This is a genomic window from Streptomyces cynarae, from assembly GCF_025642135.1.
In the GTDB taxonomy this organism is placed as follows: Bacteria; Actinomycetota; Actinomycetes; order Streptomycetales; family Streptomycetaceae; genus Streptomyces; species Streptomyces cynarae.
The window spans coordinates 4286053-4399457 of record NZ_CP106793.1 but is presented as its reverse complement, the minus strand read 5'-3'; the positions used below and the strand labels follow the sequence as shown (position 1 = coordinate 4399457).

Here is a 113405-nt window from a genome sequence, read left to right as displayed (position 1 = left end):
ACCGGGGTGCCGCCGCTGTTGCGGAAGAGGACGGTCACGTTCTCGCACCAGCGGTGGTCGGTGGGCTGCCGCTCGGGTCGGCCCGCGGTGAGCACTGCGGGGCCACTCGGTGTGGGGCGAGGGATGGTCGGCGTAGGAGAGGGTGAAACCGGGCCGGGCGCGGGCGACTTGGTACCGGTGCCGGTCTCGATGGCCGCACCGGCCGTTTCCCGCACGGCTGTCGGGCCGGAGGCCGGGCCGTCACCGGCTGTCGTTGGAGCGCTCGTGCGGGAGTCCGGGATGCCTGGACTCCTGGTCCCGGGGGTCTTGTTCCCGGCGGTCTTGTTCCCGGCGCTTCCGGTCCCGGACGGTCCGTCGAGGGGGACCAGTGTCACGTCCCCGGTCGGCGCCACCGCCGTACCGGACGCCGGGGGGCCGCCGCCCGCGGGGCCGACCGCCACATATGCCTCACCGTCCGCGCCGCCAGTACCCGCGGCCAGGATCCCGCCCAGGCAGACGACGACCGCCGACGCCCCGACCACGAGCCCCCGACGGCCCCGCAACCATGTCGCTGGAAGCATCGCGCCAGTGTGGCTGACGGACCGTCAATTTGAAAGTCCCCGTGGGGCACACGGGCCGCCCCGTGCACCTGATGCGGTCCGTCCTGTCGGTCGCGGCCGCGTCGCGGACGCCGGTCACTACGGCCGATGCCCCGGTGAACCAGCGCTGCCGACGCATGTTCCGCACCGTACCGACGACCCGCTCCCGAAGCGGGCCGCCGTCTCGAGCGGGTACCGGTCGGCCTGTGCCGTCGACGAGTCGCTGCGGCGCAGGCCGCCAGACCGGAGAGCGGTGCGCAACAGCGCCCCACCGCCGAGGGCTGCGCGGTGGCTCAGTCCGAGATCAGGCCATCCCGCAGCTGGGCCAGCGTGCGGGTCAGGAGACGGGAGACGTGCATCTGGGAGATGCCGACCTCCTCGCCGATCTGCGACTGCGTCATGTTGGCGAAGAAGCGGAGCATGATGATCCGCCGCTCACGGGGCGGCAGCTTGGCCAGCAGCGGCTTGAGGGACTCGCGGTACTCCACACCCTCCAGGGCCGAGTCCTCGTAGCCGAGCCGGTCCGCGAGCGAGCCCTCGCCGCCGTCGTCCTCGGGGGTCGGGGAGTCCAGCGAGGACGCCGTGTAGGCGTTGCCGACCGCGAGGCCGTCGACCACGTCCTCCTCCGACACGCCCAGCGCGGAGGCCAGTTCGGTGACCGTCGGGGAGCGGTCCAGCTTCTGCGACAGCTCGTCGCTGGCCTTGGTGAGGGCCAGGCGCAGCTCCTGGAGGCGGCGCGGCACCCGCACCGACCAGGAGGTGTCCCGGAAGAACCGCTTGATCTCGCCCACGACCGTCGGCATCGCGAAGGTCGGGAACTCCACGCCCCGCTCGCAGTCGAAGCGGTCGATCGCCTTGATCAGGCCGATCGTGCCGACCTGGACGATGTCCTCCATCGGTTCGTTCCGGCTGCGGAAGCGGGCCGCCGCGTACCGGACGAGCGGGAGGTTGAGCTCGATGAGCGTGTCCCGGACGTAGGCACGCTCCGGGCTGTTCTCGTCGAGTGCGGCGAGCCGCAGGAACAGGGAGCGGGACAGGGTGCGGGTGTCGATGCCCTCCGTGGACGGAAGGTCCGGGGCCTCGGGGGCCGGAAGAGCCTCTGCGCCCGGGAGGTCCTGGGCGGGAAGGGTCTCGGCACCCGGGAGGTCCTGAGGGGCCTGAAGGTCCTGGAGCACGTCGGGCGCGGAGTCGCTCTGCATGAGCGTGAGCACCTTCGAGCTGCCCTGGTCTGCGGACATGCCACCCCCTTTGGGTCGCGGGACGGTCGCGGCGGACGCTCCCGTCGTAGGAACGCAGCCTCCCCTGAAATACCGGTCGCGAGGCCGCGGCAAACGCGCTGCCGGAAGAATGTCACATGTCGGCAACACGCTGTAGTGACATGTCGACATGTGAAACGTGAATGCGCCCTGGTTGGAAGGGTTCTGAGGGTTTTTCAGCGCAGAGTCGTCGGGAAGGGCGCTTGCGGGTGATTCGCTCGCGTGAGTTATGCGTCGATCCTGTTTGCGGATCTCAGACGCGCGAAGCTCCGCGCCAGGAGCCTTGACACATGCATCTGGGAGACACCCAGTTCGGCGCTGATCTGGGACTGGGTGAGGTTGCTGTAGTAGCGCAGCAGCAGGATCCGCTGCTCGCGCTCGGGCAACTGGACGAGCAGGTGCCGTACGAGGTCGCGGTGCTCGACGCCGTCGAGGGCGGGGTCCTCGTAGCCGAGCCGGTCGAGCAGGCCGGGGAGTCCGTCGCCCTCCTGGGCGGCCTCGAGGGAGGTCGCGTGGTAGGAGCGGCCCGCCTCGATGCAGGACAACACCTCGTCCTCGGAGATGCGCAGCCGCTCGGCGATCTCGGCGGTGGTGGGGGAGCGTCCGTACGCCGTCGTCAGGTCCTCGGTGGCGCTGTTGACCTGCACCCACAGCTCGTGCAGCCGGCGCGGGACGTGGACGGTGCGGACGTTGTCGCGGAAGTAGCGCTTGATCTCGCCGACGACGGTGGGCATCGCGAAGGTCGGGAACTGCACGCCGCGGTCGGGGTCGAAGCGGTCGATGGCGTTGATCAGGCCGATGGTGCCGACCTGGACGACGTCCTCCATGGGCTCGTTGCGGGAGCGGAAGCGGGCGGCGGCGTAGCGGACGAGGGGGAGGTTCGCCTCGATGAGCGCGCCCCGCACGCGGTGGTGCTCTGGAGTGCCGGGTTCCAGCTCCTTGAGCTGGCCGAAGAGCATCTGGGTGAGGGCCCGGGTGTCGGCGCCGCGGCGTCTGGCGGCTTCCTGCGGGTGGGCGCGATCGGGGTCGGCGGTCGGTTCGGTCGCGTGGGGGCGGGCGGGGTCCGTGGCGGATGCCTGATGCCGGTCGGAGGACGGGGCCGGAGCCTCGTCCTCCTGGGGCGGCGCAGTACTGGCCGACACGGTCAACGCCACCTCTTCATCCGTCAACACATCTGTCAACTCACCGTCAAAAGCGGTCATAGCATCACAAGAAATGGACACTGTGTGCAAGCACCGCATAACTCCGTGTTGAGGGAGGGGCGGGGGCAGAGATTGGGGCACAAGACGCAGGAAAGCCCTCCACTGTTCCGGTGGAGGGCTCCGTCGCTTGTGTCGCCCGGAATCGGTGGGCGGTGTCGCTCAGATTTCGTAGTCGGCGATCACCCAAGTGGCGAACTCGCGCCACAGGGCGACGCCCGCCTGGTGCGCCGGGTGTTCCAGGTAGCGCTTGAGGGCGTCCGCGTCGTCCACCGCCGAGTTGATCGCGAAGTCGTGGGCGACGGGGCGGTCGCTGATGTTCCAGCCCAGCTCCCAGAAGCGGAGCTCGTCGATCAGGCCGCCGAGGGCCTCGAAGGCGCGGACGCCCTCCACGACGCGCGGGTCGTCGCGCTGGACGCCCTCGTTGAGCTTGAAGAGGACCAGGTGGCGGATCACGGGTGCTCCCAGGGGTACGGCAACGGCGGCGGCCGCCGGCCGGCGGTTCGTGCGGGGCCTCGAGGGGCCTTACTTGGCGCCGTCGGCGATCCAGGTCATGAAGTGGCCGATGGCCTTGGCGGCGCTCGAGATGCCTTCGAACCCTATCTGCACGTAGTCGGCGGCCTTGGCCGGATCGGTGATGATCACATAAAGCACGAAGACCACGAGCACGTAGAACGCGATCTTCTTTCCCGGTACCGCCACCGTGGCCTCCCCCGTCTCTTCCGCCCCGAGGGGCCGGTTCGCCGCGGGTGAGTGTAACCCGGCCAGGTGTTCGGGGCTTCGCAAAAGATCACGTATGCACCATGTCCTCACCCCGTTCCTTCCGTACGGGGACTTCGGGACCAATGGCCCGGGGGGAGGGGCCGTTCGGCCGGGTTGCCGGGACCTCGTGAAAACGGAGGATGGAGAGGAGCCCACCGGACCGGCAGGGGCCCGGAGGGCAGGGAGGACCGGACCGGGTGACCGGACCCGGCTGGGACCCGCACCGCGAGGTCCCCGAGCCGCGAGGCGGCCCCGACGCCCGTGTCCTCAGCGGAGGGGACGGCGCCCTGTTCCCCCGAGGCCGCCGCCCCGCTCCAGGGGGCGGGCCGAAGCCCCGGCGCACTGAGCGGCACGCCGGGGCTTCGTGCCGAGTGGATACGTCCGGTCCCCTGTGCAGATCCGGCGCGTGCGGGACCTGTCGTGCACCGGGACCTGTTGTGCACGTCCGGCGCACACGGTGAAGGGCCCCACCGACGGCGGGGCCCTTCTCCAGCGGTAGCGGAGGGATTTGAACCCTCGGTGACTTGCGCCACACTCGCTTTCGAGGTCTGTTCGCGCTGGTCAGAGCAGGATCCGGAGCGGTTCAACGTCGTTCATTCCCGTCCTCCCGCCCGGAGCGTGAACCGTTCTGGACGGCTCCGCACGGGGGTGAATGAGACGGAAACTGAGACGGAGCGAGATAGCCGCCCGGTCCGCTGACCAGCCACTATCACCACTGACAGAAGGCAACGGCGGCATCGTCGCCGGACTTGTAGCGCGGCCATCGTCGCCCGGTTGGATCGGTTGCTTCAACCTTCCGGACGGAGGAGATCAGCTCTTGCGGCCCCCCGGCGCGAAGCGTCGCGAAGACTTCCGCCCAGGTGGCCATGCCGTATTCGGTGACCAGGCGCGATACGCCGTCGGAGAGAACGGCCGCGGCTAGTACGCCGTCGACGGGGGTACTGCCCACCAGGGCGTGAGCTGCCGCTTCCGAGTCGGAGGATGCGACCCAATAACCGGTAGGCGTGTTGCGGGTCTGGCGCTGCGCGGTGATCAACCGCCGCAGCGCTTCCTGATGCTCCGCCGTATCTGTCTCGTACTGCTCGACTTCAGCCCGCAACTCGGGGAGTACTTCGTCCACCCGCAGGTCAGTGAGAACCGTGAACCCGTCGGCTTCTTCCAGCACGATGGGCGAGTCGGCCAGGACCAGGTGGTCAAGGAAGCCCGCTCGCTGCCGGAGGATCGCGACCGTCGCTGAGGGAGTGCCGGGATTGCTGAGATCGCACTCGGGGTGCAGCGCCGCCACCTGTTCGAGGGCACTCGCCAGGCCGGCCGTGAGCGAGGTTTCAGGGTCTGCCAGTGCTGCCACAAGCTGACTGCCGAGGTGCGCCACGTACCAGGGCACGCCGTGGCGGCATCCTGTGTCCAGGCCGGCGGTGCTCAGTCCGTCCAGCACCACGGCAAGAGACGGCGTACCGGCCACCCAATCTTCGTTGGGGCTGGCTCCACCAGGTTGGGTGTCGATGGCGACGCGCATGCTCAGCCCTCGTGTCGGTACAGCGGCGTGACGCGTCGACTCTCCAGCACTTCCATCGTCTCCGGGTCGTAACGACACGAGATCAGGGCGGAGAAGCGGCGCGTACGGACGTCTCGGTACAGCTCTGCCACGTTGTTTTCCAGGTAGTGAACCACTCCGTTCGCTCCGATGGAGTGGATGCCGGCGATGTAGAGGAACGTTCCCTTCCCGTCCAGACGCGGGAGTCGTCCCAGGTATCCGAAGTCACCGGCCGACCCGTCCTCGTCCTGCGGCGACCGGTACTCCTTTCCGGCCGTCTGGTCCACCAGGTGCCACGCCCGGTCCTTCCGAAACTGAAGGTTGTCGTCTCCTTCGAGGACCTGAGCCACGATCGGAGACAGGCGGGGGCCGCAGATCACGACGTGGTTGTCCCGATTGAGGTTGACGATGCCGGACGGCGGGATCACCTCGTACTGAGCCTCTAGCTTCATGCCGCCGAGCAGCTTTCGAAGGTGCTCGAAGTTGTCGAGGTCTTCCCGGGTCACTACATGGCTGGGGTTCTCGTCGGGTCCCTTGCCTGCCTCGTACTTGCCGCCGAGAGACACCGTGACCAGGTCCGTGCCGAAGAAGGCTCGCTCTGGCGGGGGCCCGGATGACGCGAGCTGCCCGACCCGCCCCCGACTGACCCCGAGTCGCTTCGCGATCTCGGCTTGGGTCATCCCGGACGCCTGAGCCTCTTCGATCGCTTCCCGACGGACGCGGGACAGCTCGTTCACGTGGCTCTGATATCGCGCCATCAGGTCAATCGCCGCTTTGGCACGGTCAACGGGGTCCGTGATCCCGGAGACGCGCTCCATGTCGTCTTGCACGACTCTCCAATCATCGCCTAGGGGGGCTATCAGACTCTATCGCGAGAGGGGGTTGCGCGCAGCCCCCGGCGTTGCCTACCGTACCTATCAACCGAGATGGCAAGCCCCCCTAGGCAGGATGGGGTGGGCTCGTCTTGACTGCTTGACCTGCACGAATGCACAGGGCGGGGACGCTGCAATCCCGCTAAAGGCCAGGGGACAGGGCTTCGGCCCGACTGGCGAGGTGGCCCGGTGACCGCGAGCAACGGCCGGCGAGTGGGGACGAAAGAGCCCCCTTGCAGTGCGTTTCCCCTTCCCTTCGATCTTCGGGAGTTCCGATGCGTCAACGACAGCTTTGGGCGCCGCCGTGATGGACCGGTCGGCGGCGCCAGTGCGGTAGCCCGGTCCGCCTCTGGATCCGCAGCGATGCCGCTGCGGTCGGCTGCCTCTCCCGTCCGTCCGGTCCCGCGCTCTGCGCGGCGGCCGTACGGACGGGGGTGCGGGGAGCCGAGAGAGAGGAGAACGCCATGCGCAGGATCACCAGCCCGAAGCACCCGAATGCCGACCAGGTCGGCACGCAGGTGCAGTACCAGGGCGAGCCGCACCGCATCACGGACGTGGGCGGGGGCTGCTTCACGCTCGTACGACTTCGCGACGGCTACGCCCGGAACGTGCAGATCGCTGAGGTCAACGGCCGCCGCTAGGGCGGCACTTCCCCCGCATCGAGCGGGATTCACCGTCAACGGCAAGCGGCTCCCGGGTGGCACCCCGGGAGCCGCGTTCGGGCCGTTCCGTTGCTGAGAGGAACCACGACCCAATGAGCCACATCGTCACTGTTCAGGACGTTGTTACCGCGTTCGCCGACTGGATGGAGCCGACGGACGCGGAGCTGAACGCCATCGAGCAGGAGATGCCCGCGATCCTCGCGGACGTCGACCTGATCGACGCGCAGATCATCACGCTGGACCGCACGCCGACCGAGTTGGACGCCCAGCGCATCCGCCGCGCACGGCGCCGCCTGCTCGCCGCCCGCAGGGACCTGGCCAACCGCTCCGCCGGCGCGAGCCTGCCGGGGGGCGCGGCATGAACCGCAAGGGCCGCATCCTGCTGGTGCTCGCGCTGGTCGCGGTGGTCGGTATGGCGTTTCGCGTCTCGTGGAACGCCCTGCGGGACATCGCCGGCGCGGTCGGTGCCGACGGCACAGCGGCGATGCTGTACCCGTTCGTGGTCGACGGGCTCATGGCGCTCGCCCTGGTCGCCACCCTGGTCCTGGTCGGCCGTGACCGGTCGTTCGCGCTGAAGGTGCTGGGCACCTACACCGGCGCCTCGCTGGTCCTCAACTACGTGCACGGCCTGGTCCCCGAGCTGCACGGCCGTGGGGTCGATTGGGGTCGACTCGCCGACTGGGACCCGGCGAACTGGGCGCTGGTGCTGCTCGCCACGTCGCTTCCGGTCGGGTCGATCTACTTCGGTTCCGATCTGGTCGCCAAGGTGCTGCACCACCGCCCGGCCCCGATCCCCACCGAGGGCGCGAATGCGGAGGAATCCACCAATACCGAGATGATTCGGTCTACGGCTGACCAGCCGCAATCGGCCCCCGCTCCGGTCGTCGTGACCCGGCTCACGGTGCCCGATCCGGCACCGGTCACCCTGGGAAAGTCGACCCTGCCGGGCAAGCCCCTGCCCGCCCTCACGCCCCCGACCAAGCCGGTACCGGTCGAGTCGGGCACGCCCCGACCGATACCGGCGGAGTCGACCCGACCGCGCCGCGCCACGGGCCGTGTCCCCGAGGCCGCGAAGTCGACCCGACCGAAGCGGACGCCGGAACAGTTGCTCGCCGAGGCACGTGCGGCGACGGCCGATTGGCCGGACGCGCAGATCACCGCCGAGGGCATCCGCCGCACGGTCCACACCTCACCGGCGAACGCCCGCACGCTGCGCGACACGATCCTCGCCGAACGCGCTGCGGCTGCTGAGGCGGTGGCGTGATGCCCACCGCCTACGCCAAGTGCTACGACCCGGCAGGCGCCCGCTACGGGGTGCCCACCTACCTCTGGAAGCTCGCCCCGGACGGGTTGGCCACGCGCCGGCAGTTACGGGCCAAGGGGCTGCGACCTGGGGGTCAGCCGATAGCGGCGCAGGTCATGCGGATCAACCGCCGCGCCGGCGGGCCGAGGGTGGCCTACCTGTACCGGGTCGACCTGGCCAAACCGGTGCGGCCGATGACGTCGCGGAAGTGGGGCGCGCTCGCCCTGGCGATGCTCGCCCGCCGCACCTGCCCGTCCTGCCGGATCACCTACAGCTACTGCCTGCCGCGCTCCCTTGGCATGTGCGTGCTGTGCGCCTACCCCGACCACTCCGACGCCCCGAGGAGTAGCTGACCATGGGCAAGCCCGACACCCGCCGCCTGGACCGGGAGATCCGGCAGGCGAACCGCAAGCTTGAAGCGGTCCGCGAGCGCGAGATGTGGCCGCTGAACGGCTACGAACGCGGCGCCATCCTCGCCGCGCTGGCCGGCGGCACCTACCGGATCGCCCGAGGCCGCAGCACCGACCGCGCCGACCGCCGCCTGGAGAGCGCGTGGATGGCGGCCGAGACCCGGCTCATCGCCGAGATCACCGCCCTGCACACCGAGCGGCAGCGCGTCGTGAACGAGGCCGCCACCGCCAAGGCCGCCAAGAAGTCCTCGGGGTGGTGGTGATCGGGCGCGCGCTGCGCGTCGCCGCCGCCTGACCCGCGATGCCGCTACTCGGGGTGGCCGCACCTGCCACGGACCCGGCCACCCCGACACTCCCTCAACTTCCCGCCCCTGCCGGGGCAGTCAGGAGCCTTCCCATCATGAGCGACAACGTCGTTCACCTGCACAAGGACCCCGAACCGCCCGCCGAGGCGGCCACCGTGACCACGCTGACCGTGGTCCCCGACCCCGCCCCGCCCAAGCCCGTTCCGCTGTGGGTGCGCTCCGGGCGTGCCATACGGACGGCCGTGACGCACGAGAACACCAAGACCGCCGCGCGCGCGGTGGCCCGGCACAGCATCTACGTGGCTGGCGGGGCGCGGATCGTGGCCCGCCGTACCTGGGACGGCCGTACCGCCGCACGGTACGAGCGCATGCTCCGCGCCGCCGAGGCCGCCGGGAACTACGAGGCCGCCGCCGAGTGGGAGGAGCGCGGGCAGCGCTACCGCGAAGCCCGGCACCGCCGCCGCATGGATCTGCTGCACTCGCCGTTGGATGCGGCCAAGGGTGCGGCCGTGAGTGCCGGTATGGGCATCGGTGGCCTGGTCCTGCTCGGGGTGGCGATGGCGATCGCCACCAAGGACGTCACCGAGGTCGTCACCCCGCTGATGGCGGTCATCAAGTTCATCAACCTCATGATCACGATCGTGCAGGTGGTGTGGGGACCGCTCATCACGATCGGCCCGTTCCTCGCCCTGCTCGCCCTGTGGTCGGTCGGCGCCCACCAGAAGGCCGCCCCGAACTGGGCACTCCCGGTGAACATCCGCAACGGCGAAGGTGAGCCCATCACCCCGTCCATCGTGGTCAAGGCCCTCCGGGACCTGGGCGTGCCCGCGCTGCGCAACGCCATCAAGGAGATGGGGGATGCCGGCGCGTCCATGCTCGGTCCGATCCGGATCGCCGGATGCGGCGTGGAAGTCGACGTCACGCTTCCCTCGGGTGTGTCGACGGTGGAAGTGCAGAACCGGCGCCGCAAGCTCGCCGAGAACCTGACCCGGCACGAACACGAGGTGTTCATAACGATCCCGCAGGCGGCTCGCACGGTGCGGCTGTGGATCGCCGATTCCGGTGCGTTGGATGAGCCGATCGGCCCGTCTCCGCTGGTCACCGACGAGACCCTGACGGCCGACTACGCCAAGGGACGCGCCCCGTGGGGTCAGGACCTGCGCGGGGACGCCGCCGCGCTGAGCGTGTATCAGCGCCACCTGCTCATCACGGGTCTGTCCAACCAGGGCAAGACCGCCGCCCTGCGCTCCCTCGCCCTCTGGCTCGCGCTGGACCGGTCGGTGGAGTTCTGGCTGGGTGACCTGAAGGGTGTGGGCGACTGGGCGATGTTCGACGGGTTGGCCACCCGACTGATTCAGGGGCCCACCGACGAGCACGTCATTCAGGTCACGGAGATGGCGGAAGACGCCGTCGAGGAGATGAACCGCCGCCTTCAGGCACCGCCCGGGACCGAGTTCCCGCCGCTGATCGTCATCGTGGACGAGGCGCAGGTCGCCTTCATGTGCCCCGTCAAGGACGAGGACAAGCGCCCCTACGGCGGCTCGTCTTCCAACTCCCGGTACTTCATGGCCGCCCGGAAGATCCACAACCAGGGCCGCGCGGTGAACGTGCTGCTGTGGCAGGGCACCCAGGACCCCACCGACCAGAACCTCCCCAAGCTGGTCCGCGAGGGCGCCCACACGCGCGCCTCGCTCGCCCTGGGCACCGAGTCGCAGGCCCGCATGGCGCTCGGGGACAAGGCCGTGGACGGCGGCGCCGCTCCTAACCTGCTGCGCCCGGGTCTGGACAAGGGAACCCTCGTGGTCGCCTCCGACGGGATCGAGATTCCCAAGGGGCAGTCGTCCATCACGGTGCGCACGCACTACATCAGCACCGACGACGCGAAGGTGATCGCCGACCGTGCCAAGGCTCTGCGGGACGGCGTGACCACCCTGCACGTCATCGAGCGGGGCGAGAAGCGGGACCCGCTCGCCGACATCGCGACCGTGCTCGGCACGGACGCGCGGGTGCGGACCCAGGAAGTCATCACCCGCCTGGCCGCGCTGAACCCGGACGCCTACAGCGGGTGGTCGTTCATCGACCTCAAGCGCGTGCTCGACGACGCCGGGGCGGAGCCGTACAAGTCCGACGGCCGCATGGTCGTCGGCCGCGACCGCGTCCACCGTGCGCTCGCCAACCGCCCCGAGACGGATTCCGCTTCCGCCTCCGAGTAGAGGGAGCCGACCCTCCCCCGGGGCAGGGAGGGAGGGAGATCTCCCTGAACGCCTCCCTGCCCCGCCTCCCTGGCCCTGACCTGCACGAATGATCGTTCAGGGAGTCAGGGAGGACCGCAGGTCAGCACCCCTGAAACCCGCTCCAGAAGCCTCCCCGCAGGGGGTGTGTATGCCTCCCTGCCCCACCACCTGAAGGGATTCCGCATGTACCCCGAAAGCACCGGCCGCGCGCCTGTCCAGCGGGCCGTGGAAGTCCACCAGCCCACCCCCATACCGCCAGCCGTCGTGGCGCCGGCGCCGCTCGTTCCCGTCCAGCCGGGCACCCTGCCCACCGTGGCGAGCGTGGTCCTGCCCGACGGGCGAGTCGTCACCGGCTACGCCATCCCGCCCGCCAAGCCCGAACCGGTCGCCGCAAAACCGGCCGTGTCCCGCACGGCGATGAACATCGCCCTCGGGGGCATCGGGTTCGGCGCCGTGTGCGGCGGGCTGATCCTGCTGACCACGTTCATCGCCGCGCTCGCCGCGCTCATCCACCAGCTCGTCATCCTCGCCGCCGTCATCTTCGGCGGCTGGGTCGCCGTGCAGGTGTTCAGCGCGAGCGGCCACCGCGAGGGGACCACGGTCAACATCCGCAAAGCCGTGTTCAAACGGAACCACTTCCACGGCTAGCTACGCCAAGGGCGGCCCCCTGCTTCACGCCAATGAACCGGGGCCGCCCTTGCCCAACCAATCCAGAACAGACCTGTTGGAGGTCTCCCAGCATGACCCATCGCATCGGCATCCGGCGAGTGCACGGCCGACGGCCGCGCCTGCTGGACCTGTTCTCCTGCGCCGGCGGCGCCGCCGCGGGCTACGCCCGCGCCGGATTCGACGTGGACGGCTGCGACGTCGCCCACCGACCGAACTACCCCTTCCCGTACCACCAGGGCGACGCGCTGGAATACCTCGCCCACCTCATCGCCACAGGCGAGATCCACCGGTACGCGTTCGTCCACGCCTCCCCGCCGTGCCAGCACGGTTGTGCCCTGACCGTGGGCACGAACCGATCCCAGGGGTGGGGCCGCGCCCACGTCGACCTGGTGGCGCCCACCCGTGCACTGCTCGACAAGACCGGCCTGCCCTACGTGATCGAGCAGCCCAACGGCCGCGCGGAGATCCGCAAAGACCTGACCCTGTGCGGCGAGATGTTCGGCCTCAAAGTCATCCGCCACCGCAACTTCGAGTTGGGCGGCTGGACCATCGAGCAGCCGGCGCACGTCCCGCACCGGGGCAGGGTGCGCGGCTACCGGCACGGCCGCTTCTACGACGGCCCGTACGTCGCTGCCTACGGCAACGGCGGAGGCAAGCCCACCATCGCGGAACTTCAGACGGCGATGGGCATCACGTGGACCGACGTGCGCGAGGAACTGACCGAGGCCATCCCGCCCGCCTACACCCAATGGATCGGCCGCGCCCATCTCGCCACGGCCGCCCTGGAGGTGGCCGCGTGAGCACGGACCTGATGACGGCCGCACTGGAGGCCGCCGAACGCGGCTGGCACGTCTTCCCACTGCGCCCTGGCACCAAGCGGCCGGCGCTGCACGGGGAAGCCGCCTGCACCCGCACCGGGCCGTGCGAGCGCGGGCACCGGAAGTGGGAGCAGCGCGCGACCACCGACCCGGACCGTATCCGCGCCGCCTGGTCGCGGGCACCGTTCAACGTCGGCATCGCCACCGGTCCGTCCGGACTGGTCGTCGTCGACCTGGACGTGCCCAAGGACAAAGGCAGTGCGGACGCGCCTTGCGGCGCGGCGACCTTCGGGGCGCTCTGCGAGCGCGCCGGGCACGCCGTCCCCACCACCTACCGGACCCGGACCGCGAGCGGCGGAGAGCACCTGTACTTCACCGTTCCGTCGGGGGTGCGCCTGACCAACACGGCGGGCACCGTTGCCGATTCGGTGGACACCCGCGCCTGGGGCGGCTACGTCGTCGCGGCGGGCAGCATCACCCCCACCGGACCGTATGAGGCTCTGTGCGGCTCTGAGGCGGTCCCCCTGCCCGCCTGGCTGCAAACCATCCTCCAGCCGCCCCGTAAGGCGCCTGAGGCGCCCTCAGTGGCGTTAACGGGGCAATCACGCCGATACGCGGATGTAGCACTCACCAACGAGGCGCGGAATGTGGCGGCGGCCCAAGTCGGCGAGCGGGAAGCGACGTTGTTCCGCGCGGCGCGCGCCCTGGGCCGGTTCGTCGCGTGGGGCGACCTCCCGAGGAGTGTGGTTGAACAGGCTCTTCAGGAAGCGGGGGAGACGGCCGGCCTCGCCGCGTCCGAGTGCCGCTCCACCCTCCGCAGCGCACTGAACTGGTCCATCACCCACAACCAGATCAGGCGGGATGCGGCATGAGCCCCCGCCCCCATCCCCCTCTGAAGAGCATCACCAACACCACGACACCCCCGCCCGCCGCCGGACCGGGCACGCCCCCGGCGGCCGTGGGCGAGCCGAAAGGCGCCGCCCGTAAGGGCGTCCGAACTGCTCTTCGTTCTGACCAGCGCCAAGGCGACGGCCGGTACCCAGTGGCGTGGCTGCACATCGTGGCGCCGCGCGGCGCAGTCCCCACCGCCACCTCGAGGTGCCTGTGCGGGTGGGACCGCAGCGCCGTCGGCCGTGCCCGGGTGCTCGCCCTGATCGCCGACCACGAAGCCCACCGCGACACCTGCCCGCTCCGCAAACCCCAGGAAGGAAGGGCCGCCGCATGACCCCCACCATCGACGGGGCCGCGCTGCTGGACGAGGTGGAAGCCTTCCACCGACGGTTCAACGTGTTCCCGCAGGAAGCCGCGTACGTCGCGGTCGCGCTGTGGGACGCGCACGCCCATCTGCTCGACTGCTTCGACTCCACCCCGCGCCTGGCGTTCCTGTCCCCGGAGCCGGGCTCGGGGAAGTCACGGGCGCTGGAGATCGTGGAAACGCTCGTGCCGCACCCGATGACGGCCGTGAACGCGTCCGCCGCCGCCCTCTTCCGGGCAGTGTCGGGGGCGGACGGGCGGCCGACGATCCTGTTCGACGAGATCGACACGGTCTTCGGCCCCAAGGCAGGGGACAACGAGGAACTGCGCGGGTTCCTGAACGCCGGTCACCGCCGCTCCGGGGTCACCTATCGGTGCATCGGCGATGGTGGCAACCAGACCGTGCAGGCGTTCCCCTCGTACTGCGCGGTCGCGGTCGCCGGGCTCGGCTCCCTGCCCGACACGATCCTGACCCGCTCCGTCGTCATCCGCATGCGCCGCCGCGCCCGCAACGAAAGCGTTGAATCCTTCCGCGCCCGCCTGCACGAGACGGAGGGACACAAGCTCCGTGACCGGCTCGCGCAGTGGGCCGAACAGGCCCGTCCACAGGTTGTGAATGCCTGGCCCGAGATGCCCGACGGGGTCACCGACCGACCCGCGGACGTGTGGGAACCCCTGCTCGCCGTCGCGGACGCCGGAGGCGGCACCTGGCCGCGCCGGGCACGCGAAGCATGCGCGACGCTGGTCAAGGCAGCGCAGACCACCGACAAGCACAGCCTCGGTATCCGGCTCCTGACCGACCTGCGGGACCACGTGCTGATCGGCATCGACCGCCTGCCCACCATCGCCATCCTGGACAGGCTCAACGCGCTCGACGACGCCCCGTGGGCTGACCTGGGCGGCAAGCCGCTCGACAGCCGCCGCCTGTCGCGGATGCTCGGCGAGTACATGACCGGCGACAACGAGCCGATCCACTCCCGGAACATCCGCACCGCCGGCGGAGTCCTCAAGGGCTACTTCGCGGAAGACCTCGCAGACGCATGGGCACGCTACTGCGCCCCGCCTCCCCAGGGAGCGCTACAAGCGCTTCCCCCGCTACAGCCCAGCTCAGAGGCCCCAGCGGCGTAGCGCGACCACCCACCTGTAGCGGCTGCGCCCCACGCCACCGGCACCCCGCCGGAACGTGGCGCAGCCGCTACACACCACCCCACCGCTACGCCCTACACCGTTCCTGACCTGCGGTGTAGCGGCGTGGCGGAAGTAGCGGACTTTCCAGAAGGGGGCCGAAGACGGCCCCCGCTCCCTAATCCCCTGCCGTGAGACGAAGGAGCACGCGAATGGACACGGCCCGACTCGCCGATGCCATCGACCCCACCCTTGTCCTTCTCACAGTTGAAGAGGCCGCCCGCCGCCTCCAGATAGGCCGAACGGTCTGCTACCGGCTCATCAGCTCCGGAGAGCTGGAGTCCATCACCGTCGGCCACCTCCGCAGGGTCCCCGCCGACGCCGTGCCGGAGTTCGTATCCCGCCGCCGCAAGAACCACCACCCCGCCCGCACCGCCGCTTGAGGAGCCCACACATGGCAGAGGCGAACGACGACAAGAAGCGCACCCGACAGCCGAACGGCCGATCGTCCATCTACTTCGGGAAGGATGGGAAGTGGCACGGCCGGGTGACGGTCGGCGTGCGTGACGACGGCAAGCCCGACCGGCGCCACGTCGAGCGCAAGACCCGCGCGGAGGTCACGGCGGCCGTCCGCGACCTGGAGAAGCAACGCGACGCCAAGACGCTCGCCAAGCCGGGCAAGCCCTGGACGGTCAAGACCTGGTTGACCCACTGGGTCGAGAACATCGCACCGCTCGCGGTGAACGAGAACACCATGGTCGGCTACGGCGTCGCCGTCCGGAAGCACCTGATTCCCGCTCTCGGTGCCCACCGGCTCGACAAGCTCAGGCCGGAACACATCGAGCACTTCTACGGGAAGATGCAGGCAGACGGCCGTAAGGCGGGGACGATCCACCAGATCCACCGGACCTTCCGCACTGCGCTGAACGAGGCGGTACGGCGTGGCCACCTCGGGCGGAACCCCGTCCAACTCGCCAAGGCTCCCCGCGTGCGGGAAGAGGAGGTGGAGCCGTACACCGTCGAGGAGGTACAGCGGCTGCTGCGGGCGGCCGACAAGCGCCGGAACTCCGCCCGCTGGGCCGTGGCGCTGGCGCTCGGACTCCGGCAGGGGGAGGCGCTGGGACTCAAGTGGGCGGACGTGGACCTTGAGCGGGGCGTCCTCATGGTCCGTCGGAGCCGCCGCCGACCGCGCTACGCCCACGGGTGCGGGGACACCTGCGGCAGGAAGCCCGGCTACTGCCCGCAGCGTGAGCGGACGAACCCCGAGACGGCCGACACGAAGTCACGCGCGGGACGGCGCGCGGTCGGTCTGCCCGCTCAGCTTGTGGACCTCCTGAAGCAGCACCGGATCAAGCAGGACGCCGAACGGGTGGCGGCTGGTGACGACTGGGCAGACGAAGGGTGGCTCTTCGCGACGCCGACCGGGCGGGGCACATCCCCCCGAACGGACTACGACGACTGGAAGGAACTTCTCAGCGACGCGAAGGTACGGGACGGCCGTTTGCACGACGCCCGGCACACCGCCGCCACGGTCCTGCTGATCCTCGGAGTCTCCGAGCGGGCCGTGATGGGGCTCATGGGTTGGTCCACGACGGCCATGGCTGCGCGCTACCAGCACATGGTGGACTCCGTTCGGAGTGAGGTAGCCCGCCAGGTTGACGGTCTCATCTGGAAGCCTGACGGGGACAGCCCGGATGACGGTGACGACGGGTTCTCCGGAGCGCTAGTTCTGGTCGGCTGAGCATGAGAAAAGGGGCGGTCCGCCACGGGCCGCCCCTTTCATTGGCGATGCCGCGCAGGGTCAAGAGGTCCTGCCTGGTTGTTCCTCGGTGGTGCTGGCAGGCGAGGGATCAACCGGTCCGGTGATCATCGTCTGAACGAGAAGGCTCAAGACCTCCGCCCTGTGCTCTTCGCTCAGCCCGGCATCCGCCATCAGTCGCTCAGCCGCGAGGTAACGAGAGAATTCCAGGGGCTGATCGAAGTACGCGCGAAGGTGGCCGGCCGCCGCCTCCTGGGACCTGATGAACGTCCGGCTTACGTACCCAGCGAGTGCAGCCGAGACAGCCCCCAGTCCGCCAGCGACGATACTTCCCGCCACTGTGCTGGCGTTCAACGCGACGATCACGAAGCCGATGAGCAGAGCAAATCCCAAGCCCATTGCGATCTGTGCATTGAGGAAAGACTGTTTTGCCTGGCCAAGGGCGATGCCATGGTAATGATCAAGTCGACGGTGCGTTACTGTCCACAGCTCCGAGAGAGTGAGACGGGTCTGTCTGACGTCCTGTTCTCCGTTCGCGCTAGGCGACGACGAACTGTCTGTAACCACGACAGGCCCATGATGATTGCCGCTTACGCTGATGGCTCTGTCGCCAAGGGCAACGACGCCGGTGGAAGCTGAACCGCGCAGGGCCGCTTCCAAGCCTTCTTCGGCTTCCCGGACCCGCGCGCGACTCTCAGCTTGGGTTGTGTCCCGCGCGCGAATTGTCAGCCAGATCATGAGGAAGAGGCCGACCGCTATCACACCACCGAAACCCCAGTCGACGACGCCCAGCCCGCCGGGCTTCGCCATGGCCCCGCTCAGAACTACGATCCATCCCGCAATCAGTGCGGCAATGATCACCCATCGGGTCCACTGAGGCTGAGGTTGCGGCTGACTCCTCGACATAGTTGATGAGCATGCTGAACGAGCTGCGGCCGTGTCCACAGGAATGGGCAACTGAGACGGAAACTGAGACGGACATACGCGAAGGGTCCGGCGTGGTGAGCCGGACCCTTCGTCTACCTGCGGTAGCGGAGGGATTTGAACCCTCGGTGACTTGCGCCACACTCGCTTTCGAGGCGAGCTCCTTCGGCCGCTCGGACACGCTACCGAGGGAGACCCTACCCCAAGGTGGGCCGTGGTCTGAAATCCGTTTCCGGGGATCACCGGGGCGGGAACTCAGCGGATCCGGAAGAAGTCCGTCAGCAGCCGTGCGCAGTCGTCCGCGAGCACACCGGCGATCACCTCCGGGCGGTGGTTCAGGCGCCGGTCGCGCACCAGGTCCCACAGCGACCCGACCGCGCCCGCCTTCTCGTCGCGCGCACCGTAGACGAGCCGCTCCACCCGGGACTGCTGCACCGCACCGGCACACATGGTGCAGGGCTCCAGGGTCACGACGAGCGTGCAGCCGGGCAGCCGCCACTCGCCGAGCGCAGCAGCGGCCCGGCGGAGCGCGACGATCTCCGCGTGGGCCGACGGATCGCCCGTCGCCTCGCGCTCGTTGTGACCGGTGGCCAGCACCGAGCCGTCCGGGGACAGCACGACGGCACCGACGGGCACGTCACCGCCTTCGACGGCCCGCGCCGCCTCGTCCAGGGCAAGACGCATGGCGTCCCGCCACCGGTCGCGCACCGGGTCGGGGGCCGGCGCCCGGTCCTCGGTCACCCGCACACCTAGCGGACGGTCTCCAGGACCTCCGAGGCACCCAGGGCCTCGGCGATCGCGCTGAGCGCGTCGTCGGCGTCCAGCGCGCGCAGCTCCTTCTCGGAGACACCGAGGTCGTCGAGGATCTCGCTGTCTCCCACGGGGCCGTGCGGCACGGCGGCGTCCGTACCGGGCGCGTCCTCGTCGTCGGCGTCCTCGGGCTCACCGTCCTCCGTGCCGTCGAGGTCGAGGGAGTCCAGGTCCGGACCGTCGTCGCCGGGCTCCCTTCCGAGCAGTTCGTCGGTGAGCAGGATCTCGCCGTACGAACTGCGGGCTGCGGCAGCGGCGTCCGAGACGTAGATACGAGGGTCGTCCTCGCCGTCCACGCGGACGACGCCGAACCACGCGTCCTCCTGCTCGATCAGGACGAGCACCGTGTCGTCGTCGGCCGAGGCTTCCCGGGCCAGGTCGGCCAGGTCGGACAGCGTCTCCACATCGTCGAGCTCTGTGTCGCTCGCTTCCCACCCGTCTTCGGTGCGCGCGAGCAGTGCGGCGAAGTACACCGTGACTCTCCCACTGGTCATAGGCGTGCCGGTTGGGGGTCCCCCCGGCGGAGGTTCTGGGCGGAGAGAGCTGGGCTCCGAGCCCCACCCACTCGGAATCGTGGCAGAAACAAGGCGTTCAGGGGACGTCTTCGGCTCCCTGTGTCTGGCTGTTTTGATCGCGAGCACTCGAGCAGAGCGGTCCACTCACCAGCGCACTCGTTGCCGCCACCTGCGGATCGTACGCGGCCTTTGCCGGTGTGGCCGCACGGCCACCCCCGCGGCGGCCGCGTCGCTACCAGCGGAAGGTGCGCATACGCATGGCATGACGCAGCCTTGCGGCCTTGGCGCGGCGGGGCTGGACGCGGGCGCGCAGCTCCCGTGCCTCCGCCAGTTCACGCAGGAACCTGGCGCGGCGCCGCCTGCGCTCGGCGTCCGACTCCTGTGCCTCCGGCTCGTCGGGGGACTCCTGGTCCGGCATCGTCACACCACCCCTGTTCCGTTCCTCCCACTTTCCCTCTGATGGGGGGTTCGATGCCAGGTCCGGACGGACGCGGTGGCCCGGTTACTGTGGGGGCATGCGTCTCCATGTCGTCGACCACCCCCTGGTCGCCCACAAGCTCACCACGTTGCGCGACCGGCGCACCGACTCCGCGACCTTCCGTCGCCTGGCCGACGAACTCGTCACCCTGCTCGCCTACGAGGCGACGCGGGACGTGCGCACCGAGGCGATCGAGATCGAGACGCCGGTCGCCACGACCACCGGCGTCAAGCTGTCGCGTCCGCGCCCGCTGGTGGTGCCGATCCTGCGCGCCGGCCTCGGCATGCTGGACGGCATGGTGCGGCTGCTGCCGACCGCCGAGGTGGGCTTCCTGGGCATGATCCGCAACGAGGAGACCCTTCAGGCCTCCACGTACGCGACACGCATGCCGGAGGACCTCTCGGGGCGGCAGGTGTACGTCCTGGACCCGATGCTCGCGACGGGCGGCACGCTCGTCGCGGCGATCCAGGAGCTGATCAAGCGCGGTGCGGACGATGTGACGGCCGTGGTGCTGCTGGCCGCTCCGGAGGGCGTCGAGGTCATGGAACGCGAACTGGCGGGCACGCCGGTCACGGTGGTGACGGCCGCGGTCGACGAGCGCCTGAACGAGCACGGCTACATCGTTCCGGGCCTCGGGGACGCCGGGGACCGGCTGTACGGGGCGGCTGAGTAGGGGACGTAAGGGCGGCACGGCCCCGGAACGGCTCCGGACCGGCCGTGCGGTCTCCGCACGAGACCGCACGGCCGCACCGCACGGGTCCGGGGACCGGGGACGGCGGCCGGTGTGGGTGCCGGGCCCGGAGGAAGCTCAGCAGCTCTTCTTGCCGGTGCTGCCCGGCGACGCCGTCGGTGTCGGGTTCGACAGGGCCGCCAGGGCCTTGTCCGCGTCCGGCTTGGCCGTCAGGGACTTGAAGCCGTCGCCGAGGATCAGGTCGAGGGACGCGTCCGTGCGGGCGTCCGTGCGCTGGTCGGCGCCCGCGAGCTGGGTGGCGAGAACCGGCAGCGCGCTGTGCAGGGAGGCCTTCGGGCCGAGCAGTATCCCGACGCCCTTGACCTTCTTGTCGTACTGCTGCGTCGCGTTGCCCACGGTGCCGATGTGGAAGCCGCGCTTCTTCAGCTCGTCCGCGGTCTCCTTGGCGAGGCCGCTGCGTTCCGTGGCGTTGAGGACGTTGACCGTGATCCGCCCCGGCTCGGGCAGGGCCTTGGCGGCGGCGGGCGAGGCGCTCACCTTGCCGGCGCAGTCCGCCTTGGGGCCGGACGCCGACGTTCTGCCACTGCCTCCGGTGAAGACGTCGATGAGCTGCACGGTTCCCCACCCGATCAGCCCGATGGCGGCCACGGAGGCGACGATGGCGACCACGAGCCTGCCGCGGCGCCGGGGCGGGCGCATCCGCGGGTACTTGTCCCCCGTGATCCGGTACTGGCCACCCATGCCAGGGGGAGTCAGCATGCTCATGGGCGCAGCGTAGTGCGCCCGGGCAGCAATGCCTACTAGATGATCATCAGACGCCCGGAGTCCAACCCGAAAGGGTCAACAGGCGTCCGTACGGCCCGCGGACGGCGGAAGCGGACCGCGGCGCCCAGGGGCCGTCTCGCGCAGGGGTCAGTCGAGTTCGAGCACCCGTGCGTGCAGTACCTGGCGCTGCTGCAGCGCCGCGCGGACCGCGCGGTGCAGGCCGTCCTCCAGGTACAGGTCGCCCTGCCACTTCACGACGTGCGCGAAGAGGTCGCCGTAGAACGTCGAGTCCTCGGCGAGCAGGGTCTCCAGGTCGAGCTGCTGCTTGGTCGTCACCAGCTGATCGAGGCGGACCGGGCGCGGCGCGACGTCCGCCCACTGCCGGGTGCTCTCCCGGCCGTGGTCGGGGTACGGCCGGCCGTTTCCGATGCGCTTGAAGATCACACGGAAAGCCTACCGGTCGACACGTTCCGGGCGCAGCCATGGCGACGGAGTGCGCCCTCGGAAAAGATGCGGTAAACGGGGCAAAAAGGGAGAGGGTTCGGCATGTGTGCGGGAAGTGGCGCGGCCGCCCCGCCGGGGGCGGCCGCTGTCATGGGTCACGGATGCGGACGGGTCCACGGCCGCCGCTCGCGGTCCCGCTCCGGCGGGATCGCCGGGGCGGACGGGTCCACCGCGTCGGGCTCCGGCTCGGGTTCCGGTTTCGGTTTCGTGCTGCGCAGGGCCTCGGCGCGCACCAGGGCGTGCAGGACCGCGTAGGGGTCGATGAGCATGTAAGGGTTCCTCGCGTTGCTGGTGGTGTGACGGTTCCGGGCGGGCCGGACCTGTCAGCAGCGCAGGACCACGGTGCGCAGGGCGTGCAGTGCGGCCGAGCGCGACGTCCGGGCGGGGGCGGGAGGCAGGTCGTCCGGGCCGGACGGCGCGGGGGCGGCCTGCGGTCCCGGTCGCAGCGGCGTGACGGTGCGGGGCCCCTGGAGGGTCGCGGTCCGCGGCGCGGGCGCGAGGACGTCGTAGTCCGCGTCGCACGCCTGGACCGCGGACGTGGGGGCGGCGTCCGCCTCCACCGCCTCGGTGTACGCGCCGGCCACGAGGAGGCTGACGAGCACCACGAGCACCCTGAGCCAGGCATACCGCCGAGCGGTGCGTGGGGGGTGCGGTGCGTGGCTCACATGGGGTCATCTCCCCGTCGGACGCGCGTCCTTCATCGTGTCGGCCCCGAGAACCGCTCGCACGGTGTACCGGCCGGGCGAGTGGTTGACGTTCTCCGCGTGATCACCACTGGATCGCCATGTGATCTTCACAGAGTGCGCGGGATCCGCCGCGCACCGCCCCGGATCCGAACCGCCGTGACGATCTCGAGGATGCCGACCACCACCAGCCACCACCCGGCGACCAGGGTCAGCACGGCGATCGTCCGGAACGGCGAGACGATCAGCACGATCCCGGCGATGAAGGTCACGACGCCGAGGAGGATCTGCCAGCCGCGTGCGGGCACCGCCGGATCGTGGGCGGCGGCCATGGCCTGGGTGATTCCGCGGATCAGCCAGCCGATCCCGATCCACAGTGCGAGCAGCAGGACCGACTCCAGGCGGCTGCGGAAGCAGAACAGGCCCAGCAGGATCGACAGGGCGCCGCTGATGAAGGCCAGGACGCGCAGCGAGGTGGTCTTGTGCGTGCCGAAGGCGGCGGCCAGTTGGAACACACCGCTGGCGAGCAGGTACACGCCGAAGAGCACGCCGGCAGCGAGCAGGGACGGGTCCGGCCAGACGAGGACCAGGACGCCGAGGATCAGCGACGCGACACCGGTGATCAGCACGACCTGCCAGGCGGTGCGGGCCAGGACGTGCAACGGCCCCTCGAAGGGCGGCTCCTGAAGGTCCCACGCCGGTCTCATCGCGTGCGTGCCGCGTGCGGCGTGGACATGACGGTCGTCGTATTCCGGTCCGCCAGGGGGCCCGGTCGGTGCGTCGGTCATGATCCATGCTGGGAACGGGTGCGGGCGCCCCGCCACCCCGGACGGTCCGACCGACTGACGCCTGCCGGCTGCTACCGATCGCCCTTCGCGGCCTTCGCCGCCGCCTTCATCTCCTGCTTGTGCGCCCGGACCTTCGCCAGGGACTCGGGCCCGGTGATGTCGGCCACGGACCGGAACGACGTGGCCTCTCCGTAGGGACCCGCGGCCTCCCGCCACCCCTCGGGCCGTACGCCGAGTTGCTTGCCGAGCAGCGCGAGGAAGATCTGCGCCTTCTGCTTGCCGAAGCCGGGCAGGTCCTGGAGCCGCCCGAGCAGCTCCCGCCCGCTGCCGGCGTCGGCCCACAGGGCCTCGGGGTCCCCGTCGCAGTGCTCGACCAGGTACTGGCACAGTTGCTGGATACGCCGCGCCATCGACCCCGGGTAACGGTGCACCGCGGGCTTGCGCGACAGCAGTTCCGCGAAGGCCTCCGGGTCCTGGGCCGCGATGTCGTGCGCGTCGAGGTCGTCGGTGCCCAGTCGTCGCGCGATCGTCCACGGTCCCTTGAAGGCCCACTCCATCGGGACCTGCTGGTCCAGCAGCATCCCGATCAGCGCGGCGAGCGGACTGCGCCCGAGGAGCGCGTCGGCCTCGGGATCCTGGGCGAGGTGAAGGGTGACGTCCATGACCCGATGGTCGCCCGGCGGCGCGCGGACCGCAGCCGGGGCGCGAGCCCGGCATGATCCAAACGATGAGGCCCTAGCCTGCTGCCGTGACGCCTGACGATCTCATCGCCCACTACGGACTGGAACCCATCCCACGTGAGGGCGGGCTGTTCCGCAGGACCTGGACGGGACCGGCCCGGGCGGACGGGCGGCCGGAGGGCACCGCCATCGTGGCCCTGCTGACCGCCGCCCCCGACGGCTACTCGGCCCTGCACCGCCTCCCGGCCGACGAGGTCTGGCACCACTACCTCGGCGACCCGCTGGAGCTGCTGCTCCTCGCCCCGGACGGCGGCGCCCGCACGGCCGTACTCGGCCCGGACGTCCTCGGCGGCCAGTACGTGCAGTTCACCGTGGAGGCGGGCACCTGGATGGGCGGCCGGGTCGCCGCGGGCGGCTCGTGGACGCTCTTCGGGTGCACCATGGCGCCGGGTTTCACCGACGAGGCGTACGAGCACGGCGACGCGGCCGAACTCACCGCGCGCTACCCGGCCGAGGCGGCCCGGATCGCGGAGCTGTGCCGGCCGTGAGCGGACTGCTGGAAGGGCAGGCGGCCCTGGTGACGGGGGCGGGCGGCGGCATCGGGCGCGGGATCGCGCTGCGGTTCGCCGAGGAGGGCGCCGCGGTCGCCGTCCACTGCCGTACGTCGCTCGGGGCGGCGGACGAGGTGGCCGCCCGCATCCGGGACACGGGGGGCCGGGCGGTCGTGCTCCGGGCGGACCTGACCGTGGAGGAGGAATGCCGGCGTCTGGTGGCCGAGGCCGCCGAGTGGGGCGGCGGGCGGCTGACGGCGCTGGTCAACAACGCGGGGGTGCAGCCGGTGCAGGAGCTGGCCGGGATGACGGCCGCCGAGTGGCGGGCCGTGGTCGACGCCAACCTCACGGGCGTGTTCGCGTGCACGCAGGCGGCCGTGGAGGTGATGCGGGGCGCGGGCGGCGGCACCGTCACCCACATCGCCTCCGTCGAGGCCACGCATCCGGCCCCGCTGCACGCCCACTACTGCGCCTCCAAGGCGGCCGTCGTGATGCACGCGCGCTCGGCGGCTCTCGAGTACGGGCCGTACGGCATCCGCGTCAACACCGTCTCCCCCGGCCTCGTCGACCGGCCGGGCCTGGCGGAGGACTGGCCGGAAGGCGTGCGCCGCTGGCAACAGGCGGCGCCGTCCGGCCGGTTGGGGCGCCCTGAGGACATCGGCGACGCCTGCGTGTTCCTGGCCTCGCCCCTCGCCTCCTGGATCACGGGCCACGACCTGGTGGTGGACGGCGGGGTGTCGGCCCGGCCCACCTGGTGACGCGGCTCCCGGAGACGATGGGCGACTCGGCCTTCGGCGGCCGGGATCACGCCGCCCGCCGATGAGAACAGGGCGCGCCGCGTCCGTACGTAACCGAGACCCGGAACCGGCGATACGGGAGACGTGACGTGGACGGAGGACGTGTGGACGGGGGGAGTCGGGGCGCGGACCGGCACGGGAGGCGGCTGCGGCACCTCGCCCTCGTCCTGCTCGTCGCCCCCCTGCTGCTCCTCGCGGGTGCCGGTTCGGCCTCCGCGCACGCCGCGCTGAGGGGCACCGACCCGGCGGACGGCAGTGTGCTGAAGACGGCGCCGAAGGCCGTCACCCTCACCTTCACCGAGGCCGTCGGTCTGCTGGACAACTCCATCCGGGTGTTCGATCCGGAGAACCGTCGGGTTCACACGGGCAAACAGGAACATGCGGACGGCCACTCGCACACGGCGCGGGTCACGCTGCCGGACCTGAAGCAGGGCACATACATCGTGGCCTGGCGGGTGGTGTCGGCCGACAGCCACCCGGTCTCCGGCGCGCTCACCTTCTCCGTCGGCAAGCGCTCGGCGACCAGGGCCGCCCTGCCGGACGACGAGGTCCAGGACGCCGCCTCCACGGCGCTGTACAACACGGCCCGCTACATCGCCTACGGCGGCCTCGCACTGCTGCTCGGCGCCACCGCGTTCGCCATGGTCACCGGCGTGGCGGCGCCGCGCGGACTGCTCGTGGGCGGCTGGTGGACGCTGCTCGCGGCCACGCTCGCCCTGCTGCTGCTCCGGGGTCCGTACGAGCGTGGCAGCGGCCCGGCGGCGGCCTTCGACCTCACGGTGCTGCGGGAGACGGCGACGAGCCGCCCGGGTCTCGCGCTGCTCGTGCGGGTGGCGCTGCTGGCGGTGGCGGCACCGGTCGCGGCGCGGGCCGGGGTGCTGCGCGCACCGGCCGACGGGCGTGGCCCGGTGGGTTCCGGCCGGCTCCGGTTCGCGATCGTGAGCCTTCTGTCGCTCGCGCTGGCCCTGACCTGGGCGGTGGCGGAGCACGCGTCCGCCGGGATCCAGGTGCCGCTCGCGATGACCTCGGCCGTGCTGCACCTGCTGGCGATGGCGGTGTGGCTGGGCGGGCTCACGGCCCTGGTGACGGTGGTGCAACGGACGCCCGGGGATCTGCCCGCCCCCGCGGTCGCCCGCTTCTCGCGGCTGGCGTTCGCCGCGGTCGCCGTCCTGGCCGCCACCGGCGCCTACCAGTCCTGGCGGGGCCTCGGCTCCCTCGACGCGCTCACCTCGACGCCGTACGGCAGGCTGCTCGTCGCCAAGCTGGCCGGGGTCGCCCTGCTGCTCGCGGCGGCGGGCTGCTCCCGTCGCTTCACGGCACGGCTCGCCGTTCCGGCGGCAAAGGTTCCGGCGGCGCCGCCGGAGCGGGTGCGGGAGACGGTGGGCGCCGCCTCGGGGGACGCCGACGCCGCCCACGTAGGGAAGGCCGCGCGCGTGCGGGACGCATCGCACGCACGGGGCGCAGAGGGCGTACGGGACGCCGTGGACGTGCGGACGGACACGGACACAGACCCTCAGGACGCACCGACGGGTCCCGCGCCGGGAGACGGCGCCCGCGCGCCCCACCTCCAGGCCCTGCGCCGCTCCGTGCTCGCCGAGATCTCCCTGGGGCTGGTCGTCCTCGCGGTCACCACCCTGCTCACCGGCACCCAGCCGGGCCGGGCGGCGGAGGAGGCGGCGGCGTCGACGGCCGCCGAACCGCCCCTCGGCTCCGCCACGGTGATCCCCTTCGACGTGGGCACCCCCGGCGGGCACGGCAAGGTGCAGATCGAACTGACGCCCGGCCGGGTGGGCGAGAACGGTGTCCAGGCGCTGATCTTCGGGCCCGACGGCGGCATCGCGACGGTCCCCGAGCTACGGCTCACCTTCACGCTCGAGGGCCGCGACGTCGGCCCGCTCGACGCCAGGCTCACCGACCGGGGCGGCTACTGGGCCACCGACACCCTCGATCTCCCGCTGCCGGGCCGGTGGACGATGAGGGCGACGGTCCGCACGAGCGACATCGACCAGGTCACGGTCTCGAAGACGGTGCGGATCGGCTAGCGGAACCACCGGCTCCACCGCGGCCCGCCGATAGGTGCTGTCTGAACCTGTTTACTTTCTTTGCCGGAAACTGTCCTTGAGTCGGCCCGGTGTAAGCGCTACCGATCAAGGACATGTCGGTCACGTTTCAAAAACGGCCCCCGGTGGCTCTTGACGTATGAGCGGACATTCGCGTCTTATGACGCCCACGATGTTTGGTCAAGTTGGATTCTGATCGTTTCTGACCCCTCGATCGGAGCCAGCCGGGACCCACTGCCCCCAGGAGCCGTCAATGCATCACTCACCCTCCGGTCTGTCCCTTCCCGGCCCGAGCCGCCGCACCCTGCTGCGCGGGATAGGCGGCGCCGCAGCGCTGAGCGCGGCCGTTCCCCTGCTGAGCGCCTGCGCCGGCAGCAGTGGCTCGGGTGGTGACTCGAAGACCGTCAGCCTGGGCTCCAACGCCTCGGACGCGGTGCCGAAGAAGGCGTTCGCCGACATCTACGCTGCCTTCCAGAAGAAGGACGGCATCAAGGTCGCGGTGAACACCAAGGACCACAACACGTTCCAGGAGCAGATCAACTCCTATCTGCAGGGCACGCCGGACGACGTGTTCACCTGGTTCGCCGGCTACCGCATGCAGTTCTTCGCGGCCAAGGGTCTCGCCTCCCCGATCGACGACGTGTGGCAGACCATCGGCGGGAACTTCCCCGACGCGATGAAGCAGCTCAGCAAGGGTGAGGACGGCAAGTACTACTTCGTGCCGCTGTACACGTACCCGTGGGCGATCTTCTACCGCAAGAGCGTCTTCGCCCAGCACGGCTACAAGGTCCCCACCACGTGGGACGAGCTCGTGGCGCTGTGCAAGCAGATGAAGAAGGACGGCCTGGTCCCGATCGCGTTCGGTGACAAGGACGCCTGGCCGGCGATGGGCACCTTCGACCAGATCAACTTCCGTCTCAACGGCTACGACTTCCACAAGTCCCTGATGGCGGGCAAGGAGTCGTGGACCGACGCGAAGGTGAAGGCCGTCTTCGACCACTGGGCCGAGCTGCTGCCCTACCACCAGGACGGCGCCGTGGGCCGCACCTGGCAGGACGCCGCGCAGACGCTGGTGTCCAAGAAGGCGGGCATGTACCTGCTGGGCTCCTTCGTGGCCCAGCAGTTCACCAACCAGGCCGACGTGGAGGACCTCGACTTCTTCGCCTTCCCGGAGATCAACTCCGCGTTCGGCCAGGACACCGTCGAGGCGCCGACCGACGGGTTCATGCTCAGCAAGAGCCCGAAGAACCACGCGGGTGCCGTGAAGCTGCTCGAGTACCTGGGCACCCCGGACGCCGAGGCGATCTACCTCAAGTCCGACCCGAGCGTGGTGGCCGCCTCCAGCAAGGCCGACACCTCCACGTACACGGCGCTGCAGAAGAAGGCGTACACGATGATCTCGGGCGCCAAGAACCTGACGCAGTTCATGGACCGCGACAGCCGCCCGGACTTCACCTCCACCGTGATGCAGCCCGCGCTGCAGAACTTCGTCCGTAACCCCAAGGGCGTGGACAGCATCCTGTCGTCCATCGAGCGCCAGAAGAAGACGATCTTCGCGTCCTCATGAGCATCGAAACCGGTATCCAGAACCCGGAGGCGGCCGCCGTGCCGCCTCCGGGCGGCGCGCCCGCCCAGAAGAAGAAGCGCGCCCCGCAGGGGCACAACCGCCTGCTCACCCGCCGCGACCGCGTCACCCTGGGTCTGATGGCGGGCGTTCCCACGATCCTGCACGTCGCGCTGGTGTGGGTCACGGCCCTCGCGTCGGTCGCACTGGCCTTCACGACCTGGGACGGCATCGGGTTCGACTCGATCAAGTGGGTCGGGCTGCAGAACTTCAAGCAGCTGTTCACCGACAACCCGCAGTTCTGGCCGGCCGTCGAGCACAACATCGTCTGGTTCGTCGTGCTCATCCTGATCCCGACCCCGTTCGGGCTCTTCCTGGCCGTGCAGCTGGACAAGAAGATCCGCTTCACCCGCATCTACCAGACCGCGTTCTTCCTGCCGGTCGTGGTGTCGCTGGCGGTCACCGGGTTCGTCTGGCAGCTCGTCTACAACCCCGACACCGGCCTGATCAACAGCCTCATCGGGGCCAACAAGCCCGGCCACTACATCGACTGGATCGGCAACCCGCACCTGAACCTGTGGGCCGTGCTGGTCGCCGCGTCCTGGCGGCACACCGGCTACATGATGATCCTCTACCTGGCCGGTCTGAAGGGCGTCGACCCGTCCCTGCGGGAGGCCTCCGCGCTCGACGGCGCGAACGAGTGGCAGACGTTCAAGAACGTCATCTTCCCCACCCTGCGGCCCACCAACACCGTCGTCCTGGTCGTCACCATCATCGAGGCCCTGCGCGCCTTCGACCTGGTGTTCGTCTTCAACAAGGGCGCCCAGGGCACCGAGCTGCTGTCGATCCTGATCACCAACAACATCATCGGCGAGTCCAGCCGGATCGGATACGGCTCCGCGATCGCCGTCGTCCTGCTGGTCATCTCGCTCGCGGTCATCATCCCGTACCTGATCGCGACCTTCCGGAAGGAGCGGCGCGCATGAGCACCCCCACCGTCGCGCTCGCTGCCAAGCAGCGCACCCCCGTCCGCCCGGCGAGGGTCCTGCTGCACGTGTTCCTCGTCGTCACCGCGCTGGCCTGGCTCGCCCCGCTCTTGTGGGCGATGTTCGCGGCCCTGCGGCCGTACTCGGAGACCAGCGCCAAGGGCTACGTCTCCTGGCCGGACAAGCTGAGCTTCGACAACTTCACGAACGCGTTCGAGCAGTCCGACATGATGCACTACTTCGGCAACACGCTGATCATCGCGGTCCCGGCCGTGCTGCTGACGCTGCTGCTGTCGTCGATGGTCGCGTTCTACGTCAGCCGCTTCGACTTCCGGTTCAACATCGCTCTGCTGCTGGTCTTCACGGCGGGCAACCTGCTGCCGCAGCAGGTCATCATCACCCCGCTGTACCGCATGTACCTGCTGATCGACCTGCCGGGCATCACGGTCAGCGGCAAGCTGTACGACTCCGCGCTGGGCCTGGTCCTCATCCACGTGGCGTTCCAGTCCGGCTTCTGCGCCTTCGTGCTGAGCAACTACATGCGGATGCTGCCGCACGAGCTGACCGAGGCCGCGCTGGTCGACGGCGCGTCGGTGTGGCGGATGTACTGGCAGATCGTGCTGCCGCTGTGCAAGCCCGCGATGGCGGCCCTGGCGACGTTGCTGTCCATCTGGATCTACAACGACTTCTTCTGGGCCATCGTGCTGATCTCCACGGGCGACAACATGCCGATCACCTCGGCGCTGAACAACCTGTCCGGGCAGTACTTCACCGACCCCAACCTGGTCGCCGCCGGCGCGCTGCTCACCGCGATCCCCACGCTGATCGTGTACTTCGTGCTCCAGCGCCAGTTCGTCAGCGGCCTGACCCTGGGCGCCAACAAGGGCTGACCGACCCCTTTTTTCCGAGAAGAGAAACTGTGCACCACCCCTTCACGCCGCTCGCCTCCGTGCCCGTGGACGTCGCCCGTGCGCGGGTCCACGAGGAGGGCTGGCAGTCCTGGAGCCCGAGCGGCGCCTACGCCCTCGGTGAGAAGCCGCACCGCCCGGCGAACGACAACTGGGCGACCGTCTGCTACCGCCCCGGCCGCACCGTCCCCCCAGGCGTCTTCCAGGGTGAGGGGCTGCTGGCGCTCGACCCGGGCGACGGCACGCCGGTCAGGCTGTGGGCGGCGACCGACCTGTACCGCGCCGTGCCCTCCATCCGGCTGGAGGTGCACGGCGACCGGGCCGAGGTGAGCGCGGACGGGCCGGTCCAGGAGCTGACCGGCCCGGACGTCCAGTCCGTCCTCGCCGAGTGGGCCGACGGCCTCGGCGTGGCTCCGCCGCGCCCCGCGCCGACCGTGTGGTGCTCCTGGTACGAGTACTTCACCGAGGTCACCGAGGACGACATCCACGAGAACCTGCGGGCGATGGACACCCTGGACCTGCCCGTCGACGTGGTCCAGATCGACGACGGCTACCAGAGCGCCCTCGGCGACTGGCTCACCCTCTCCGGCCGCTTCCGCTCCCGTGCCGGCATCGCCGACACGATCCGGGCGCGCGGCCGCAGGGCCGGCATCTGGACGGCGCCGTTCCTGGTCGCCCCGGACAGCGAGCTCGCCACGGCCCACCCCGACTGGCTGGTCCGGGACACCGAGGGTGCGCCCGTGCACGCGGGCCACAACTGGGGCCACGAGCTGTACGCCCTGGACACCACCCACCCGGATGCGGCGGCGTACCTGACGCACGTCTTCGCCACCCTGCGCAGCGAGGGCTACGACTACTTCAAGGTCGACTTCCTCTACGCGGGCGCCCTGGACGGCGTACGGCACTCCGGTGCCGACCCGCTGACGGCGTACCGGGCGGGCATCACCCTGATCCGTGACGCCATCGGCCCGGACGCCTACCTGCTGGGCTGCGGCGCGCCGATCCTGCCGTCCATCGGCCTGTTCGACGCGATGCGGGTCAGCCCCGACACGGCCCCGCACCGCCGCCCGGAGGCGGACGACTTCAGCCAGCCCGGGCAGGACTCCGCCGAGTTCACCGGCCGCGCACGCCAGTGGCAGCACGGCCGCCTCTGGATCAACGACCCCGACTGCCTGATGGCTCGCCCGGCCGTGGAGACCCGCGAACGCTGGGCCGCCCATGTCGAGGCCACCGGAGGCCTGATGGCCTCCAGCGACCGTCTGCTGTCCCTGGACGCGTGGGGCGTGGCCACGACCCGCCGTCTCCTCACGAGAGGCGCCCGATGAAGCGCAGCTTGTCCCTACCCGGCATCGCCTACGGCGGCGACTACAACCCCGAGCAGTGGCCCGAGGAGGTCTGGGCCGAGGACATGCGCCTGATGCGCGAGGCCGGGGTCACGATGGTCAGCGTCGGCATCTTCTCCTGGGCTCTGCTGGAGCCCGTCGAGGGCGTGTACGACTTCTCGCGCATGGACCGGATCCTCGACCTGCTGCACGAGAACGGCATCGCCGCCGACCTCGCCACGCCCACCGCGGCCCCGCCGGCCTGGTTCTTCCGGGCCCACCCCGAGGCGCTGCCCGTCGACCGCGACGGCCGCACCCTGTCCTACGGCAGCCGGCAGACCTTCTGCCCGTCCAGCCCGGCCTACCGGGCGGCGGCCCTGCGCATCGCGGGCAAGCTGGCCGAGCGGTACGCCGACCACCCGGCCGTCGCGATGTGGCACGTCCACAACGAGTACGGCTGCCACAACGCCGAGTGCTACTGCGACACGAGCGCGGCGTCCTTCCGGGGCTGGCTGCGCGCCAAGTACGGCGACGACCTGGCGGCGCTCAACCACGCCTGGGGCACCGCCTTCTGGAGCCAGTGGTACTACGACTGGGACGAGATCCTGCCCCCGCGCGCGACGGGCGCCGTGCCCAACCCGGCCCACCAGCTGGACTGGCGCCGCTTCTGCTCCGACGAGCTGCTGGCGCTGTACACGGCCGAGCGGGACGTGCTCAGCGCGGCGGCCCCCTCGATCCCGGCCACCACCAACTTCATGGTGAACTTCAGCTTCGAGGCGCTGGACTACTGGCGCTGGGCCCCGGAGCTGGACGTCGTCTCGAACGACCACTACCTCCGCTCGACGGACCCCCGGTCGCACATCGACATCGCGCTGAGCGGTGACCTGATGCGCTCGATGGCGCGCGGGCCGTGGTTCCTGATGGAGCACTCCACGGGAGCCGTGAACTGGCAGCCCGTCAACCGCGCCAAGGGCCCGGGCGAGCTGCGCCGCAACGCCCTCGCGCACGTGGCGCACGGCGCGGACGGCATCGCCTACTTCCAGTGGCGGGCCTCCAAGGCGGGTGCCGAGCAGTGGCACTCGGCGATGCTGCCGCACGCCGGGACGGACAGCCAGATCTGGCGGGACGTGGTCCGCCTCGGAGCCGACCTGAAGGCGCTCGCGGAGGTGCGCGGCAGCACCGGCACCGCCGACGTCGCGATCGTCTGGGACTACAACGCCCGCTGGGCCCTGGAACTCCCCTCCCAGCCCAGCGCCGAAGTCCGCTTCGCGGAGCTGGTCCGCGCCTGGTACGAGCCGCTGTGGCGCGCGGGCGTCGCCGTCGACTTCGTCCGCCCCGACGCGGACCTGTCGCCGTACCGCCTGGTCCTGGCGCCCAGCCTCTACCTGGTCGACGACGCGGGCGCGGCGAACCTCACCGGGTTCGCGGAGCGCGGCGGAACCCTCGCGGTGGGCTTCCACAGCGGGGCGGTGGACGAGAACTGCCACGTCCGGCTGGGCGGTTACCCCGGAGCCTTCCGTGAGGCGCTGGGCGTCAGGTCGGACGAGCTGTTCCCGCTGCTGCCGGACGAGTCGGTGCCGCTGAGCGGCGGCGGGACGGCGACCCTGTGGTCGGAGCGGCTGCGCCTGGAGGGCGCCGAGGCCGTGTCGTCGTACGAGGAGGGCCCCCTGAAGGGCGTGCCCGCGGTGACGCGCCACGCGCACGGCGAGGGCACCGCCTGGTACGTGGCGACCCGGCCCGACCCGGACACCCTCGACTCCCTGCTGACCCGCATCCGCACCGAGGCGGGCGTGGAGCCGGTGCGGACCGCCCCGGAGGGCGTGGAGGTCGTCCGGCGGCGGGGTCCGTCCGCGGACTACCTGTTCGTCATCGACCACACGGGCCGCGGCGCACGGGTGACCGTCGCCGAGGACGCCGTGGAGCTGCTGACGGGCAAGCCGGCGCCCGGCTCGGTGACCGTGGAACCGGGCGAGGTGGCGGTCGTGCGGGAGCCCCGGAGGGCGTGACGCGACCGTAAGAGGGGCCCCGGCCGACCTGACCTCGGCCGGGGCCCCTTCCTTGTCTCCTCCGGGTTGCGCGGCCCCCCTCGACTGTTCGGCCGACCGTTCGGCGATGCGCGTGCCCCTACTGGGCGCGGGCGACGAGGAGCGCGACGTCGTCGTGGTCGTCGGGATGGCGCAGGCCGTGCAGCAGGAGGTCGCAGGTCTCCTCCAGGGGCCGCTGGGGCTGGTCGAGGAGGGCGAGCAGCATGTTCAGACGGTCGTCGATGGAGTGATGGCGGGTCTCCACCAGGCCGTCCGTGTACAGGACCAGCAGGTCACCGGGGTCCAGATCGGTGGTGGCGGTCTCGAAGGGGATGCCGCCGACGCCGAGCGGGGCCCCACTGGGCAGGTCCAGCAGCGCCGGGGCACGGCCGACGCGGGCCAGCGCGGGCGGCAGGTGTCCCGCGTTGGCGATACGGCACAGCTTCCGGTGGGGGTCGTACACCGCGTACAGACAGGTGACGATGTAGTGCTCCAGATCGCAGGTGATCTTGTCGAGGTGCTGGAGCACCACCTCCGGGGCGAGGTCGAGGTCGGCGTAGGCGCAGGTCGCCGTGCGCAGCCGGCCCATGGTGGCGGCGGCGTCGATGCCGTTGCCCATGACGTCGCCGACGACCAGTGCCGTCTTGTCGCCGGTCAGCGGGATGACGTCGTACCAGTCCCCGCCGACCTCACTGGTGGTCTGGGCGGGCTGGTAGCGGGTGGCGAGGTCCAGGCCGGTGTGGTGCGGGGCGTGGTCGGGCAGCAGGCTGCGCTGCAGGGTGAGGGCGGTGTTGCGGACGCTTTGGTACCAGCGGGCGTTGTCCATGGCCACGGCGGCCCGGCCGGCCAGCTCGGTGGCCAGGATGACGTCGTCCTCGTCGAACGGCAGCGGGTTGCGGGTGCGCTTGAGGTCGAGGGCGCCGAGCACCTCGCCGCGCGCGATCAGCGGCACCGCTAGGTAGGAGTGGACCCCGGCGCGTGCCAACAGCGTGGTGCCCTCGGGGTCGCGGGCGATGCGCTGTAGATCGTGCTCGCCCACATGGCGCACCAGGACCGGCCGGCCGGTGTGCACGCACAGGGTGACCAGCCGGTCGCCGTCGTAGGCGGCGAGGTCGCCGGGGGAGTCGGCGGCGCGCAGGGCCACGGTGGGATGGGCCGCCTTGAGGGCCAGGGCGCGGAACAGCTCCGGACCGCTGTCCAGTTTGCCGGTACGGCGGAAGGCGAGGGCGGAGTCGAGGACGTCCACGGCGACCACGTCGGCGAGCTCGGGCGCGGCGACCTCGGCCAGCTCGCGGGCGGTCTGCTCCACCTCCAGGGTGTTGCCCACGCGGGCGGAGGCGTCGGCGATGAGGGCGAGGCGCCGCCGGGCCCGGTCCGCCTCGGTGGCCGCGCGGTGCCGCTCGGTGACGTCGACGACCGAGGTGGCGGCGCCGAGCACGCGTCCGCCGGGGTCCTCGAGGCGGTAGAAGGAGAGGGACCAGGCATGGTCGTGGTCGGGATCGGCGGGGGTACGGCCCACGTGGTACTGGTCCAGGAGCGGGGTGCCGGTGGCCAGCACCTGGTGCAGGGCGGACTCGATGGTGTCGACGTCGGCGAAGGGCGCGGTATCCCGCAGATGCCGCCCGATGTGCTCCTCGGCGGGAATGCCGTCGATGCGCTCCAGGGCGGGGTTCACCAGGAGGTAGCACAGGTCGGGGTCCATGAGGGCGAGGCCGATCGGGGACTGGTTGACCAGCCGCTCGCACAGCGCCAGGTCGGTCTCCAGACGCTGGAGGATGGTGTGGTCGGCCGCGATCCCCAAGGCGTAGATCTCCCCGCGGTCGTTCCACAGCCGCATGTTGCGGAACTCCATCATCCGGGTGTCGCCGTCCTTGTGCCGGATGGGGAAGGCACCGGCCCAGCTCCGGCCGGTCTCCATCACCTCGCTGAAGAGGCTCAGCACGGTCTGGAAGTGCTCCGGGTCGACCAGCAGCCGCGCCGCGAACTGCCCGAGCGCCTCCTGCGGGGTGTAGCCGAACAATTCCTGGGCCTGCGGGCTCCAGAACACGATGCGCCCGCTCTGGTCCAGCACCACCGCGGCGACACTGAGCACGTCCAGCAGGCCGGTCCGCCCGGGGTGCCCGGGGCCGGACTCGTCGCCGTCCACCTTGAAGGGCTCGGCTGACATCGGGACCTCCCTCCGCCTGCCGGCGCGGCATGGCGCCCTGTACCGCCGTCGATCCACGCCTGAATCAGGCTTCCGGTATCTCCATGCTGCCCCTGGGCGGGTGACCTGGACAGCCGGGGAAGCCGGGGGCAGCCGCAGCCGGGAACCGCGCCGGGTGCCGCTTCGGGGGGCGGGGTCGTGTTCCTGCCGCCCGGCCCCGACCGCCACACGGCGCGCGACGCATCCGCGCCCCACCGGTGACGACAGGGCAGAGGCCGGGGGCAGCCGCAGCCGGGCGCCGCTTCGGGGGCGGGGTCGTCGTGTTCCTGCCGCCCGGCCCCGACCGCCACACGGCGCGCTACGCATCGGCGCCCCACCGGTGACGACAGGGCCTGGACGGCCCGGCTCCTGCGCGGGCCGACCGCGGACCATCACGAGCGGGCGCCCCCGCCACGGCTTCCGCGGCGCCGGGCCAGCCACAGCGTCACGGCGCGGCGGCGGCCACCAGCAGCACGGTGCGCTTGTCCCGTGCCGCCCGGGCCCCCAGGGCCGCCTTCTGCCGCAACGGCTCGGGCGCCCTCTCCTCCCACACCCGCCCGGCCTGTGCCGCCTGCGCGCGGGCCTCGCCGACAGCACGGGCGGCGTTGTCCCTGACCGTGCCGGGCAGCTTGTCCTGCACCTGATGCGCGACACCGGCGGCCTTGGCCTTCAGCTCGATGGCCTTCGCCGCGGCCTGCTCCTTCACCTCGGCCGCCTTCGCCGCGGCCTGCTCCTTCACCTCGGCCGCCTTGACCGCGGCCTGCTCCTTCACCTCGGCCGCCTTCTCCTGGGCGCGGGCCTTGACGTCGGTCCTGGCCACCAGCGCCTCCACCGTCTGCCCCAGCTCCTCCCGGCTGTGCTCGAGCTGTACGCGCAGTTCCTCCGTGCCCTCGGCGGTCCGCTCGTCGTGAGTCGGCTTGGTCATCGGTGCGCACTCTCCTTGATCTCGGCCAGGTCGGCCTTCACGTTCTCGATCGTCTGCTCGGGCGTGGGCGGTGCGGCCCGGCCGACCTGCTTCTTCCCGGTCACGGCCAGGACCGCGGCGACGACGCCCAGCGCCGCGGTGACGATCAGGGCGGCGGCCCACACCGGCAGCGGCACCGCCAGGGCCGCGACGACCGTGGCCACCAGGGCCTGCAGGGTGAGCAGGCCGACGACTCCGGCGCCGCCGAACAGGCCGCCGCCCTTGCCGTAGCGCTTGCCCTTCTCCTTCATCTCCGCCTGCGCCAGCCTCAGTTCGCCGCGCACCAACTCCGTCAATTGCTGCGAGGCCCGCTGCACCAGCTCACTCACCGGCTCCTGACCGGAGCGGTTCACGCTGTGGTCGCGTCCGGCGTAGTGCGGCTGCGTGCTCGTCACGGAGATCACCACCCATCCGTATCGGTTCCTGCGATCGGCCGACGCCCTGGCGCCCCGACCGTCCGGTGCGCTCGCGAGTACCCCGATCAGACCGTTTCAGGGCGCCCAACTCAGCCACTCCGACGAGCCGTCGCCCCCCCCTCGCACCACCCCGGCGACGCCGACGAACCGCGCCCGCCTCGCACCTCCTCGACGGCCGTGGCCGACCTGCGATCCGGCGCGTCCCCCGGCGGGTGCCGCACTCGTCGCACCGCCAGGTTCCGACCGTCTCCGGCTGAGAGCGGACTCCGCGCGCCTTCGGGAAGCCGATGAACGGCGACTATCCGGCTCTGATCAAGGATTTACCATCGCCTGATTGTTTCTGGACGAACCGCCCGGATAGCGTCCCGCCAGCGGCCTCCCTCACTCACCGGACCGCGGGCCAGTAGGCCGGAAGACTTCCGCGAGTGTTTCCGGTCCGTCAACTCGCCTGTGCGAGCGTGCGGGAACCGGCGAGGGCGGGGACATGGAAGCAGTGTTGCTGACGAACAGTCAGAGACCCAGAAACCCCCGGAGCACGGCCGTACCGACGCAGCTCTCCCGTCCGACGGTCACGGTCGGACCAGCCCAGACCAGTCCCTTTCATCGGCACGACACAGAAGGGCACTTCCTTGCGCTCAAGCGCCGAACACGCGACACCGGAGCAGCCGGGCAGCAGACGCAGACGCCGGGCGGGCTCCGTCGCGGCCGCCGTGCTGTCCGCCGCCGCGCTCCTGGCCGGCGGACCGCTCACGGCGACCGCGTCCGCGGCTTCGGCCACCGCGGCGGCCCACGTCAAGCACCTGTGCGCCCACGCCACCAAGCCGGGTCACATGGCGTGCCTCGCCGAGGCAAGGACCGACATCGTCCAGCACATGACGCTCAGCCCGAACGCCACACCGTCCGGCTACGGCCCCTCGGACCTGCAGAGCGCCTACAACCTGCCGTCCCCCACCGCGGGTTCGGGCCGGACCGTGGCGATCGTCGACGCCATGGACGACCCCACCGCAGAGTCGGACCTCGCCACCTACCGGTCCCAGTACGGCCTTCCCCCCTGCACCACCGCGAACGGCTGCTTCCGCAAGGTCGACCAGACCGGCGGCACCGCCTACCCGAGTGCGGACGCCGGATGGGCCGGGGAGATATCCCTCGACCTCGACATGGTCAGCGCCGTCTGCCCGCAGTGCCACATCCTGCTCGTCGAGGCGAACTCCCCCAGCGTCTCCGACCTCGGCACGGCCGAGAACGAGGCCGTCACCCTCGGCGCGAAGTACGTCTCCAACTCCTTCGGCGGCACCGAGGACCCGAGCCAGACCACGGCGGACGTCCAGTACTTCAACCACCCCGGCGTCGCCATCACGGTCAGCGCCGGTGATGAGGGCTACGGCGCCGAGTACCCGGCCAGTTCCCCGTACGTCACGGCGGTCGGCGGTACCTCGCTCGTCCGGGCGAGCACCTCCCGGGGCTGGAGCGAGTCGGTGTGGTCCACCGACAGCACCGACGGCACGGGGTCCGGATGCTCCGCGGTCGAGCCCAAGCCGTCCTGGCAGTCGGACACCGGCTGCTCCCGTCGCAGCATCGCGGACGTCTCGGCGGTCGCCGACCCGGCCACCGGCGTCGCCGTCTACGACACCTACGGGGCCTCCGGCTGGGACGTCTACGGCGGGACCAGCGCATCCTCGCCCATCGTCGCGGCCACCTACGCCCTCGCGGGCACCCCCACCGCGAACAGCTACCCCTCCTCGTACCTCTACGGCCACACGGCGGCGCTGAACGACGTCACCACGGGGTCCAACGGCACCTGCTCACCCACCTATCTGTGCACCGCGGGATCCGGCTACGACGGCCCGACGGGCCTCGGCACCCCCAACGGCACCGCCGCCTTCGCCGGGGGACCGAACTCCGTCAACGCGCTTCAGCCCGGACAGAAGCTGACCTCCGGCCAGCGGCTGAGCAGCGCGAACGTGACGCTGTCCATGGGTGGCGACGGCAACCTGGTCGCCTACCTCAAGACGGGCGCGGCGGGCAACGGCCCGGCGATCTGGTCCAGCCACACCTCGGGCCACTCGGGTGCGTACGCCTACATGCAGAGCGACGGCAACCTGGTCGTCTACACCGCCGGCGGCAGCGCCCTGTGGTCCACCCACACCTACGGCCACTCCGGCGCCTACCTCCTGCTTCAGGACGACGGCAACCTCGTGGTGTACGGCGCCGGCGGCGGCCCCGGCACCGGCGGGTCGCTCTGGGCGGACGGCACCTACCTGCGCTCGACGACGATCAAGTCGGGCCAGAAGCTCAACGGCGGCTGGTGGACCCAGACCCGGTACACCCGCCTGGTGGTGCAGTCGGACGGCAATGTCGTGATGTACCGCACGCGCGACGGCAAGGCCATCTGGTCCACCGGCACCTACGGTCACGCGGGCGCCTACATGTACATGCAGAGCGACGGCAACCTGGTCGTCTACACGAGCAGCGGGGGCCCCAGCACCGGCGGCGCCCTGTGGTCCACCCACACCTACGGCCACTCCGGTGCCTACGCCCTCATGCAGAGCGACGGCAACTTCGTCGTCTACAAGAGCGGCGGCGGCCCCGGCACGGGCGGCGCCCTGTGGGCCAGCAACACCTACAAGTCGGTCCCCTGACCTTCCCCACCACCGGCTGCCCCGCCCGACGAACGGGCGGGGCAGCGGCGTCCACCCTGCGGAACAAAAGGACGGGGAAGACCCCGACTGGCGCGGAACACGACGAAGGCCCCGACCGGCGAACCGGTCGGGGCCTTCGTCATGCCCTGGCGGGCGAGTGCGGAGGATACGAGATTCGAACTCGTGAGGGGTTGCCCCCAACACGCTTTCCAAGCGTGCGCCCTAGGCCTCTAGGCGAATCCTCCGCCGGAAACATTACATGACGCCGGGGAGTGCTAGCGAACTCGTTCGGGCCCCGGCGATCGGGTAGGCTGGGGCTCAGCCCCTCACGCGGCGCTATCTGACTGAACTCCCCCAGGGCCGGAAGGCAGCAAGGGTAGGTCGGCTCTGGCGGGTGCGTGGGGGGTCTTTCGCGTCCGGGGACTGGTGACTCGGGTCGGGCGCAGGGGGCTGTGTCCGGGCTGTGACTCGGGTCGGGCGCTTTGTCAGTGGGCGCCTATAACCTCGTAAGCGTGTCGTCTCTCGCGCTGTACCGCCGCTATCGCCCGGAGTCCTTCGCCGAGGTCATCGGGCAAGAGCATGTCACCGACCCGCTGCAGCAGGCGCTGCGGAACAACCGGGTCAATCACGCGTACCTGTTCAGCGGGCCGCGTGGATGCGGCAAGACGACCAGCGCGCGGATCCTGGCCCGCTGTCTGAACTGTGAGCAAGGTCCCACGCCGACACCGTGCGGCGAGTGCCAGTCCTGCCGCGACCTGGCGAGGAACGGACCGGGGTCGATCGACGTCATCGAGATCGACGCGGCCAGCCACGGTGGTGTGGACGACGCCCGCGACCTGCGGGAGAAGGCCTTCTTCGGGCCCGCGAGCAGCCGGTACAAGATCTACATCATCGACGAGGCCCACATGGTCACGTCGGCCGGTTTCAACGCGCTGCTCAAGGTCGTCGAGGAGCCGCCCGAGCACCTCAAGTTCATCTTCGCGACCACCGAGCCCGAGAAGGTCATCGGGACCATCCGGTCGCGCACGCACCACTACCCGTTCCGGCTCGTGCCGCCGGGGACCCTGCGGGACTACCTCGCCGAGGTGTGCGAGAAGGAGAAGATCCCCGTCGAGGACGGGGTTCTGCCGCTGGTCGTGCGGGCGGGCGCCGGGTCCGTGCGTGACTCCATGTCGGTCATGGACCAGCTGCTCGCGGGCGCGGGCCCCGACGGTGTGACGTACGCCATGGCCACGTCGCTGCTCGGGTACACGGACGGCTCGCTCCTCGACTCCGTCGTCGAGGCGTTCGCCACCGGGGACGGGGCCGCCGCCTTCGAGGTCGTCGACCGCGTGATCGAGGGGGGCAACGACCCCCGTCGGTTCGTCGCCGACCTGCTGGAGCGGCTGCGGGACCTCGTCATCCTCGCCGCCGTTCCCGACGCCGCCGAGAAGGGGCTGATCGACGCCCCGGCCGACGTGCTCGAGCGCATGCAGGCCCAGGCGGGCGTCTTCGGCCCGGCCGAGCTGAGCCGCGCCGCCGACATCGTCAACGAGGGGCTGACCGAGATGCGCGGGGCCACCTCGCCCCGCCTCCAGCTCGAGCTGATCTGCGCACGGGTGCTGCTGCCCGCCGCATACGGGGACGAGCGGTCCGTCATGGCCCGCCTGGACCGCCTGGAGCGCGGCGTCAACTTCTCCGGCGGCGGCGCGGCCCCTGCCATGGGGTATGTTCCCGGCCCCGAGGCGCACGGCGGGGCGAGCGCTGGGGCGACGTCCGTTCCCACCGTGCCGCCCGGTGGTGGTCCGGCCGCGGCCCGGGCGGCGGTGCGGGCCCAGGGCCCAGGCGCGGGCGCGGGTGCGGGCAGTGCGCCGGGGCCGGGTGCGTACGACGGTGCGGCGGCGCCTGCTCCGGCACCGCCTGCACCGATGGCACCGCCGGCACCGCCCGCCGAGACGCCGCCGGCGGCTCCCGCTCCCGCTCAGCCGGCGCCCCAGGCCGCTCCTGCTCCCGCCGGTCCCGGCTCCTGGCCCACCGCTGCCGCCGCGGGCAGCGGCCGACGGCCCGGCGGGTGGCCCACGGCGGCGCCCGCGGGCGGAGGGCAGCCCCGGCCGCGCCCACGCGACCGGCGGCGTCCGCAGCCGCGCCGGCACCGGCGGCCTCCGCTCCCGCACCGGCCGCCGCACCGGCGCCCGGCGGGCTCGACCCCCGCGCGCTGTGGCCGAACATCCTGGAGGCGGTGAAGAACCGCCGCCGCTTCACCTGGATCCTGCTCAGCCAGAACGCGCAGGTCGCGGGATTCGACGGGACGACGCTACAGGTCGGCTTCGTGAACGCCGGAGCCCGGGACAACTTCCTCAGCAGCGGCAGCGAGGACGTGCTGCGGCAGGCGCTGGGCGAGCAGTTCAACGTGCAGTGGAAGATCGAGGCGATCGTCGACCCCTCGGGCGGCTCGGCAACGCCGGCCGCCTCGGGCTCCGGCTTCGGCGGCGGTTACCCGCCCGGCGGGGGCGGTGGCTACGGCTCGGGCGCCCCGTCGGCGCCCCGTCCCGCACCGCAGCAGCCGGCCCCGGCGGCGCGCCCGGCGGCGTCCGCGACCCCGGCCCCGGCTGCGGCGGCGCCCGCCCCCGCACCGACCGCGCCCCCCGCACCGGAGCGCCACGTGGTCGCCCCCGAGGACGACATGCCGGAGGACGACGACCCCGACCTCGACGAGTCGGCCCTCTCCGGCCACGAACTGATCGTCAGAGAGCTCGGGGCCACGGTGGTCGAGGAGTTCTCGAACGAGTAGGAGGTGCGGGAGCACGAAGAGCGGGGGCTCTTGGGAGGAACCCACAAAACCCCGTCCGATCCCTCTTCGGCAGCCCCCACAAGGTCACTCGCCCGCGCCCGTTAGGCTGACCCCGTGAAGGTCCTCGTCATCGGTAGCGGCGCCCGCGAACACGCCCTGTGCCGTTCCCTCTCCCTCGACCCCGACGTCACCGAGCTGCACTGCGCCCCCGGCAACGCGGGTATCGCCGAGGTGGCCCGGTTGCACCAGGTCGACGCCCTCGACGGACAGGCCGTGGCCGCCCTGGCCGGCGAGCTCGGCGCCGGGCTGGTCGTCGTCGGCCCGGAGGCGCCGCTCGTCGCAGGGGTCGCCGACGCCGTGCGCGAGGCCGGGATCCCCGTCTTCGGCCCCTCCGGGGAAGCCGCCCAGCTCGAGGGCTCCAAGGCCTTCGCCAAGGACGTGATGGCGGCCGCGGGTGTCCCCACCGCACGGTCGTACGTCTGCACGAACGCCGAGGAGGTCGAGGAGGCGCTCGACGCCTTCGGCGCCCCGTACGTCGTGAAGGACGACGGTCTCGCCGCCGGCAAGGGCGTCGTCGTCACCGCCGACCTCGAGGCCGCCAAGGACCATGCGGCCGCCTGCGACCGTGTCGTCATCGAGGAGTTCCTCGATGGTCCCGAGGTGTCCCTGTTCGCGATCACCGACGGCGAGACGGTCGTCCCGCTCCAGCCCGCCCAGGACTTCAAGCGCGCCCTGGACGGCGACGAGGGGCCGAACACCGGCGGTATGGGCGCGTACTCGCCGCTGCCGTGGGCCGACCCGAAGCTGGTCGAGGAGGTGCTGCAGACGGTTCTGCAGCCGACCGTCGACGAGATGCGCCGCCGCGGCACGCCGTTCTCCGGGCTGCTGTACGCGGGGCTCGCGATCACCTCGCGCGGCGTACGGGTCATCGAGTTCAACGCCCGCTTCGGCGACCCCGAGACCCAGGTCGTCCTCGCCCGGCTGAAGACCCCGCTCGCCGGTGTGCTGCTGGCCGCCGCGAACGGCACCCTCGCCGACCTCCCGCCGCTGCGCTGGAGCGACGACGCGGCCGTCACCGTGGTCGTCGCCTCCCACAACTACCCGGGCACCCCGCGCACCGGCGACCCGATCACCGGGCTCGACGAGGTGGCGGCCCAGGACGCCCCGCACGCCTACGTGCTGCACGCCGGCACCCGGCGCGAGGGCGACGCGGTGGTGAGCGCGGGCGGCCGCGTGCTGTCCGTCACCGCGACCGGCGCGGACCTCACCGAGGCGCGCCGCCGGGCGTACGCGGCGGTGGGGCGCATCGGACTCGAGGGCTCCCAGCACCGCACGGACATCGCGGCGAAGGCCGCGGGCGCCGGCATCTGACACGCCGGCGTCCGGCCTCGGCGCGTCCGCGCCGTGGTCACGCCGGCGATGAACCCCGTGGGCCCCGGATCCGTCTCAGGATGCGGGGCCCGTGTCATGCGGTGGTGTCGCGCGGAGGCTCGGCGCCGACCGGGCGGAATCCTGGCCTGGCCGTCGCCCTGCGTCAGCCACCTTTCCCCAAAGCCATTCCATCGAGTGAGCGGTGTCCCGTCCGGCTGACGACGGCCGGAGCCCCAACTAGGGTGCGGCGCAAGCGTTCCGGCACTTGGCCCACCGGCATTGCGATGTCAGTGGCGGGTGCCACAGTGGGGGAGTGAGCAACGCACGGGCATCCGGCGGCGACTTCCGTGACGCAGACCGTCACGGCACGGGTCGTGCCGGGCAGAGGCGGGTCGGAGGGGGTGACGTCAGGTCGTGACCGGTATGGGTGTGGAGGCGGGCGCGCAGGCCGCGCGCGCACGGGCCCTGGCCGTGCTGCGGATCCGCAGCCGGGCGCTGGCCGTCGCCCTGCTGCCCGCGGCCGTCGCCGTCGTGCTCCTCGTCGGTGGTGCCACGGGTCACCTCGTCGGAGCGCGCTGGGGGATCGCCCGCTGGATCGTGACCTGCATCGCCGTGGTGGTCCTGCTCTGCGCCGGCGGTATCGCCCTCGTGATCGCCCGCGCCCGCCCGGCCATGAGCCCGACGGTCCCGGTGGCGGAGGACACGGCACCCGATCTCTACCGGATGGTCAGGGACCTGGCCGACCGCCTCGACGTGCCCGCGCCGTCCGCCATAGCGCTCACTCCGGACTGCGACAGCTGGCTGGAGGACCGCACCCACCCCGCCCACGGACCGCCGGGTCCGCCGCCCGGGGAGGAGATATCCGGCGCCCGCGGCATACGCGGCCTGACGGCCCCCCGGCAGCACCGCGCCGCGACCGCGCCCGTGCTCGTCATCGGCTCGCCGTTCCTGTGGTGGATGCGGGTGGGCGAGCTGCGCGCGGTCCTCGCCCCGGTCGTCGCCGGTACGGGACCGTCGGCGCACCCGGACATAGCGGCGGCACGCCGCTTCGTCCGCGGGCTGGACGCCGCGGTGGCGGTGACGTCGGCACCGGCGCACCGGCCCGTGATCCGTACGGTGCTGGCGGGCGCCGGCTGGGTGGCGCGACTGCTGTTGCGCAGCTGCCGCGGGCATGCGGAGGAGATGGAGCGGGGGGTGGCTGCGGCCGCGGCCGAGCGTGCACAGGCTGTGGACTACGGGGTGCGGATCGTCGCGCAGGAGCAGGTGGGGCTGGCGTACGCGGGCTGGGACCGGCTGCTGACCCGGGTGGCGCTGCCGGCCTGGCGGATGGGCCGCTGGCCCTCGCGCCTGGACGCGGGCGTGGTCGCCGCGCTCACGGAGCTGTCGCGCCGGGACCGGCTGGCCGAGGGCTTCACCTCGCGGCTGGGTGAGCGGCCGGCCTGTGACCTGCTCGAGGAGCCCGGCCTGGTGGACGAGGCCGCGTCGCTGCTCGCGGCCCGCCTCTTCCACGGAGGACCGGCCGAGTCCGGCCCCGACTGGGCGCCGGTGGACTGGCAGGAGTACCCGGACGAGGTCGTCGACCGCAAGTGGCGTACGGACGCCGCCCGCCTGCACCGAGTCCTGGACGCCCTGGGCGTCCATCACGCCCACCGCGACACGGCCCCCGACGCGGGCGGACCGACGCTGGAGCGGGTCCTGGAGTACCTGACGGTCCGCCCGGCCGTCGGCGCGAGCGGCACGCCGACGGGAGAGGGCGGGAGCGCGAGCGGCACGACCACGGATGAGAGCGGGTCCGACGGCATACGTCTCCCGGGCGAGGACGGCGCAGGCGACGAAACCGCCGACGTTCCCGACGACGACGCGGTCGCCGGCGTGCGGACCGCCGCGCTCGTCGCCGGGCTCAGCGCCGAGATGGCGCGGGAGGAGGCGGCCGGGGCGGTACCCGGCGGCGCCGGGGGACAGGGACCGGGGCCGGACCGCGCGGTGTGGGACGCCGCCGTGACGCTGCCGCTGTTCCCGCTGCAGCCGCCCCGCACCGGCCGCGAACTGCTCGTCGACCACGTCGCCGCGGTGGTGTGCTGCGCCGCGATGGACACGGCGGGAGCGGCACCGGGCCTCGACTGGCTGGACGGCCCCTCCCTCCTGGTGAGGGGCGAACGCGCGTCCGACCTCTCCCCCCGGGTCCGCACGCTCGTCGAGGAGGGCGACCCCACCCCGCTGCGCACCTGGCTCCGCAACCTCGGCGTACGCCCCGAGAAACCGGTCCGCCTGGTCTGACGACCACTCTGCTTCCGAGGACAGGAACCGCCCGGTCTGACGACCGTCCGCCTTATCCGACGACCGTTCCCCTTGGTCCCACGACCACTCCGGCTGGTCCGAGGACGGGATCCGCCCGGTCTGACGACCGCTCCCCCGGTCCGACGACCGCTCGGCGTGGGCCGGAAACAGCACCGACTCCGCGCCGACCTGGGGAAACTGCACCCGCCCCGTTCCGCAAGCCCGACCCCTGGCCGCAGAATCCCATTCCGTTCACGTCAATTCGCGACGAACGGTGACGGAGTGGGTGCGTTATGTGATGTGCTGGGTACCGATCGCGCACTCGGTAAGGGCTTACAACGGCTCGGGGGGACGAGGGAGGGGACACGCATGGGGTCGGAACACATCCGCCGGTGGGAGTCGGGTGCTCTCGCGCACGCCGTGACGGATCCTTTCGGCCAGGGTCCCGTTCCCTGGCTGAGGGGCAGTGAGACGTACTTCGACGACACGGGCCAAGTGGTCCCCTGGTACGTGGATCCGGCCCCGGCCCACGTCCCCGCCCAGGGCCAGAAAGGGGCTCGGATCCCGGCCCCCCGCACCAGCGGCCCCCGCTCCGCGGACGACGTCCACCGCCAGATCAAGGGCTTCACCTCGACCGGCGCCGTCGCCCCGGGCGAGGCCCTGGACTTCCACATCACCGTCGACCCGCCCCAGGAGTTCGCCGTCGACGTGTACCGGATCGGGCACTACAACGGCGACGGAGCGGCCAAGATCACCACGAGCCCCCGTCTCTCGGGCATCGTCCAGCCGGCGCCGCTCACCGCGGACCGCACGGTCTCCTGCCATCACTGGTGGCTGTCCTGGCGGCTGCAGATCCCGTCGTACTGGAGTGTCGGCGCCTATGTCGCAGTGCTGACCACCGCAGACGGCTACCGCTCCCACGTCCCGTTCACCGTCCGCGACGCCCGCCCGGCCGATCTGCTCCTGCTGCTCCCGGACATCACCTGGCAGGCGTACAACCTCTACCCGGAGGACGGCCGCACCGGCGCCAGCCTCTACCACGCCTGGGACGACGGCGGCCGGCTGCTCGGCGAGGCCGACGCCGCCACCACGGTCTCCTTCGACCGCCCGTACGCGGGCGCGGGCCTGCCCCTGCACGTCGGTCACGCGTACGACTTCATCCGCTGGGCCGAGCGGTACAGCTACGACCTCGCCTACGCCGACGCCCGGGATCTGCACGCCGGCCGCGTCGACCCCACCCGCTACCGCGGTCTCGTCTTCCCCGGCCACGACGAGTACTGGTCGGCACAGATGCGCCGCACCGTGGAGCTCGCCCGCGAGCACGGCACCTCGCTGGTCTTCCTCTCCGCCAACACCATGTACTGGCAGGTGGAACTCGGGCCGTCCCCGTCCGGCGTCCCCGACCGCCTGCTCACCTGCCGCAAGCGGCGCGGCCCCGGAAAGCCGGTTCTGTGGCGGGAAATCGACCGTGCGGAGCAGGAGCTCATCGGCATCCAGTACGCGGGCCGGGTGCCCGAGCCCCACCCTCTCGTGGTCCGCAACGCCGACCACTGGCTGTGGGAGGGGACCGGCGCCGAAGAGGGCGACAAGCTGGACGGGATGGTCGCCGGGGAGGCGGACCGTTACTTCCCGCGTGCCCCGCTGCCCGACCACGAGGGCCGCATCCTGCTCGCCCACTCCCCGTACCGGGACGGCGAGGGCGTTCCGCGCCACCAGGAGACCTCCCTCTACCGGGCTCCTTCCGGCGCCCTGGTCTTCGCGTCCGGAACGTTCGCGTGGTCCCCCGCGCTGGACCGGCCCGGCCACGTCGATCCTCGCGTCCAGCAGGCGACAGCAAACCTCCTGGACCGCATCTGCAAACGGGATTGAACGCACCGCTACCCGGCCCCGCGGACCGGCCCGCTCCCGGCATGGGGGAGAATCGAGCCATTGGGAGAGAACCACGGGGAGGGACCGTGTCCGGATTCGTCGAAAAGCCCGAACCCGTTGAGGTGCCGGGACTGGTGCATCTGCACACCGGGAAGGTGCGCGATCTGTACCAGAACGAGGCGGGCGACCTCGTGATGGTCGCCAGCGACCGTACGTCCGCATTCGACTGGGTGCTGCCGACCGAGATCCCGGACAAGGGCCGGATCCTCACCCAGCTGTCGCTCTGGTGGTTCGACCTGCTCCGGGACCTGGTCCCGAGCCACGTCCTGAGCACCGAGCTCCCGCCGGGCGCCCCCGCGGACTGGGCCGGCCGCACCCTGGTCTGCAAGTCCCTGAAGATGGTCCCGGTGGAGTGCGTGGCCCGCGGCTACCTCACCGGCTCGGGCCTCGCCGAGTACCAGGAGTCCCGCACCGTCTGCGGCCTCGCCCTGCCCGAGGGCCTGGTCGACGGCTCGGAACTGCCCGCCCCGATCTTCACCCCGGCGACCAAGGCCGCGGTCGGCGAGCACGACGAGAACGTCTCCTACGAGGAGGTCGCCCGCCAGGTCGGCGCCGAGACCGCGGCCCAGCTGCGGCAGGCCACCCTCGCCGTCTACGGACGCGCCCGCGACATCGCCCGCGACCGCGGGATCATCCTCGCGGACACCAAGTTCGAGTTCGGCTACGACGGAGACACCCTCGTCCTCGCCGACGAGGTCCTCACCCCGGACTCCTCCCGCTTCTGGCCGGCCGACCAGTGGCAGCCGGGGCGCGCCCAGCCGTCGTTCGACAAGCAGTTCGTACGGGACTGGCTCACCTCCCCGGCCTCCGGCTGGGACCGCACGAGCGAGCAGCCCCCGCCGCCGCTGCCACAGGAGATCGTGGAGGCGACCCGCGCGAAGTACGCGGAGGCGTACGAACGCCTGACGGGCGTCCGCTGGTCCTGACCGACCCGGCCGACCGCATCCAGGGCCCGGCACTCGGCCGGGCCCTGACGGGGGCCACGAGCATCCGGACGCTCCCCGAGACATACGAAGAAGCCCCCGGCCTGGGCCGGGGGCTTCTTTCTGGAGCGGACGACGAGGCTCGAACTCGCGACCTCAACCTTGGCAAGGTTGCGCTCTACCAACTGAGCTACGTCCGCACTGCGCGCTGCGCGAAGCCAACTATACCCAACCTCGCTCCCGTGCGAGACGCACTGCGGCATGACGGTTCTCGGCGCCGAGTTTGGAGACGGCCGACGACAGGTAGTTCCGCACGGTGCCCTCCGCGAGCGCGGCCCGCTCGGCGATCTCCGAGACGGGCGCCCCGTCGGCCGCATGCTCCAGCACCTCGGCCTCCCGGGCGGTCAGTGGGGAGTCCCCGGCGGCGATGGCGTCGGCTGCCAACTCGGGGTCCACGTACCGGTTTCCGGCATGCACGGTACGGATGATCTCGGCGAGCCGCTGCGCGCTGACGGTTTTCGGCATGAAGCCGCGCACCCCCGCCTCGAGCGCGCGCTTCAGATGTCCGGGCCGCCCGTGACTGGTCACGATCAACACCTGGCAGTCGGGCAGCTCGGCCTTCAGGGATGTGGCCACCTTCACACCGTCCGCACCCGGCATCTGTAGATCCACTACGGCCACGTCCGGTCGGTGCGCCCGTGCCATGGCGAGGGCCTCGGGCCCCGTCGCGGCCTCGGCGACCACCAGCAGGTCCTCCTCCAGCGCCAGCAGCGCGGCCAGGGCTCCCCGGATCAGGTGCTCGTCATCGGCCAGCAGCAGGCGCACGTGCGGTACGGACGTCATGAGGCGACCTCGCTCACACGGCCGACGACGGCGGCCGACGGCGCGGAGGGCGGCAGCGGAACCTCCGCGGTCAGCAGGAACACCCCTGGCCCCGCAGGCCCGGCCCGCAGAGTGCCCCCGATCTCCGACAGCCGCTCGCGCAGTCCCACGAGTCCCGATCCCCTTCCCGGCTCACCGTCCGGTGCCCCGTCGTTCTCGACGCGGAGCGCGATCCGTTCGTCCGTCGCTCGCAGGGACACGGCACAGTGCCGGGCATCCCCGTGGCGCAGGACGTTCGTCGTCGCCTCCCGTACGACCCACGCCAGCGCGGACTGCACCGGCGCGGGCAGCCCGGCGGTCGGCCCGCCCACCGTGCAGTCGATCCCGGCGGCGGTCAACACGCCCCGGGCTCCCGCCAGTTCGGCGGCCAGGTCAGCCTCACGGTAGCCGCGTACGACCTCGCGGACCTCGCGCTGCGACTCCTGCGCGATCCGCTGCACCTCGATCATCTGCTCCAGGGCCTCGGGCCGGCCGCGCCGCGCCAGCTGCACGGCGAGCTCGCTCTTGAGCGCGATCACGGCCAGGTTCCGGCCCATCACGTCGTGCAGATCGCGGCCGAAGCGGAGCCGTTCCTCGGCCACGGCGAGCCAGGCCGGTCGTCGGTTCGTCGAGGAAGAGGACCTCGGGGCGGCCGAGGAGCGCGAGCGCCAGGTCCAGGCGCCGCTTCTCGCCTCCCGACAGCTGTTTGACGCGTACGCCGGAGCGCCGGGTCAGCCCGACCAGCTCCAGCGCTTCGCCCACGGGCCGGGCGCCGCTGGTGCAGCCGGCCCACATCCGTGCGGCCTCCGCGACCGTCAGTTCGGAGGGGAAGCCACCCTCCTGGAGCATCACGCCGATCCGGGGCCGGACGACGGCCCGCTCCGCGTGCGGGTCGTGGCCGAGGACCCGTACGCGTCCGCCGGCCGGAGGGGCGAGGCCCTCGAGCAGCTCGACGGTGGACGTCTTGCCGGCGCCGTTGGTGCCGAGGAGCGCGAAGACCTCGGCGCGGCCCACCGAGAAGGTGATGCCGCGTACGGCTTCGAAGCCGCCCCCGTACACGCGCCGCAGATCAGTGACCTCAATCACGTGCTCGCGTTGGTTGGTGTTCACGACATTGAGCGTCGTCGTCGCCGGGGAGGGGCGGCAGTGCGCTCTGTCATCAGTCCGCGTGACAAATGTCAGAAGGCTCGGAAAGTTATATGAGGAAGGCCCCGGTCGACTGACCGGGGCCTTCCTCATATGGAGCGGACGACGAGGCTCGAACTCGCGACCTCAACCTTGGCAAGGTTGCGCTCTACCAACTGAGCTACGTCCGCATTGCCCTCGACCGCCAGCTGCGAAGGACACAGCCGCCGATCGGTGCGAGCACCAGCGTACCTGATCCACAAGGGTGGTCCGACCGGTCTCGTAGAGCGGGTGACAGGGATTGCACACTGCGCCTCCCCCTTGGAAAGGGGGTGTTCTGCTACTGAACTACACCCGCGTGACGCTCGGGCCTCGGCCTTTCCGGCCTCGCCCCTCGGCGTGCTCAGACTGTAGCTGATCACCAGGGGTGCAACGCAAGTCGGTTGCGTACGGGCCCGGATGGGGCTCTGACGGGGCGAGGGGCAGCGCCCCGGAACCTCACGACGAACGGCGCGAGGAACGCCCCTCGGGGCCCGGGGCGGAGCCCCGCGACGGGACTCACGCCACCGAGCCCCGCTCAGCCGACGGCACGCGAAACCCCTGCCGAGCCCGCGCGGCTACTGCGCCTCGGCGAAGGCCTCGTACACCTTCTTGGGGATCCGTCCCCGCGGCGGCACGTCCAGCTTGTTGGAGCGGGCCCACGCCCGGACCGCGGCCGGGTCCGGGGTCAGGGCCGTGTGCGTGTACGCCCGGCCCGACTTGGCCTTCTTCCGCCCGGCCTCCACGTACGGCTCCAGCGCCTTACGCAGTTTCTTGGCATTGGCTTGATTGAGGTCGATCTCGTACGACTTGCCGTCCAGTCCGAAGACGATCGTTTCCGCCGCTTCTGAGCCGTCGATGTCGTCAAAGAGAGTGACCACGACACGCTGCGCCACGAATATCGGTCCCTTCGTGCGGCACCTCCGCCATCACAGGCAGGCCATGACGTGCGCAACGATGACGTGCGCGGTCGTCCGGCGGATGTCGGGGAGGTGTCGACTGTCCGGCAGTAATTGGGCAAAGTATCGGCTATTGCCTTTTCCTTTGTACAGTGCCCGGCATTGCATTGTGAAGAGAGACTGAATACTTCCGCGTGTCCGCATGCAATGCCCCGGCATCCTTCTCTCGCGGTTTTTCCGAGGATTTTCCGTGCGGGCCACCGCGTCGATGCCCGATCGTGATGGCGGTCACGTAGGATGCTACGAATCTACGCGAGTAGAAATTGTGTGCGGGTAGTCTGAAGGAACCTGCTCAGCACCACACACCGGGAGTGCCAGTGGCACGCGTCGTAGTCGACGTCATGCTCAAGCCGGAGATCCTCGACCCCCAGGGCCAGGCGGTGCAGCGCGCACTGCCGCGCCTCGGTTTCGACGGCATCTCCGACGTACGTCAGGGAAAGCGATTCGAACTCGAGGTGGACGGGCCGGTCGACGACGCCGCGCTCGCCCGCATCCATGATCTCGCCGAATCCTTCCTCGCCAACACCGTGATCGAGGACTTCACCGTCAAGGTGGAGGAAGTGGCGGAGGCCTCGAAGTGACCACCCGTATCGGCGTCGTCACTTTCCCGGGGAGCCTCGACGACCGGGACACCCAGCGCGCGATCCGCATCGCCGGGGCGGAGCCCGTCGCCCTCTGGCACAAGGACAAGGACCTCAAGCAGGTCGACGCCGTGGTCCTGTGCGGCGGTTTCTCCTACGGCGACTATCTGCGGGCCGGCGCCATCGCCCGCTTCTCGCCGGTGATGGAGCCCCTCATCGAGCAGGCGAAGGCGGGCCTTCCGGTCCTCGGGATCTGCAACGGCTTCCAGATCCTCACCGAGGCCCACCTCCTCCCGGGGGCCATGCTCGGCAACGACCACCTCCACTTCATCTGCCGCGACCAGAAGCTGCGGGTGGAGAACGCGGACACTTCGTGGACCAGCGACTACGACGCCGGCCAGGAGATCCACATCCCGCTGAAGAACATGGACGGCCGGTACGTCGCCGACGAGTACACCCTCGACGAGCTCGAGGCCGAGGGCCGGGTCGCCTTCCGCTACGTGGACTTCAACCCCAACGGCTCGCTGCGGGACATCGCGGGCATCACCAACGAGGCCGGCAACGTCGTGGGCCTCATGCCGCACCCCGAGCACGCCGTCGAACCGCTGATCGGTACCGGTCGTACCGACGGCCTCCCGTTCTTCACCTCGATCCTCAAGAAGCTGGTCACCGCATGAGCAGGACGCCTCTGGACACGGTCGAGCACGCGACCGCGACCCCCGACGTCGAGCTGCCCTGGGCCGAACTCGGCCTGAAGAAGGACGAGTACGAGCGGATCGTCGAGATCCTGGGCCGTCGCCCGACCGGCGCCGAGCTCGCCATGTACTCGGTCATGTGGTCCGAGCACTGCTCCTACAAGAGCAGCAAGGTCCACCTGCGCCAGTTCGGCGAGAAGGCCCCCGAGTCCGACGCCCTGCTCGTCGGCATCGGCGAGAACGCCGGTGTCGTGGACGTCGGCCAGGGCTACGCCGTCACCTTCAAGGTGGAGTCGCACAACCACCCCTCCTACGTCGAGCCCTACCAGGGCGCGGCCACGGGCGTCGGCGGCATCGTGCGCGACATCATCGCGATGGGCGCACGCCCGGTGGCGGTCGTCGACCCCCTGCGCTTCGGCGCGGCCGACCACCCCGACACCAAGCGGGTCCTCCCCGGTGTCGTCGCAGGCATCGGCGGCTACGGCAACTGCCTGGGCCTGCCCAACATCGGCGGCGAGGTCGTCTTCGACGCCTGCTACCAGGGCAACCCGCTGGTCAACGCCGGTGCCATCGGTGTGATGCGGCACGAGGACATCCACCTCGCGAAGGCGTCCGGCGCGGGCAACAAGGTCATCCTGTACGGCGCCCGCACGGGCGGCGACGGCATCGGCGGCGCCTCCATCCTCGCCTCCGAGACCTTCGACGACGCCAAGCCCTCCAAGCGCCCCGCCGTCCAGGTGGGCGACCCCTTCCAGGAGAAGCTCCTCATCGAGTGCACCCTGGAGGCGTTCCGGGAGAAGCTGGTCGTCGGCATCCAGGACCTGGGCGCGGCGGGCCTGTCCTGCGCGACCTCGGAGCTGGCCTCGAACGGCTCCGGCGGCATGCGCGTCACCCTCGACGACGTCCCTCTGCGCGACTCGACGCTCTCCCCCGAGGAGATCCTGATGAGCGAGTCGCAGGAAAGGATGTGTGCGGTCGTCGAGCCGGAGAAGGTCGACCGCTTCCTGGAGATCTGCGCCAAGTGGGACGTCATCGCCACCGTCATCGGTGAGGTGACCGACGGGGACCGCCTGGAGATCTACTGGCACGGCGGCAAGATCGTCGACGTCGACCCGCGCACGGTCGCGCACGAGGGCCCGGTCTACGAGCGCCCGTACGCCCGCCCGTCCTGGCAGGACGAGCTGCAGGCCGACGACGCGAACAAGCTCCCGCGGCCGGCGACGTCCGAGGAGCTGAAGGACCAGGTCCTGAAGCTGGTGGGCTCGCCCAACCAGGCCTCCAAGAAGTGGATCACGCAGCAGTACGACCACTTCGTGCAGGGCAACACGGTCCTCGCCCAGCCCGAGGACTCCGGCATGATCCGCATCGACGAGGAGTCCGGTCTCGGCGTGGCCATCGCCACGGACGGCAACGGGCGCTACGCCAAGCTCGACCCGTACGCGGGCGCGCAGCTGGCCCTCGCGGAGGCGTACCGCAACGTGGCGACCACGGGCGCCAAGCCGCTGGCGGTCTCCGACTGCCTGAACTTCGGCTCGCCCGAGGACCCGGCGGTGATGTGGCAGTTCGCGGAGGCCGTGCGCGGTCTGGCGGACGGCTGTCAGCAGCTGGGCACCCCGGTGACCGGCGGCAACGTCTCCCTCTACAACCAGACGGGCGAGGCGGCCATCCACCCGACCCCGGTGGTCGCCGTGCTGGGCGTCATCGACGACGTCGCCCGGCGCACCCCCGTCGCCTTCCAGGAGGAGGGCCAGCTGCTGTACCTCCTCGGCGACACCCGTGAGGAGTTCGGCGGTTCGGCCTGGTCGCAGGTGATCCACGACCACCTCGGCGGTCTGCCCCCGCAGGTCGACCTGGAGCGCGAACGCCTGCTCGGCGAGATCCTGATCTCCGCCTCCCGCGACGGCATGATCGACTCCGCGCACGACCTGTCCGACGGCGGTCTGATCCAGGCCGTGGTCGAGTCGGCCCTGCTCGGCGGCAAGGGCGCGCGGCTGATCGTGCCGGACGGCCTGGACGCGTTCACGTTCCTCTTCTCCGAGTCGGCGGGGCGCGCGATCGTCGCCGTGCCGCGCTCGGAGGAGGTCCGCTTCAACGACATGTGCGGCGCGCGCGGCCTGCCGGCCACCCGTATCGGTGTCGTGGACGGGGAAACCGTCGAGGTCCAGGGCGAGTTCGAGCTGACCCTGGCCGAACTGCGCGAGGCCCACGAGGGCACGATCCCGACGCTGCTGGCGTAAGCGGCCCGTCGGACGGTCGTACGACGGCGAAGGCCCCACCCGGTCGACGGGCGGGGCCTTCGCCGTCCGGCGTTTCCTCCACGTCCGGCGTTCCCTCCCCCTCCCGCGTTCTCCCGCCTCCGCGTTCTCCCGCCTCCGCCTCCGCGTTCCCCCGCCCCCACCTCCCGCGCCCACTAGGCTCGGCGCCATGCCCCCGGCCAAGAAGCGCACTCGGACCTACGACCCCGTCAAGACCCGCGCCGCCGTTCTCGCGCAGTTCGGGAACGTGAGGGAGGCCGTGAGCACCCTCCCGGCCGAACGACTCGCGCTGCCCACCCGACTCGGGGACTGGACCGTACGGGAACTGGCCACGCACATCGGGATGGCCCTCTCGGCCTTCGGGCGGTTCCTCGGCAGGCCGGAGCCCGCCGCGCAGAACGCCACCGTCCTCGACTGGCCCTTCGCGACCTCCGCCAACTCCGGTGCCATCGCGGACACCACCCGCACACTCGCCGCCCAGAACCCCGACCTCGACAGCTACCTCGCCGGCATAGAGAAGGAGTTCTCGGAACTCCTCGCCGCACACCCCGGCACCCGGCTGCTCGACACCACCGCGGGCGCCATGCCGCTCGCCGACTACCTGGTCACCCGCACCGTCGAGCTCGTCGTCCACACCGACGACCTGAACGCCGCCGTCCCCGGCCTCGACATCCCCTACGACCGTCAGGCCCTCGCCGCGGCGACCCGGCTGCTCGCCGACGCGCTCGCCGTGAAGGCGCCCGGCGCCTCCACCGAGGTGCGCGTCCCGCCGTACGCCGTCGTGCAGTGCATCGAAGGCCCCCGGCACACCCGAGGCACCCCGCCCAACGTCGTCGAGACGGACCCGCTGACCTGGGTCCGGCTCGCCACCGGCCGTACGAGCTGGGACACGGCCCTCGCCGACGCCGAGGTCAGCGCGAGCGGCGAACGGGCCGACCTGAGCGGGCTGCTGCCCCTGATGGCGTGAAGCGGTCGTGGAGGCGGAGGCGACGGTACGCTGCGGTCACTTCACGGAGAGCGTCGCGAGACGTCCACCCGCAAGATGTGCGACGGCTCACTCGCAGACACCGACGAGACGCTGAGCAAGCTCTCCGTCCGTCCGCAGTCCTCCCCGCCCGACCACCGGAGCGCCGCGCTGACCAGCGAAAACGACACCGGCGTCAGCGCGGTCTCCGAGCGCCGAGCACGGGCGTCCGGCCACTGCGCACGGCGTGCGGCATCGATGACCGGATTCGGACCAGTGCACGATCTCGCCTACACTCGGTGGCGTGCCACGTGGTGACGGTCGACTCAATCACGATCTGCTCCCCGGTGAGAAAGGCCCCCAGGACGCGTGCGGCGTCTTCGGTGTCTGGGCTCCGGGCGAAGAGGTCGCAAAGCTCACGTACTTCGGGCTCTACGCCCTCCAGCACCGGGGTCAGGAATCCGCGGGTATCGCGGTGAGCAACGGCTCCCAGATCCTCGTCTTCAAGGACATGGGCCTGGTTTCCCAGGTCTTCGACGAGACCTCCCTCGGTTCGCTCCAGGGTCACATCGCGGTCGGTCATGCCCGCTACTCGACCACCGGCGCCTCCGTCTGGGAGAACGCCCAGCCGACGTTCCGTGCCACCGCGCACGGCTCGATCGCGCTCGGCCACAACGGCAACCTGGTCAACACGGCGCAGCTCGCCGAGATGGTCGCCGACCTCCCCAAGGAGAACGGCCGTGCCACCCAGGTCGCCGCCACCAACGACACCGACCTCGTCACCGCCCTCCTCGCGGGGCAGGTCGACGACGACGGCAAGCCGCTGACCGTCGAAGAGGCGGCCCCCAAGCTCCTCCCCCAGGTCAAGGGCGCTTTCTCGCTCGTCTTCATGGACGAGAACACCCTTTACGCGGCCCGCGACCCGCAGGGCATCCGCCCGCTGGTCCTCGGCCGGCTGGAGCGCGGCTGGGTCGTCGCCTCCGAGACCGCCGCGCTCGACATCGTCGGCGCGAGCTTCGTCCGCGAGATCGAGCCCGGCGAGTTCGTGGCCGTCGACGAGAACGGTCTGCGCACCTCCCGGTTCGCGGAAGCGAAGCCCAAGGGCTGTGTCTTCGAGTACGTGTACCTGGCCCGCCCGGACACCGACATCGCCGGCCGGAACGTGTACCTCTCCCGTGTCGAGATGGGCCGTCGCCTCGCCAAGGAGGCGCCCGCCGACGCCGATCTGGTCATAGCGACCCCCGAGTCCGGCACCCCCGCCGCGATCGGCTACGCGGAGGCCTCCGGCATCCCGTTCGGCTCCGGCCTGGTGAAGAACGCCTACGTCGGCCGGACCTTCATCCAGCCCTCGCAGACGATCCGCCAGCTCGGCATCCGCCTGAAGCTGAACCCCCTCAAGGAAGTCATCAAGGGCAAGCGCCTGGTCGTCGTCGACGACTCGATCGTGCGCGGCAACACCCAGCGCGCCCTGGTGCGGATGCTGCGCGAGGCGGGCGCCGCCGAGGTCCACATCCGGATCTCCTCCCCGCCGGTGAAGTGGCCCTGCTTCTTCGGCATCGACTTCGCCACCCGCGCCGAGCTGATCGCCAACGGCATGTCGGTCGAGGAGATCGGCCGCTCCCTGGGCGCCGACTCCCTGGCGTACATCTCCATCGACGGCATGATCGAGGCGACCGCCATCGCCAAGCCGAACCTGTGCCGCGCCTGCTTCGACGGCGAGTACCCGATGGAGCTGCCCGACCCGGAGCTCCTCGGCAAGCAGCTGCTGGAGACCGAGCTGGCCGCCGGTCCCGCCGCCACGGCCGCGACCGACGCGATCCGTCGCCCGTAAGACCAGAGGGTCCGGGGGGAGTCCCCCGGAAGACCCAGCCACCAACCCGAAAGATCCCAGGCAATGTCTGAGACCCAAACCGGTGCTTCCTACGCGGCGGCAGGCGTCGACATCGAAGCGGGCGACCGCGCCGTGGAGCTCATGAAGGAGTGGGTGAAGAAGACGCAGCGCCCCGAGGTCCTCGGCGGCCTCGGCGGCTTCGCCGGCCTCTTCGACGCCTCCGCCCTCAAGCACTACGAGCGTCCGCTGCTCGCCTCCGCCACCGACGGCGTCGGCACCAAGGTCGACATCGCGCGCCGGATGGGCGTCTACGACACCATCGGCCACGACCTGGTCGCCATGGTCATGGACGACATCGTGGTGTGCGGCGCCGAGCCGCTGTTCATGACCGACTACATCTGCGTCGGCAAGGTCCATCCCGAGCGGGTCGCCGCGATCGTGAAGGGCATTGCCGAGGGCTGTGTGCTGGCCGGGTGCGCCCTGGTGGGCGGTGAGACGGCCGAACACCCGGGCCTGCTGGGTCCCGACGACTTCGACGTCGCGGGCGCCGGTACGGGCGTCGTGGAGGCCGACCGGCTGCTCGGCGCCGAGCGTATCCGTGAGGGTGACGCGCTGATCGCCATGGCGTCCTCCGGACTTCACTCCAACGGGTACTCCCTCGTCCGGCACGTCCTGCTCGACCGGGCGAAGCTCGGCCTCGACCAGCACATCGACGACCTCGGCCGCACCCTCGGCGAGGAGCTGCTCGAGCCCACGAAGATCTACTCGCTGGACTGCCTGGCCCTGATGCGCACCGCCGAGGTGCACGCGTTCAGCCACGTCACCGGCGGTGGACTCGCGGCCAACCTGGCCCGCGTGATCCCCGACCACCTGCACGCCGCGGTGGACCGCTCGACCTGGACGCCCGCTGCGGTGTTCGACCTCGTCGGGAAGACCGGCGACGTCGAGCGCCTGGAGCTGGAGAAGACCCTGAACATGGGCGTCGGCATGATCGCGGTCGTCCCCGAGCAGTCGGTGGACGTCGCGCTCGCCGCCCTCGCCGACCGCGGCGTGGACGCATGGGTCGCCGGCGAGATCACCGAGCGGGGCGAGCACGAAACGGGTGCCGCCCTGGTCGGGGACTACGCCGGCTGAGACCCTGCCGACAGCACAGAACCCGGTCCGTGGCCAGGGCCACGGACCGGGTGAAAACTCGGTGCAGGGTCAAGCGCCGCGACGATGGCGAGAGGACGACTCGTCTTCCTCGTCCTCGTCGTCCGCATACAGGTCGGCATACCGTGCGTACAGATCGTCGTCGTGCTCATCGTCCTCGAACCGGTCGCCGTTCGGCGACGTGTTCGACGTCGATGCGCCCAGCTCCTCAGCCAGGCGTGAGAGGTCCGTCCCACCGCTGTTGTACTTCAGCTGGCGGGCGACCTTCGTCTGCTTGGCCTTGGCCCGGCCGCGCCCCATGGCTCGACCCCCTCAACGACGGGGCTCGACGGCCCCAGAGTCTTGACACGCGTTCATGATCCGGAACGGGCTCTCCGCAGAGAGACCGGCCCGTAGGGCTTCCACGGTACCTGAGCCCACGCCCATACGGTACGTCGCCCGCAGGACGGGCGTGTGCCCATGACCGTCGAGGAGCCCTGTCCTCGCTGGTCACGGCCGATTTTAACCACTTATTGGCCGACGACCCGCCGAGGAAAGTGAGAGTCCTCTCAAACCCTCCCTCGGCGGGTACCGGTCAAACCCGGGTGGCCCCCCTGGGGAAGGTCACCGTCCGCGCGCCTCAGCCATCCGCTGCTCGGCGATCCGGTCGGCCGCGGCGGCCGGCGGAATGCCGTCCTCCTTCGCACGAGCGAAGATCGTCAGCGTGGTGTCGAAGATCTTCGCCGCCTTCGCCTTGCACCGGTCGAAGTCGAAGCCGTGCAGCTCGTCGGCGACCTGGATGACACCGCCGGCGTTGACGACGTAGTCGGGCGCGTACAGGATCCCGCGGTCCGCGACGTCCTTCTCCACACCCGGATGCGCGAGCTGGTTGTTGGCCGCGCCGCACACCACCTTCGCCGTCAGGACCGGCACCGTCTCGTCGTTCAGCGCCCCGCCCAGCGCGCACGGGGCGTAGATGTCCAGGCCCTCGGTGCGGATCAGGGCAGCGGTGTCGGCGGCGACGGCGACCTGCGGGTGCGCGTCGGTGATACGGCGCACGGCGTCCGGCCGTACGTCCGTGATCACCACGTCGGCTCCGTCCTCGAGCAGGTGCTCGACCAGGTAGTGCCCGACCTTGCCGACACCCGCGATGCCGACCTTGCGCCCGCGCAGCGTCGGGTCGCCCCACAGGTGCTGGGCGGAGGCCCGCATGCCCTGGAAGACGCCGTACGCGGTGAGCACGGAGGAGTCGCCCGCGCCGCCGTTCTCGGGGGAGCGGCCGGTGGTCCAGGGGCACGCCCGGGCCACCACGTCCATGTCGGCCACATAGGTGCCGACGTCGCAGGCGGTGACGTACCGGCCGCCGAGCGAGGCCACGAAACGGCCGTAGGCCAGCAGCAGCTCCTCGGTCTTGATCCGCTCGGGGTCGCCGATGATCACGGCCTTGCCGCCGCCGTGGTCGAGACCGGCCATGGCGTTCTTGTACGACATCCCGCGCGAGAGGTTCAGCGCGTCGGCGACGGCCTCCTCCTCGCTCGCGTAGGGGTAGAAGCGCGTGCCGCCGAGGGCGGGGCCCAGAGCGGTGGAGTGGATCGCGATGACGGCCTTGAGGCCACTGGCCCTGTCCTGACAGAGCACGACCTGCTCATGACCCCCTTGATCCGAGCGGAACAGGGTGTGCAGGACGCCGTCGGTTACGTCGGTCACGGTGGTGACTCCCGGTTGAGTAGCGGCGGTTGGGGGAGGGTCCCGTGCGGGTGGCGGGGCCCGTGGGCATGAGCGTAGAGCGTGCGGGCGCCCACGTTGCGCGCAGTGCCGAGGATCACCCTCCCTCGGAGTACGCCCGGACGGGTTCGTGGGACGATTTGCAGGGGTTTTCCACCTCGGCCGGGCCGGTGCCCGGGCGGGTTCGGGTCGGGTTCCGGTGGGGAGGGAGCAGGTGTGCCCAAGGTGTCCTCGGTGATCGTCCCGTACGCGTCCTACTTGCGCGTGTACGAGCCGCTGGCCGCCTTCCCGGAGCCGGAGCGCAGCCACTGGGCCCGCTACGCCCGCCGCCCCGACCGCCCCTCGTACCAGGACGAACTGCGCCGTTCCCTGGCCGACTTGCTGCCCACGCCGCCGGTCGCGGTGCCGGTGCACGAGAGCGACGACGCCTTCGTGACCGAGGTCGAAGGGGTGCTGTGCGTGTGCCCCTGGCGCACCCGGCTGCGCGGCTGGCAGGCGCTGGGGGAGCTGCCCGAGGAGCTGCCGGCGCCGGTCCTGGACGCGGTCCTGCCGCCCGTCGTGCGCCGCCAGGCCGCCCAGGACTACGAGCGCTGGCTCGAGCGCAACCCGGACGCGCGTCCCTGGATCCGCACCGCGACCTGGCAGGTGCCGCTGAACTGGTTCGTGCTGGTCTCCGACGAGGAGCGCAGGTACGAGAAGGGGTCCGGCGAGGTGCCCCCGATGCTGCGCTACCGCACGCCCATGGTGCAGGCCCGCAGGCGCGTCGCGCGGACGCTGAGGACGCTGAAGGACACGATCGACGAGGGACCGCTCATCGACGGTCTGGTGGACGTCGGGCGGTGGCTGGAGGAGTTCCACCCTCGGTCGCTGGTCGAACTGGACTACGGCGGGCTGGTCCACGTCCTGCCGGCCGCCGAGCTGGACGCGGACCACTCGGCCGCCGACGTCGCCGAGGGCATCGAGGCCCTGCGGCACGGGGACGGGGCGGCGGCCGGGGAGGCGTACGGGCGGCTCGTGGAGCGCTGGCGGGCCGTACGGGAGCGCCGGTCGGCGAACTGAGGGCGGTCCCTCAGCCGGGGCTCTGGTGAACCGTTGCTCGAATTGTGACCCGCGAGACATGGTGAAGTCGCAACCCTTGGCCCATGGTTGACGTACCGCAGGTAGGTGCGGGATCGGGGCGGAGGACGTAGCGACCGATCCGGGCTTATGCCGCCAAGCGTGACGGACGGCACTTACAAGGACCTTGCGTCTTACGGCCCTCCTCATGCCAAAATAGGACAAGGAGCCCGGGGGAGGCTCCTTCTGCCCACATCTGGGCGGAAACTCAGCATTGCACGCTTTGGGGGGTCTCGTGACTCCTGATCGTCCTGTGACTGTTCGTCACAGTGGCGTGACTGTCCGCTATGGCATGGTCCATCGGCTTCCGTCGCTGATGAACACCTGGGAGGGCAATTCCATCGGTTTGGCCTACGCGGCTGGACAGATGGTGTAGTTGTAGTGCCGAGGACAAGCCGTTCGTCCTATAACCGACTCGACTCGCGTCCGCCATTTCGGGCAACGCGGGTCAAGGTGCAGAATTTAGAGGAAAGAACCGAGAAGGTTCGGTTCTCCCGAGGAGGCCGCTCATGACCGCTCGCACCCCTGATGCCGAGCCGCTGCTGACCCCGGCTGAGGTCGCCACCATGTTCCGCGTCGACCCGAAGACGGTCACGCGGTGGGCGAAGGCCGGCAAGCTCACGTCCATCCGTACGCTCGGCGGGCACCGCCGCTACCGCGAGGCCGAGGTCCGCGCCCTGCTCGCGGGCATCCCGCAGCAGCGCAGCGAGGCCTGAACAATCGCATAGCCGGACATATGGGCAGGTCCCCCACCTGCTGTGACGTCCGGGACAACAGCTCCAAGCGACGCGGGTTCTGCCCCAACAGGACTCACGCCCGAGGTCAATAGAGGCACGACAAGGGTGCGTCGTAGATCGCGCTGGACTCCGCCGGGTCCAGCGCGATCTTTTTTGTGCGCCGACCGGGTGTGCGGGGCCGGGCTGTGAGCGGCCGTGTCGCAGCCTGGGGAGGGGCGTCGGAACTGCTGTGGGTCACCTCAGGGCAGGGTGCAATTGCACATATTAAATTGACCCTTTGTAGGAGGCGGGTAAGGGCGGCGGTCACCGAAACTGGTGCGGTGACACCCGTCACATGCCGGAGTCCTTGTTACGGGTGCGGGGTCTTTGCTAGAGAACAGCTCGCCGAGCGGCGGCTGTTGGGCGGCCGCACGTCCAGGAGTGCCCACGCCGGCACGGGATGAACCCCCGGGTTTGTCAGACGGTCGTGGCGCTCTCGGGGGCGCTGTCGTCCTCCGGGGTCGTCTCCGGAGCCTCCTCGCCGCGCTGGGCGGGTTCCATGGCCAGGCGCAGCAGGTGGTGGCAGATGGGGCAGTGCCGGGTCAGATGGCGGTACCCGGCGGCGGCGGACAGATGGGCCCGGAGCAGAGCGCCGGTCTCGTGCCGAACGGACGCCGCCATACGCCACCTCCCCGGGGCCGCCCGCACTCGGGGAGCCCTGACTTCTGGGGTACCGAGGGAAAGTGACTCCGTCAAGGCACGGGGCGCTGCTCGGCGCTGCCGCTCGGGAGAGCGAGGGGTGCCGTCGGCCGTGGGGGGCCCGGCGTTGGAGACGCCGCCACGGGGCTCCACCCCGAACCCCTTCCGCCCTCTGCCGACCGGCCTCCGCTGCGGCTGCGCCGCGGGCGCGGTCTGCGTCTTGGTCGGTGGTGTCGTGCGGGGGTAGGGCGAAGGCCGGCGTCCGTTGCCGGATGGGGGCCTCTCCGGGATGCGGTCCTGACGGGATTTGCTGTGTCCGATTGCGGCTGCGCCGCGGGCGCGGTCTGCGTCTCGACCGGTGGTGTCGTGCCGGGGATACGGCGAAGGCCCGCGTCCGTTGCCGGATGCGGGCCTTCCTGATGCGGTCCTGACGGGATTTGAACCCGCGGCCTCCACCTTGACAGGGTGGCGAGCACTCCAAACTGCTCCACAGGACCAGGTCTCGCGGCGCTTTCGTGCGTTGCGCTGCGAGAAGAGACTGTACAGGAGGGTGAGCCCCTGGTCGAACTCACCCCTCGTGCACGCGTCGTCACGGCGCCACCGCGTCGATCGCCTTCACGATCCGCTTGTCCGAGATCGGGTACGCCGTGCCCAGCGCGTGGGCGAAGTAGCTGACCCGGAGCTCCTCGATCATCCAGCGGATGTCCCGCACCGAGGACGGCACGGGACGGCCCTGCGGCAACTGCTCCAGCAGCCACGCGTACTCGTCCTGCATCTCCCGGACCTTGTCCATGCGCGTGGTGTCCCGCTGCACGTTCGTCGGCATCTGCTGGAGGCGGCGGTCCGCGGCCACCAGGTACCGCATCAGGTCCGGCAGTCTCCGTATCCCCGCCTCCGTCACGAACCCGGGCTTCACGAGGGCGTCCAGCTGCGCCCGTACGTCCGCCAGGTTCGGCAGCAGGGCCGGGCTGCGCACCGCCTTCAGGCGGCGCTCACAGGCCTGCCAGGCGGCCAGCACCTGCTGCACCTGCGCGACCGTGCGCACCGTCGTGTCGACGATCTCCGCGCGCACCCTGTCGAACAGCTTCCGGTACGACTCCTCGTCCCACGCCGGCCCCCCGAAGTCCCCGATCAGCTTGTCCGCCGCCGCCATCGCGCAGTCGCCGAACAGGGCCTGCATCGTGCCGTGCGGGTTCGCGGACAGGGCGAGCTTCTGCTGGTTGGTCAGCTTCTCGGACGCAAACTTCGCGGGGTTCACCGGGATGTTGCGCAGGATGAGCCGGCGCGTGCCCTTCCACATGGCCTCGGCCTGTTCCGCCTCCGTGTCGAAGAGGCGTACGGACACCGTGTCGCCGTCGTCGACCAGCGCCGGGAACGCCTTGACCGGCTGCCCGGCCCGGCGCGTCTCGAACACCTGGGTGAGCGTGCCGATCGTCCAGTCCGTGAGGCCCGTACGCTCCAGGGACTCCCCGCCCTGCCGCTCGGCGGTGGCCGCCGCGGCCTGCGACAGGGCCTTGCGCGCCTTGGGCTTCAGCTTCAGCTTCAGGGCCTCGAGGTCCTTGTCCTCCGCCAGCTTCCGGCGCCGCTCGTCGACGATCCGGAAGGTGATCTTCAGATGGTCCGGCACCTTGGACCAGTCGAAGTCCTCCTGCTCGAACGGCACCCCGACCATCCGCTTCAGCTCACGCGCCATCGTGGTGGTCAGCGGCTCCTGCAAGGGCACCGCCTTCTCCAGGAACGCCTTGGCGTAGTTCGGCGCCGGGACGTAGTTGCGGCGGATCGGCTTCGGCAGGGAGCGGATCAGCTCGGTGACCAGCTCATCCCTCAGGCCCGGGATCTGCCAGTCGAAGCCCTCGTCCGTGACCTGGTTGAGCACCTGCAGCGGGATGTGGACGGTGACGCCGTCCGCGTCCGCACCCGGTTCGAACTGGTACGTCACCCGGAACTTCAGCCGGCCCTGGCGCCACGAGTCGGGGTAGTCGTCCTTGGTGACCGCGCCCGCCTTCTCGTTGATGAGCATCTCGCGCTCGAAGTCGAGGAAGTCGGGCTGCTCGTGGCGTTTGTGCTTCCACCAGGAGTCGAAGTGCGCGCCGGACACGACGTGTTCGGGCACGCGCTGGTCGTAGAAGTCGAACAGCGTCTCGTCGTCGACCACGATGTCCCGGCGCCGGGCGCGGTGCTCCAACTCCTCGACCTCGCTCAGGAGCCTGCGGTTGTCGGCGAAGAACTTGTGGTGGGTGCGCCAGTCGCCTTCGACCAGGGCGTTGCGGATGAACAGCTCGCGGCTGGCCTCCGGGTCGATCCGGCCGTAGTTCACCTTCCGCTGGGCGACGATCGGGACGCCGTACAGCGTGACCTTCTCGTACGCCATCACGGCCGCCTGGTCCTTCTCCCAGTGCGGTTCGCTGTACGTACGCTTCAGCAGGTGGCCGGCGAGCGGCTCGACCCACTCCGGCTCGATCTTCGCATTGACGCGGGCCCACAGGCGTGAGGTCTCCACCAGTTCGGCGGACATCACGAACCGTGGCGGCTTCTTGAAGAGCGCCGAGCCCGGGAAGATCGCGAACTTGGCGTTCCGGGCACCCAGGTACTCGTTCTTCGCGCCCTCCTTCACGTCCTTCATGCCGATGTGCGACAGCAGACCGGCGAGGAGGGAGACGTGGATGCGGTCGGCCGGGGCGTCGTCCTCGTTGACGTGGATGCCCATCTGCTTGGCGACCGTGCGCAGCTGTGTGTAGATGTCCTGCCATTCGCGGATGCGCAGGAAGTTGAGGTACTCCTGCTTGCACATCCGGCGGAAGGAGGACGAGCCGCGTTCCTTCTGCTGCTCGCGGATGTAGCGCCAGAGGTTGAGATAGGCGAGGAAGTCGCTCGTCTCGTCCTTGAAGCGGGCGTGCTGCTGGTCGGCCTGGGTCTGCTTGTCGGCGGGCCGCTCGCGCGGGTCCTGGATGGACAGGGCGGCGGCGATCACCATGACCTCGCGGACGCAGCCGTTCTTGTCGGCCTCCAGGACCATGCGCGCGAGGCGCGGGTCGACCGGCAGCTGGGCGAGCTTGCGGCCGGTGTCGGTGAGGCGTTTGCGCGGGTCCTTCTGCGTGGGGTCGAGGGCGCCCAGTTCCTGCAGGAGCTGCACGCCGTCGCGGATGTTGCGGTGGTCCGGCGGGTCGATGAACGGGAACTTCTCGATGTCGCCGAGGCCGGCCGCGGTCATCTGGAGGATGACGGAGGCGAGGTTCGTCCGCAGGATCTCGGCGTCGGTGAACTCCGGGCGGGCGACGAAGTCGTCCTCGCTGTACAGCCGGACGCAGATACCGTCGCTGGTCCGGCCGCAGCGGCCCTTGCGCTGGTTGGCGCTCGCCTGCGAGACCGGCTCGATGGGCAGTCGCTGGACCTTGGTCCGGTGGCTGTACCGGGAGATCCGGGCGAAGCCGGGGTCGATGACGTACTTGATGCCCGGGACGGTGAGGGAGGTCTCGGCGACGTTCGTCGCGAGAACGATCCTGCGGCCCGTGTGCGGCTGGAACACGCGGTGTTGTTCGGCGTGGGACAGCCGGGCGTACAGCGGCAGGATCTCCGTGAACCTGTACTGCTTCCTGGTGAGCGCGTCCGCCGTGTCGCGGATCTCGCGCTCGCCGGAGAGGAAGACGAGGATGTCGCCGGGCCCCTCGGCCATCAGCTCCTCGACGGCGTCGGTGATCGCGGTGATCTGGTCCCGGTCCGCGTCGTCGGTGTCCTCTTCGAGGAGGGGCCGGTAGCGCACCTCGACGGGGTAGGTCCGGCCGCTGACCTCGACGATCGGCGCGTCGCCGAAGTGCCGGGAGAAGCGCTCGGGGTCGATCGTCGCCGAGGTGATGACGACCTTGAGGTCCGGGCGCCGGGGGAGGAGCTGGGCGAGGTAGCCCAGCAGGAAGTCGATGTTGAGGGACCGCTCGTGGGCCTCGTCGATGATGATCGTGTCGTAGGCGCGCAGCTCACGGTCCGTCTGGATCTCCGCGAGCAGGATGCCGTCCGTCATCAGCTTGATGAAGGTGGCGTCCGGGTTCACCTGGTCGGTGAAGCGGACCTTCCAGCCGACGGCCTCGCCGAGGGGGGTGTCCAGCTCTTCCGCGACCCGTTCGGCGACGGTGCGGGCGGCGATACGGCGGGGCTGGGTGTGGCCGATCATCCCGCGGACGCCCCGGCCGAGCTCGAGGCAGATCTTGGGGATCTGGGTGGTCTTGCCGGAGCCGGTCTCACCGGCCACGATCACGACCTGGTGGTCGCGTATGGCGTCGGCGATCTCGGTCTTCTTCTGGCTGACCGGGAGCTGCTCGGGGTAGGTGACGGCGGGCACGCGGGCGGTGCGCTCGCCGATCCGCGCCTCGGCCTTGGCGACCTCCGCCTCGATCTCGGCGAGTACGGCGGCCCGGGCTTCCGGCTTGCGGATCTTGCGCGCGCCTTCCAGCCTGCGGCCGAGCCGGTGCGCGTCGCGCAGGGAGAGCTCGGTCAGGCGAGGGGCGAGGGTGCCGAGGGCGGGGGCGGGATGCGTAGACATACGCGGTCCAGGATCTCACCTCGGTGAAATTCGTGGCTAACGAATTGCCGTGGGCCGTTCCCGGCCGCTGCCTGTCCGTCCCGCGGCAGCCGCCCGGTCGCTACGGGTTCTGCTGCTGCGCAGCCGTGGCCGTTCCCGTCCGGTCCTGGGCCGCCATGGACTTCGCCGTGTTGGAGACGGCCTTGATGCCCAGGTACGCGGTGGTCATGCTGCTGACCGCTGTGAAGGCCGCGGTGAGCACACCGACCATCACCGACTTGTCGCCGTCCAGGCGCCAGACGCCGAAGATCGCCACGACGGCGATGGCGACGTTGCTGATGATCACCGCGAGCAGGCCGTAGCGAGCCCGCGTCTTCTCCAGTTCGGTGTCCTGCACGGCACTCGCCCCCGGCTCAAGTTTCCCCGTCGCTCCTGGACCAGCCAGAACGTAGCGCCCGGAAGGGGACATGCCAAGCCGGCCGGGCCGGGACGCCGCCGACGGCCCCGCTTGACGGACGTGGTTCCGCGCTGCGGTTGGCGTACGGGTTGGCGTAGCCCTGTTTGATTTCTTGGGGTGCTTTGGCGCCGCGTCTCCAGTGCGATTGTGCTCAATGCAGAGTGATGCTATGACATGCCACTTTTGGTGCAATCAGGGGGTATGGACGGTTTGGCCGTCAAGCTTTGTCTGTTGATCACAGTCCAGGCGACGGAGACCGCTGGCACTGGTCGCGGGAGCGACTCTCCGAGTGGAACCCGCGGGCCCCTTCACAACATGGTTGGGATGGCGAATACATGGCTACTGAAGCGAGACCGGGGAAGGCCGGAAGAGGTGCGGGGGCATCAAGACGCTACCTGCTGACCACGGTTGCGCTGGGATCGGCATTTGCGGCACTGCCGGGACGGGCAGTCGACGCCGAGCGGGGCGCCTCGGGCGGTGGAGAGCACGGCGGCACGGATCACGACCGCAGCGGTGAGCGCGCGGGCCCTGACCGCAGGGCCGGCCGGGATGCCGGCGGGTTGGTGCGTCCAGTCGAGAGCACGACGAAGGACTGGGCTCACGTCGCGGCGGAGCTGGGCCGCGAGGGCAACATGCTGGGCAGGCTGATCTACCGGACGGCTTTTCCCCGCACCGATCTGCGTGTCGTCTCCCACGGCGTCACCGTGTCGCCGGAACTCGCCGTCGGCTCGCACGTGTCCTTCATCCGCTATGCCGACAACACCATGATGACCATGGGGGAACTGGCCGTCACGGAGACGGAGCTGCACCGTGTGACCGGCGCGCTGCAGTCACACGGTATCGAGCAGGTGGCCATTCACAACCACCTGCTCGCTCACTCTCCCCGTCTCGTGTGGATCCATACGCATGGGCACGGCCCGGATGCCGCGACCCTGGCCCGCGGCCTGCGCGCCGCGCTTGCCTGCACAGGCACGCCGCCCGCCAAGTCCTCGACGACTCGTCCAAAGAAGCTGAAGCTGGACACAGCGGGTATCGACGCCGCCCTGGGCACCACAGGCACCGTCTACGGCGGCGTCTACAAGGCCGCATTCCTGCGCCGCGAGACGATCACCGGAGGCGGCTACATTCTGCCGCCCGGTTCCGGGGCGACCTCGGCTCTCAGCTTCCAGCCGGTGGGAGGAGGCCGTGCCGCGGTCAGCGGGGATGTCGCCGTGGTGGCTGGGGAGGCGCAGAAGGTGTTGGACGCGCTCCAGCGCGGCGGAATCAGGGTCGTCGAGTTGCACAACCATGGCATGGTCGACACGCCCCGCATGTTCTTCATCCACGTCTGGGCCGTCGATGACGCAGTGGCGATTGCGCGGGCCCTGCGCCGTGCGGTGGACGCTACCAACTCCGCACCCGCCCGTGGTGCAGGAGGGGTCGAGTAAGCGGTTGGAAGGGGCCGTGCCCCATCCGTATGAGAGCCGTTGGCGTACCGGTTGGCGTAGGCGGCATGAAAACGGCCTCACCGAAGATCTTCGGTGAGGCCGTATGCCCTGGTCAGGGCGGTTGTGGCTGGGGCCGGGGTCGAACCGGCGACCTTCCGCTTTTCAGGCGGACGCTCGTACCAACTGAGCTACCCAGCCACGAGGTTTCGGGTGAAACCTCAGCGGTCCTGACGGGATTTGAACCCGCGGCCTCCACCTTGACAGGGTGGCGAGCACTCCAAACTGCTCCACAGGACCAAGCGCTGCGTACGACAGTGTCGCACAGGGTGGTGCGTGCCCCCAACGGGATTCGAACCCGTGCTACCGCCTTGAAAGGGCGGCGTCCTAGGCCGCTAGACGATGAGGGCTATCGGCCCGCCTGGGCGCTTCTCAGCGCGTCGGGGACGTGAGAAGCATATGGGATGGGAGGAGGGTTCGCCAAAACCGTTTAGGGGGCGCTCGGCGCCGGCGTCGCGCCGGAGCGGCTCGCGGGGGGTGTGCTCGGGGGCGTGGTGCCCGGCGAGGGGCTCCCGCCCGGCTGGTTCTCCTTGGCCAGGTGACGGGTCACCTCCGCCGTCGTCTGCCCCAGGCCGCCGAGCCTGATCTCGTCCCAGGCCTGCAGATGGCGGGTGTCCCGGTCCAGGTAGAGGATCGAGGCCTCGATCGGGGCCGGGTACTGGCGCTCGACCGCTCGCAGGCCGCTGCCGCCCGTCGAGCCCTCGATGCGCAGCCGGGTGCCGTACTTCATGATCTCCATCCCCTCGTGGTGCAGATGTCCTGCCAGGACCAGCGGCACATCACCGTCCACCTGGCGCGCGGCCGTCGGCTCATGGGCGATCGCGATGTCGACGGGCCTGCCCGCGGCCTTCTGGTCGCGCAGGGCCGTGGCCAGGCGTGCGCCCGCCAGTTCCTCCGCGCGGTCGCCGCCCGGGGTGACCGACCGGTCGGGGGTGAACTGCGGGTCCCCCGTCCCGGCGAAGCGCAGGCCCGCGATGCTGACCGCCCTGCCGTCGTCCAGGACGTGCACGTTCTTCATGTGCTCCAGGTAGCGCTGGGTGGTGAGGGAGTCGTGGTTGCCGCGAACCCAGACGTAGGGGGCGCCCAGGTCGGCGATCGGGTCCAGGAAGCGGTTCTCAGCCGCCGTGCCGTGGTCCATGGTGTCGCCGGAGTCGACGATCACGTTGACGTCGTACTGCTTGACCAGCGAGGCGATGATCTTCCAGCTCGCCGGGTTGAGGTGGATGTCGGAGACGTGCAGAACCCGGATCGTCGTCGGGTCCGGCTGGTAGGCGGGGAGGGTGGACGTGACGTCGTAGAGCTTGGTCACGTTCGTCACCAGACGCGCCAGCTCCTGCTGGTAGACGTCGAACTCGGTGACGATGCTGCGCGCGTTGCCGACCAGGGAGGGGGCGGAGGAGAGCAGGCCGGAGAACTTCGGCTCGAGGACCGACTCGGGGTTCCAGGTGGCGTACGCCGTCGCTCCGGAGGCGCCGAGGAGGGTGAACGCCAGCCCGCCGGCCGCGAGGGCCCGCCGGGGGCGGCGGTAGACCGCCAGGCCGAGCGCGGTGGCGCCGGCGACCACGGCCACGCAGGAGCGCAGGGCGAGGTCGAGCGTGCCGTGCTCGACGTCATGGGTGATCTCCTGCTGGAGCCCGGAGATCCGCTCCGGGTGGTCCACCAGTTCCTGGGAGCGGTCCGGGTCGAGCTGGTCGACGTTGACGTCCAGACGGACGGGCGCCCGGTGGCTGTTCAGCTCCAGGGCGCCGAGCGGGGAGACGTTGATCTTCGTGCCCCCGGCCAGTGAGGGACGCAGGGTCATCGTGGTGTTCATGGGACCCACCGGGACCCGCACATCGCCCACGATCAACAGGCCGAGCCAGGCGCCCAGGAGCACCACGACGACCATGCCGAGGGCCCGGAGCCAGGGGTGGGGCTGCGGGACGAGTTCGGCGGCCGGGTGCGGGCGGAGGGAGCGGTAGTACCGGGCGAGTGTGGAGGGCGCCCTTCGAACGCGGTTCAGAGCTGCTGCGGGGACGCGGTCCATTGGTCCCGTATGCCCAGGTTGCTGAGCGGATATGCGGAGTGGATCAACGGGATACGGGGACGGTCGAACCCCTCCGGTCGGGGTGTCGTGCCGGACAATGGCCCTGTGCTGGAGATGACGCGCGAGGAGTTCGAGGAACTGGTCGCCGAGGCGCTCGACCGGATCCCGCCGGAGCTGACGCGGCTCATGGACAACGTCGCGGTGTTCGTCGAGGAGGAGCCGCCCGCGGACGATCCCGGGCTGCTCGGGCTGTACGAGGGCACTCCGCTGACGGACCGCGGCGAGTGGTACGCGGGCGTACTGCCGGACCGGATCACGATCTACCGGGGGCCGACCCTGCGGATGTGTGAATCCCGGGAGGACGTGGTCGCGGAGACCGAGGTGACGGTGGTGCACGAGATCGCGCACCACTTCGGCATCGACGACGCCCGGCTGCACTCGCTCGGGTACGGGTGACGTGGGACGGCGTGCGGTCGGGGTACGGGTGACGCGGGACGACGTGCGCTCCGGTACGGGTGACGTCCGGGAGGCGATGTCCGCGGTGGCCGTCGAGCGTCCTTGCGTACAGGTGACCTCGGGCGGGTGACGTTGCCTTCGCGCGGCGCGTGTCCTCTTGCGGGCGGCGGGAGTTGGGCAGGCTGACTTCTCGTATGCCCCGGAGGTGGCTGCCCGTGCGCGCCAGTTACGTACCCGTCCGTCTGGCCGCCACGGTCATGGCCCTCGCCGCCGCCACCGGCTGCATGAGCGTGGGGGACGACGCGGGCGCTCCGTCGCAGACGCCTCCGGTGGGGCGGCACGGCGGGGCGGCGCCGGACGGGGGTTCGGCGACGAGCGGGGGCGCGGACGCGGGCCTGCGCGGAGCGGCGGCCAAGGGGGGTCGCCGAAGCCGGCCGGGTCCGGGGCCGGGGTCCTCCGCGCCGCCCTCCGCGTCGGCGTCCAGGGGCGGCGGGTCGAAGGGCGCCGAGCCGACCGCCAAGGGGACGTCACAGCCCGGCAAGGGGGCGGCGGCGGTGCGGTGCCGCCCGCGCCGACGGTGGGGGAGCCGGACCCCACGCAGACCTCGGTCGACCCGACGCCGACGCCGGACCCACCGTCGCCGACCCCGACGACCGCGGAGCCGTCGTCCTCGGCGCCCGGGCAGGCCACGCAGTTGTCGCAGCGAGAACCGGCGCCGCGAGCGGGGATCCCGGCGGCATAGGCGTGTCCGCATCCAGGGTCCGCGCCCGGAGTCCTGGTGCCTGTGGCGAGAGTCACCCGGAGGGGGCGTGGATCGGTTTGCTTTCGGCGGGCCGAGGTGCGTATCTTGGTAGATCGTTTGATCCCATTTGCCCGGCGCCTTGAAGACGCGCCGCGTGTGGCGCGTACTCTCCCTTGCCGTGGCCGGACCGCATCGAGGCGGTCGAATGCGACTTCACGGATGTTTGGGCACGTGCCAGAACTCCGGAAGGTTCACATTTCGCATGTCTGTTGCCGGTACCGAGCACATCGTCCTGTCCGCGGACGACTCCCAGAACACCGAGGGCACCTCTGTGGCCGCTGAGGCCCAGGACACCGCCCCCGAGATGACCTTCGCCGACCTCGGCCTGCCCGAGGGCGTCGTCCGCAAGCTCGCGCAGAACGGCGTCACCGTCCCCTTCCCGATCCAGGCCGCGACCATCCCGGACGCCCTGGCCGGCAAGGACATCCTCGGCCGTGGCCGCACCGGCTCGGGCAAGACGCTGTCCTTCGGTCTGCCCACCCTGGCCATCCTGGCCGGCGGGCACACCGAGAAGAAGAAGCCCCGGGCCGTGATCCTCACCCCGACCCGTGAGCTGGCCATGCAGGTCGCGGACGCGCTCCAGCCCTACGGCGACGTGCTCGGGCTGAAGATGAAGGTCGTCTGCGGCGGCACCTCCATGGCGAACCAGATCTACGCCCTCGAGCGCGGCGTGGACATCCTGGTCGCCACGCCCGGCCGGCTGCGCGACATCATCAACCGCGGCGCCTGCTCCCTCGAGGACGTGCGGATCGCCGTCCTCGACGAGGCCGACCAGATGTCCGACCTGGGCTTCCTGCCCGAGGTCACCGAGCTGCTCGACCAGGTCCCGGCGGGCGGCCAGCGGATGCTGTTCTCCGCGACCATGGAGAACGAGATCAAGACCCTCGTCGACCGGTACCTGAACGCCCCGGTGAGCCACGAGGTGGACGCCGCCCAGGGCGCGGTGACGACCATGTCGCACCACATCCTCATCGTGAAGCCCAAGGACAAGGCCCCGGTCACCGCCGCGATCGCCTCCCGCAAGGGCCGCACCATCATCTTCGTGCGCACCCAGATGGGTGCCGACCGCGTCGCCGAACAGCTGCGCGACGCCGGGGTGAAGGCGGACGCGCTGCACGGCGGCATGACCCAGGGCGCGCGCACCCGGACGCTGGCCGACTTCAAGGACGGGTACGTCAACGTGCTCGTCGCGACCGACGTCGCCGCCCGCGGCATCCACGTCGACGGGATCGACCTGGTGCTCAACGTGGACCCCGCCGGGGACCACAAGGACTACCTGCACCGCGCCGGCCGTACGGCGCGTGCGGGCCGTACGGGCACGGTGGTCTCCCTCTCGCTGCCGCACCAGCGGCGCCAGATCTTCCGGCTGATGGAGGACGCGGGCGTCGACGCCTCGCGCCACATCATCCAGGGCGGGGCAGCGTTCGACCCGGAGGTCGCCGAGATCACCGGCGCCCGGTCGATGACCGAGGTCCAGGCGGAGTCCGCCGGGATGGCCGCGCAGCAGGCCGAGCGGGAAGTCGCGCAGCTCACCAAGCAGTTGGAGCGGGCGACGCGGCGCGCGGCCGAACTGCGGGATGAGGCCGACCGCCTCGTCGCGCGTGCCGCGCGGGAGCGGGGCGAGGACCCGGAGGCCGCGGTGGCAGCCGCGGCGGCGGAGAGCGTCGAGGCGACGGCCGAGGTCTCGGTGCCGGAGCAGCGGACCGCCAAGGAGGCGGAGCGCGGCGAGGGCGCCGAACAGGGCGAGCGCGCGGAGCGTACGGCCGGTTCGTCGTCGTACGAGCGGCGTGAACGCCGGGAGGAGCGCGGCGGTTTCCATCGGGACCGCGGTTTCGACCGTGACCGGGACCGTGGCTCCGACCGCCGGGACGACGACCGTGGCGGCCGTTCGTTCGAGCGGCGCGACGACCGTGGTGGTTTCCGTCGTGACAACGACCGGCGCCCGTTCGACCGTGACCGCGACCGCGGCTTCGCCGGCCGTGACCGCGACCGCGGCTTCGACCGCCGTGACAACGACCGCGGCTTCGACCGCCGTGACAACGACCGCCGTGACAACGACCGCCGTTCGTTCGACCGGCGTGACGACCGCGGTGGCTTCCGCCGCGACGACGACCGCGGTGGCTTCCGCCGCGACAACGACCGTGACCGCCGCCCGTTCGACCGCGACCGCCGTGACAACGACCGTCGTTCGTTCGAGCGGCGTGACGACCGTGGTGGTTTCCGTCGTGACAACGACCGGCGCCCCTTCGACCGGCGTGACGAGCGCGGCGGGCACCGTGGCAGCGACCGCCCGTTCAACCGGGACCGCCAGGGCGACCGCCCCGGCTTCCGCTCCGGCGGCCACGACCGCCCCAACGGCCGTCGTGACGACCACCGCGGCACCGGCTCGTTCGGCCGCCGCGAGGACAAGCCGCGCTGGAAGCGCAACGGCTGACGCCGAGTGAGCCAGGAGGGCCCGTACGACTTCCCGTCGTGCGGGCCCTTCCGTTTTCCGTCGTACGGGGCCCTTCCGCGCACCACGGCGGCAGTCCTTTTTCGGGCCGTCGGTTTCAAGTCATCGGGTGACGCATGTCACGCCCCTGGCGAGGGAATCGCTGGGGGCATGACAGATGACGTCAGAGCGAGTGGGCTGTCGGACGAAGAGCGGCTGGCCCAGCTCGGCTACACACAGGTTCTCGCGCGCCGGATGTCGGCGTTCTCCAACTACGCGGTCTCCTTCACGATCATCTCGGTCCTCTCGGGCTGCCTGACCCTCTACCTCTTCGGGATGAACACCGGCGGCCCCGCGGTGATCACCTGGGGCTGGGTGGCCGTCGGTCTGATGACGCTGTTCGTCGGGCTGTCGATGGCCGAGATCTGCTCGGCGTACCCGACCTCCGCGGGCCTGTACTTCTGGGCCCACCGCCTGGCGCCGCCGCGCTCGGCCGCGGCGTGGGCCTGGTTCACGGGCTGGTTCAACGTGCTGGGTCAGGTGGCCGTGACGGCGGGCATCGACTTCGGTGCCGCGTCCTTCCTGGGCGCGTACCTCAACCTCCAGTTCGACTTCGAGGTCACCCCCGGCCGCACGGTTCTGCTCTTCGCGGCGATCCTGCTCCTGCACGGCCTGCTGAACACCTTCGGCGTCCGTATCGTCGCCATCCTCAACAGCGTCAGTGTGTGGTGGCACGTGCTCGGCGTCGCGGTCATCGTCGGCGCGCTGGCCCTCGTACCGGACCACCACCAGTCGGCGTCCTTCGTCTTCACGAAGTTCGTGAACAACACGGGCTGGAGCAGCGGCACGTACGTGGTCCTGCTCGGTCTGCTGATGGCCCAGTACACCTTCACCGGCTACGACGCCTCCGCCCATATGACGGAGGAGACGCACGACGCGTCCACGGCCGGCCCGAAGGGCATCGTCCGCTCCATCTGGACCTCCTGGATCGCCGGCTTCGTCCTCCTGCTGGGCTTCACCTTCGCCATCCAGTCCTACGACAAGGAACTCCAGTCCCCGACCGGCGCGCCGCCCGCGCAGATCCTGCTGGACGCCCTCGGAGCGAGCGCGGGCAAGCTGCTGCTGCTCGTGGTGATCGGCGCGCAGCTGTTCTGCGGGATGGCGTCCGTGACGGCCAACAGCCGCATGATCTACGCCTTTTCCCGTGACGGGGCGCTGCCGTTCTCCCGCGTGTGGCACACGGTCAGCCCGCGCACGCGTACCCCGGTGGCGGCGGTGTGGCTGGCGGCGATCGGGGCTCTGGCCCTGGGCCTGCCGTACCTGATCAACGTGACCGCGTACGCGGCCGTGACGTCGATCGCGGTGATCGGCCTCTACATCGCCTACGTCATCCCGACCCTGCTGCGGGTCCGCCGGGGCGGGACCTTCGAACGCGGCCCGTGGCACCTGGGCCGCTGGTCCCAGCCGATCGGCGTGATCTCGGTGGCCTGGGTCGTCGTGATCACGGTCCTCTTCATGCTCCCGCAGGTCTCCCCGGTCACCTGGGAGACGTTCAACTACGCCCCGGTCGCCGTCCTGGTCGTCCTCGGCTTCGCGGCCACCTGGTGGCTGGCCTCGGCCCGCCACTGGTTCCTCAACCCGGACCACGAACGCACCCGCATCCGCGAGGCCGCCCTTCCCCAAGCTCCCGGCTCCGCTCGAGCAGGGGAGACCCCAAGCGGCGCTCCCGAGCCGGCCGACCCGTAGCCCCACCGGCCACCCGCACGGCCTCCCCGACACCCACCCACATGCCACCCACAGCGAACACTTCCGGCCCGCCTCCCCGATACCCGATCGGAGATACGGCCTCGTCGGGCTATGCTCGGGGAGGCAACATCGCGAGGGCCCTTAGCTCAATTGGCAGAGCAGTGGACTTTTAATCCATTGGTTGTGGGTTCGAGTCCCACAGGGCCTACGGCTGGCAGGCGGGGGATATGGCCCCTGGCCTGCTACGCAGCGTCCGAGTCGGCGTCAGCTGGCTCGGACGCTGCTTCGTTTCCGGGCTCCTGCGTGAGCGATGCGTGAGCGGGAAGCGCGGCCACCTGCGGCGGTTTTGTGTGGGGCCGCCCTCAGCGGATACCCGGCGGGCGTGAGGTACGGCAGTGTGCCCCACGAGTGGGCCGTCTGCCCCGGATGTCTCCATGAGCCTCGGCAGGCGGTGCGCTCCTTACGGGCCTTACGGGTGAGCCCGTCCGGTGCTGCGGGTCGAGTCGGCCGGCGGCGTACGGTGGAGATACCGAGGGCATCACGCACTCCGGCCGTCCTGCCGGGTCGTCCTCGGCGAGAGACGAACCCCGGGCCGTCCGAGCGGCGGTGCGGAGACGGGTCGGCAATCATGCCCGCCGCGATCACAACAACTCCGCACCCTTCCCTGGTCGTTGCGTTTCCCTGCCGAAGGGCGGGGTGATGGCCGTGCAGCGCCTGGACATCCACCGGCGTGACCGGGGGGAGCGGGCCCTCGTCACGCTCGTCGGCGACATCTGGCCGGCCTCGGCGCCCCTGCTGCGGGCCGCGCTGGAGCAGTGCCTGCGCGACGGCATGACCGCCATCGACGTCGATCTCACCACGGTCGGCTCCTGTGACGCCAAGGGCCTGGACGTCTTCCTGGCGGCGTCACGGCATGCCGGCCGCGTGCACGCCTGCCTGCACCTGCACCATCCGTGCGCGCAGATCACCCGGCTCCTCGCCTTCACCGGCTCCGCGCCCCTGCTCCGCGATCTGCTGGACCCGTCCGCGGCGGGTCCGTCGGCCGGCGGGACGCAGACGTCCGGCGACCGCGCCGGTGCGCCGGTCGTCAAGGACGGGATCCGCCTGCGCAGGCTGACTCGCCGGCAGGTGGAGGGGATGAGCGAGGACATCGCCGACCTGGCCGTGGCCGGCCCCTTCCTGCGGGACGACTTCCTGCGGCGGCTTGCCGTCAGCGCCCGACGGCCTGGCTTCGCGCTGCTGGTGGCCGAGACGACGGTGTTGGTGGGGTGCGTCTTCGGGTTTCCGGTGAGTCCCGTCAGCCGGTCCGAGCAGGGGTTGCAGGAGAGCGTCCAACGGCTCACCGGCTGTGCCCGGTTCCTGCTCCTCACCCAGGTCGTGGCGCACCAGCACCCACAGCGCCGCGACATCGGCCGCCGTCTGCAACAGCGTCTGCTGGCCGATGAGCGCACCGAGCTCGGAGTGGCCCTGCTGAATCCGGCCGACCGGGCCGGACAAGCCGCCTACGACTCGTGGGGCTGGCGGAACCACGGGGAGATGGTCGGGCTGCCCGGTCGGGGCGCTCCTTGCGTGTTGACCCTGTTCCGGGGAAGCGGACCGTCGCTTCCAGCGCCTCGGGCCGCCCGTCCAGGCCGGGCGTAGCCTTGAAGACACCGAGAGCATGTCGGGCGCATGATCAGGACAGCGCCGTTCCCGGCGAGTGGCGAACGAGGGCAGCTCCAGGCCGCCCGGACGGGATCGCACGATGGACTCCCCCACACCGCCCGTAGGAGACCGGCCGCCGGGTGACGCGCACACGTACAGGATGCCGCTGGCCCGGCTGAGGCTCACGCCGGAGGCCAGCCATGGCCCGCTGGACGGAGCGTGGTGGCCGCGTTGCGACGCCCTGGAACTGGAGCTGCCCGCGCTCGTGGGCTCGCTCGACCCCGGCCGTGGCACGGTCACCCGCGTCACGGTCGGCGCTGCGGCCTGGCCTGACGCGCCACTGACCGTGTCGGCGCCGGACCACGTGATCGAGGTCGTCCTGAGCGACGCCACCGCCAAGGAGCATGCCATCACCCTGGACTGCGGCACCCTGGGGCGCTGGGAGCTGCTGGTCGTCCCGCCCGACGAGCCGGCCGGAACCGCCGAACGCCTGCTGACCGCCGCCGCCGATCCGTGGAATCCGCTGTCGGCTCAGCGCACCTTGGCACATGTCGAGGACGGCTTCGGCCGGGACGGCGCAGGGGAACAGCACGGCCCATGATGGAGTGATGGGACGGGTAGTCCATTCGCCGGTCGACCCCGCCGCCGGTGTCCGTGTGGATCACGGTGGGTGAGCTGATGACGGCCGAACCGGGCACGGACCGCTCCGAGAGCTTCGGGGAAGCGCTTCTGGGGGCGGTTCTCGACCGGGCGCACGAGCTCCCGCCCCACCTCATCGGACCGCTGGTCGCCGACGTGGTGGAGCGGCTCGGCGGCCGCCGTCCGCAGGTGCTGCTCCAGGACTACGGTCAGTTGCTGCTCGTACCTCTGCGCGGTGAGGGCCTCACGGGCGGGGATCCGCAGGACATCGACGCTTCCGTCGCGGGCCGGTGCTTTCTCGACGCCCAGCCCGTCGAGGTGCCCGAGGCCGACGGCGTACGGGTCCACCTGCCGCTGCTGGACGGCGGCGACCAGGTGGGCGTCATGGCCGTGACGCTGGACCGGGTCGATGACGACGACCGGCGGCTGCTGGCCAGGCTCTCCGGCCTGGTTGCCGACCTGCTGGTGACCAAGCACGGCTACTCCGACCTGTTCTTCTCCACCCGCCGCGGTGAGCCGATGAGCGTCGCCGCCGAGATCCAGTGGTCCCTGCTGCCGCCTCTGGCCATGGTCATGCCGCGGGTCGCCGTGGCCGGGATCCTGGAGCCCGCCTACGACGTGGCGGGGGACAGCTTCGACTACGCGCTCAACGGTGACATCCTCCACGTGGCCATGATCGACGCGATGGGGCACGGCCTGGGAGCGGCCACCATGGCCACCGTGGCCATCGGCGCCTACCGTCACGCCCGCCGCCTCGGTACCGGCCTGTCGGAGATCTACGCCGCCATGGACGTCACCGTGGTACACCAGTTCGGCCCTGACCACTTCGTCACCGCCCAGATGATGCGGCTGGACACGGCCACGGGGCGGATGCACTGGGTCAATGCGGGACACCCGCCACCGATACTCGTGCGCGATCACCGCGTCGCGCGTCGGCTGGTCGCCCCCACGACCCTCCCGGTCGGCCTGGGCGGGCCGGCGCCGGAGGTCAGTGAGCTGGACCTGGAGCGTGGAGACCGCGTCCTCTGCTTCACGGACGGACTGATCGAGGAACACGCCGTGGGTGAGGAGCAGTTCGGTGAGGACCAGCTGATCGACTGCGTGAACCGGCTGGAGAGGACCGGTCGCGGGGTCCGGGCGGTGGCGCGCTCCCTGTCGCACACCCTCAAGCGAGCACGGGGCGGACACACGACGGACGACGCGACGCTGCTCCTGGTGGAGTGGCGCGGCTGACCGCACCACCGGCAACGACGAAGGTCAGCCGGACGGCCTCTGCCCGCTTCCCGTGTCGATGAGGATCTGCCCCGCCTCGCTGACGTTGCCGGCCAGGGCAGCCTGTGCCATCGCAGCGCGGGCGGCCTCGGGAGGCGTGTCCGGTGGGACCACCAGCAGCGAGAAGAGGTCACCCTCGCCCCGGGTGATCAGGACCGTGTCGTCACCCACCGGGAAGGAGTCCACGTGTACCACGTGGTCGCCGACGACGATCCGGGTCGGGAGCCCCTCCCAGGCCGTGGCATCCAGCCCGACGCGGGTCAGGGGGCCCAGGTGCTCGGTGAGGGCGCTCAGCAGCGCGGGCAGCTCGGCACCGATGTCGCGCGACCGCGGCCACCACGCCCCGTCGAGGACGCCTTCGCGCGATGCCGTCGTCTCCAGCCGGAGCAGTGCACTCCCCGGCCGCACGGCATGGTGCACACCGCTCGGCAGGTGCCTGGAACCAGGGGATGTGTCGGAGCCGGTCATGGAGGACCACCTGTCCGGGATCCGGTGCGAACACGGGATCCGCCTCGCTTCTGACCACGCTACTCCCCATCACCGCGAGCATCGGCGTCGCCGGGAATCGCCGGGACGCCCGCATACAGCGAGGGGAAGCCGCATGAGGGACTGCGCGGCGGGGCACCCGGGCGGCGGAGGCTGTGAGCGAGGCCGCAAGGCCCACTGCCTGTCGGCATCAGCAGCCTCGGATACCAGCCTGGGAGCGCCAGAGATGACGACACTCCGTGAACGCAAGACCTACCGCAAGTCCGTCCTCCGGCAACTCTACGGAGCCATGGAACGCAACCGACCTGAGGTCAGCGGGGCGGCACTGCGCGAGGCGCTCCGGCTGCCCGACGACGACCTGTCCGCAGCCTGCGCCTACCTGGCCGACGAGGGCCTGATCACCGTCGAGTGGACGTCGCACAAGACGCCCGCCACCGTCTCACTGTCCCATGAGGGCATCCGTTACATGGAGGAGGAAGAGGAGTGGGGTGATCCCAGGCCGAGTGAGTGACGCGGCTCCACGCCCGGTCGCTGCTTTTCGGGCCGGGACTTCAATCCCCGTGTGATGCCTGGGCGGATGTGCCGGTGGCCTGCGGATCGAACGCTGCCGGGGCGGACGGTTCGGCGGCTGCCGGACGGGACCGCGGGATCAGCTTCGCTGCCTTCTCAGCGATTTCGCGGTCGAGCTCCGGGAGCAGGCTCGTGTACGTGTCCGAGGTCAGCGTGATGGTGGAGTGCCGGAGGGTCTCCTTCACCGTGTGGATGTCGCCGCCGCCTCCGTGCGTGAGCGTCGCGGCCACGTGGCGCAGGTCCCGCAGGGTGATGGGGGGCAGGTCGGTCGTGGCGAGGATACGGCGGAAGGTCTCCGACACCGTCTCGGGGTGGAGCCGGGAGCCGTCCTCCTTCGTGAAGACCTTGCCCGTGTCCTGCCAAGCTGCGCCCCACTTGGCCCGCTCCTTGTCCTGGCGGGCCTTGTGGTCGCGCAGGACGGCGATGTTCATGCTGTCGAGCGCGATCGTGTTCGCGCTGCCGTCCGTCTTCGGCTCGGACTCGTAGGGGTCCCAGCCGTCCACCACGATCTCCTTGGCAGGGGTGATGAGGCCGGCGTCGAGATCGATCTCGTGCCAGTCCTGGCCGACCGCCTCACCGCGCCGGAGGCCACGGGTGCCCATCAGGTGGAAGGCCGCGTACAGACGGTCGCCCTCTGCGGCGTCGAGGAAGGTGCCGAACTGCTGCGGGGTCCAGACCATGACCGCGCCGGGGATCTCGCCCGTCTCGCGCCAGCGTCGGACCCGCTCCTCGGTCCAGAGGAGGGGCTTGGGGCGCCTGCCGGACTCCAGCTCGACGTGGGAGGCCGCGTTGAAGGTGATGAGCTGCTGGGCGATCGCGGAATTCAGCGCCGCGCGCAGGGTGCGGCGGATCGCCTGCCGGGTGGCCGGGCCGGTGATCTTTCGGAACGGCTTCATCTCCGCCAGCTTGGCCCGCTCGGCCGCGAGCAGCTTTCGCTCGGCCCCTACGGGTCGCCCGGGTTTGCTCGGCTTGCAGCGGGCGATCTGCTCGCGGCGGGCCTCGTTCTCGGCCGCGATCACCTCGTTCTCGTCGGCGATCGCGTCGAACATCTCCACCAGGTGGCCGACGTTGAGCCGGTCGAGGCGCACGTGGCCGATGCGCGGCTTCAGGTGGACGCGGATGTGGGAGGCGTAACCGTTCAGCGTGGTCTTGCGGCGCTTCTTCGCGGCGAACCACTGGTCGAGCCACTCGCCGACGGTGAGGCTGCCACGGAGGGCCAGGCCCGCACGCAGACGGCGTTGGGTCTCCTCGATGGCTGGCAGTGGGGCCTTCTCGGCCGCGACCTCCGCCAGCATGGCGGCGAGGCGCTGGAGGCTGTCGGGGTCGTCCTTGTCCGCGAGGGCCAGCAGGGAGCGGACGTGGTCGAGTTCCGACTGGGCGTCCTTGAGGGACTCGTAGCCGGCGCGGCTGAAGGAGCGACGGGTGCCGTCCTCGCGGGGCGGCAGTTCCTGGCGTATGGAGTAGTAACCGTGCTTGCGGCCCTTGCGCTTGGGGCACGAGGCGCCGAGTTCCTTGCCGGTCTTCGGGTCGCGGCAGGAGCAACGGCGGTAGGTGGAGCCCTTCAAAGGCGTTCCTCCGGGGTGGTTTCGGTATCGGGTTCGGGCGGGTCGACATCGCCCAGTGCGGGTGGCAGATCAGGTGGGGTGGCCCCCTCCTCGCGGAGGTCGCGGCGGAGGTAGCGGAGCCTGTACTTGGCCGAGACGGCCTGATCGGCGTACTTGGCCTGCTGGCGCTCGGCTTCTTCCTTCTCGGCGCGGCTGGTGGCCGTCTTGGCCGCGAACCGGGCCTGTTCTTCCTCTTCGAGCGCGGCGAGAGCGGTGCGGACGAGACTGGCGTGAAGCTCGAAGTCGGGGACCAGGCCCGCGTCGTAGCCGGGTACGTCCTCTTCCCCGGTGAAGCGCCGTAGGGCGTCCCAGGTGGGCACGAGGTGCTGGAAGGGGAGTTCCTGGGTCTTTTCGACGTAGCCGACCGGGAAGATCAGGCAGACCGGGTACGTCTCCAGGGCGGCGGCCAGGACCATGACGTCCGCGAGGGGGAGGTTGGCCCGGCGGCCGGACTCCATGTTGGCGATCACGTTGCGCGGGATGGGATGTCCGAGCTGTTCGCACCGGTCCGCCAGGTCCTGTGCGCTCCACCCCATCTCCTTCCTTCTGCGCCGGACTTCGCCGGCGACGTTGGCCTTGATCCGGTCCGCCCACTCGGGGACGTCGTCCTCGTCACTTCCATCATCGAAGCCGCGTTGTGTCATAAAGACACATTAGCTTGGCCATCCTGGTTGGTAGACGCCTGGAGCCGGACGTGATGACTGCGTTCGCCGAGGGCTGCATGGAAAGGGGCGCACTGCATGCGCGACGACGCGATGGCCGGAGACTCGAAGGGCTCGAAGGGGATGAGTCGGGAGGAGGTACTCGCCCTCCCGGTGGCGGTTGACCTGGACACGAGCAATCGAGCGCTGGGGCTCGGTCGGAGCAAGGGCTATGAGCTGGCGAAGCGAGGCGCCTACCCGTGCAAGGTGCTGCGCCTGGGCAACGCCTACCGGGTGGTGACCGCGGACTTGTGGGAACTGCTGGGTCTGGCGGCGTGAAGGGGCGGCAGCGTAGCAGACGGTTCTGCGCTGAGCTGACACAGAATCGCTGGACTGTTGCCGGGGGTGGACGTACTGTCCGTGTTCCCTCGGGGCACCGAGCGAGTGTCCCGACTCGGGACACAGAGCGTGTTCAGTCTCTGAACGCAGCGAGCCTCCGGCGCGGCAACGCCGGAGGCTCGGGAATCCCCGTCGCCCGTCTCCAACGAACGATCCGCGCCGCTGGGCCTGCATGCCCGGCGGCGCAGAAGAGGAGCCACCTGGTGCAACCTGAGAACCCTGCGCCCTATTCCACCCCCGTATCCCCTGCCACCGCATGGCCGTCGGTCGCGGTGCCGGGCAATCCCGACCAGGGCGAACCCGAGCACGCTGCGTCGGTCGCGGCGGCCGAGACCCGGGCGCCGGATCCGGAGCCGACCGTCGGCTCGGCGCTGCTGGACGAACTGCGTGAGCAGATAGCGAAGTTCGTGATCCTGCCCTCGCCGGAGGCGCTGGATGCGGTGACGCTGTGGGTGGCGGCGACGCATCTGCAGCCGGCCTGGCAGCACGCGCCGCGTCTGGCGGTGGTGGGGCCGGCGAAGCGGTGCGGCAAGTCGCGGCTGCTGGACGTACTGACCGAGACGGTCCACGAGCCGATGCTCACCATCAACACCACACCGGCTGCGGTGTTCCGGTCGATCACCGAGGAGCCGCCCACGCTCCTGGTGGACGAGGCGGACACCATCTTCGGCACGCCGAAGATGGCGGAGAAGAACGAGGAGATGCGCGGCCTGCTCAACGCCGGCCACCAACGCAACCGCTACGTCACGCGGGTGGTCGGCAACGACCACACCCCGCACCGGTTCGCCACCTTTGCCATGGCGGCCCTCGCGGGGATCGGTGACCTGCCCGACACGATCATGGACCGGGCTGTGGTGATCCGTATGCGCCGCCGGGCGGAGGGCGAGCGCGTCAAGCCCTTCCGCTCCCGACGCGACATCCCCGCTCTGCACGACCTGCGCGACCGGATCGCTGCATGGGCAAGGCCGCTGCTGGATGAGGCAGCGGACCTGGAGCCGGACATGCCGGTGGAGGACCGGGCCGCCGACACCTGGGAGCCGTTGGTCATCATCGCGGACCTGGCCGCCGGATCCTGGCCCCGTCGCGCCCGAGAAGCGTGCGCACGGATGGTCGCCGCAGAGGTCGAGGCAGAGGAGGACCGGCCCGGGGGAGCCCGAATCCTCGCCGACATCCGCAGGGTGTTCGTAGCCCAGCGCGAGCCCGACAGCCTTACCACGGACGAACTACTCCACCAGCTCCGGCAGGATGCCGAGAGCCCCTGGGCGGAGTGGGGACGCAACGGGCTGAACGCCAAGGACCTGGCAGCGATGCTCCGGGAGTTCGACATCAGGCCCGGCAACGTTCGCCTCCCCGACGGAACCCAGCGCAAGGGCTACATGCGCAACAAGTTCCTCGACGCCTGGCGGCGCTACTGCCCCACTGTCCACTCAGCGGACACCGAGCCTGCCGCCCCCAGCGCAGACTGACCCCCGCATCCCCCGGTGGGCGTCCCTGCCGTCCCTGCCGTGATTCCGCAGGTCAAACGGCATGCGGGCAAGACGGCAGCCGGCGACAAGACGGCAAAGCGATCATGGTGAATCGCTGCCGCCGGGAGGACGCCGCCCGGATCCGTCTTGCGCCGTCCCACGCGTCCTCGCCGTATCACCGCAGGTCACAGCCCCGCCGAGTGGGACGGCACAACGTGGAAGTGCCGTCCCGCCCGGCCGGGGACACGACGAGACGCCGCCGGCAGGCCGCCCGCCGTCAGGCCGCGCCGCACACGCCGGACGACGCCCGAACGCCGCCGGTACGGCACATCCACGCCCTGCCGTACCGGCCCTGACCTGCGCTTGCAACGGCCAAGACGGCAAGACGGATCACACCGCCAAACCCCAGGAGCACCCCGCTTGACCCTCCCTACCCCCACACCCAGCCCCACCTACCGGGGGCACCGTCCCGACGAAGGACGGCTGTCGATGACCAAGAAGGACATCGAGCGGTACACGCTCGGTGCAGCCGGAGTCGTCATCGTCGCCCTCACCATCAGCGGATTCTGGCTGTCGTACGCACACCTCGCCGAGGTCGCCGGACAGCACGGGCTGCGCAGCTCCACCACCCGACGCTGGGCCTGGCCGGCGACCCTGGACGCCTTCATCGTCGCGGGCGAACTGCTCATGCTCCGCGCGGGCCTGCGCAGGGTGACCGACAGGTGGGCGATCGCCCTGACGGCCACCGGATCGGTCGGCTCCATCGCGCTCAACGTTGCCGGAGTCAACGGAACCGGCAGCGCAGGCACCGTTCCGCTGCTCGACTACGTGGTCGCCGCGGTCCCCCCGACCGCAGCGCTGCTGGCCTTCGGCGTCCTGATGCGGCAGATCCATCAGCTCGTCGACCAGCCTGCGGGCCATCCGGAACCCGCGCCGGTCCAGGCGCCGGAACCACCGGTCACCGCCCCCGCCACGCTCGCCGAGCCACCGGCCGAGCCCGCCCAGCCCGTGCCGCCGACCGCCGTGTCGTGCCAGCCGTCGAACCCACCGTCCGAGATTGCGGAGAGCAGGCCGCGCGGTGGCCGCCCGCCCGGCGCCACGCTTGAGGAACTCGTGGAGATCGGCCGGATCGCCCTCGCCGAGCACGGCACGCTCACCCGGTCACTGCTCCGGAATGCCGTCAAGGCCAAGGGCCTGACGATCAGCAGCGAGCGGCAGACCGACGTGATGACCACCCTCCGGTCCGAAATCGAAGCCGCCGCCGAGACCGGTCCGGACAGCGGCTGACCGGAATCTCCACGGGGTGACCGGAACCCTTCCGGTCACCCCGGCCAGTCGGCCACCGGTCTCACTCGCCGCCCGCTTATCCACATCTGTGGACGAGGCGGTGACTGTCCCCACTCCGCCGCCCCCTCCTGCGGAATTGCCCGCCTTGCCCACCCCTCCTGGAGCACCGCCCGTGACGCACAACCCGCACCACCCTCAAGACACCCCAGACGAGCCGATACCGCTGACGAAGTCCTCTACGCTGATGAACCGTCTGCGGCGTGCGTTCGGACGGGGTGCCCCTGGCGGAGCCAGTAGTACCCCGAGTCCGACTCAAGGCCGGTCTTCGGGGGTCTCCGCCCCGGGGGTGGCGGAGACGGCCCAGCGCCAGGGGGCGCAGGACCAGGGGCTCGGGGCCGAGGGCAGCGCCGACCCGGAGACGCTCCACACCGTCCAGCGCCAGATCCTCCACCCCGCACCCGCCACCGTGCCAGCCGCCGAGGATCGAGCCGTGCAGAGCGTCCAGCCGGCGATCCGCCGTTTCACCGGCACCAAGCGGACCGTACGCGTCGGCCCCCTGCGCTTCACCGGCGACGAGCACGTCCTGCTCCAGGAGGCTGCCACCGAGCACGGCTACAAGGGCGAGTCCGGTTTCGCCGCCGACATCGTCCTCGCATTCATCAGCGGCCGGTTCACCGCCAACCTGCCCCTGTCCGAGGACCGCCGCCGCACGCACATCTTCCGCGCCCAGGTCCTGCGCCAGCTCAACCGGATCGGCGTCAACGTCAACCAGATCGCCCGAGCCCTCAACAGCGATCAGACCCCGTCCGACATTCGCCAGCGCTTGACCGAGCTCCACGACCTGCTGGAGCTGATCGCCGAGGCCCTGCGCCAGCCCGCCGATCCGGAGACGGAGGCAGCTGCGTGATCGCCGCCATCAAACCGGCCGGGTCCAACACCCGCGGCCTGCTCGCCTACCTCTACGGCCCCGGCCGCCGCGACGAACACCTCGACCCGCACATCGTGGCCGGATTCGCCATGCTCGGCATGCCCGACCCCGGCCGTGACGAGAACGCCACGCTCACCGAACTCGGCCGCCACCTCGACGCGCCCGTACGCCTGCGCAACAACGAGTTCGGCCAGAAGGTCACCGACCACGTCTGGCACTGCCCCGTCCGCGCCGCGCCCGAGGACCGCTACCTCTCCGACGCCGAGTGGGCCGAGATCGCCCAGCGCATTGTCCAAGCCGCCGACATCGCCCCCGCCGGCGACGACCTGGCCTGCCGCTGGATCGCCGTACGCCACGCCGACGACCACATCCACATCCTCGCTACCACCGTCCGCGAAGACGGCCGCCGCCCCAAACTCCACGACAGCGGCGTGCGCGTCGGCGACGCCTGCCGCGAGATCGAGAAGGACTACGGGCTGCGCCGGCTGAAGAAGGGCGACCGCACCGGTGCCCGACGGCCCACCCAGGCCGAGATGCACAAGGCCGAACGCCTCGGCTGGGACCAGACCAGCCCCGAATGGCTCCAGGACCGCATACGCGCCGCCATCCCCCACGTGACAGGCGCCGAGGAATTCATCGCCTACCTCGAAGCCGACGGCATCGAGGTCAAAGCGCGACGTGGTCCGTCAGGAGACCTCCTCGGCTACGCCGCCGGCCGCCCCGGCGACGTCAACGTGGCCGGCGAGCAGATCTACCACCCCGGAAGCAAAATCTCCCCTGACCTCTCCCTGCCCAAGATCAAGGCCCGCCTTGAATCCGGCCGACCCGAAGAACACCCCACCGCCCGCCGCAACCACCCCAGCACCCCCTGGCAGCAGGCCACCGACGCCCTCGACACCCTCCACACCGGCCTCGCCGACGACACACACGCCCAGGCCCACATCGCAGCCCTCGGCGAGCTGCTCGAAGCCACCGCCCAGAAAGCACCCGCCAACCTGCGCGCCGAACTCCGAGCCGCCTCCAAGGCGTTCGCCCGAGCCCAGCGCTCCCAGATCCGCGCCGAAGACCGCGCCGCCCACGCGCTGCGCAGCGCGGCACGCGACATCGTCCACACCGCCACCGGTCCCGACGGCAGCGCACTCGCCGTCCTGCTCGCCGGTCTTGTCTGGGCCGCCATCGTCGCCGGACGCTGGCACGAAGCAAAGAACCACGCCCACCAAGCCGAAGCGGCCCGCCAGGCAGTCCAGCACCTCCGGACCGCCGCCGACCACGCCCTCACCCCCACGCTCACCGAACTCGCAGCCCGGCCCCCAAGGGCCCAAGCGTGTGGCGTCCTGGCCAGCGACGTACGAGCGGCAGTCCCCGACCACGCCAAGCGGATCCTCGCCGACCCGGCCTGGCCGGCACTCGCCACCGTGCTCGCCGACGCCGAAGCCCGCGGCCACCAACCCCACCAGCTCCTCAAGGAAGCCGCCGCACAGCGCGAGCTGACCACCGCCCGTCATCCTGCCCGCGTCCTGATCACCCGCATCCAGCACACCGGCCGAAACCCGGCACCCAACCGCCGAGCCGAAGCTGCCCGCCGACGCTCAACCACCGGGGCTTGGCCAGCGGGAAGCCCGATCCCGACACCGCAGCAGGCCGCCCGTGTCGCCACTCAAGGAGGGGACGCCCGTCCCCGACGTTAGCGCGACCATGACCGAGCGGGCTCCGGGCGGTCAAGGAGTCCACTCGGTCGTGCACGATCACTTAGCCATCGTCGGCTGTCCAGCTCGGCACAGAGCGGCATCACAGTCGACCGGGAAAGAACTCTGCATGAGCGCCCCGTTGCCCAGGACTACGGTGTCGGCCATGCGGGAGGTGGAGTACGAGAGCCACGGCTGTCCGTTGGAGGACTACCAGCTCACCCGCGGTGATCACCGACAGCAGGAGCAGTCGGAGAACATCGAACGTTGGGTGGAGAAGGTGCTCGCTGCGAAGGAGGCCGAAGAACGGGCAGACCCTGTGCTCGCAGCAGGTCGCCGCGCAGCCGCAGACAGGGCACTGGACATGCTGCGCAACTTCAAGACCGCTGAGCGCGAGATCATGCGGTGGCGCGTACGGCTCTATTGCGGCCACATCGTTGAGACTCGGCGGCATTGCGAGAATCGCAAGCCCACGCTGCACGGTTCGTCATCAATGCAGTGCCCGGAGTGCGGGAAGGACCCATCAGCGATCGTGGCCTTCGAACCGATTGGGCTGGCCGGAGAACCGCGGTCCCCTGTGAAGCCAGCACCTTCTTCGCGGCCGAAGAGGCTGACCCGTACGGAGCTTGAGCGGCGAGTAGCCGCATTGGAGAAGGAGATCGAGCGCCTCCGCGCGCAGGGAAGCGGAGAGTAGCTTCCCTGCGGGCGGAGGCGTCAACGGGCGTGGCGCCCGTGGGTGTACTGCAGGAGACCCGCCCTGGCCACAGGGCTCGTGCCGCGGGGGACGGCAGGCTCGTCCGTGGCCAGGGCGGGGGCTTAACCGTGGCGGAGGAACCGGCTCTGGCCGCGGTTTCTGCCAGTACGTCGGCCCGAGGTTGGTCTTGGGGCGGTGGGCTCGTACAGCCGGTCAGAGTGAGTCGGTTCATCCCTGCTGAGTAGCGACTCCCAGACGCGTGCTTGGAGCTCGCGGATGCAGGGTCCGCATGCATACATGGGCGCCTGGGCGCCGGCGACGCTCGCGGGGCCGATCCACAGGACGCGTGTCCAGCGCTGGCCGCAATAGAGCCAGCAGAACCCGTCGACCCATTCGTTGCCGTCGTCCGTGGCCGCTGGGGCGGGTAGTCCCCCTCGGGCGAATTCTGCGATCCCGGGGATCACCCTGTGCTGTAAGGCGATTTCCGTCAGCATGGTTCGGACGCTTCCCCGATTAGGCTCCCTGGGCCGCCGAGGAAGCCTTCTCCTGCTTCTCGCCATCGGAGAACAGCAGGGTGGGCTCGGCGAGGATGTCGCGGCCGGCCTCGCTCTTGTAGATCTCGTCGACGCTGCCGAACCGGGCCTGGGAGTAGTCAAGCCCCAAGAGATCGGCGGCCTGTCGGACGGACGCTTCGTCGGGCCCTTCGATCTCCAGGAACGTGGGGAGGTCGGGCCAGGTGTCGAAGTCGAAGGCGACCTCTCCCAGACGCCACTCCTCGCGGTAGTTCTCCTGGTAGCGGACCTCGGTAAGGCCGACTCGGCGGAGGATGTCGGCCATGGCGTGCAGGTCGGCGACCTCGGTCTCGATCTCCTTGGTGCCGTCGATCGTCGTGGCATCAGTGACCTGCTTGAGCGTGAGCGTCGAGCGGGTGCCTTCGTCTCGCAGACGGAGCCACGCCCCGCCGTCGAGGGAGTCGTTCTCGAAGATCTTGCGGGTGAGGAGGGTGCGGGGGAGCGCCTGGACGGCACCGAGGGCAGACAGCTTGGCCTGCAGGTCGGCGACGTCGACGGCCAGGAACTTCGCCTCGTACTCGTGCTTCATGGATCCTTCTCTCAGAGACGGTCGGTGTGGGCGGACGAACGGGCCGCCAGGAGCAGGCCCATGCGATGGATGTGGTCGTGTGGCTGGCCGATGTGGGGCCGCTCAATGAACTCGTTCGTGCGCAGGGTGAGCAGCACGTCCCAGTCGCCGAGGAAGTGACGGTGCAGGCGTTCGGGAGAGGTGTAGTGCTCCACCATGTGGTGGCGCTGTTCCACGGGCATCATGAACTCCGCACCGAACACACCGCCCGGGCGGACCAGGCGCTGCATGCGGTCGACGAACTCGGCGAGAGGGCGGTGGTGGTTGGCACTGTAGTGCCACGAGCAGCTCGTCCAGACCGCCTCGCACGGCACGTCCAGAGGTTCCCCCGCAAGGAAGTCCTCTTCGATCACCTGCACACGGGCCCGGAGTTCCTCCAGCTTGAGCCGGTCGATCAATCCCATGGCGTGTACGTCGATGCCGCCCGGGAGGCGGACCTCACCTCCGTGCACGGCGAGCGCGTCGCGTTCGATGGCCACTACGCGGTACCCAGCCGCGGCCAGGGGCAGGACGAACTTGCCGTCGCTTGCACCGACGACCGCGACCGTGGCATCAGGAGCAACGCGTTCCTGCAGGGTCGCGAGGAACTGCGGAAAGAAGGTGAGGGTGTGCTCCCACAGGCTCTGTGTCTGCATGGGAGTGCGCTCCTTGCGTATCGGTGGCGGTGATCACGCGGAGGACTTCTTCAGGGGTGAGCCCCGTGGTGTCGATGCGTTGCATCGGGAACGAGGCGTAAGCATCCGTCACTTGGTCCGTGTCGGGCTCCGTCAGCGCGTCCCATCGCGATGTCGGCTTGTTCCGTGATGCGAGGCGGCGCCGGCGTTCGTTGTCAGCGCATACGAGGTAGTAGGTGACGGGTGTCGGCAGCCAGGCCGGCAGAGTGACGCCGAGCCGGGCGCCCAGGGCCCGGTGGCTGGTGAGGCACCGGGCGAAGTAGCTCTCCACGACCACCGGAACGCCGCTTCTGAGGTGGCGCTGGATCTCTTCGGCTGCCGTGAACAGTGCCGAGAGGTAGAGGCACATCCGGGCTTCGACGTTCGTCCGCCTGTCCACCTCGCGCCGGAGGGGCTGGTAGAAGGCGGGCACGGTGGGAACGAGGACGGCTTGACGGGCAGCCGCGAGCATCGGAGCGATCGTCGACTTTCCAGTGCCCCGTAAGCCTTCCAGGCTTTCGAATCTCGGTTGGTCAGGCACGGGCGTACACCACGTCCGGTACGGAGAGCGTGAGCTCGTCGGTGGCGGAGGGCCTGTGGACGATGCGGTTCGCGGCCTTCTCGTACCAGAACGCGTGGGAGTCCTTACCGACCGCCTTGCAGGACATGGTGAGCGCACCGCGCGGGTCGGCCTCGATCCGGTCGATCTCGCGAGGCCCGCTGGGCGGAGCGCAGACCGCCGGAGCACCGTGCTCGGAGAGGTCCTCGTCGACGATCACCTCAAGCGGCAGCTTGGTCTGTGCGAGCTCTTCGCGAAGCCGGCCGTAGGCGGTCGTGTCCGTGACCAGCAGCTCGGGGTGGTCAGCGGCATTGCCTACCGGCCTCAGGTGGTGGAGCTTCAGTTGCCGGACCCCGAATTGCCCGAGGATGCTGGCGAGAGGGAGGACCTCGCCGATGTTCTGAGAGGTCACGGTCATGGTCGCGCCCGTCGGAACACCGAGGTCCCGTGCCAGGCTGAGTGAGCTGAGGGCGCTCTGGTAGCTGCCGCGCTTCCGGATGCCGTCGTTGGTCGAGCCAACCCCCTCCAGGGAGACCCTGAGCAGGTCCAGGTGCGGAGCGATCTCGGTCAGGCGGCGCTCGATCCGATATCCGTTGGTGCAGATCTCGACGCGCTGGCCCAGTTCCTGCTTGGCGTGCCGGACGACCTGCGGGAGCTCCCGGTGGACGAACGGTTCGCCGCCGAGGAGGGTGACGGCCTCCGTGCCGTATTCGTCTCGCATCAGGGTGAGGAGACTGACGGCTTCCTCGGCGGTGAAGGCGTCGGCGTACTGAAGTCGCTTGCCGTGGAAGCAGTGCAGGCACGTGAAGTTGCAGCGGTAGAGCAGCTGCAGGTACAGCATCCGGATCTTCCTGATCCCGGTGACTTCCTCGATCACATGGGCTCCTTCGGCTGACTGCCTGGTGGGAACCCCGATGGTGGCGGTCTGCCAGGGGACCTCGTCACCGCGTTCGGGGACGGTCCGAGGACGTCCTGGGACGTTTTACACGCCCGCGAAGGACTCCAGGATGCCGAGAACCCGCCTGGTGTCCGATAGGTCCGGCAGGATCTCGTGGGCGCCGGCAGCGGCCAGCTCCTCGGCACTGTGGACACCGGAGGCGACCGCAAGGATCGCGGAACCCGTGGCCAGGGCGGCTTCCACGTCGCGGGGGGTGTCTCCCACGAGGACCAGGGGCACATCAGCCGGAACGCCACGGCGCTGCTGTATGCGTTCACGCGCGACCGCGACAAGTTCGGGGCGGAGCTCGGCGTCCGCTCCGTAGGCGCCGGCAGGCAAATCCAACAGCGAGTCGAGGCCGAAAGCGGAAAGCTTCACGTGAGCGTTGGCGGCGATGTTGCCGGTCAGGACAGAGGAGACCCAACCACTTCGTGCGGCAGCGGCCTTGAGCACCTCGTGAACCCCGGGCAAAGCCGTCCCGCGCAGGCGCAGATCATCAAGGCGGTCATGCCCAGCTTGCGCGAGGGTGGCCTCGATGACGGACCACTCGGGTACAGGTAGCCCGTCACGAAGGAACATATCCCGCATGATGAGTCGATCCGTGCGCCCCTCGGTACGCGCCGGCTCCGACGGTTCGCGTCCCGCGAGTGATGAGAAAGCGGCAGCGTAGATCTCCTTGCTAACCCCCGCGTTCTCGATGAGGGTGTGGTCGATGTCCCACAGGACGATGAGCTCCATGGCGCCAGGGTAGGCAGTCCCTTCGGAGCTCTGCTTCCGTGACAACGTCCCATAACGTCCTTGCGCGATCATGCATGGGGCCGCTTCCATGGCTCCTGTGAACGACCGACTGCACTCTGTGCTCGCGCAGCGCGGCGTCTCGCCCGAATCGCTCGCGGAAGTCTGCGAGGTGGACCCCAAGACGGTGAGCCGGTGGCTGGGAGGGCGTGTTCCACACGCACGGCATCGCTTCCGCGTCGCCCGCCACCTGCGCGTGGAAGAGACCTTCCTTTGGCCGGCGTCGCCTCGACGGCCCGGCCGAGCGCGTGACGGGTTAGGCACCGAACTGGTCGGCACTTATCAGAACCGGGCCAGTGTGCCGCGGGACGTCTGGCTCTCGCTGCTGCGCGAAGCCCAGCACGAGATCGGTGTCCTCGTCTTCTCCGGCACGTTCTTCGCGCAGTCCAATCCGCACGTAGCCAAGATGCTCTCCGAGCGCGCGGCGGAGGGGGTCCGGGTGCGCCTGTGCTTCGGTGACCCGGACGGTCAGGCCGTCGCGATCCGAGGCCGCGAAGAGGGAATCGGCGACACTCTTGCCGCCAAGATCCGAGCATCACTGACGTACTACCGACCCCTGCTGGGCGAGGCCGGGTGTGCCGTACGCCTCCACGACACCACGCTCTACACGTCCATGTTCCGCTACGACGACAACCTCCTGGTCAACCCCCACATCTGGGGGCAGCCGGCCAGCGCCAACCCCCTGCTTCACCTCAAGAGGACTGAAGGCACTGGGTGGTTCGACAGTTACGCTCAGAGCTTCGATGCCGTCTGGGCCGCCGCGCGGCCGTGGACACCCGACCACGAGAGGACCACCGCCCATGGGCAGGACTGAGTACTACAACGACCCGGCCGCCCCGAAGGCAAACACCCTCATCCCTGCCAGCAACCTGCTCGTCGTCGACGAGACCGGAGCCATCCTTCTCCAGCACCGCCGTGACACCGGCCAGTGGGCGCTTCCCGGAGGCGCACAGGACATCGGCGAGACCGCGGCAGAGTGCGCGGTACGCGAGTGCCTGGAAGAGACCGGCATCATCGCCGAGATCACGGGCTTCCTCGGCGTCTACACCAACCCGAACCACATCGTCGCCTACAGCGACGGAGAGATCCGCCAGCAGTACGAGAACACGTACATCGGCCGGCCCGTCGGCGGAGCTCCCACGATCAACGACGAGGCCGACGGGGTGCGCTTCGTCCAGCCGGCCGACCTCGACCAGTACGACATCCACCCGAGCATGCGCCAGCAGATCGGAGACTACCTGGCCGGCACCTATCCCTACCTCGGCTGAGCCGCCAGCGCCGTCTCAACCCTTTGCACAGACGAGAGGATCTCAGGGGCCGCACGGCGGATGAACCGGCCGACCACACTGTCCGCGCCATACCGACTGATGATCTCCGCGATCCGCTCGCGCGCACTGGTCCCGGCACCATCGGGCGTCGTCGTCATGTCGCAGTACACGAGAGCGTCCACGAGCAACGGCTCCTCCAGCAACGGAAACTCCGACGCCAACTCGTCCCGCAGCCCGCGCTCCTCAGCCTCCAGCAGGGCAAAAGAGTGGTTCGCGACCAGCCGCACCAGCCGCTCGTCGGCCCCATGCTCGTCGCGAAGGAACCTGGCCCCGTCCAGCGGGTGGAACCCGGTCACGGCCAGCCGAGGTGCGTACCCGATGTCGTGCAGGGTGGCGGCAGCGACGAGAAGAGCGCTGTGCTCCCCGAGAAGCCCCCGGACTTCGGTGGCGCGCTCGGCCACTCCTTGCGTATGGGCCCACCTCCGGGGAAGCTCAGCGGCGAGCTCGGATTCGGCTACCTCCGTCGCCCACTTCGTGATCAGATCGGCCATGTCTGGCTTGATGCCCCCAAGGTCTCTCGAACACACCACGGCGCCCCCACCAAGCAGCACCAAACTAGGTCGAGTCGGCAGCGAGTGTCAGCGCTCCACGCCAGGATCCTCCTATGCACATCGACTTGGAGCGCATAGCCGCGATCCAGCGGTCGGTCATCGGAGCTGTGTTACTCGTTGCCATAGTGATGGTGACGTACCGATCGCTTGCCTGGGTCGCGCGTCGGATCCGCCGGATACAAGAGTGGTGGTCGGCCTGGAACGCGAGGGTTGCCGATCGGGACATAGCGCCGACAGCTCAGGCGCTCCAACCGCTTGGTTTGGCAGACCTGCCGATCCATGATCTCCGTGAGGCTGGCCGGAAGACCGCCGGATCCGTAAAACTCCGCTATCAACTGCTCACCTTCGCGGTCAGCATGGGGGCCTTCGACCTGTTGATCGCCGTGATCAAAACCATCGACACTCAGCGGGTGCAACCGGACCTGAGGCCACCGGCGCTGATGCTCGCTGGTGTGACGTTGCCCCTCCTGATGTGGGCCGCCCGGCGTGGCAAGGCCATCGTGGGTTACAGATTCCTGCTCTCGATCATGGCTGCCATCGAGGCGTGCGAGGCTGTGGCCAGCGCGGATACGAGCGCCAGGCATCAGGCGCTTCGGCATCTGGATGACACGTGCTCCATCGTTCGGCGGTCGCTTCTGCGGGTCCACCGGATCTCGAACAGCGTCAGGCGTGGATCTCCCCGGCAGCGCAGCACAAAGCGTCACGCCGCCCTCGTAGTGGCAAAACTGCAGCTTGCCGAGGCGCAGGTTGACACCAAGGGCATTGGTGGGCTCCGCAGTCTGGCCGCGCTGCTCGCCAAGATCGGCAACAGCTACGCTGCCGGAAACGCTGGCAGGCTTCTGCCAGAGCAGAGGCTTCGAGGCACGGTTCCGGTGGCCAACCGAGAAGGGCTTCGGCTGGTTGCCGTGGTCTCCGCTCCAGTAGCAGCGGTTTGCCTGGCCGTTCTGACGGGGCTTCCCTCAGGAGTCGAGACCGTCTTGGCGGCCGCTGTAGCTGTGGTGGCTGCTGCGGCCGCATACGGGCCGCGGGTCGCAATCGCCAAAGCGGCCGAGATCATGAGCATTTTGAAGCAGTAGTACTGCGCTCATTGGTACTGAACGCGCTGCTCAGCAGGTTCTTTTTGCGTGAGCGATGCGTGAGCGGACGATGCGGCACGAGCTGTCACGAGCCACACCGCCCGTCACGGCGCACATGCCCTGACCAGGTGGTTCCGGACCCCGAAGCACGGCCCGGAACCACCCGGCAAGCCTTGGCCAGGACTTTTAATCCATTGGTTGTGGGTTCGAGTCCCACAGGGCCTACGGTTCGCAGGCGAGGGGCACCCCCTCCGGCCTGTCGTGCGGCGTCCGGTTCGGCTTCGGCCGGGGCGGGCGCCGCTTCGTTCTCCGGGCCGTGCGGGAGCGTCCCCCTCCCGACCCCCTCATGCCTCTCGGTACGTGCCCCTTTTCACAGGCATGGCCGGCGCCACCGGGGTATGCGTGTGGCCGGAGGGGAGGTGCGCATGTCCGAGCCGGCGGCTCCCTTGTGGGACGTGGGCAATGGGCAGGGGCTGCGGCAGCTGTCCGAACTCGGTGTCGCCCTGGTGCTGTCCACCCTGATCGGGTGGGAGCGGGCCGCGCAGCAGAAGAGCGCGGGACTGCGGACCCACACCCTGGTCGGCATCGCCAGCGCACTGATGATGGAGGTCTCCCAGCACGGCTTCACCAACGTGCTCGGGCTGGACCACGTCTCCTTCGACCCGTCGCGGGTGGCGGCCCAGATCGTGTCCGGGATCGGCTTCATCGGCGGCGGGCTCATCTTCGTACGCCGGGACGCCGTCCGCGGACTGACCACCGCGGCGACGGTCTGGCTCACCTGCGCGGTGGGCATGGCCTGCGGTGGGGGCCTGCCGATCCTCGCCATCGCGGTCACGGCCCTGCACTTCCTCGTCGTACGGGGCTACCCCCTGCTCACCGCGCGTCTCGTGCCGGACCGGGCGCCGTCCGTCTTCGAGTTGCGCATGACCTACCGCACCGGAACGGCCCTGCTGCCCCGGCTGATGGAGATCTGCACCCGGCGTGGTTTCCGCATCCTGCAGGTCAAGGTCGACCGGCTGCCCGGCAGCACCGACCCGGCCGCACGCGTCCTGCTCGAGCTGGAGGGTACGTCCGACACGGGCGGGCTGACGTCCGAGTTGTTCGAGAACGAGGGCGTGCTGGATGTGGAGATGACCGCCGCCACGGACGATGAGTAGAGACGACGAGCAGCGCCGACGAGCAGAGGCGTCCCGGTGGCGGTAGGCGAGCGGCATTAGAGCGTGAGCCCTGCGGGTACCCGGGCGTGGTGGCCGGAAGTGTGGTGTCCTCGCTGGCGTCCGTGACCCGCGCCAGGGTCAGCGGGGCGTGGTCCCTCGGCGCGGCGGGCGCCCGTACCGCCGGGCGGGTGGCGCCGGTGGCGGCCAGGACCGGGCTGCGCGCTGCCGAGGGGAGCGGGCGGGTCGCGGTGGCGGCGGTCCGGCAGGGGGTCTCGGCGGCCGCGGGGGTGCCCGGGCGGGCCGTGCGGGCGGGGCGCGTTCTGGCCGATCTCCATCCGCGGCGGCACACCCGTCATGTGTGGGCCTCGCACGGGCGTGCGCACATCGAGGTGCGCGGGCTCGATCGCGGTGGCGGCACTCGGGAGCGGCTGACCGGCGGGGTGACCAGGGCGCTGAGCGGGCTGAGCGGGGTGCGGTGGGCCGAGGTCAACGCGGTGACCGGCCAGGTGCTGCTGTCGTTCGACGAGCGCAGGGTCGGTGTCGACCGCCTGCTGAACACGGTCAGAGCGGTGGAGAAGGCCCAGGGCGTGCGGGACGCGGACTTCCCCTGGGCGCAGCCGGTCACCCCGGGCGACGACGCGCCGGTCGCGGCGGTGACGGCCGAGTTGCTGGTCGACTGCGCGGCGGTGGCCGCCGGGGTGGTCCGCAGGGTGTTCGGGCTGCCGTCGCTGCCCCGGGTGGTGCCTGTGGCGGTGGCGGCGCTGGAGCTGGAGCGGGGGCTGCGCAGACCGTTGGTGCGCCGTATCGGGCCGCTGGAGACCGATCTGCTCCTGTCGCTGGCCGGCGCCGTCGTGGGCGGGCTGTACGGCGGTATCGGGATGCCGGCCGTCGACGCGGCGAACCGGATGCTGCTGCTTCGCGAGATCCGCGCCCGGCGTCAGGTGTGGGAGCGGCGTGAGAGGGACCTGTGCCCGGGCCCCGCCTGTGTGCCGCACACCCGGCCGGTGCGGCATCTGCGTGGCAGGGCCCGGCAGCCCGGTCCCGTCGAGTGGTGGGAGGCGCGGCTGGCCCCGGCCGCCCCGCTCACCGCGGCGGCGGTGTTCGCGCTGACGGGCAGTACCGGCCGCGCGGCGGACGCCCTGCTCGCCGCCGTCCCCCGGGCGGCCCGTTACGGGCGGGAGGCCTTCGCCGCCACGGTCGGACGGGAGCTGGCGCGGCGTGGTGTCGTACCGCTGGACCCGTCGGCGCTGCGGTTGTTCGACGTGGTCTCCGCCGTGGTCGTCGACTCCGCGGTGCTGGTGACGGAGGGCGGGCGGCCGGCTCCGCCCGCCGTGACGGTGCTGGCCGCCGCACGCGCCACCGGAGCGCGGGTGGTGCTCACCGAGGACGAGCGCATCCGTGAACTCCTGTGCCCGTCCGACGAGATCGTCGGCGGGCGCGAACGTCTCGCCGACCGGGTGTGCGCGCTGCGGGACCACGGGGAGGGCGTCCTGGTGATCTCCGGTACGGACGCGGAGGCGCTGGCCGCCGCGGACATCGCGGTCGCGGTGCCCGACGCGCCGGGCGCCGAGGCTTCCTGGTCGGCGGACCTGGTCTGCGCGGACGGTCTTCGGGACGCCTGGCGCATCCTGCGCGCGGTGACCGCGGCCCGCGAGGTCTCCCGGCGGTGCGTCCGCCTGGCGCTGGCGGGCTCCACCACCGGAACCCTGCTCGCCCTCGTCGGCCGGAGGCACGGCGTCCTGCGCGCCCTCACGCCGGTGCACGTCACGAGCCTGCTGGCCCTGCTGTGGTCCACCAGGGCGGCGCGACGCGCGTTGCGGTGAGCTTCACGTGTCCGCCCGTGCGTGCGGGGCCGATGCCGACCGGCTCGATTGCTCCGCGGTTGCCGTAGCCCGGCTCCGTGGGCGGGAAGTACGCCTTGCGCCCACGGATGAGATGAGCTCCCGTCTCCCGGGCTGCCTCAGGCTCCGGTGACGTCGATCACTGCCAGGTTCTTCTTGCCCCTGCGCAGCACCAGCCAGCGACCGTGCAGCAGCTGGTCGGCCGTGGCCACCGCGTCCTCGGAGGTCACCTTGACGTTGTTCACGTAGGCGCCGCCCTCCTTCACGGTGCGGCGGGCGGCCGACTTGCTCGCCACCAGGCCGACCTCCGCGAAGAGATCGGTGACCTGGCCGAGTTCGCTCACCTTGGCGCTCGGGAGCTCGGAGACCGCGGCAGCCAGCGTCGCCTCGTCGAGTCCGGCGAGTTCGCCCTGCCCGAACAGCGCCTTCGACGCGGCGATCACGGCAGCGCACTGGTCGGCGCCGTGAACCAGCGTGGTCAGCTCCTCGGCGAGCGCACGCTGCGCGGTACGGGCCTGCGGTCGCTCCGCGGTCACCTTCTCCAACTCCTCCAACTCCTCACGGGACTTGAAGGAGAGGATGCGCATGTACCGCGAGATGTCCCGGTCATCCGTGTTCAGCCAGAACTGGTAGAACGCGTACGGCGTGGTCATCTCCGGGTCGAGCCAGAGCGTGCCGGTCTCCGTCTTGCCGAACTTGGTGCCGTCCGCCTTCGTCATCAGCGGCGTCGCGAGCGCGTGCACCTCGGCGTGCGGCTCCAGGCGGTGGATCAGATCGAGACCGGCCGTGAGGTTGCCCCACTGGTCACTGCCGCCCGTCTGGAGCGTGCAGCCGTACCGCCGGTACAGCTCCAGGAAGTCCATGGCCTGGAGCAACTGGTAGCTGAACTCCGTGAAGCTGATGCCCTGCTCGGACGCCAGGCGCTGGGCGACCGAGTCCTTGGTGAGCATCTTGTTCACCCGGAAGTGCTTGCCGATGTTCCGCAGGAACTCGATCACGGACAGGCCCGCGGTCCAGTCCAGATTGTTGACCATGGTCGCCGCGTTGTCGCCCTCGAAGGAGAGGTACGGCTCGATCTGCGCGCGCAGCCGGCCCACCCACTGGGCGATGGTCTCCGGGTCGTTCAGGGTGCGCTCGGCGGTCGGCCGCGGGTCGCCGATGTGGCCGGTCGCGCCACCCACGAGGGCCAGGGGCCGGTGCCCCGCCTGCTGGAGTCGGCGTAGGGTGAGCACCTGCACCAGGTGGCCGACGTGCAGGCTGGCCGCGGTGGGGTCGAAGCCGCAATAGAACGTGACGGGGCCATCCGCGAGAGCCTTGCGCAGTGCGTCCTCGTCAGTGGACTGGGCGATCAGCCCACGCCACATGAGCTCGTCGACGATGGCCGTCACGGTCCTGTGTCTCCTAGAGTCGCGTGTGTCAATGTGGCGGCCAGTGTAGTGCTCCGACCGGATTTCTGCGTTTGTGCTGCTCAGCAGCAGCGCGGTGCAGGAGCGCCGGCCAGGTCACCCGCATCCGGGAGTGTCCTGGATCACACGGCCCCGGATTTCTACGCCTGTGCGCGCGGGGAACGTCCCTCCCCTTCAGCCCGCCGTCAGTTCCGTCAGTTCCGTCAGCGGCAGCGTGTGCTGGGTGTGGACCACCTTCGCGCGCAGGTAGCGCACGTTCTGGGCCGTGGTGAAGACGCCTGTGGGGACGCGGTGGGTGACCGTGAGACCGAGGTCGCGGAGCTGTCCGGCCTTGTCGGGGTTGTTGGAGAGCAGGTCCAGGGCGTCGATGCCGAGCGCGCGGAGCATCTGCGCGGCGGCCGTGTAGTCGCGGGCGTCCTCCGGCAGGCCGAGCGCGGCGTTCGCCTCGTAGGTGTCCAGGCCCTGGTCCTGGAGGGCGTAGGCGTCGAGCTTGTTGTAGAGGCCGATGCCGCGGCCCTCCTGGCGCAGGTAGAGCAGGACGCCGCCGTGCTCGGCGATGCGCTCCACCGCCTCCCGCAGCTGGGGGCCGCAGTCGCAGCGGGCCGAGCCGAAGACATCGCCGGTCAGGCACTCGGAGTGCAGCCGCACCAGCGGCGGCCGCCCGGCGGCCACCTCGCCGAGGACCACGGCCACGTGCTCCTGTCCGTCGGCCAGGCCGTGGAAGGTGACCAGGTCGGCGGTGACCGTGTAGCCGTCGCCGAAGCGGAGCGGGACCGTCACCCGGGTGCGGACGGTGGCGGCCGGAAGGTCGGCACCGGGCATGTCGGCAGCGAGCAGCTCGGTGGCGGGAAGAACGGCGCCGGGCAGGTCGTTGGCGGGGAGGGGGACGGCCAGGGCGGCTGCGGGCAGCCCCGCCGTGTGCGGGGCGGTTGTGTGCGGGTCGGCTGTGTCACCGGTGTCACGGGAAGGGGCGGTCTCGTGTGCGTCGCGCATGGCTGTCGTCTTTCTCCTGGCCGACGATGGCGGGTGCGGAGGATGCGCTTCGCCCTTCGGCCTCATGCTTCAGATTTGAAGCACAACCTCGGCCGAGACTCTATCCCTGCTTTAAACTTCAAGCAACTCTGTTTTCCTGTGTCACCTGTCGCCCGTCGCCTGAGTCACGGCGTGGACGAACGCCGGCGCCACGGCAGCTCGCCGCACGCCGACCGCTCCTCGTCCTGCTGGAGCGCCTCCGTGATCCGGGAGCAGATCGCCTCCAACTGGGCCACCTGCTCCTCGGTGAGGTGGTCGAAGACGGCTGAGCGGACGGTGTCGACATGACCGGGCGCCGTACGCTCCAGAAGCGCCCTGCCGTCCTCCGTCAGGATCGCCACGCTGCCGCGCTTGTCGGTCGGGCAGCCCTCCCGGCGGACCGTGCCGTCCTTCTCCAGCCGGGTGACCGCGTACGTCAGCCGGCTGCGCGTGATCTTCAGCGCCTCGGCGAGGTCGGTCATGCGCATACGGTGGTCGGGCGCCTCGGAGAGGTTGGCCAGGACCGAGTAGTAAAGGTGCGGCATGCCGGCCTGCTGCTGGAGCTGCCGGTCGATCGCGTCCTCCAGGAGCCACGACGCGGCCAGGTACGAGCGCCAGGCACGCAGTTCCTCGGGGGTGAGCCAGCGGGTCGTCATACTGACAGTGTAGTTATTGTTTAAAAGTTGAACCAAGCTGCCCGTTCACCGGATCGTTCGTCCCGAACCCAGGAGCGTCGCCATGGCCCGTCCCTACGTCCTGTTGTCCGCCGCCGTCTCCCTCGACGGCTTCCTGGACGACACCGGGCCCGAACGGCTGCTGCTGTCCGGCCCGGAGGACTTCGACCGGGTCGACGAGGTGCGGGCGGGCAGCGACGCCATCCTCATCGGCGCGGGCACGCTGCGCACAGACAACCCCCGGCTGCTGGTCTACTCGGCCGAGCGGCGTGCGGCCCGCCTCGCCGCCGGGCTGCCGGAGTATCCGCTGAAGGTCACGGTCAGCGCGTCCGGGGACCTCGATCCCGAGGCCCGCTTCTGGCACACGGGCGGCGCGAAGACCGTCTACACGACGGACAAGGGCGCCCGGCGGCTGAGCGGTCTGCTGCCGGCGGACGTGGAGGTGGTCGCGCTCGGACCGGACGTGGAGTGGCGGGCCGTGCTCGACCACCTCGGGGACGTGAAGGGCGTACGGCGGCTGATGGTCGAGGGCGGCGGGAGCGTGCACACGCGACTGCTCCAGCAGGGGCTCGCGGACGAGGTGCAGCTCGTGGTGGCGCCGCTGTTCGTGGGGGAGCCGGACGCCCCGCGGATGTTCGGGCACGGCGCGTACCCGCCGGGGCGGATGCGGCTGGTGGAGACACGCGCGGTCGGGGACGTGGTGCTGATGCGGTACGTGCCCACCGCGCCCGGCGCCGGGAGGCTCGCCTCGGCCGCGGACCGGCGGTGGCTGGAGGTGGCCTGCGAGCTGGCGGCCCATTGCCCCCCGTCGGAGACCGCCTTCAGCGTCGGCGCGGTGGTCGTCGCGGCCGACGGCACGGAACTTGCGCGGGGACACTCCAGGGAGGGCGGCGACCCGGTGGTGCACGCCGAGGAAGCGGCGCTGGCGAAGCTGGACCCGGCGGATCCGAGGCTGGCCTCCGCGACGGTGTACAGCAGTCTGGAACCGTGCTCCCGCCGCGCGTCCCGGCCCGCGCCCTGCGCCCGGCTGATCATCGAGGCGGGGGTGCGGCGGGTGGTGACCGCCTGGCGGGAACCGGACACGTTCGTCGCGTCGGCTGACGGGAACGCGGTGCTGACCGCCGCCGGAGTGGACGTGGTGCTGCTGCCGGAGTACGAGGACCGCGCCAAGGCCCCGAACGCCCATCTGCTGCCCCCGGCCGCCCGTTCCTGACGGCCTCGAAGGGGGCCGAGCAGCTCCGCGTACGGCCGGAAACCGCTGGTGGGAGGCGCGGGGGCGAAACCCGTGCACTACCTGTCGCGCGCATGGCGTACACTGGAATCACCGACGCGGGGTGGAGCAGCTCGGTAGCTCGCTGGGCTCATAACCCAGAGGTCGCAGGTTCAAATCCTGTCCCCGCTACTGAAGGCCGAGGGCCGGAGTCCGAAAGGACTTCGGCCCTCGGTGTTTCCCGGCCCTCTTCCACCCACTGGCGGCTACTCCGCCCGGCCCACAGCGGTCGCCCCCCGCCGCCCTTCCGGGAAGCCTGGACGGGTGGTGCAGCGAGCAGGCGAGCGGTGGTCATGGGAGCAGGAAGATCCGGACGAGCGGCGTGGGCCCGATGGGCCCCGTGAGGAGAGGGCCGAGGACCACGAGCGGTCGCGCGGGCGTCTTTCCGACCGTCACGACGGGTCGGGCGGGCGTCTCTCCGACTGTCACGACGGGTCGGGCGGGCGTCTCTCCGACTGTCACGACGGGTCGGACGGCCGTCTCTCCGACCGTCACGACCGGTTGGACGGCCGTCTCCCCGACCGCAGCAACCGGTCCGGCGGGCGTCTCCCCGACCGCGAGGACCGCCGGCCCGGCAGTCGCGGCAGACCCGGCAGACCCGGCCGGCTCGCCGGAGCCGCCGGAGCCCCCATGCCCGATCCCGACACCCCCCTCCCCGCCCCCGGCACGAGGACCGTTCCGGTTCCGGCGTACGGAGGGGCCGAGGCGGAGGCCGTCACGGAGGCCGAGGAGCGGCGGATCTCGTACGCGCGGGCCTTTCTGCGGGCCCTGCCCTGGCTGCTGATCGTCGCCGGGGTCTGCTTCGACCTCTTCGCCCCGTCCGACTACACGGCCGGCCCCCTCTTCACCGCCGCGCCGCTCGTCGCCGCACCCCTGTTCTCGTTGCGCGGCACCGTCCTCACCGGCACGGCGGCCGTCGTCGTGGTCTTCGGGGTCCACCTCGGGCTCGGCGTGCTCGGGAAGGCGGGCGAGGTCACCGAGGTGGCCACGGTCGTCACCGTCGCCGCCCTCGCCGTCCTCATCAACGTGCTGGTCCGCCGCAATGTCGCCCGCCTCGCCTCCGCCCGCCAGATCGCCGAGGCCGCCCAGCGCGCGGTGCTGCCCGAGCCCGCCGCCCGGATCGGTGGGCTGGACATCGCCGCCCGGTACGAGGCCGCCCAGGCCGACGCGTTCATCGGCGGCGACCTGTACACCGTCCAGGACTCCCCGCACGGCGTACGGCTCGTCGTCGGCGACGTACGCGGCAAGGGCATGGGTGCCGTGACCGCCGTGGCCGTCGTGATCGGCGCCTTCCGGGAGGCCGCCGAACAGGAGCCCACGCTCGAGGCCGTCGCCCAGCGCCTGGAGCGGGCGCTGTCACGCGACCGCGCCGGACGCGAGGGGCCCGACGTGTACGAGGGGTTCACCACCGCGGTCCTCGCCGAGATCCCGCACGGCTCCGGCGTCGTCCGCATCGTCAACCGAGGCCACCCAGCCCCGCTGCTCCTGCTCCCGGACGGTTCCCTGCGAGAACTTCAGGCCCGCGAGCCCGCCCTGCCGCTCGGCATGGGCGACCTCGGCGTCTGGCCCGACCGGGTGGAGGAGTGGGACTTCCCGCCCGGCTCGACGCTGCTCTTCCACACCGACGGCGTCTCGGAGGCACGGGACGCGCACGGCCGGTTCTACGACCCCGCCGTCCGCCTCGCCGGACGGGTCTTCTCCGGCCCCGGCGCCCTGCTGAGCACCGTCACGCGCGAGGTCGCCCGGCACACCGGTGGCCGTGGCACGGACGACATGGCCCTGCTGGCCGTGCGCCGACCCGGCCGCCCCCTGAGCGCGGTCACGACGAGTGAGTGAGCCGTGCCCCTGCGCATAACAACTGACATACTGTCAATATCTGTGAGGCCGCTGAGGCGGAGGCGACTCGCCCGATTTCCTCCGTTCGGGCCGTGTAAGTCCTGGCCGGCGGCCTGAACGGATCTGCCTGAACGGCTTGGAATCCAGGCCCCGCGTCTATTAACGTTCGATAACGCAGCGCGGTCGTCCCAGCCGTCACCGAAGGCGGCTCCGTGCGCGCCTGCCGAATCCCGCGAGGGAACCGGGGAACCACCACCTTGGGGTGAATCACGCGGATACCGCCGTGTCGCACGGCCGGTATACGCGCGTAGGAGACCTTCCTGCTCCGAACCCGTCAGCTAACCCGGTAGGCGAGACGGAAGGAAAGGAGTGCGCCCACGTGGCGTTCAACCGGCCTGCCCAGAGCACCTCGTTCGCCCCGAACAGTACGCAGACGCTCGACGTCGCACCCGGTATCGACGAGGGCCCCTGGGAGGAGTGGAACCCCACCGAGGACTCCATCCGCTCCGTCCGCGGCCGGCACCGCGTCGCCAAGCAGCGCGGGGGCGGGCTGGCCCGCAGCTCCACCGTCCTCGGCGTCGGTGTGATCGCCGCCGTCGGCGCGGGCGGCATGGCCACCGCGCAGTCCGGCAAGCCGCCGGTGTCCATATCCCTGCCGGACCTCTCCTCGGTCACGGAATCCGCCAAGGCGCTCATCGGCGAGGACTCCGGCGCCCCCAAGAGCTCGGCCACCGCTCTCAGCAGCGTCGGCCGGACCGACGCCGGTGATGCCACCGCCGCCACCGGTTCGAAGGGCGCGGGTGAGGCGCTGCGCGCCCGGATCATGCAGCAGGCCGAGTCCCAGCAGGACCGGATCGCGCAGAAAGCGGCGCAGGCCGCCGAGGACGCAGCGGTGAAGAAGGCCGCCGCCGCGGCGGTCAAGGCGCAGGACGACGCGCAGGCCAAAGCCGCCGCCGAGAAGAAGAAGGCGGAGGAGGCCGCGCGGCTCGCCGCTCTCGCCCGGCAGTTCACGTTGCCGACCTCCTCCTACACCCTTACCTCCCACTTCGGCGACGCCGGTGCCATGTGGTCCTCCGGCTTCCACACCGGCCTGGACTTCGCCGCGCCCACCGGCACGCTCATCAAGGCCGTCCACAGCGGCACGATCACGGAGGCGGGCTGGGCCGGCTCGTACGGCTACCGCACGATCCTCACCCTCGACGACGGCACCGAGCTGTGGTTCTGCCACCAGTCGTCGATCAGCGTCACGGTCGGGCAGAAGGTCAGCACGGGCGACGTCATCGGCCGCGTGGGCGCGACCGGCAACGTCACAGGGCCGCACCTGCACCTGGAGGTCCACCCTGACGGCGGCGCCGCGATCGACCCGCTGGCCTGGCTGCGCGGCAAGGGCCTCAACCCCTGACCCCCACCCCCGCGAAGAGCGCGTTCGTTTGCAAGATCTTTGCGGGCTTCCCGGAAGACACCGGCCCGGTCCGGGCGCTGACACAGAGCATGACTTCTCTTCGCAAGCTGGGTTCTTCCGATCTCGAGGTCTTCCCGCTGTCCCTCGGCGGCAACGTCTTCGGCTGGACCGCCGACGAGACGCAGTCCTTCGCCGTCCTGGACGCATACGCGCAGGCGGGCGGGAACTTCATCGACACGGCCGACTCGTACTCGGCCTGGGTGCCGGGCAACGAGGGCGGCGAGTCCGAGACCATCATCGGCAAGTGGGTGAAGGCGCGCGGCAACCGCTCCGACGTGGTCATCGCGACCAAGGTCAGCCAGCACCCCGACTACCAGGGCCTGACCGCCGCCAACATCAAGGCCGCGGCCGACGCGTCCTTGCGCCGTCTGGGCACCGACTACATCGATCTCTACTACACCCACTTCGACAAGCCGGAGGTGCCGGTCGAGGAGATCATCGGCGCGCTCGACGAGCTGGTGAAGGCGGGCAAGGTGCGCGCCATCGCCGCCTCCAACATCTCCGCCGAGCGCCTCCAGGAGTCCCTGGACTTCTCGGACCGCGAGAACCTGGCGCGGTACGTGGCGCTGCAGCCGCACTACAACCTGGTCTCGCGCGACACCTACGAGGGTGCCCTGCAGGACCTCGCCTCCCGGGCGGGGCTCGCGGCGGTTCCCTACTTCGCGCTGGCCTCGGGCTTCCTGACCGGCAAGTACCGGCCGGGTACGACGGTGGAGTCGGCGCGCGCGGAGGGCGCGGCCAAGCACCTCGCGACCGAGCGCGGACAGCGGGTCCTGACGGCCCTGGACGAGATCGCCGAGGCCCGGGGCGCCGAGATCCCGACGGTGGCCCTCGCCTGGCTGGCGGCCCAGCCGACCGTCGCGGCACCGATCGCCTCGGCGCGGACGGTGGAGCAGCTGCCGGCGCTGCTGGCCGTGGCGGACCTGACGCTGACGGACGAGGACGTGGCGAAGCTGACGGAGGCGTCGGCGTAGCACGGCAGACGGCGGAATCGGGCGGTGCCGAGCCGGCGCCAACTCCTAGGAGCGATAGGGGTTGTACTCCGGATACGGCGCCGCCGGACCGTACTGCGGCATCGCAGGGCCGTACTGCGGCGCCACGGGACCGTACTGCGGCGCCACCGGACCGTACTGCGGCATCGCAGGGCCGTACTGCGGTGCCGCCGGGCCGTACTGCGGCGGGCCCTGGAAGGACACGTGTCCGTACCCCGGCCACACCGGCGGAGCCACCGGTGCCGTCGCACGTGCCGCATGCGCCAGCGCCGGCCGCGCCACCTCCCGGCGCGCCCACAGCTCGGTCAGCAACTCCCTTTCCCGTACGACGAAATCGGCGCCCGCGCGGCCCATGCGTCCCCGGTGACGCAGGAACGCCAGGGACGTCGCGTACGCCTCGTACCGCGCGACCGACCGCGCCGCGTCCTTTCCGAAGTGCTGCCTCGCGTACTCACGGGCCAGCCGCCGCGCCCGCATCGAACCGAGCACGAACGGCTCCACCGGCCCCATCCACCCGGCGACCACGTAGGCGGGCAGTTCCTCCCGCACCGTCCGCAGCTCCCGCTGCCGCGTCCAGATGACCAGCCAGGTCAGCAGCCCGAACGCGGGCACCATGAACGACGCGTACACCGCGAAGAACCCGTACTGGCCGAACGTGGACGACCCGTTCCACATGGAGTGCATGCCCATCGCGAGCAGCAGCCCGCAGAGCGGCGTCAGCACCCGCCGGACGTGCTGGCGCTCCGCGGACAGCGCGGCGATGCCGAAGCCGATGCCGGTGAGCACGGTGAACAGCGGGTGTGCGAAGGGCGACATCACCACGCGGACGAAGAAGGTCGCGGCCGTGACGGACGCCAGCCCGCTTCCCCCGCTCATCTGGTCGGTGCCGAAGGCCGTGCCCAGGTAGAGGACGTTCTCGGTGAAGGCGAAACCGGTGGCGGTGACGCCGGCTATCACCACTCCGTCGACGATCCCGGTGAAGTCCCGTCTGCGGAAGAGGAAGACCAGCAGCACGGCCGCGGCCTTCGCGGACTCCTCCACGATCGGCGCTATCACCGTCGCGCCGAGCGTGTCGGCGCTGTGCGGATCGGCGGTCGCGGTCGCTATCCACCGGGTGGCGAAACTGTTGGCGACGATCGCGATGAGCGCGGCGGCGCACGCGCCCCAGGCGAAGGCGAAGATCAGGTTCCGCCAGGGTCCCGGCGCCACCCGGTCCAGCCAGCGGAAGGCCGCGATCAGCAGCGGCACGGGCAGGACCGCGAGGCCCAGCCCGACCAGGAAGCCCTCGGTCCCGGTCTGCTGCCGTACGAGAGCCAGGATGACGAGCCCGGAGAGCGCGAGGAGCGTGATCAGCGCCCCGTACCGCACCCACCGCCTCTGCCACCAGTGCGGGTGCCCGAACGAGCCGGCGGCGGCGTCACCGCCCGGGTGCGTCGGGTACGAGGGAAAGGTGGCCACGGCATCGACCCTAACGAGACGGGGGAGCCGCCCGCGACGGTGTCCAACGGACGCGCGGACGCTCAGCCTTCGGCGGTGGGCTGGTCGCGGTGCGGTACGCGCCGGAAGAGCAGGTCGTTCACGACATGACCCTTGTCCAGACCCTGCCCTTCGAAACGGGTCAGCGGCCGGAAGTCGGGGCGTGGCGCGTACCCGCCGCCGGACTGGGTGTTCTCGAACCCCGGGTGTGCGGTGAACACCTCCAGCATCTGTTCGGCATACGGCTCCCAGTCCGTGGCGCAGTGCACCAGCGCGCCCGGCTTGAGACGGCTCGCGGCGAGCGTGAGGAAGTCGGGCTGGATGAGCCGCCGCTTGTGGTGGCGCTTCTTGGGCCAGGGGTCGGGGAAGTAGACGCGCAGCCCGTCGAGGGAGTCGGGGGCGAGCATCTCGCGGAGCAGGATGATCGCGTCGCCGTTGCCGACGCGGATGTTGGTCAGTCCCGCCCGGTCGGCGAGGGCCAGCAGGTTGCCCTGGCCGGGGGTGTGCACGTCGACGGCGAGGATGTTGGTGTCCGGGTCGGCGGCGGCCATCTCCGAGGTGGCCTCACCCATGCCGAACCCGATCTCCAGCACGACGGGGCGGCTGTTCCCGAACAGCTCGGCGAGGTCGATGACCCGCTGCCCGTCGATGTCCAGCCCCCACTTGGGCCACAGCCGCTGCAGCGCGTCCGCCTGCCCGGCCGTCACCCGGCTCCGCCGCGGCTGGAAGCTACGGATCCGCCGCTCGAAGTGCGACCCGGCGGGATCGGCCTTGGGCCCGTCGGGAAACCGGGGCTCCCCCTTCACCCGGGTGTGCCGAATGGACGCGCCGGCACCACGACCTGAGCCGCCACCGGGGGTGAGCTGGGAATCGTCGGGAGCGAAGTTGAGGGAGTCAGACACAGTGGGATCAATTTTAGGGGGTCGGTCAGCCAGAACCAGCCCGTCCGTCTGGGGGTCCCCCTGCTCGAAGAGCTTGGGGGAGTTCGAGGACGAGGCCGTAAGCCGACGGGGGTCTGGCGACGGACGGAGCCCCCAGGGACGGGAAGGGAGGGGCGGCGGGGGCGGAACCAACCGTGGCGGCGCGGCCCGGGCACCGCTCACTCCCGCCCCAGCACCACCAGCGCCCGCCGCGCCACCTCCCGCCCGATCGCCAGCGAAGCGGTGGCCGCGGGGGACGGCGCGTTCAGCACGTGCACCGCCCGCGCCCCCTCCTGGATCAGGAAGTCGTCCACCAGCGTCCCGTCCCGCAGCACCGCCTGCGCCCGCACCCCGGCAGGCGCCCGGACGAGGTCGTCCTCCCGCACCGCGGGCAGCAACCTCCGCACGGCCTCGGTGAACGCCCCCTTCGACACCGACCGCCGCAGCTCCCCCGCCCCGTACCGCCAGTGCCGACGCGCGATCCGCCACGACCCCGGCCACGCCACCGTCGCGCCCAGCTCCCGAGGCCGTACGACCCCCCAGCCGTACCCCTCGCGGGCCAGTGCCGGCACCGCGTTCGGCCCGATGTGCACCTCTCCTTCGATCCCGCGGGTCAGATGCACCCCGAGGAACGGGAACGCCGGATCCGGCACCGGATACACAAGCCCCCGCACCAGCTCGGGTCGGCGCAGCGTGTAGTACTCGCCCCGGAACGGCACGATCCGCACCTCGGGGTCGTCCCCGGTCAGCCGGGCCACCTCGTCGCAGTGCAGCCCGGCGCAGTTCACCAGTACACGCGCGCGGAGCACCGTCCCGTCACCCGTGCGTACGGCGACCCCCAGGGAGGCGCGCCGGTCGATCCGGACCACCTCCGCCCCGTACCGGATCTCCGCGCCCGAGACCTCCGCGAGCTGCCGGGCGACCGCCACGAAGTCGCAGATCCCGGTGGTGCCCACGTGGATGGCCGCGAGCCCCTGCACCTCCGGCTCGTACTCCGGTATCTGGGTGGCGCCCAGCTCCCGTACCGGAATGCCGTTCTCCCGGCCGCGCTGCACCAGTGCGTGCAGGCGCGGCAGCTCCTCCCGCTCGGTCGCGACGATCAGCTTGCCGGTGACGGCGTGCGCGATGCC

100 protein-coding genes, 12 tRNA genes, 1 other RNA gene, 3 pseudogenes and 1 riboswitch (2 of these 117 only partly in view) are annotated in these 113405 nt (G+C 70.7%); of the genes and pseudogenes, 63 read left to right on the top strand and 53 right to left on the bottom strand.

Going from position 1 to position 113405, the window contains the following annotated elements:
• From N8I84_RS20205 to N8I84_RS20175, 7 genes are all read right to left on the bottom strand, one after another.
• On the bottom strand, positions 1–560 hold the 5' portion of the coding sequence (locus N8I84_RS20205; RefSeq protein WP_263230821.1) for a hypothetical protein. 205 nt of this gene lie to the left of the window's left edge; only the first 560 of its 765 coding nucleotides appear in the window; it begins with the start codon at positions 558–560; its stop codon lies off the left edge, out of view.
• Between the two features lie 311 nt (positions 561–871).
• Positions 872–1816 (bottom strand): RNA polymerase sigma factor SigF, encoded by a 945-nt coding sequence (locus N8I84_RS20200; RefSeq protein ID WP_263230820.1) that lies wholly within the window; start codon positions 1814–1816, stop codon positions 872–874.
• Between the two features lie 245 nt (positions 1817–2061).
• A complete protein-coding gene (locus tag N8I84_RS20195) occupies positions 2062–2982 on the bottom strand; it encodes an RNA polymerase sigma factor SigF (protein WP_390899044.1) in 921 nt (306 codons plus the stop codon).
• 213 nt (positions 2983–3195) lie between these two features.
• Positions 3196–3489: a Dabb family protein gene (locus tag N8I84_RS20190; protein WP_263230818.1), complete on the bottom strand. Its 294-nt coding sequence runs from the start codon at positions 3487–3489 to the stop codon at positions 3196–3198.
• A 69-nt stretch (positions 3490–3558) separates the two neighbouring features.
• Positions 3559–3735, bottom strand: coding sequence for a hypothetical protein (locus tag N8I84_RS20185; RefSeq protein WP_181139268.1), 177 nt, complete (start codon positions 3733–3735; stop codon positions 3559–3561).
• Positions 3736–4504: 769 nt separating this feature from the next.
• Positions 4505–5311: a protein phosphatase 2C domain-containing protein gene (locus tag N8I84_RS20180; RefSeq protein WP_263230817.1), complete on the bottom strand. Its 807-nt coding sequence runs from the start codon at positions 5309–5311 to the stop codon at positions 4505–4507.
• Positions 5312–5313: 2 nt separating this feature from the next.
• Positions 5314–6147 carry a sigma factor-like helix-turn-helix DNA-binding protein gene (locus N8I84_RS20175; RefSeq protein ID WP_263230816.1) on the bottom strand — a complete coding sequence of 278 codons (834 nt, stop codon included), beginning with the start codon at positions 6145–6147 and terminating at the stop codon, positions 5314–5316.
• Between the two features lie 518 nt (positions 6148–6665).
• Between N8I84_RS20175 and N8I84_RS20170 the strand changes: the two genes are divergently transcribed.
• From N8I84_RS20170 to N8I84_RS20110, 13 genes are all read left to right on the top strand, one after another.
• Positions 6666–6842 (top strand): hypothetical protein, encoded by a 177-nt coding sequence (locus tag N8I84_RS20170; protein WP_263230815.1) that lies wholly within the window; start codon positions 6666–6668, stop codon positions 6840–6842.
• 113 nt (positions 6843–6955) lie between these two features.
• On the top strand, positions 6956–7225 hold the full coding sequence (locus N8I84_RS20165) for a DUF6284 family protein (RefSeq protein WP_263230814.1): 270 nt from the start codon (positions 6956–6958) through the stop codon (positions 7223–7225).
• The gene (locus N8I84_RS20160) at positions 7222–8127 is read left to right on the top strand and encodes a DUF2637 domain-containing protein (protein ID WP_263230813.1); all 906 of its coding nucleotides are present in this window, start codon (positions 7222–7224) and stop codon (positions 8125–8127) included. Before N8I84_RS20165 ends, N8I84_RS20160 begins: the two co-directional genes overlap by 4 nt.
• A complete protein-coding gene (locus N8I84_RS20155; RefSeq protein ID WP_263230812.1) occupies positions 8127–8519 on the top strand; it encodes an RRQRL motif-containing zinc-binding protein in 393 nt (130 codons plus the stop codon). The genes N8I84_RS20160 and N8I84_RS20155 overlap by 1 nt, the downstream gene beginning before the upstream one ends.
• A gap of 2 nt (positions 8520–8521) precedes the next feature.
• Positions 8522–8839, top strand: a complete 318-nt coding sequence (locus tag N8I84_RS20150) for a hypothetical protein (RefSeq protein WP_263230811.1) — start codon at positions 8522–8524, stop codon at positions 8837–8839.
• 137 nt (positions 8840–8976) lie between these two features.
• Positions 8977–11094, top strand: coding sequence for a P-loop NTPase family protein (locus tag N8I84_RS20145; protein WP_263230810.1), 2118 nt, complete (start codon positions 8977–8979; stop codon positions 11092–11094).
• A 204-nt stretch (positions 11095–11298) separates the two neighbouring features.
• Positions 11299–11763: a hypothetical protein gene (locus tag N8I84_RS20140; RefSeq protein ID WP_263230809.1), complete on the top strand. Its 465-nt coding sequence runs from the start codon at positions 11299–11301 to the stop codon at positions 11761–11763.
• Positions 11764–11855: 92 nt separating this feature from the next.
• Complete coding sequence (locus N8I84_RS20135) at positions 11856–12584, top strand: DNA methylase (RefSeq protein WP_263230808.1); 729 nt, start codon at positions 11856–11858, stop codon at positions 12582–12584.
• Between the two features lie 11 nt (positions 12585–12595).
• The gene (locus tag N8I84_RS20130) at positions 12596–13474 is read left to right on the top strand and encodes a bifunctional DNA primase/polymerase (RefSeq protein ID WP_390899042.1); all 879 of its coding nucleotides are present in this window, start codon (positions 12596–12598) and stop codon (positions 13472–13474) included.
• A gap of 170 nt (positions 13475–13644) precedes the next feature.
• Positions 13645–13827 carry a hypothetical protein gene (locus N8I84_RS20125; protein WP_263230806.1) on the top strand — a complete coding sequence of 61 codons (183 nt, stop codon included), beginning with the start codon at positions 13645–13647 and terminating at the stop codon, positions 13825–13827.
• A complete protein-coding gene (locus tag N8I84_RS20120; RefSeq protein ID WP_263230805.1) occupies positions 13824–14984 on the top strand; it encodes a DUF3631 domain-containing protein in 1161 nt (386 codons plus the stop codon). Before N8I84_RS20125 ends, N8I84_RS20120 begins: the two co-directional genes overlap by 4 nt.
• Positions 14985–15193: 209 nt before the next feature.
• Positions 15194–15424, top strand: coding sequence for a helix-turn-helix domain-containing protein (locus N8I84_RS20115; protein WP_103844228.1), 231 nt, complete (start codon positions 15194–15196; stop codon positions 15422–15424).
• Between the two features lie 11 nt (positions 15425–15435).
• A complete protein-coding gene (locus N8I84_RS20110; RefSeq protein ID WP_263230804.1) occupies positions 15436–16722 on the top strand; it encodes a tyrosine-type recombinase/integrase in 1287 nt (428 codons plus the stop codon).
• Between the two features lie 60 nt (positions 16723–16782).
• Here N8I84_RS20110 and N8I84_RS20105 read toward each other — a convergent pair whose 3' ends face one another.
• The 5 genes from N8I84_RS20105 to N8I84_RS20085 form a co-directional block, all read right to left on the bottom strand.
• Positions 16783–17601, bottom strand: coding sequence for a hypothetical protein (locus N8I84_RS20105; protein ID WP_263230803.1), 819 nt, complete (start codon positions 17599–17601; stop codon positions 16783–16785).
• A gap of 165 nt (positions 17602–17766) precedes the next feature.
• Positions 17767–17851 (bottom strand) — tRNA-Ser (locus N8I84_RS20100).
• A 68-nt stretch (positions 17852–17919) separates the two neighbouring features.
• Positions 17920–18348 carry a tRNA adenosine(34) deaminase TadA gene (tadA, locus tag N8I84_RS20095; protein ID WP_263234829.1) on the bottom strand — a complete coding sequence of 143 codons (429 nt, stop codon included), beginning with the start codon at positions 18346–18348 and terminating at the stop codon, positions 17920–17922.
• 65 nt (positions 18349–18413) lie between these two features.
• Positions 18414–18947 (bottom strand): tRNA adenosine deaminase-associated protein, encoded by a 534-nt coding sequence (locus tag N8I84_RS20090; protein WP_263234828.1) that lies wholly within the window; start codon positions 18945–18947, stop codon positions 18414–18416.
• Positions 18948–19221: 274 nt separating this feature from the next.
• Complete coding sequence (locus N8I84_RS20085; protein WP_200421759.1) at positions 19222–19407, bottom strand: hypothetical protein; 186 nt, start codon at positions 19405–19407, stop codon at positions 19222–19224.
• 97 nt (positions 19408–19504) lie between these two features.
• Between N8I84_RS20085 and upp the strand changes: the two genes are divergently transcribed.
• Complete coding sequence (upp, locus tag N8I84_RS20080) at positions 19505–20140, top strand: uracil phosphoribosyltransferase (RefSeq protein ID WP_200421760.1); 636 nt, start codon at positions 19505–19507, stop codon at positions 20138–20140.
• 135 nt (positions 20141–20275) lie between these two features.
• Here the strand turns inward: upp and N8I84_RS20075 are convergent, their stop codons facing one another.
• From N8I84_RS20075 to N8I84_RS20050, 6 genes are all read right to left on the bottom strand, one after another.
• Entirely contained in the window at positions 20276–20923 is a 648-nt protein-coding gene (locus N8I84_RS20075) for a LytR C-terminal domain-containing protein (protein ID WP_263230802.1), read from the bottom strand.
• A 147-nt stretch (positions 20924–21070) separates the two neighbouring features.
• Entirely contained in the window at positions 21071–21367 is a 297-nt protein-coding gene (locus N8I84_RS20070; protein WP_004943146.1) for a type II toxin-antitoxin system VapB family antitoxin, read from the bottom strand.
• Positions 21368–21522: 155 nt separating this feature from the next.
• Positions 21523–21696: a hypothetical protein gene (locus tag N8I84_RS20065; protein WP_263230801.1), complete on the bottom strand. Its 174-nt coding sequence runs from the start codon at positions 21694–21696 to the stop codon at positions 21523–21525.
• 54 nt (positions 21697–21750) lie between these two features.
• Positions 21751–22092, bottom strand: a complete 342-nt coding sequence (locus N8I84_RS20060) for a hypothetical protein (RefSeq protein WP_263230800.1) — start codon at positions 22090–22092, stop codon at positions 21751–21753.
• Positions 22093–22220: 128 nt separating this feature from the next.
• Positions 22221–22898: an HdeD family acid-resistance protein gene (locus N8I84_RS20055; RefSeq protein WP_263230799.1), complete on the bottom strand. Its 678-nt coding sequence runs from the start codon at positions 22896–22898 to the stop codon at positions 22221–22223.
• A gap of 71 nt (positions 22899–22969) precedes the next feature.
• Positions 22970–23560 carry an HhH-GPD-type base excision DNA repair protein gene (locus N8I84_RS20050; RefSeq protein WP_263230798.1) on the bottom strand — a complete coding sequence of 197 codons (591 nt, stop codon included), beginning with the start codon at positions 23558–23560 and terminating at the stop codon, positions 22970–22972.
• A gap of 86 nt (positions 23561–23646) precedes the next feature.
• Here N8I84_RS20050 and N8I84_RS20045 point away from each other — a divergent pair, with 86 nt between their 5' ends.
• From N8I84_RS20045 to N8I84_RS20010, 8 genes are all read left to right on the top strand, one after another.
• On the top strand, positions 23647–24126 hold the full coding sequence (locus N8I84_RS20045) for a cupin domain-containing protein (protein WP_263230797.1): 480 nt from the start codon (positions 23647–23649) through the stop codon (positions 24124–24126).
• Positions 24114–24887, top strand: a complete 774-nt coding sequence (locus N8I84_RS20040; RefSeq protein WP_263230796.1) for an SDR family NAD(P)-dependent oxidoreductase — start codon at positions 24114–24116, stop codon at positions 24885–24887. Before N8I84_RS20045 ends, N8I84_RS20040 begins: the two co-directional genes overlap by 13 nt.
• A gap of 143 nt (positions 24888–25030) precedes the next feature.
• Positions 25031–26968, top strand: a complete 1938-nt coding sequence (locus N8I84_RS20035; protein ID WP_390898927.1) for a copper resistance CopC/CopD family protein — start codon at positions 25031–25033, stop codon at positions 26966–26968.
• A 271-nt stretch (positions 26969–27239) separates the two neighbouring features.
• Positions 27240–28553, top strand: coding sequence for an ABC transporter substrate-binding protein (locus N8I84_RS20030; protein ID WP_263230795.1), 1314 nt, complete (start codon positions 27240–27242; stop codon positions 28551–28553).
• A complete protein-coding gene (locus N8I84_RS20025) occupies positions 28550–29536 on the top strand; it encodes a carbohydrate ABC transporter permease (protein ID WP_263230794.1) in 987 nt (328 codons plus the stop codon). The genes N8I84_RS20030 and N8I84_RS20025 overlap by 4 nt, the downstream gene beginning before the upstream one ends.
• On the top strand, positions 29533–30426 hold the full coding sequence (locus N8I84_RS20020) for a carbohydrate ABC transporter permease (protein WP_263230793.1): 894 nt from the start codon (positions 29533–29535) through the stop codon (positions 30424–30426). The genes N8I84_RS20025 and N8I84_RS20020 overlap by 4 nt, the downstream gene beginning before the upstream one ends.
• Positions 30427–30455: 29 nt before the next feature.
• Positions 30456–31769 carry a glycoside hydrolase family 36 protein gene (locus N8I84_RS20015; RefSeq protein WP_263230792.1) on the top strand — a complete coding sequence of 438 codons (1314 nt, stop codon included), beginning with the start codon at positions 30456–30458 and terminating at the stop codon, positions 31767–31769.
• Positions 31766–33772 carry a beta-galactosidase gene (locus N8I84_RS20010; protein ID WP_263230791.1) on the top strand — a complete coding sequence of 669 codons (2007 nt, stop codon included), beginning with the start codon at positions 31766–31768 and terminating at the stop codon, positions 33770–33772. The genes N8I84_RS20015 and N8I84_RS20010 overlap by 4 nt, the downstream gene beginning before the upstream one ends.
• A 118-nt stretch (positions 33773–33890) precedes the next feature.
• Here the strand turns inward: N8I84_RS20010 and N8I84_RS20005 are convergent, their stop codons facing one another.
• The 3 genes from N8I84_RS20005 to N8I84_RS19995 form a co-directional block, all read right to left on the bottom strand.
• Positions 33891–35957: a SpoIIE family protein phosphatase gene (locus N8I84_RS20005; protein WP_263230790.1), complete on the bottom strand. Its 2067-nt coding sequence runs from the start codon at positions 35955–35957 to the stop codon at positions 33891–33893.
• A 463-nt stretch (positions 35958–36420) separates the two neighbouring features.
• On the bottom strand, positions 36421–36900 hold the full coding sequence (locus N8I84_RS20000) for a DUF3618 domain-containing protein (protein ID WP_263230789.1): 480 nt from the start codon (positions 36898–36900) through the stop codon (positions 36421–36423).
• Entirely contained in the window at positions 36897–37268 is a 372-nt protein-coding gene (locus N8I84_RS19995) for a phage holin family protein (protein ID WP_263234826.1), read from the bottom strand. The genes N8I84_RS20000 and N8I84_RS19995 overlap by 4 nt, the downstream gene beginning before the upstream one ends.
• 716 nt (positions 37269–37984) lie before the next feature.
• Here N8I84_RS19995 and N8I84_RS19990 point away from each other — a divergent pair.
• Positions 37985–39994 carry a hypothetical protein gene (locus N8I84_RS19990; protein WP_390898926.1) on the top strand — a complete coding sequence of 670 codons (2010 nt, stop codon included), beginning with the start codon at positions 37985–37987 and terminating at the stop codon, positions 39992–39994.
• A 160-nt stretch (positions 39995–40154) separates the two neighbouring features.
• Here the strand turns inward: N8I84_RS19990 and N8I84_RS19985 are convergent.
• Positions 40155–40239: transfer RNA gene (locus tag N8I84_RS19985), tRNA-Ser, on the bottom strand.
• A 72-nt stretch (positions 40240–40311) separates the two neighbouring features.
• Between N8I84_RS19985 and ffs the strand changes: the two genes are divergently transcribed.
• The 6 genes and pseudogenes from ffs to N8I84_RS19955 all read left to right on the top strand — a co-directional run bounded on the left by ffs (position 40312) and on the right by N8I84_RS19955 (position 49267).
• An RNA gene (gene ffs / locus N8I84_RS19980) (signal recognition particle sRNA small type) lies at positions 40312–40408 on the top strand.
• A 98-nt stretch (positions 40409–40506) separates the two neighbouring features.
• Positions 40507–42764, top strand: a pseudogene (locus tag N8I84_RS19975) (DNA polymerase III subunit gamma and tau).
• Positions 42765–42878: 114 nt separating this feature from the next.
• On the top strand, positions 42879–44135 hold the full coding sequence (purD, locus tag N8I84_RS19970) for a phosphoribosylamine--glycine ligase (protein WP_263230788.1): 1257 nt from the start codon (positions 42879–42881) through the stop codon (positions 44133–44135).
• A 414-nt stretch (positions 44136–44549) separates the two neighbouring features.
• Positions 44550–46412, top strand: coding sequence for a hypothetical protein (locus N8I84_RS19965; RefSeq protein WP_263230787.1), 1863 nt, complete (start codon positions 44550–44552; stop codon positions 46410–46412).
• Positions 46413–46781: 369 nt separating this feature from the next.
• Complete coding sequence (locus tag N8I84_RS19960) at positions 46782–48281, top strand: N,N-dimethylformamidase beta subunit family domain-containing protein (protein ID WP_263230786.1); 1500 nt, start codon at positions 46782–46784, stop codon at positions 48279–48281.
• Between the two features lie 86 nt (positions 48282–48367).
• A complete protein-coding gene (locus tag N8I84_RS19955; protein ID WP_263230785.1) occupies positions 48368–49267 on the top strand; it encodes a phosphoribosylaminoimidazolesuccinocarboxamide synthase in 900 nt (299 codons plus the stop codon).
• Positions 49268–49388: 121 nt separating this feature from the next.
• Here the strand turns inward: N8I84_RS19955 and N8I84_RS19950 are convergent.
• From N8I84_RS19950 to N8I84_RS19920, 7 genes and pseudogenes are all read right to left on the bottom strand, one after another.
• Positions 49389–49464, bottom strand: a tRNA-Gly gene (locus tag N8I84_RS19950).
• A 22-nt stretch (positions 49465–49486) separates the two neighbouring features.
• Positions 49487–50107: a response regulator transcription factor gene (locus N8I84_RS19945; RefSeq protein ID WP_263230784.1), complete on the bottom strand. Its 621-nt coding sequence runs from the start codon at positions 50105–50107 to the stop codon at positions 49487–49489.
• Positions 50104–50739, bottom strand: a pseudogene (locus N8I84_RS19940) (sensor histidine kinase); the annotation flags it as partial. The gene N8I84_RS19945 and the pseudogene N8I84_RS19940, both read right to left, overlap by 4 nt.
• Positions 50720–51235, bottom strand: a pseudogene (locus tag N8I84_RS19935) (ATP-binding cassette domain-containing protein); the annotation flags it as partial. The pseudogenes N8I84_RS19940 and N8I84_RS19935, both read right to left, overlap by 20 nt.
• Positions 51236–51365: 130 nt before the next feature.
• Positions 51366–51441, bottom strand: a tRNA-Gly gene (locus tag N8I84_RS19930).
• 95 nt (positions 51442–51536) lie between these two features.
• Positions 51537–51608, bottom strand: a tRNA-Gly gene (locus N8I84_RS19925).
• A gap of 259 nt (positions 51609–51867) precedes the next feature.
• The gene (locus N8I84_RS19920; protein ID WP_103840337.1) at positions 51868–52185 is read right to left on the bottom strand and encodes a histone-like nucleoid-structuring protein Lsr2; all 318 of its coding nucleotides are present in this window, start codon (positions 52183–52185) and stop codon (positions 51868–51870) included.
• Between the two features lie 380 nt (positions 52186–52565).
• Here N8I84_RS19920 and purS point away from each other — a divergent pair, with 380 nt between their 5' ends.
• From purS to purM, 6 genes are all read left to right on the top strand, one after another.
• Positions 52566–52829: a phosphoribosylformylglycinamidine synthase subunit PurS gene (gene purS / locus N8I84_RS19915; RefSeq protein ID WP_200421782.1), complete on the top strand. Its 264-nt coding sequence runs from the start codon at positions 52566–52568 to the stop codon at positions 52827–52829.
• A complete protein-coding gene (purQ, locus tag N8I84_RS19910; protein WP_263230783.1) occupies positions 52826–53506 on the top strand; it encodes a phosphoribosylformylglycinamidine synthase subunit PurQ in 681 nt (226 codons plus the stop codon). The genes purS and purQ overlap by 4 nt, the downstream gene beginning before the upstream one ends.
• The gene (gene purL, locus N8I84_RS19905) at positions 53503–55761 is read left to right on the top strand and encodes a phosphoribosylformylglycinamidine synthase subunit PurL (protein WP_263230782.1); all 2259 of its coding nucleotides are present in this window, start codon (positions 53503–53505) and stop codon (positions 55759–55761) included. The genes purQ and purL overlap by 4 nt, the downstream gene beginning before the upstream one ends.
• Before the next feature lie 187 nt (positions 55762–55948).
• Complete coding sequence (locus N8I84_RS19900; protein WP_263230781.1) at positions 55949–56746, top strand: maleylpyruvate isomerase family mycothiol-dependent enzyme; 798 nt, start codon at positions 55949–55951, stop codon at positions 56744–56746.
• A gap of 301 nt (positions 56747–57047) precedes the next feature.
• The gene (gene purF / locus N8I84_RS19895; RefSeq protein ID WP_263230780.1) at positions 57048–58574 is read left to right on the top strand and encodes an amidophosphoribosyltransferase; all 1527 of its coding nucleotides are present in this window, start codon (positions 57048–57050) and stop codon (positions 58572–58574) included.
• Between the two features lie 63 nt (positions 58575–58637).
• Positions 58638–59708, top strand: a complete 1071-nt coding sequence (gene purM, locus N8I84_RS19890; RefSeq protein WP_263230779.1) for a phosphoribosylformylglycinamidine cyclo-ligase — start codon at positions 58638–58640, stop codon at positions 59706–59708.
• Positions 59709–59777: 69 nt separating this feature from the next.
• Here the strand turns inward: purM and N8I84_RS19885 are convergent, their stop codons facing one another.
• On the bottom strand, positions 59778–60026 hold the full coding sequence (locus N8I84_RS19885; RefSeq protein WP_263230778.1) for a DUF3073 domain-containing protein: 249 nt from the start codon (positions 60024–60026) through the stop codon (positions 59778–59780).
• Between the two features lie 303 nt (positions 60027–60329).
• Positions 60330–61412, bottom strand: a complete 1083-nt coding sequence (locus N8I84_RS19880) for a Leu/Phe/Val dehydrogenase (RefSeq protein WP_263230777.1) — start codon at positions 61410–61412, stop codon at positions 60330–60332.
• A 234-nt stretch (positions 61413–61646) separates the two neighbouring features.
• Between N8I84_RS19880 and N8I84_RS19875 the strand changes: the two genes are divergently transcribed.
• Together N8I84_RS19875 and bldC are read left to right on the top strand one after the other, a co-directional pair.
• Positions 61647–62489, top strand: coding sequence for a hypothetical protein (locus tag N8I84_RS19875; RefSeq protein ID WP_263230776.1), 843 nt, complete (start codon positions 61647–61649; stop codon positions 62487–62489).
• 566 nt (positions 62490–63055) lie between these two features.
• Positions 63056–63262, top strand: a complete 207-nt coding sequence (bldC, locus tag N8I84_RS19870; RefSeq protein WP_003949541.1) for a developmental transcriptional regulator BldC — start codon at positions 63056–63058, stop codon at positions 63260–63262.
• 477 nt (positions 63263–63739) lie between these two features.
• Here the strand turns inward: bldC and N8I84_RS19865 are convergent, their stop codons facing one another.
• From N8I84_RS19865 to N8I84_RS19850, 4 genes are all read right to left on the bottom strand, one after another.
• Complete coding sequence (locus N8I84_RS19865) at positions 63740–63943, bottom strand: DUF6274 family protein (RefSeq protein WP_263230775.1); 204 nt, start codon at positions 63941–63943, stop codon at positions 63740–63742.
• 440 nt (positions 63944–64383) lie between these two features.
• Positions 64384–64458 (bottom strand) — tRNA-Asp (locus tag N8I84_RS19860).
• 92 nt (positions 64459–64550) lie between these two features.
• On the bottom strand, positions 64551–68495 hold the full coding sequence (hrpA, locus tag N8I84_RS19855) for an ATP-dependent RNA helicase HrpA (protein ID WP_263230774.1): 3945 nt from the start codon (positions 68493–68495) through the stop codon (positions 64551–64553).
• Positions 68496–68595: 100 nt separating this feature from the next.
• Positions 68596–68871, bottom strand: coding sequence for a hypothetical protein (locus tag N8I84_RS19850; RefSeq protein WP_263230773.1), 276 nt, complete (start codon positions 68869–68871; stop codon positions 68596–68598).
• A gap of 395 nt (positions 68872–69266) precedes the next feature.
• Here N8I84_RS19850 and N8I84_RS19845 point away from each other — a divergent pair, with 395 nt between their 5' ends.
• Positions 69267–70358: a DUF1259 domain-containing protein gene (locus N8I84_RS19845; RefSeq protein WP_263230772.1), complete on the top strand. Its 1092-nt coding sequence runs from the start codon at positions 69267–69269 to the stop codon at positions 70356–70358.
• Between the two features lie 124 nt (positions 70359–70482).
• On the opposite strand, the gene N8I84_RS19840 is transcribed toward N8I84_RS19845, so the two are convergent.
• From N8I84_RS19840 to N8I84_RS19825, 4 genes are all read right to left on the bottom strand, one after another.
• A tRNA-Phe gene (locus tag N8I84_RS19840) sits at positions 70483–70556 on the bottom strand.
• Positions 70557–70580: 24 nt separating this feature from the next.
• Positions 70581–70655 (bottom strand) — tRNA-Asp (locus N8I84_RS19835).
• A 37-nt stretch (positions 70656–70692) separates the two neighbouring features.
• A tRNA-Glu gene (locus N8I84_RS19830) sits at positions 70693–70765 on the bottom strand.
• A gap of 80 nt (positions 70766–70845) precedes the next feature.
• A complete protein-coding gene (locus tag N8I84_RS19825) occupies positions 70846–72441 on the bottom strand; it encodes a metallophosphoesterase family protein (RefSeq protein ID WP_263230771.1) in 1596 nt (531 codons plus the stop codon).
• Between the two features lie 105 nt (positions 72442–72546).
• On the opposite strand from N8I84_RS19825, the gene N8I84_RS19820 reads away from it, so the two are divergent.
• The 7 genes from N8I84_RS19820 (at position 72547) to N8I84_RS19785 (ending at position 81392) form a co-directional block, all read left to right on the top strand.
• Positions 72547–72897 carry a metallopeptidase family protein gene (locus tag N8I84_RS19820; protein ID WP_200421795.1) on the top strand — a complete coding sequence of 117 codons (351 nt, stop codon included), beginning with the start codon at positions 72547–72549 and terminating at the stop codon, positions 72895–72897.
• Positions 72898–73901: 1004 nt separating this feature from the next.
• The gene (locus N8I84_RS19810; protein ID WP_263230770.1) at positions 73902–76133 is read left to right on the top strand and encodes a DEAD/DEAH box helicase; all 2232 of its coding nucleotides are present in this window, start codon (positions 73902–73904) and stop codon (positions 76131–76133) included.
• A gap of 168 nt (positions 76134–76301) precedes the next feature.
• Positions 76302–77876 (top strand): amino acid permease, encoded by a 1575-nt coding sequence (locus N8I84_RS19805; protein WP_263230769.1) that lies wholly within the window; start codon positions 76302–76304, stop codon positions 77874–77876.
• A gap of 135 nt (positions 77877–78011) precedes the next feature.
• Positions 78012–78084: transfer RNA gene (locus tag N8I84_RS19800), tRNA-Lys, on the top strand.
• Between the two features lie 491 nt (positions 78085–78575).
• Entirely contained in the window at positions 78576–79517 is a 942-nt protein-coding gene (locus N8I84_RS19795) for an STAS domain-containing protein (RefSeq protein ID WP_263230768.1), read from the top strand.
• 103 nt (positions 79518–79620) lie between these two features.
• On the top strand, positions 79621–80121 hold the full coding sequence (locus N8I84_RS19790) for a DUF5994 family protein (RefSeq protein WP_263230767.1): 501 nt from the start codon (positions 79621–79623) through the stop codon (positions 80119–80121).
• A gap of 77 nt (positions 80122–80198) precedes the next feature.
• On the top strand, positions 80199–81392 hold the full coding sequence (locus N8I84_RS19785) for a PP2C family protein-serine/threonine phosphatase (protein WP_263234824.1): 1194 nt from the start codon (positions 80199–80201) through the stop codon (positions 81390–81392).
• A 24-nt stretch (positions 81393–81416) separates the two neighbouring features.
• On the opposite strand, the gene N8I84_RS19780 is transcribed toward N8I84_RS19785, so the two are convergent.
• Complete coding sequence (locus N8I84_RS19780) at positions 81417–81899, bottom strand: DUF5994 family protein (RefSeq protein ID WP_263230766.1); 483 nt, start codon at positions 81897–81899, stop codon at positions 81417–81419.
• Positions 81900–82143: 244 nt separating this feature from the next.
• Between N8I84_RS19780 and N8I84_RS19775 the strand changes: the two genes are divergently transcribed.
• The gene (locus N8I84_RS19775) at positions 82144–82428 is read left to right on the top strand and encodes a hypothetical protein (protein ID WP_263230765.1); all 285 of its coding nucleotides are present in this window, start codon (positions 82144–82146) and stop codon (positions 82426–82428) included.
• Positions 82429–82468: 40 nt separating this feature from the next.
• On the opposite strand, the gene N8I84_RS19770 is transcribed toward N8I84_RS19775, so the two are convergent.
• Positions 82469–84052, bottom strand: a complete 1584-nt coding sequence (locus N8I84_RS19770) for a site-specific integrase (RefSeq protein WP_263230764.1) — start codon at positions 84050–84052, stop codon at positions 82469–82471.
• Positions 84049–84735 (bottom strand): helix-turn-helix domain-containing protein, encoded by a 687-nt coding sequence (locus tag N8I84_RS19765; RefSeq protein ID WP_225099820.1) that lies wholly within the window; start codon positions 84733–84735, stop codon positions 84049–84051. The genes N8I84_RS19770 and N8I84_RS19765 overlap by 4 nt, the downstream gene beginning before the upstream one ends.
• A gap of 96 nt (positions 84736–84831) precedes the next feature.
• On the opposite strand from N8I84_RS19765, the gene N8I84_RS19760 reads away from it, so the two are divergent.
• From N8I84_RS19760 to N8I84_RS19735, 6 genes are all read left to right on the top strand, one after another.
• On the top strand, positions 84832–85071 hold the full coding sequence (locus tag N8I84_RS19760; RefSeq protein ID WP_225099819.1) for a hypothetical protein: 240 nt from the start codon (positions 84832–84834) through the stop codon (positions 85069–85071).
• Positions 85072–85334: 263 nt separating this feature from the next.
• The gene (locus N8I84_RS19755; protein WP_263230763.1) at positions 85335–86597 is read left to right on the top strand and encodes a DUF3631 domain-containing protein; all 1263 of its coding nucleotides are present in this window, start codon (positions 85335–85337) and stop codon (positions 86595–86597) included.
• A gap of 489 nt (positions 86598–87086) precedes the next feature.
• Positions 87087–87884: a DUF2637 domain-containing protein gene (locus N8I84_RS19750; RefSeq protein WP_263230762.1), complete on the top strand. Its 798-nt coding sequence runs from the start codon at positions 87087–87089 to the stop codon at positions 87882–87884.
• A gap of 346 nt (positions 87885–88230) precedes the next feature.
• Positions 88231–88791 (top strand): MobC family plasmid mobilization relaxosome protein, encoded by a 561-nt coding sequence (locus N8I84_RS19745; RefSeq protein WP_263230761.1) that lies wholly within the window; start codon positions 88231–88233, stop codon positions 88789–88791.
• Positions 88788–90500 carry a relaxase/mobilization nuclease domain-containing protein gene (locus N8I84_RS19740; RefSeq protein ID WP_263230760.1) on the top strand — a complete coding sequence of 571 codons (1713 nt, stop codon included), beginning with the start codon at positions 88788–88790 and terminating at the stop codon, positions 90498–90500. Before N8I84_RS19745 ends, N8I84_RS19740 begins: the two co-directional genes overlap by 4 nt.
• Positions 90501–90663: 163 nt before the next feature.
• Positions 90664–91191 (top strand): hypothetical protein, encoded by a 528-nt coding sequence (locus N8I84_RS19735; RefSeq protein WP_263230759.1) that lies wholly within the window; start codon positions 90664–90666, stop codon positions 91189–91191.
• A gap of 513 nt (positions 91192–91704) precedes the next feature.
• On the opposite strand, the gene N8I84_RS19730 is transcribed toward N8I84_RS19735, so the two are convergent.
• From N8I84_RS19730 to N8I84_RS19715, 4 genes are all read right to left on the bottom strand, one after another.
• Complete coding sequence (locus N8I84_RS19730) at positions 91705–92292, bottom strand: class IV adenylate cyclase (RefSeq protein ID WP_263230758.1); 588 nt, start codon at positions 92290–92292, stop codon at positions 91705–91707.
• Positions 92293–92303: 11 nt separating this feature from the next.
• On the bottom strand, positions 92304–92966 hold the full coding sequence (locus N8I84_RS19725) for a class I SAM-dependent methyltransferase (RefSeq protein WP_263230757.1): 663 nt from the start codon (positions 92964–92966) through the stop codon (positions 92304–92306).
• Positions 92967–93517: 551 nt separating this feature from the next.
• Complete coding sequence (locus N8I84_RS19720; protein ID WP_263230756.1) at positions 93518–94420, bottom strand: radical SAM protein; 903 nt, start codon at positions 94418–94420, stop codon at positions 93518–93520.
• A gap of 105 nt (positions 94421–94525) precedes the next feature.
• On the bottom strand, positions 94526–95218 hold the full coding sequence (locus tag N8I84_RS19715; protein WP_263230755.1) for an HAD family hydrolase: 693 nt from the start codon (positions 95216–95218) through the stop codon (positions 94526–94528).
• A gap of 97 nt (positions 95219–95315) precedes the next feature.
• On the opposite strand from N8I84_RS19715, the gene N8I84_RS19710 reads away from it, so the two are divergent.
• Together N8I84_RS19710 and N8I84_RS19705 are read left to right on the top strand one after the other, a co-directional pair.
• Positions 95316–96089 (top strand): helix-turn-helix domain-containing protein, encoded by a 774-nt coding sequence (locus tag N8I84_RS19710; protein WP_185867937.1) that lies wholly within the window; start codon positions 95316–95318, stop codon positions 96087–96089.
• Positions 96076–96543: an NUDIX hydrolase gene (locus tag N8I84_RS19705; RefSeq protein ID WP_263230754.1), complete on the top strand. Its 468-nt coding sequence runs from the start codon at positions 96076–96078 to the stop codon at positions 96541–96543. The genes N8I84_RS19710 and N8I84_RS19705 overlap by 14 nt, the downstream gene beginning before the upstream one ends.
• On the opposite strand, the gene N8I84_RS19700 is transcribed toward N8I84_RS19705, so the two are convergent.
• Complete coding sequence (locus tag N8I84_RS19700; RefSeq protein WP_263230753.1) at positions 96531–97094, bottom strand: HD domain-containing protein; 564 nt, start codon at positions 97092–97094, stop codon at positions 96531–96533. The genes N8I84_RS19705 and N8I84_RS19700 overlap by 13 nt on opposite strands.
• A 113-nt stretch (positions 97095–97207) precedes the next feature.
• Here N8I84_RS19700 and N8I84_RS19695 point away from each other — a divergent pair, with 113 nt between their 5' ends.
• The 4 genes from N8I84_RS19695 (at position 97208) to N8I84_RS19680 (ending at position 101210) form a co-directional block, all read left to right on the top strand.
• A complete protein-coding gene (locus N8I84_RS19695; RefSeq protein WP_263230752.1) occupies positions 97208–98230 on the top strand; it encodes a hypothetical protein in 1023 nt (340 codons plus the stop codon).
• 150 nt (positions 98231–98380) lie between these two features.
• Positions 98381–98454, top strand: a tRNA-Lys gene (locus tag N8I84_RS19690).
• A 201-nt stretch (positions 98455–98655) separates the two neighbouring features.
• Positions 98656–99387, top strand: a complete 732-nt coding sequence (locus N8I84_RS19685; protein WP_263230751.1) for an MgtC/SapB family protein — start codon at positions 98656–98658, stop codon at positions 99385–99387.
• 86 nt (positions 99388–99473) lie between these two features.
• Positions 99474–101210 (top strand): heavy-metal-associated domain-containing protein, encoded by a 1737-nt coding sequence (locus tag N8I84_RS19680; protein ID WP_263230750.1) that lies wholly within the window; start codon positions 99474–99476, stop codon positions 101208–101210.
• A 137-nt stretch (positions 101211–101347) separates the two neighbouring features.
• Here the strand turns inward: N8I84_RS19680 and tyrS are convergent, their stop codons facing one another.
• The 3 genes from tyrS to N8I84_RS19665 all read right to left on the bottom strand — a co-directional run bounded on the left by tyrS (position 101348) and on the right by N8I84_RS19665 (position 104301).
• On the bottom strand, positions 101348–102616 hold the full coding sequence (gene tyrS, locus N8I84_RS19675) for a tyrosine--tRNA ligase (protein ID WP_263230749.1): 1269 nt from the start codon (positions 102614–102616) through the stop codon (positions 101348–101350).
• Between the two features lie 192 nt (positions 102617–102808).
• Entirely contained in the window at positions 102809–103456 is a 648-nt protein-coding gene (locus tag N8I84_RS19670; RefSeq protein WP_263234823.1) for a GTP cyclohydrolase II, read from the bottom strand.
• A gap of 335 nt (positions 103457–103791) precedes the next feature.
• On the bottom strand, positions 103792–104301 hold the full coding sequence (locus N8I84_RS19665; protein WP_263230748.1) for a MarR family winged helix-turn-helix transcriptional regulator: 510 nt from the start codon (positions 104299–104301) through the stop codon (positions 103792–103794).
• 82 nt (positions 104302–104383) lie between these two features.
• On the opposite strand from N8I84_RS19665, the gene N8I84_RS19660 reads away from it, so the two are divergent.
• The 5 genes from N8I84_RS19660 to N8I84_RS19640 all read left to right on the top strand — a co-directional run bounded on the left by N8I84_RS19660 (position 104384) and on the right by N8I84_RS19640 (position 109861).
• Positions 104384–105532: a dihydrofolate reductase family protein gene (locus N8I84_RS19660; RefSeq protein ID WP_263230747.1), complete on the top strand. Its 1149-nt coding sequence runs from the start codon at positions 104384–104386 to the stop codon at positions 105530–105532.
• A 115-nt stretch (positions 105533–105647) separates the two neighbouring features.
• Positions 105648–105721: transfer RNA gene (locus N8I84_RS19655), tRNA-Met, on the top strand.
• Positions 105722–106219: 498 nt separating this feature from the next.
• Positions 106220–107425 carry a PP2C family protein-serine/threonine phosphatase gene (locus tag N8I84_RS19650; protein WP_263230746.1) on the top strand — a complete coding sequence of 402 codons (1206 nt, stop codon included), beginning with the start codon at positions 106220–106222 and terminating at the stop codon, positions 107423–107425.
• Positions 107426–107636: 211 nt separating this feature from the next.
• A riboswitch (cyclic di-AMP (ydaO/yuaA leader) is annotated at positions 107637–107793 on the top strand.
• Between the two features lie 11 nt (positions 107794–107804).
• Positions 107805–108827, top strand: coding sequence for a M23 family metallopeptidase (locus tag N8I84_RS19645; protein WP_390898925.1), 1023 nt, complete (start codon positions 107805–107807; stop codon positions 108825–108827).
• 89 nt (positions 108828–108916) lie between these two features.
• Positions 108917–109861 carry an aldo/keto reductase gene (locus N8I84_RS19640; protein ID WP_263230745.1) on the top strand — a complete coding sequence of 315 codons (945 nt, stop codon included), beginning with the start codon at positions 108917–108919 and terminating at the stop codon, positions 109859–109861.
• A 45-nt stretch (positions 109862–109906) separates the two neighbouring features.
• Here N8I84_RS19640 and N8I84_RS19635 read toward each other — a convergent pair whose 3' ends face one another.
• The 3 genes from N8I84_RS19635 to lhgO all read right to left on the bottom strand — a co-directional run.
• Positions 109907–111337, bottom strand: a complete 1431-nt coding sequence (locus N8I84_RS19635) for a PrsW family intramembrane metalloprotease (RefSeq protein ID WP_263230744.1) — start codon at positions 111335–111337, stop codon at positions 109907–109909.
• Between the two features lie 62 nt (positions 111338–111399).
• Positions 111400–112257: a tRNA (guanosine(46)-N7)-methyltransferase TrmB gene (gene trmB, locus N8I84_RS19630; RefSeq protein WP_390898924.1), complete on the bottom strand. Its 858-nt coding sequence runs from the start codon at positions 112255–112257 to the stop codon at positions 111400–111402.
• 197 nt (positions 112258–112454) lie between these two features.
• On the bottom strand, positions 112455–113405 hold the 3' portion of the coding sequence (lhgO, locus tag N8I84_RS19625; RefSeq protein WP_390898923.1) for an L-2-hydroxyglutarate oxidase. 288 nt of this gene lie beyond the right edge of the window; only the last 951 of its 1239 coding nucleotides appear in the window; its start codon lies beyond the right edge, outside the window — the gene reads right to left on this strand; the stop codon is at positions 112455–112457.

Bases quoted from the DNA above. Each gene is read 5' to 3' on its own strand.
- N8I84_RS20200 (WP_263230820.1), bottom strand. From the start codon at position 1,816: ATGTCCGCAGACCAGGGCAGCTCGAAGGTGCTCACGCTCATGCAGAGC.
- N8I84_RS20180 (WP_263230817.1), bottom strand. From the start codon at position 5,311: ATGCGCGTCGCCATCGACACCCAACCTGGTGGAGCCAGCCCCAACGAA.
- N8I84_RS20175 (WP_263230816.1), bottom strand. From the start codon at position 6,147: ATGGAGCGCGTCTCCGGGATCACGGACCCCGTTGACCGTGCCAAAGCG.
- N8I84_RS20170 (WP_263230815.1), top strand. From the start codon at position 6,666: ATGCGCAGGATCACCAGCCCGAAGCACCCGAATGCCGACCAGGTCGGC.
- N8I84_RS20165 (WP_263230814.1), top strand. From the start codon at position 6,956: ATGAGCCACATCGTCACTGTTCAGGACGTTGTTACCGCGTTCGCCGAC.
- N8I84_RS20160 (WP_263230813.1), top strand. From the start codon at position 7,222: ATGAACCGCAAGGGCCGCATCCTGCTGGTGCTCGCGCTGGTCGCGGTG.
- N8I84_RS20155 (WP_263230812.1), top strand. From the start codon at position 8,127: ATGCCCACCGCCTACGCCAAGTGCTACGACCCGGCAGGCGCCCGCTAC.
- N8I84_RS20150 (WP_263230811.1), top strand. From the start codon at position 8,522: ATGGGCAAGCCCGACACCCGCCGCCTGGACCGGGAGATCCGGCAGGCG.
- N8I84_RS20145 (WP_263230810.1), top strand. From the start codon at position 8,977: ATGAGCGACAACGTCGTTCACCTGCACAAGGACCCCGAACCGCCCGCC.
- N8I84_RS20140 (WP_263230809.1), top strand. From the start codon at position 11,299: ATGTACCCCGAAAGCACCGGCCGCGCGCCTGTCCAGCGGGCCGTGGAA.
- N8I84_RS20135 (WP_263230808.1), top strand. From the start codon at position 11,856: ATGACCCATCGCATCGGCATCCGGCGAGTGCACGGCCGACGGCCGCGC.
- N8I84_RS20130 (WP_390899042.1), top strand. From the start codon at position 12,596: ATGACGGCCGCACTGGAGGCCGCCGAACGCGGCTGGCACGTCTTCCCA.
- N8I84_RS20120 (WP_263230805.1), top strand. From the start codon at position 13,824: ATGACCCCCACCATCGACGGGGCCGCGCTGCTGGACGAGGTGGAAGCC.
- N8I84_RS20115 (WP_103844228.1), top strand. From the start codon at position 15,194: ATGGACACGGCCCGACTCGCCGATGCCATCGACCCCACCCTTGTCCTT.
- N8I84_RS20110 (WP_263230804.1), top strand. From the start codon at position 15,436: ATGGCAGAGGCGAACGACGACAAGAAGCGCACCCGACAGCCGAACGGC.
- tadA (WP_263234829.1), bottom strand. From the start codon at position 18,348: ATGCGTCTTGCCCTGGACGAGGCGGCGCGGGCCGTCGAAGGCGGTGAC.
- N8I84_RS20085 (WP_200421759.1), bottom strand. From the start codon at position 19,407: ATGCCGGACCAGGAGTCCCCCGACGAGCCGGAGGCACAGGAGTCGGAC.
- upp (WP_200421760.1), top strand. From the start codon at position 19,505: ATGCGTCTCCATGTCGTCGACCACCCCCTGGTCGCCCACAAGCTCACC.
- N8I84_RS20075 (WP_263230802.1), bottom strand. From the start codon at position 20,923: ATGAGCATGCTGACTCCCCCTGGCATGGGTGGCCAGTACCGGATCACG.
- N8I84_RS20065 (WP_263230801.1), bottom strand. From the start codon at position 21,696: ATGCTCATCGACCCCTACGCGGTCCTGCACGCCCTGGTGCGCGCCGAG.
- N8I84_RS20055 (WP_263230799.1), bottom strand. From the start codon at position 22,898: ATGACCGACGCACCGACCGGGCCCCCTGGCGGACCGGAATACGACGAC.
- N8I84_RS20050 (WP_263230798.1), bottom strand. From the start codon at position 23,560: ATGGACGTCACCCTTCACCTCGCCCAGGATCCCGAGGCCGACGCGCTC.
- N8I84_RS20030 (WP_263230795.1), top strand. From the start codon at position 27,240: ATGCATCACTCACCCTCCGGTCTGTCCCTTCCCGGCCCGAGCCGCCGC.
- N8I84_RS20025 (WP_263230794.1), top strand. From the start codon at position 28,550: ATGAGCATCGAAACCGGTATCCAGAACCCGGAGGCGGCCGCCGTGCCG.
- N8I84_RS20020 (WP_263230793.1), top strand. From the start codon at position 29,533: ATGAGCACCCCCACCGTCGCGCTCGCTGCCAAGCAGCGCACCCCCGTC.
- N8I84_RS20010 (WP_263230791.1), top strand. From the start codon at position 31,766: ATGAAGCGCAGCTTGTCCCTACCCGGCATCGCCTACGGCGGCGACTAC.
- N8I84_RS20005 (WP_263230790.1), bottom strand. From the start codon at position 35,957: ATGTCAGCCGAGCCCTTCAAGGTGGACGGCGACGAGTCCGGCCCCGGG.
- N8I84_RS20000 (WP_263230789.1), bottom strand. From the start codon at position 36,900: ATGACCAAGCCGACTCACGACGAGCGGACCGCCGAGGGCACGGAGGAA.
- N8I84_RS19960 (WP_263230786.1), top strand. From the start codon at position 46,782: ATGGGGTCGGAACACATCCGCCGGTGGGAGTCGGGTGCTCTCGCGCAC.
- N8I84_RS19945 (WP_263230784.1), bottom strand. From the start codon at position 50,107: ATGACGTCCGTACCGCACGTGCGCCTGCTGCTGGCCGATGACGAGCAC.
- purL (WP_263230782.1), top strand. From the start codon at position 53,503: ATGAGCAGGACGCCTCTGGACACGGTCGAGCACGCGACCGCGACCCCC.
- N8I84_RS19900 (WP_263230781.1), top strand. From the start codon at position 55,949: ATGCCCCCGGCCAAGAAGCGCACTCGGACCTACGACCCCGTCAAGACC.
- purM (WP_263230779.1), top strand. From the start codon at position 58,638: ATGTCTGAGACCCAAACCGGTGCTTCCTACGCGGCGGCAGGCGTCGAC.
- N8I84_RS19885 (WP_263230778.1), bottom strand. From the start codon at position 60,026: ATGGGGCGCGGCCGGGCCAAGGCCAAGCAGACGAAGGTCGCCCGCCAG.
- bldC (WP_003949541.1), top strand. From the start codon at position 63,056: ATGACCGCTCGCACCCCTGATGCCGAGCCGCTGCTGACCCCGGCTGAG.
- N8I84_RS19865 (WP_263230775.1), bottom strand. From the start codon at position 63,943: ATGGCGGCGTCCGTTCGGCACGAGACCGGCGCTCTGCTCCGGGCCCAT.
- hrpA (WP_263230774.1), bottom strand. From the start codon at position 68,495: ATGTCTACGCATCCCGCCCCCGCCCTCGGCACCCTCGCCCCTCGCCTG.
- N8I84_RS19845 (WP_263230772.1), top strand. From the start codon at position 69,267: ATGGCTACTGAAGCGAGACCGGGGAAGGCCGGAAGAGGTGCGGGGGCA.
- N8I84_RS19825 (WP_263230771.1), bottom strand. From the start codon at position 72,441: ATGGACCGCGTCCCCGCAGCAGCTCTGAACCGCGTTCGAAGGGCGCCC.
- N8I84_RS19810 (WP_263230770.1), top strand. From the start codon at position 73,902: ATGTCTGTTGCCGGTACCGAGCACATCGTCCTGTCCGCGGACGACTCC.
- N8I84_RS19805 (WP_263230769.1), top strand. From the start codon at position 76,302: ATGACAGATGACGTCAGAGCGAGTGGGCTGTCGGACGAAGAGCGGCTG.
- N8I84_RS19795 (WP_263230768.1), top strand. From the start codon at position 78,576: ATGGCCGTGCAGCGCCTGGACATCCACCGGCGTGACCGGGGGGAGCGG.
- N8I84_RS19790 (WP_263230767.1), top strand. From the start codon at position 79,621: ATGGACTCCCCCACACCGCCCGTAGGAGACCGGCCGCCGGGTGACGCG.
- N8I84_RS19785 (WP_263234824.1), top strand. From the start codon at position 80,199: ATGACGGCCGAACCGGGCACGGACCGCTCCGAGAGCTTCGGGGAAGCG.
- N8I84_RS19780 (WP_263230766.1), bottom strand. From the start codon at position 81,899: ATGACCGGCTCCGACACATCCCCTGGTTCCAGGCACCTGCCGAGCGGT.
- N8I84_RS19775 (WP_263230765.1), top strand. From the start codon at position 82,144: ATGACGACACTCCGTGAACGCAAGACCTACCGCAAGTCCGTCCTCCGG.
- N8I84_RS19765 (WP_225099820.1), bottom strand. From the start codon at position 84,735: ATGACACAACGCGGCTTCGATGATGGAAGTGACGAGGACGACGTCCCC.
- N8I84_RS19760 (WP_225099819.1), top strand. From the start codon at position 84,832: ATGCGCGACGACGCGATGGCCGGAGACTCGAAGGGCTCGAAGGGGATG.
- N8I84_RS19750 (WP_263230762.1), top strand. From the start codon at position 87,087: ATGACCAAGAAGGACATCGAGCGGTACACGCTCGGTGCAGCCGGAGTC.
- N8I84_RS19735 (WP_263230759.1), top strand. From the start codon at position 90,664: ATGCGGGAGGTGGAGTACGAGAGCCACGGCTGTCCGTTGGAGGACTAC.
- N8I84_RS19730 (WP_263230758.1), bottom strand. From the start codon at position 92,292: ATGAAGCACGAGTACGAGGCGAAGTTCCTGGCCGTCGACGTCGCCGAC.
- N8I84_RS19725 (WP_263230757.1), bottom strand. From the start codon at position 92,966: ATGCAGACACAGAGCCTGTGGGAGCACACCCTCACCTTCTTTCCGCAG.
- N8I84_RS19715 (WP_263230755.1), bottom strand. From the start codon at position 95,218: ATGGAGCTCATCGTCCTGTGGGACATCGACCACACCCTCATCGAGAAC.
- N8I84_RS19705 (WP_263230754.1), top strand. From the start codon at position 96,076: ATGGGCAGGACTGAGTACTACAACGACCCGGCCGCCCCGAAGGCAAAC.
- N8I84_RS19700 (WP_263230753.1), bottom strand. From the start codon at position 97,094: ATGGCCGATCTGATCACGAAGTGGGCGACGGAGGTAGCCGAATCCGAG.
- N8I84_RS19695 (WP_263230752.1), top strand. From the start codon at position 97,208: ATGCACATCGACTTGGAGCGCATAGCCGCGATCCAGCGGTCGGTCATC.
- N8I84_RS19685 (WP_263230751.1), top strand. From the start codon at position 98,656: ATGTCCGAGCCGGCGGCTCCCTTGTGGGACGTGGGCAATGGGCAGGGG.
- N8I84_RS19670 (WP_263234823.1), bottom strand. From the start codon at position 103,456: ATGCCCGGTGCCGACCTTCCGGCCGCCACCGTCCGCACCCGGGTGACG.
- N8I84_RS19665 (WP_263230748.1), bottom strand. From the start codon at position 104,301: ATGACGACCCGCTGGCTCACCCCCGAGGAACTGCGTGCCTGGCGCTCG.
- N8I84_RS19660 (WP_263230747.1), top strand. From the start codon at position 104,384: ATGGCCCGTCCCTACGTCCTGTTGTCCGCCGCCGTCTCCCTCGACGGC.
- N8I84_RS19650 (WP_263230746.1), top strand. From the start codon at position 106,220: ATGCCCGATCCCGACACCCCCCTCCCCGCCCCCGGCACGAGGACCGTT.
- N8I84_RS19640 (WP_263230745.1), top strand. From the start codon at position 108,917: ATGACTTCTCTTCGCAAGCTGGGTTCTTCCGATCTCGAGGTCTTCCCG.